The organism is Erwinia sp. AC075 (assembly GCF_979253995.1).
On sequence record NZ_CEEDEU010000001.1, the window covers coordinates 4919535 to 5034877 of the forward strand.

Genomic DNA, 115343 nt, shown 5'->3' on the forward strand with positions numbered 1-115343 from the left:
CGCCAGGGCGAGTTCCAGTATCCTTTATACAGAATGCCTGCGCGTGCCAAAGGCGGACGCCTGCCAAGCCGTGCGGACATTTACAGCGGCGCGCTGGGCGATCGCTACATCGTTGGCTACAGCAACTCGCTGATGGATAACTTCATTATGGATGTGCAGGGCAGCGGCTACGTGGATTACGGCGACGGTCGACCGCTGACCTTCTTTGGTTACGGCGGCAAGAATGGCCACGCGTATCGCAGCATCGGCAAGGTGTTAATCGATCGCGGGGAAGTGAAGCGTGAAGATATGTCGATGCAGGCGATCCGCAAATGGGGCGAAGAGCACAGCCCGGAACAGGTGCGCGAGCTGCTGGAGCAGAACCCCTCCTTTGTGTTCTTCAAGCCAGAAAACTTTGCGCCGGTGCGCGGAGCCAGCGCCGTTCCGCTGGTGGCGAAAGCCTCCGTGGCGTCTGACCGTTCGCTGATCCCGCCGGGTACCGCGCTGCTGGCCGAAGTGCCAATACTGGACAACAACGGTAAATTTACCGGAAAATATGAGATGCGTATGATGGTGTCGCTGGATGTTGGCGGTGCGATCAAAGGCCAACACTTTGATATCTATCAGGGCATTGGTGAGCAGGCGGGGCATATGGCCGGCTGGTTCAACCATTATGGCCGCGTCTGGGTACTGAAATCAGCCCCTGGTGCCGGTGTGCCGGTATTCTCTTCTGCATCAAATAGCACTAACGGTTCCGCTCTGCTGACCCAGTAAGCGTTGCTGTTAGCGGGCTGGTTCGCCAGCCCTTCACTGAATTCTGAGGTAAAGCATGACTTCTCTTTCTGACGCCTGGCTGCAACGCTTTGGCGGCACGGCGCGTTTGTATGGGCAACCGGCGCTGCAGCTGTTTGCCGACGCGCATATCTGCGTGGTGGGTATTGGCGGCGTCGGCTCGTGGGCCGCTGAGGCGCTGGCCCGCACCGGCATTGGTGCCATCACCCTGATTGATATGGATGATGTCTGCGTCACCAATACCAACCGGCAGATCCATGCGCTGAAAGAGACGGTTGGCCAGGCGAAAACCGACGTGATGGCCGAGCGTATTCTGGCGATTAACCCGGAGTGCAAAGTCACCTGCGTGGATGATTTTATTACCCCGGATAATACGGCTGAGCTGATGAGCGCCGGCTTTACCTATGTGATTGATGCGATCGACAGCGTCCGGCCAAAAGCCGCGTTGCTGGCCTGGTGCCGCCGCAACAAGATCCCGCTGGTGACCACGGGGGGAGCCGGTGGGCAGATCGATCCGACCCAGATCCAGGTTGCCGATCTGGCGAAGACTATTCAGGATCCGCTGGCGGCCAAACTGCGTGAGCGGCTGAAGAGTGATTTTAAGATCGTGAAAAACAGTAAGGGCAAGCTGGGGATCGACTGCGTATTTTCGACGGAAGCGTTGATGTATCCGCAGGCGGATGGCTCGGTTTGTGCCTCCCGCAGCACGGCGGAAGGTCCGAAGAAGATGGATTGCGCGTCAGGTTTTGGTGCGGCGACCATGGTGACGGCAACCTTTGGCTTTATTGCCGTTTCCCACGTGCTGAAAAAGATGATGGCGAAAGCCGCGCGCGCCTGATGGCGTGAGCCTTAGCTTTCCTTAGCCGCTTTGATCACCGCTTCCGCCAGCGCGCTCAACCCGGCGCTGCGCGACGAGCTCAGCTGGGCACGTAATCCCAGCTCATCAAACAGCGTCAGCGGGTCGTGACTCAGCAGAGTGGCGGGTTGCTGACCTTCTACGGCGGTTAATAATACCGCCAGCAATCCGCGGACAATCCGGCCTTCGCTATCACCGTAAAAGTGCAGGCTGCCATCTTCACGCCGTTGATGCCCCAGCCAGACCCGATTTTCACAGCCGCTAAGTTCGATATCTGCCGTTTTTAATGCCTCTGGCAGCGCCGGAAGCTGTTTTCCCATCAGGATCAGCTGACGATAACGGTCTTCCCATTGCGTATACGCCGAGAATTTTTGCTTCAGGCCGTCGGCGGTAATCAGTTCGCCGAAGGGATGAGGTGCCAGTAAAGAAGTCATGATTAATCGCCTAACAGGTCCAGTGCGGTGGTCATCCCTTTGACCAGCGCGTCTACATCGTGAAGGGTATTATACGGCGCAAATGACGCACGCAAAGTCCCGCTTACCCCTAACGCCTGCAACAGCGGCTGTGCGCAGTGCTGCCCGGCCCTTAAGGCAATGCCGCTTTCCGCCAGCAGCGTGACCACGTCGCTGTGGTGTACGCCGGCGATATCAAACGAAAGCAGGCTGGAGCGGCTGGCCCGGTAACTGCGGAATCCACTCAGCGCGGATAGGCGTTCTTCTGCCACATCAGCTAATCCACAACTCCAGCTCTCGGCGGCGTCCAAATCAATGCCTTCCAGCCAGCTTAGCGCGGCGCTTAACCCAATGACGCCGGCGACGTTTGGCGTTCCTGCCTCAAAGCGCCACGGCACCGGCTGCGAGACGAATCCCTCAAAGCTGACGCTGCTCAGCATTTTGCCGCCGCCCTGCCAGGGTTCCATCTCCTCCAGCAGGGCGGTTTTGCCATACAGCGCACCAATGCCCATTGGGCCATACAGCTTGTGGGCAGAAAATGCGTAGAAATCGATATCGTGGGTTTGCACATCCGGCGGCGCGTGAACCACGCCCTGAGCACCATCAATCACCACTTTGGCACCGACACCATGAGCAAGCGCGATGGCCTGAGCGATATCAGGGCAACCGCCCGTGACGTTCGACATTTGTCCAAGTGCCAGCACTTTGGTTTTTGACGACAGCAGTTCAGGCAGCAAGGCCATATCGGGCAGCAGATGGCTGCCCAGCGGCCACTTCACCACTTTTGCGCCGGTCTGGGCGGCAACCATCAGCCACGGTACCAGGTTGGCGTGATGCTCGGCTTCACTCACCAGAATTTCATCACCTGGCGCTAAACGAGGACGAAAATAGCCTTGAGCCACCAGGTTAATCGCTTCGGTGGTGCCTTTGGTCCAGACGATATTGGTCGCCAGCGGGGCATTCAGCAGCCGGGCAACCTGTTCGCGCGCCTGCTCATATTTTTCGGTTAATTCACGGGCAGCAGCAAACTGGCTGCGGTGAACGGTGCCGGCGCTGAGGCTGTAAAACTGCCGGGTAGCGTCAATCACTGCCGAGGGTTTTAAGGTGGTGGCCGCACTGTCGAGATAGACTCCAGCATCAGCCAGCGCCGGGAAATGCTGACGAAAGAGGGCGGGATTAAAGCTTGTCATAATTTCCTCGACTAATGATGTATTGGTGCGATATCACTCAGGACCACTCTGAATAACAGGCATATTCCTGGCAAAGTTGGAAAAGCGGGTTATGCTTTTTCAGGAAAGCTTTAAAACATTACCAGCAGATAAGCACCCTTTTGGCAGGCAATTTACCCGCCTTTTGCCAACAGGTCGTGCTCTGAAGGTGATTTATCGGATTACCGTCTTCAAGGAGAATAAAGATGAAAAAATTTGCTGCAATTCTGGCCGCCTGTGCCATGACCTTTACCCTGGCTGCTTGTTCAAGCAACTATGTGATGCATACCAATGATGGCCGCACTATCGTCGCAGACGGCAAACCTGTGGTCGACACCGATACCGGTATGATCAGCTATCAGGATGCCAATGGCAACAAACAGCAGATCAACCGTTCTGACGTGAAAGAAATGGTTGAGATGGGCCAGTAAGCTTCAGGCAAAAAAAAGCACCGCAATTTGCGGTGCTATTAATCACTATGGACAGACAGGGTAAATCTACAGGAATAAAAGATAGCCAGGCTATCAGATCTGAAAAGCGTCAGATCAAATGCAAACACAACATCACGACCACAAGCCAAAAGCCCTTCAAAATCCGGCGTTTCCGCCCCAATTTCAAACTGCTTTTCGTTCCGGCTCAGGAAGTGCGGCAACTATAGGTATTTGCTGGTACATCCTCAACGGACAAATTATAATGTCTCGGATAAAAAAAACTAATACGTAAAGCTCCGTCAGGAGTGTTACTTCCGATGATGTTCAAAAGTATCCGGTAACCATGTCAAAACGTCTTCCCCCTTTAAATGCTCTGCGGGTTTTTGATGCCGCGGCGCGTCATCTCAGCTTTACCAAAGCCGCCGAAGAGCTGTTCGTCACTCAGGCCGCTGTCAGCCACCAGATTAAGTCATTAGAGGACTTTCTTGGGCTGAAGCTGTTCCGTCGTCGCAATCGTTCGCTGTTGCTGACCGAAGAAGGGCAAAGCTATTACCTCGACATTAAAGAGATTTTTACCTCGCTGAATGATGCGACGCGCAAGCTTCAGGCGCGCAGTGCAAAGGGCGCGCTGACGGTCAGTTTGCTGCCCAGTTTTGCCATTCAGTGGCTGGTGCCGAGGCTCACCAGCTTTAACTCAGCTTATCCGGGGATCGACGTACGGATCTCTGCGGTGGACCGCGACGAAGAGAAGCTGGCCGATGATGTCGATGTGGCTATCTTTTATGGTCGTGGCAACTGGCCGGGCCTGCGGGTGGAAAAACTCTACGCCGAATATCTGCTGCCGGTCTGTTCGCCCTTACTGTTGACCGGGGATAAGCCGCTGAAGACGCCGGAAGACCTGGCTAACCAGACGTTGCTGCATGATGCCTCGCGCCGGGACTGGCAGTCTTACACCCGGCAACTGGGCGTTGGGCATATTAATGTGCAGCAAGGGCCGATCTTCAGCCATAGCGCGATGGTGCTGCAGGCGGCAATTCACGGGCAGGGCGTGGCGCTGGCGAATAATGTGATGGCGCAAACCGAGCTGGAAGCGGGACGGCTGGTTTGCCCGTTCAATGACGTTTTAGTCAGTAAAAACGCTTTTTATCTGGTTTGTCATGACAGTCAGGCAGAACTGGGTAAAATAGCCGCCTTCCGGCAGTGGATCCTGGCAAAAGCCGCCAGTGAACAAGAAAAATTCCGCTTTCGATACGAGAGCTGAGATGTGATTTTTTGCCGCGTGGCCTGATGGCGGCGCGTGCACCCTCTGAGGATCTGGGAAATGTCGAGTCGTGCGATGCTGGTTTTTGCAGCAATAAGCGGGTTTGTCTATGTGATGCTGGGTGCTTTTGGCGCCCACGTATTGAGTAAATCGCTGGGATCAGCGGAAATGGCCTGGATTAAAACCGGTCTGGATTACCAGGCGTTCCATACGCTGGCGATCATGGGTCTGGCTGCGGCGATGATCCGCCGGGCTAATTTCTGGTTTTACTGGAGCAGCGCTTTGCTGGCCCTGGGGACGGTGTTGTTCAGTGGCAGCTTATATTGTCTGGCACTCTCGCACCTGAAGCTGTGGGTTTTCGTTACACCAATCGGCGGCACCTGCTTCCTGATTGGCTGGATTTTGATGTTGGTTGGCGCGCTGCGTCTGAAAAAAAGGGCAGAACGCCATGAATAAAGTATTACTGTATTGCCGTCAGGGCTTTGAGAAAGAGTGTGCGGCAGAAATTACCGCTAAAGCCGCCCAGCGTGAAGTGTTTGGCTTTGCGCGGGTAAAAGACGATTCCGGCTATGTGCTGTTTGAGTGCTATCAGGCGGAAGAAGCGGAAAAGCTGATTGCCGAGCTGCCTTTCAGCGAGCTGATTTTTGCCCGCCAGATGATTGTGGTCGGCGAACTGCTGCGCGACCTGCCGCCGGAAGACCGCGTTACGCCGGTGACCGGCATGCTGACCGGCTTTGTCGAGAAGGGCGGCGAACTGCGTGTCGAAGTACCCGACACTAACGAAAGCAAAGAGCTGCTCAAGTTTTGCCGTAAGTTCACCGTACCGCTGCGCAGCAGCCTGCGTGCCGCGGGCATTTTGCTGAAGTACGAGACCGATCGCCGTCCGGTGGTGCACGTGTTCTTTATCGCCCCAGGCTGTTGCTACGTTGGCTACTCAATGCCGAAAAACAACTCGCCGTTGTTTATGGGCATCCAGCGCCTGAAGTTTCCTTCCGATGCACCAAGCCGTTCCACGCTGAAGCTGGAAGAAGCCTTCCACGCTTTCATCCCGGCCGATGAATGGGATGAGCGTTTGGGCAGCGGATTGTTCGCGGTAGATTTAGGCGCCTGTCCAGGCGGCTGGACCTATCAGCTGGTAAAACGCAGCATGATGGTTCATGCGGTGGATAATGGCCCGATGGCGCCAAGCCTGATGGATACCGGTCAGGTATTTCACCACCGTGAAGACGGCTTCAAATACCGCCCAACCCGCAGCAATATCTACTGGGTGGTGTGCGACATGGTTGAGAAGCCGGTGCGCGTTGCCAACCTGATGGCTGACTGGGTAGTTAACGGCTGGTGCCGTGAGGCGATCTTTAACCTCAAGCTGCCGATGAAAAAGCGTTATGAGGAAGTGTCGCAAAACCTGGCGATGATCGACGAGAAGCTGAAGGCCAACGGCATTAATGCCCAGATCCAGGCCCGTCAGCTGTATCACGATCGTGAAGAAGTGACGGTGCATATCCGCCGCATCTGGGCTGCAGAGCCCGGACGCCGTGACGAGAAGTAAGCTGCTTTAGGAAAGCTCGCCATGTTGGCGGGTATTAGCAGAAAATTGCCCGGCCATTTACCCCATGGCCGGGCGGTCAGAGGCGATCGGGCAAGCGTAACTCTTTCAGATTCCCTTCCAGCACCAAATCCGTTTTCAGCGTGGCGACCTGCCGGCAAATCTCTGCCATCTGCTGATGTTCCTGAAGCTTCTTCTGCCACTTTGTCGGCACCGAGGCAAGCTGCTGATAGACAGCGTCCAGCGTACCAAACTCCCTTAACAGCTCCGCCGCGCTTTTGGCGCCAATTCCCGCTACGCCTGGGATCTTACTGCTGCTAATGCCTGCCAGCCCCCAGTAATCGGTCAGCTGTGCGGGCGACACGCCAAATTCCGCGTCGATAAAAGGCACATCCAGCCAGCGTTTCTGGAAATAATCACGGATCTGGATCGCGGGTGCCAGCAGCTGGCAATAGCCTTTATCGGTCGAAACGATGGTGGCCTGATGGCCGCCAGCCGCCACTTTGCAAGCCAGCGTGGCCGCCAGATCGTCTGCTTCTTCACCGGCAACCTGCCAGCAGGCCACGCCAGCGGCAGCGAAAGCGGCGCGCAGCAGCGGCATCTCCTCATGCAGGCTGTCCGGCATTGGCGTGCGGCCGGCTTTGTAGCCCGGCAGCAGCTGATGTCGCCAGCCTTCATGACGTTCGTCATCGTCAAACACGGCCACCGCATGGGTGGGATTGCTGTGGCGGATTAACTGGTGCAGGGCGTTGACGCAGGTTTCCTGGCACGGGGAACCCTGCACAGCATGGATACGGCGGATCAGGTTCAGGGCATCAACAATCAGCAAATGAATAGTCATAAGTACCACGAAGGCGGAGCGACCCAAGAGCCGCTCCGGTTGGGAGTGTTATTTGATGATTTCGTAGCAGGGGATGTAGGCCGTGCCCGGCAGCTTCATGCGGTGTTGAGCAACAAATCCCTGTAACAAATCGTCCATGCGGCGCATCATTTCCGGATCGCCATGCAGCTTATACGGGCCTTTTTCTTTAATCGCCTTGATGCCCATATCCTTCACGTTCCCGGCAACGATGCCCGAGAAAGCCCGGCGCAGCGCGGCCGCAAGCTGCTCGGCAGGCTGGTCAGGGTGAAGATTCAGGTTGGCCATATTTTCATGCGTTGGCATAAACGGCACCTGAAGATCCGGCGCGATACGAATCGACCAGTTAAAGCTGTAAGCATCACCCGTTTCACGGCGGTGCTCTTTCACTTTCGGCATCGCTTGCTTCATTAGTCGAGCCACTTCCGGCGCATCATCAATGATGATGGTGTAGTGCTGGCGGGCCGCTTCGCCCAGCGTGCTGACGATAAATTCATCCAGCACGTTAAAGTAGTCTGCACTCTCTTTGGGGCCGGTCAGGATCAGCGGCAACACCTGATCCTGATTGTGCGGATTCATCAAAATACCCAGCAGGTAAAGCAGCTCTTCAGCCGTTCCTACGCCGCCTGGGAAGATGATGATGCCGTGGGCGATACGGACAAACGCTTCAAGGCGCTTTTCAATATCCGGCATGATAATCAGCTCATTGACCAGCGGGTTCGGTGGCTCAGCGGCAATAATGGACGGCTCGGTCAGACCAATAAAGCGACCTTCTTTATAGCGCTGCTGAGCATGGCCCACCGCCGCGCCTTTCATTGGCGCTTCCATCACACCCGGCCCACAGCCGGTGCAGATATTCAGCTCACGTAAACCTAACTGCGAGCCGACATTACGGCAGTATTGATATTCCACCGCGTTAATTGAGTGGCCACCCCAGCACACCACGGTATTGGGTTCTTCGCCAATATGCAGCGCACGGGCGTTGCGCAGGATTGAGAACACCATATTGGTCAGCTGCACGGTGTCTTCAATATCCAGATTCTGGAAACGTTCGTTGCTGTTGAGCTGGCCGTTTACAAACAGAATATCGCGCAGCACCGCAAACAGGTTGGCCTGCAGGGAACGAATAATCCGGCCATCAACAAAGGCCTCTTCCGGTGGATTGATCAATTCCAGCTTCACGCCGCGCTCACGACGCAGGACGTTGATATCAAAATTCTCAAAACGAGAAAGCAACTCATGGCTGCTGTCGGTCTGACTTCCGGAGTTAAGTACGGCAAGAGAACAGTTGCGGAATAACTGGTAAAGGTCGCTGCTGGCAGTCTGCTTCAGCATATCGACTTCCAGTTGAGACAGCAGATCCATTGAGCCCAACGGGCTGACATGTGTAATCAAATTAACTCCTTTACACCCATCCGGGTGATCGTCACTCCATGGTCTGACCCGCTAAAACAGGCCGGACGCGGAGAGTAAAATCCCTGAGCCCGGTGATTACCTGAGCCCACTCCAGAGTAGCCTTGTCAGCAGGGATTTAACAAGGTGTCGCGCGATGCTTATGCGGCGCGGCGCGCAAAACTTCGTGGATTACTGGCGGACCAGCCGAGAATGCCCCGGTCTGAACTCGCCATTGCTGCGCCATGGGTTGATATCCAGGCCACCGCGTCGGGTATAACGGGCATAGACGCTGAGCTTTTCCGGCTTACAGAAGCGCAGGATGTCGTTAAAAATACGTTCGACGCACTGTTCGTGAAATTCGTTGTGATGGCGGAAAGAGACCAGGTAGCGCAGCAGAGCTTCGCGCTGGATGCGCGGCCCGCGATAGCTGATCTGCACCGAGCCCCAGTCGGGCTGATTGGTGATCAGGCAGTTAGACTTCAGCAAATGGCTGACTAGCTGTTCTTCCACAATTTCCGGCTGCGTTGCCTGCTCAAGGTAATCCGTGGTGAACTGGTAATTATCAATTTCGATATCCTGTTCATCAATACAGGAGCCAGCAAAATGGCCAATCGGCTGGCCTTCCACTTCCTGCAGGCGGAACAGGGCGACGGTGACCTTACCTTCAGCACAGGCGCTGAGGTCGCGTTCCAGCGCGGCCCGCACGTCGCCCCAGTCGGCAAATTTGGTCTGATTGAAGCTGTTCAGATAGAGCTTGAAGCTTTTGGATTCGATCAGGTTGACGCTGTCGGCCTGCAGGGTGATTTCGCCCACCGCGACCTGTGGCAGGCCTTTCGCGTTCAGCCAGGACAGCTCATACAGTGTCCAGATATCGGCACCGTGGAAGGGCAGGCTATCGGGATACAGACCCAGAGGTTCGCGATTCATGCTGCGCGGAACGGCTTGCAGTAAAGAGGGTTGGTATTTATCGTGGTATTCTGTTGGCTTGCCGAGCGTCAGGTTGCTTAGCGCCTGATGTGGATCCGTTAAAGACATCGTAATAACCTTATGGCCTGCCGTTTGCAGGCGGTAGAGCAGAATGCAGAGATAGCCTTAGTGTAACTCAGGCTACAGAGAGTGAAAAAAGAATGATTGAAGAAACCAGCCGTGCCTTAACCGAGTTTACGCAAAAATATTGTGACGAATGGGACCGTGTATGCGGCCATCCGCCAGCCAGCGTGGAATTACTGGGTGTGCCTTCACCTTGCGTGCAGCAGACCGGTGCCGACGAACTTTACTGGCTGCCGCAGCCGTTCACTCTGGCGCAGAACCTCGAAGCGGTTGAACGCGCCATTGAGTTCCGCATCCAGCCTTCCGTTGCCGCCTGGTACAGTACGCAATTTGCGGGCGATATGACGGCCACGTTTGGCGGAAAAGCCTGCACCTTGCTGCAAACCTGGAGCGAAGAGGATTACCTGCGGGTGCAGGAAAATCTTATCGGCCATCTGGTGATGAAGCGTCGCTTGAAACAGTCGCCAACGCTGTTTATCGCCACCACGGATTCGGAGCTGGAAGTGATTTCGGTCTGCAATCTGACCGGCGAAGTGATTCTGGAGCAGTTGGGAACGGAAAAGCGCAGTCTGCTAGCGCCTGATTTGGAACAGTTTATCGCTGAGTTGCAGGTTGAACTGCCGGCAGGCCGAAAAGGGTAATTTTTCTGTGAGACATCTCTCACACTCGCTGTGAGAGATCGCTAGAAATATCGCGGGCATATGAACAGGTTTTTTCACTAATTGATTATTAATCAACGCGATAGTGCTTCCACCTTGCCAGCTTCACCTCAATTACCCCGGATTTTAACGCCAGCCATATTGTTTGCTTATGTCAATTTGGCAAAATAGCCTAATCAGAACGGATTCTGTGACTTAAGGATTGAGTCAGGACTCCCTCTGGATGAGGTTGCAAGGAAATCTTCAGGATGAAGAAAGGATGTCTCAGGATGAGATCAGGGACACCTCCAGGATGGAGAAGTGAGCTGTCAAAGACGATAGCGAGACAGGACGCAAGGGATTATCACCAGAAAGGTGATTTGTAAGGAAAACTGGGGACAAAGTTATCAAGGACGAGCAGGGAGCATTAGCGTGGCGGGATTGCTGCAAACGAACCGGGAGCACTGTTATTACAGTGCTCCTTTTTTTTGTCGCTATTTTCCCAATCCGGGCGCGAGTGGTATGCTTGCGGCCATTAAAAACCGGATAACAGGGAGCAGCCAATGAGCCGCGAACAACAGGTTCTGCTTCGCCTTCAGGCGATTGAACAACTACTGCACGATAAAGGGCTGTGGCAGTCCATCCCACCTGAAAGCGAGGCTTTCAACAGCGTGGAACCTTTCTGCGTCGATACCATGATGCCGCTGCAATGGCTTCAGTGGATCTTCCTGCCAAGAATGCATGCGCTGATCGATGCCGGCACCGAACTGCCGGTGAAATTAGCCCTCGCGCCGTATTACGAAATGGCCCTTGAAGCCGATATGCCCGAGCGCACCAGCCTGCTGCATGTCCTTGTCGCGCTGGATGATCTGTTTGAGCATGATGCCTGATGCTTGAGATCCTTTATCAGGACCAGTGGCTGGTTGCCGTCAATAAACCGGCCGGCTGGTTGGTCCACCGCAGCTGGTTAGATCGCCATGAAACGGTGTTCGTGATGCAGACCCTGCGCGACCAGATTGGTCAGCATGTTTTCACCGTACACCGGTTGGATCGCCCGACGTCCGGCGTGCTGCTGCTGGCGTTATCGAGCGAGGTAGCGCGCCTGCTGTCGCAACAGTTCGAACAGCATGCGATGCAGAAAACCTACCATGCGGTGGTCAGAGGCTGGCTGGAAGGGGAAGAGACCCTCGACTATGCGCTGACCGAAGAGCTGGACAAAATCGCTGATAAATTCACTAACCCGGACAAAGCGCCACAGCCTGCGGTAACCCACTGGAAATCGCTGGCCAAAGCTGAGCTGCCGGTCGCGGTCAGTCGCTACGACTCTTCGCGCTTCAGCCTGGTCGAACTCAAGCCTGAAACCGGGCGCAAACACCAGCTGCGCCGTCATTTACGCCATCTTCGCCATCCGATTATCGGCGACAGCGCGCACGGCGATCTGAAACAAAACCGTAGCGCGGCGCAGCACTTCGGCATGAAGCGTCTGATGCTGCATGCCAGCGAGCTGAGTCTGCTGCATCCGGTTACCGGTGAACCGCTGGTACTGCGTGCCGGCCTCGATTCGGTGTGGCAAGGGTGCATGACCGCCTTTTGTTGGCAGGAGTGCCTTCCGCATATCCCAAGGGTTGAGTTTGTGGCGGCTAACCTGCAGGATAGTCCCTCAGAATAAGCGCCAGCAATGGAGAAAAGCATGGCTCAGGTAGGTATTTTTGTAGGCACCGTTTACGGTAATGCGCTGCTGGTGGCGGAAGAGGCTGAACCTCTGCTGATCGACCAGGGACATCAGGTTAAGATTTTTGAAGATCCGACGCTGGATGACTGGCAGCGTTATGCCGATCATGTGGCGCTGATTATCACCTCCACCACCGGTCAGGGTGATTTGCCGGACAGCATCGCTCCGCTGTTTCATGCCATCAAAGACAAGCTGGGCCATCAGCCGACGTTGCAGTACGGTGTGATTGCGTTGGGCGACAGCAGCTACGAAGATTTCTGTGGCGGCGGCAAGAAGTTTGATGCCCTGTTGCAGGAACACAGTGCTAAACGCGTGGGTGAGGTGCTGTTAGTGGATGCGACTGAGAACCCGGAACCGGAAGAGATCACTTCTCCGTGGATTGAAGACTGGGCAAAGCAGATCGGCTAAACCGTTGACGCTTTTCCCGACGCCGGTTGGGTCGGGCGCATCCTGGCATCAATAGCCGGATGCGCTCGCTGTTTGTCTCAGCCGTCAATCAGGTGACTGGCGCAGGGTTAAACACCGCCAGCGCATTGTGAATACCCCATCGATCGGACCAGGTTTGTTTACGTCCGCTGGCAATATCCAGAATCAGCTCAAACAATCGCGCTCCCACCTGCTCAATACTCTCTTCTCCCGTGGCAATCGTTCCGGCATTAATATCCATCAGGTCGAACCATCTGTCGGCCAGCGCGTTGCGTGTCGCCATTTTGATCACCGGGATGGCGGCCAGGCCATAGGGTGTTCCCCGTCCGGTGGTAAACACCTGCAGGGTAATACCGGACGCCATCTGCTGCGTTCCGCAAACAAAATCACTGGCCGGGGTGGCGGCGTAGATCAGCCCGCGTCGGGTCGGACGCTGCCCTGGCGAAAGCACCTCTACAATCGGGCTGCGGCCGGATTTAGCGATCGAACCCAGCGCTTTTTCGACCACGTTGGCCAGCCCGCCTTTTTTATTGCCTGGCGAAGGGTTGGCGCTGCGGTCGGTCTGGCCCATATTCAGGTAGTCGTCGTACCAGGCCATCTCTTCCAGCAGGCGTTTGCCCACCTCTTCATTGATCACCCGTGGCGTCAGCAGATGAATGGCATCACGCACTTCCGTTACTTCAGAAAACATCACGGTGGCTCCACAGCGCACCAGCAAATCAGAGGCATAGCCTACGGCCGGATTCGCGGTCACGCCGGAGAAGGCGTCGCTGCCACCGCACTGCATACCGATAATCAATTCCGAAGCCGGAACCGTTTCGCGCTGCCGCTGATTCAGGCGCTGTAAATGCCGCCGGGCCACCTGCAGGATATCGTCGACCATCGATTCAAATCCGATATGCTTTTCATCCTGCAGGCGCACAACATCTTCTTCGCCCAGCGAAATGGTCTGCACGTCGGGCGTGCCTTCCAGCAGGCGCTCGGGCTGAAGTTTCTCGCAGCCCAAACCGACCACCATCACTTCTCCACCGAAGTTGGCGTTCAGCGCCAGGTTGTGAATGGTGCGGATCGGCACGACGGCTGCGGGCGCGTTGATCGCCACGCCACAGCCGTATAAGTGATTTAATGCCACCACGCCATCAACGTTCGGGAACGCAGGCAGCAGGTCGCGCTCGATGATCTTCACCACATAATCGACCACGCCCGCGACGCAGTGAACGCTGGTGGTGATGGCCAGCAGATTGCGCGTGCCGACGCTGCCATCCGCATTGCGGTAGCCTTCAAAGGTATAGCCTTCCAGCGGCGGCAATGCCGGGGGAATATTGTTGGCGAGAGGCAGGCTGGACAGCTCCGGCGCTTCGGGCAGCACCACCAGCGATTCGTCAATCCAGCCACCGCGTGAGATATCCCTCACCGCATAGCCAATCACTTCGCCATAACGAATAATATTCGCGCCTTTGGCAATATCACTGAGAGCCACTTTGTGACCCTGAGGAATATGTTCTTTTAGTACCAACCCGCAAGGAAATTCAGTTCCCGCCACCAGGCCGTTATTATTTACCACGATGGCAACGTTATCGTTCTCATGGACCTTTATATAAAGGGGCGGATCGTTTTTTTGAATGTTCATTGCTCGACAATTCCTGAAAATAAGTAAGGTAAGCGTCTTTTATTCTCTCCGTGATGAACGATGCGTCCTTTTGTGCCTGAATCGTATTCTGCTGCCAAACAGTATAAAAGCCCGCCCGGTGGAAAACATTATGCAGATGTCCGACATACTGGCGGATGAGCAGGACTTTTTCTGGCATACGTACAGATATCAGTGAGAACGCTCACAAAGGCAAGGGGAAAGCCACCGGACTGTGACCGCCCACGCAGAACGGTCGGGTTCCGTGAGCCACCCCGCAAGGGGTTGTGCATATGCCATAAGAATATGAATATTTATGGCTTTTTATAGGGCTATTTACCGATGTATTCCGTTTGGGCTATTCCTATACTTTTTAGCGAACAGAACGATGAGATATTGCCACGCTGCGTGAAAACTATTCTGCCAAATTAATCGCTGTGTTTAACCCAACATCATTCTGATACCCAACGCGATGTGTATGCAGTTCAGAGTGAAAGTAGCCTGACCGCTATATTTCAGGAGTGCATCATGAATTCAATCAGTAGTGCTGCGAGCGCCGTGCAAAAAAGAACAAATGCTCGCTACTGGATAGTGGTGATGTTATTTATCGTCACCTCTTTCAACTATGGCGACCGGGCGACCATCGCCATTGCCGGTTCCGCCATGTCCAAGGATATCGGGCTCAGCTCGGTAGGCCTGGGTTACATCTTCTCCGCATTCTCATGGGCCTATGTGATTGGCCAAATTCCGGGAGGCTGGCTGCTGGACCGCTTCGGGTCTAAACGCGTCTACTTCTGGAGTATCTTCCTCTGGTCGCTGTTCACCTTACTGCAAGGCTTCGTGGATCTGTTCAGCGGCTTCACCATTATCGCCACGCTGTTTATGTTGCGATTCCTGGTCGGCCTGGCAGAGGCACCTTCCTTCCCGGGCAACAGCCGTATTGTTGCGGCCTGGTTCCCGGCGCAGGAGCGTGGCACCGCGGTCGCTATCTTTAACTCCGCACAGTACTTCGCTACGGTGATCTTCGCGCCGATTATGGGCTGGCTGGTCTCTTCCGTTGGCTGGGCGCACGTGTTCTGGTTTATGGGTGGCCTCGGCATCATCCTCAGCTTTATCTGGCTGAAAGTGATCCACGATCCAAACGACCATCCGGGCGTTAACAAAGCCGAGCTGGAGTACATGGAGCAGGGCGGTGCGCTGATCAATATGGATCAGAAAAAAGAAGAACGTAAGGTTAGCTGGGCTGAGAAAAGGCATCAAATCAAACAGTTAGTCACCTCGCGCATGATGGTCGGCATCTACCTGGGTCAGTATTGCATTAACGCCTTAACCTATTTCTTTATTACCTGGTTCCCGGTCTATCTGGTGCAGGCGCGCGGTATGTCGATTCTGAAGGCCGGGATGGTTGCCTCAATCCCGGCGATCTGCGGCTTCCTTGGCGGCGTGCTGGGCGGGATTATTTCCGACTGGCTGATGCGCAAAACCGGCTCGCTGAATATCGCCCGTAAAACCCCGATCGTGCTCGGCATGTTGCTGTCGATTTCGATGGTGGTGTGTAACTACGTCGATACCGAATGGGTGGTGGTGTTCTTTATGGCGCTGGCGTTCTTCGGTAAAGGGATTGGTGCACTGGGCTGGGCGGTGATGGCGGATACCGCGCCGAAAGAGATCAGTGGCCTGAGCGGCGGTCTGTTCAATATGTTCGGCAACATCTCCGGCATCATTACGCCAATCGCCATCGGCTACATCATTGCGTCTACCGGCTCGTACAACGGTGCGCTGATTTATGTGGGTATCCATGCCTTTGTCGCCGTCCTGAGCTATCTGGTGCTGGTACAGGATATCAAACGCATCGAACTGAAACCTTTGTAAGGACGCGTTATGACCACGCAAAGCAGTCCTGTCATTACTGAGATGAAAGTCATTCCGGTGGCGGGCCACGACAGCATGCTGTTGAACATCGGCGGCGCGCATGGCGCCTTCTTCACCCGCAACATTGTGGTGTTAACGGACAGCGCCGGGCACACCGGCGTCGGGGAAGCGCCAGGCGGCGAAACCATTTACCAGACGCTGGTCGATGCCATCCCGCAGGTGATCGGTAAAGAAGTGGCCAGGATGAACAGCCTGGTGCAGCAGGTGCACAAAGGCAATCAGTCTGCGGACTTCGATACCTTTGGCAAAGGCGCCTGGACCTTCGAACTGCGGGTTAACGCGGTGGCTGCGCTGGAAGCCGCGCTGCTGGATTTACTGGGCAAATGCCTGAATGTGCCGGTGGCTGAACTGCTTGGACCCGGTAAACAGCGCGATGAAGTGACGGTGCTGGGCTACCTGTTCTACGTCGGCGACCGGGAGAAAAGCGATCTGCCGTATCTGGCGGGCGAGAAATCTGGCCACGACTGGTATCACCTGCGTCATCAAAAGGCGATGGACAGCGCCGCCATTGTTCGCCTGGGGGAAGCCGCACAGGATAAATATGGCTTCAGGGACTTCAAGCTGAAAGGCGGCGTTTTACCTGGCGAGCAGGAAATCGATGCCGTCAAAGCGATGAAGAAGCGATTCCCGGATGCGCGGATCACCGTTGATCCAAACGGTGCCTGGCACCTGGATGAAGCCATCGCGCTGTGCAAAGACCTGCAGGGGATTCTGACCTATGCCGAGGATCCCTGCGGCGCAGAGCAGGGCTACTCCGGCCGCGAAGTGATGGCGGAATTCCGCCGCGCCACCGGTTTGCCGGTCGCCACCAATATGATTGCCACTAACTGGCGCGAGATGAATCACGCGGTGATGCTGAATTCGGTCGATATCCCGTTGGCGGATCCGCATTTCTGGACCTTGAGCGGCGCGGTGCGCGTGGCGCAACTCTGTGATGACTGGGGCCTCACCTGGGGCTGTCACTCCAACAACCATTTCGATATCTCTCTGGCGATGTTTACCCACGTTGCCGCAGCCGCACCGGGTAAGCCGACCGCCATTGATACCCACTGGATCTGGCAGGAAGGCGACCAGCGCCTGACCAAAAATCCATTACAGATCCGCCAGGGCAAAATTGCGGTTCCGGACGCACCGGGGCTGGGCGTTGAGCTGGACTGGGCGCAAATCGAGAAGGCCCACGAACTCTACAAAACGTTGCCTGGCGGCTCCCGTAATGACGCCACGTCAATGCAGTATCTGGTCCCCGGCTGGACCTTCGATCGTAAACGTCCGGCCTTTGGACGCTGAACCCTGACAGGTAAGGAAGAGTTATGAACGCGATGACAGGAACCCCGTTAGTCACCGAAATGCAGGTTATCCCGGTGGCCGGTCACGACAGCATGTTGCTGAATCTGAGTGGCGCGCACGCGCCGTTTTTCACCCGCAATATCGTGATCATCAAAGACAACTCCGGGCACACTGGCGTGGGTGAAATTCCCGGCGGCGAGAAAATTCGTAAAACGCTGGAAGACGCGGCGCAGCTGATTATCGGCCACGGGTTGGGCGAATATAAAAACCTGCTGAGCCACGTGCGCGAAACTTTCGCCGATCGTGATGCCAGCGGCAGGGGAAATCAGACCTTCGATCTGCGCACCACCATTCATGTGGTTACCGGCATTGAAGCGGCGCTGCTGGATCTGCTGGGTCAGCACCTCGGCGTTAATGTGGCTTCGTTGCTCGGTGACGGTCAGCAGCGCGACCAGGTCGAAATGTTGGGCTACCTGTTCTACATCGGCGACAGCCGTAAGACCGACTTGCCTTACCAAAGTCAGCCCGAAGACAGCTGCGACTGGTATCGCCTGCGCCATCAGGAAGCGCTGAGCCCGGAAACGGTCGTGCGGCTGGCTGAAGCGGCCTACGAGAAATACGGCTTTAACGATTTCAAACTAAAAGGCGGCGTGCTGGCAGGCAGCGAAGAGGCCGAAGCGGTGACCGCGCTGGCTAAACGCTTCCCGCAGGCGAGGATCACCCTCGATCCGAACGGCGCCTGGTCACTTAACGAGGCGATTTCGCTGGGCAAGCAGCTGAAGGGCGTGCTGGCGTATGCGGAAGATCCCTGTGGTGCCGAGCAGGGCTATTCCGGCCGTGAAGTGATGGCCGAGTTCCGCCGGGCAACCGGACTGCCGACCGCCACCAATATGATTGCCACCGACTGGCGGCAGATGGGCCATACTTTGTCCTTGCAGTCGGTCGATATTCCGCTGGCTGATCCGCACTTCTGGACCATGCAAGGTTCGGTTCGCGTGGCGCAGATGTGCCATGACTTTGGCCTCACCTGGGGTTCGCACTCCAATAATCATTTCGATATTTCGCTGGCGATGTTCACCCATGTGGCCGCCGCCGCGCCTGGCAAAATTACCGCCATCGATACCCACTGGATTTGGCAGGAAGGCAATCAGGGACTGACCCGACAACCGCTGCAAATTAAAGGCGGACGGGTGCAGGTTCCGCAACAACCGGGACTGGGCGTGGAGCTGGATATGGATAAAGTCATGCAGGCTCATCAGCTCTATCTGAAGCACGGACTGGGCGCGCGCGACGATGCGCAGGCCATGCAGTTCCTGGTGCCGAACTGGACCTTCGACAATAAACGCCCCTGTCTGGTGCGCTAATTTTCTTTCACAGGAGTTACTGATGAGCTACGTAAACAACCCCAACAGCTTCCGTCAGCGCCTGCTGGCCGGTGAAACCTTAATTGGCAGCTGGTGTGCCATGGCTAACCCGCTGACCACGGAAGTGCTTGGGCTGGCCGGTTTTGACTGGTTAGTGCTGGACGGTGAGCATGCGCCGAATGACATCACCACCTTTGTGCCGCAGCTGATGGCGCTGAAAGGTAGCCACAGTGCGCCGGTGGTACGTCCACCGACCAACGAGCCGGTGATCATCAAACGCCTGCTGGATATCGGTTTCTCCAACTTCCTGGTGCCTTTTGTCGAAACCGAAGAGGAAGCCATCCGCGCGGTCGCCTCCACCCGTTATCCGCCAGCCGGGATCCGTGGCGTCTCGGTTTCGCACCGCAGCAACATGTACGGCACGGTGCCGGACTACAACAACACCATCAACGATAACGTGACGGTGCTGGTGCAGATTGAAACCCAGCTGGGCGTCGACAACATTGATGCGATTGCTGCGGTCGACGGCGTGGACGGCATTTTTGTCGGCCCTGGCGACCTGTCCGCCGCGTTGGGCTACCTCGGCCAGCCCGCGCATCCGGAAGTGTTGAAAGTGATCAAATACCTGTTCGAGCGGGCCAAAGCCGCTGGCAAGCCAAGCGGTATCCTGGCGCCGGTCGAAGCCGATGCCCGTCGTTATCTGGAGTGGGGCGCTGGATTTGTTGCTGTAGGCAGCGACGTTGGCGTTTTCCGTGGTGCCACGCAGGCGCTGTGCGACCGCTTCAAAAAATAATCCCCCGAATCTGGAGAAGAAAAAATGAAAATTGGCTTTATTGGTCTGGGCATCATGGGCAAACCCATGAGCAAAAACCTGGTGAAAGCAGGTTACTCGTTAGTGGTTCGCGACCATAACCGCGAAAACGAAGCTGAGCTGGTAAGCCTGGGGGCGACGGTGGCCGGCAGCGCGAAAGAAGTGGCCGAGCAGAGCGATGTGATCATCACCATGCTGCCTAACTCACCCCAGGTGAAAGAAGCCCTGCTCGGTGAAGACAGCGTGATCCAGGGCGCAAAACCGGGCACTATCGTGATTGATATGAGTTCCATTGCGCCGCTGGCCAGCCGTGAAATTCACGATGAGCTGGCGAAGAAAAGCATCTCGCTGCTGGATGCGCCGGTTAGCGGCGGCGAACCGAAAGCGATTGAAGGCACGCTGTCGGTGATGGTCGGCGGCGATAAAGAGCTGTTTGATCAGTGCTACGACATCATGAAAGCGATGGCGGGCTCGGTGGTGCACACCGGCGATATTGGTGCCGGTAACGTCACCAAGCTGGCAAATCAGGTGATTGTGGCGCTGAACATTGCCGCCATGTCCGAAGCGCTGACGCTGGCTACCAAGGCGGGCGTGAACCCGGAACTGGTGTTCCAGGCGATCCGTGGCGGTCTGGCCGGCAGCACCGTGCTGGAAGCCAAAGCGCCGATGGTGATGGATCGCAACTTCAAGCCTGGTTTCCGTATCGATCTGCATATCAAGGATTTAGCCAATGCGCTGGATACCTCTCATGGCGTGGGCGCGCAGCTGCCATTAACGGCGGCGGTGATGGAGATGATGCAGGCGGTGAAGGCCGATGGCATGGGCACGTCCGACCACAGCGCGCTGGCTTGCTACTATGAGAAGTTAGCGAAAGTGGAAATCACTAAATAGCCTATGGTCCGGCTTGTCCGCAGGCCGGTATCTGCACTTTTGGTTGAGGCCAGGTCAACGCGCCAGGAAACCGTATGAAAATAGTAATCGCACCGGATTCATATAAAGAGAGCCTGTCGGCTCAGCAGGTCGCCACGCAGATCGAGCTGGGGTTTCGCGAGATATTTCCCGACGCGCACTACGTTAAGCTGCCGGTAGCAGATGGCGGAGAGGGAACTGTCGAGGCGATGGTAGCGGCAACCAAAGGCAAAATAATTGAGCTTGATGTCACTGGCCCGCTGGGCGAAACGGTGAGCGCTTTTTACGGCTTATCCGGTGACGAAAGCTGCGCATTTATTGAGATGGCGGCGGCCAGCGGGCTGGAGCTGGTGCCGGCCGCCCAGCGCGATCCGCTGATCACCACCTCTTATGGCACCGGCGAGCTGATCCGTAACGCGCTGGATAAGGGTGTTGAGCACTTTATTATTGGCATCGGCGGCAGCGCCACCAATGATGGCGGTGCCGGGATGGTGCAGGCGCTGGGTGCACAGTTGCTGGACACGGACGGCCAGCAGATTGGTTATGGCGGTGGACAGCTGCCGGCCCTGGCCCGCATTGATATGAGCCAGTTCGATTCCCGCATTAAACACTGTCGCTTTGAAGTGGCCTGCGATGTCACCAATCCGTTGCTGGGTGAAGAAGGCGCGTCGGCCATTTTTGGTCCACAAAAAGGCGCAACGCCAGAACTGGTGAAACAGCTGGATAGCGCGCTGGCGCATTACGCCGGGGTGATCCGCCGCGATCTGGATAAAGATGTGCTGACCATTGCCGGCGGCGGCGCGGCGGGCGGCATGGGCGTGGCATTGCACGCTTTCTGCCAGGCAGAACTGCGTCGCGGTATCGAAATCGTTACCGAAGCGTTAGGGCTGGATGCGCTGGTGAAGGATGCGACGCTGGTGATCACCGGTGAAGGCCGAATCGACAGCCAGTCCATTCACGGTAAAGTGCCTATTGGCGTGGCTCAGGTGGCGAAACGCTATAACAAACCGGTGATTGGTATTGCGGGCAGCCTGACCAAAGACGTGGGGATCGTGCATCAGCATGGTCTGGACGCGGTGTTCAGCGTGATTTACAGCATCTGCACGCTGGAAGAAGCGCTGGATAATGCCGCCGAAAACGTGCGTTTAAGCGCGCGCAATATTGCGGCGACGCTGGCAATAGGGCAAAAACTCTGACGGTTATCAGGCCGCTGTTTAGCGGCCATCCGGGCTTAGAGACTCAACCGATTTTTCGCCAGTCTGGCCACATTTTCCATCTCATCCAGCAGTTCAAACAGCTCCGGTTCCACCGCATCAATGCTGTCATGGGCGCGCAGGCCTTGTTCCAGCTGCAGACAAAGCTGCTTCAGCCTTGGCACGCCGCTGTAGCTGGCGCTGCCGTGCAGCTTATGAATAATGTCACGTAGCGCCAGCGTATCGTCAGACGCCATATAACTCTCTACCAGCCCCTTCACCTCCGGCAGGAAGTCCACCAGCATTTGCAGCAGATCGCGCGCCAAATCCGGCTTATTCGCCGCCTGACGCAGCGCCAGCTGCCAGTCCAGCGACGCCGGAACATCCTGCAATTTCGCCGCCACCGCCAGTAATCCCGGCGTGTAGCGCGCCAGCAATTGGCTCAGTTTGGCTTCATCAATTGGCTTGGCGAGGTAGTCGTTCATCCCGGCTTCAATCAGGTGCTCTTTCTCACCATCCAGCGCATGAGCAGTCACCGCCACAATCGGCGTGGAGGCGTGCTGCGGATAACTGCGGATGATTTCGCTGGCGCGGATGCCGTCGATATCCGGCATCTGAATATCCATCAGGATAATGTCCAGATTACGCTGCTGCGCCTGCTTGATCGCCGCTTCACCGCTGTCGCACAACACGATATTTTCGACCTGCTCTTCCAGCAGCGCGCCAATCAGCTTGAGGTTGGCCGGATTGTCATCCACCGCCATCACCGTCAGCGGCAGGCGCAGACGGGCAGGCAGGTAGACCGCTTCGCGGGTGTGGTTCTCAATCAGTACCGGCAGCAAACGCGTCAGGCTGACCGGCTTAATCAGGCAGGCGTTGACGCCGCGAGACTTCAGCTCCTCGGCATAAATCTGCATCTGGCAAGGCAAGGCCATGATCAGGTTATCGGCGCTTTTCAAGGCGGGTAGCAGCAGCTCGGCGGAGATTTCCCGGTCGGCCTGTTTGGTCACCGGCAGGCCCAGCAGCAGGGCATCAAAATGCCCGTCCGGCAGGCCATCCAGCGTGGTGCTGTAGCTGATGTTCATCTGCGTGGCGCCGAGCATTTCAAGCGTCGCTTTTGCCGCGGCACTGTTGGCTTCAACATACGCCAGGCGTTTACCGATCAGGCAGTCCGTCGCCCGGCGATCGCTATTGGCATTCGGATTCAGCGCCAGGTTGATATTGAACCAGAAGGTGGAACCCTGATTCATCCGGCTGTGCAGCGAGATTTCCCCGCCCATTTCGTTCACCAGCTTTTGGGTGATCACCAGCCCAAGCCCGGTTCCGCCATGGCGACGGGAAATGCTGGCGTCGGCCTGACGGAACGCCTGGAACAGCTGCGACTGCTGCTTCTCGGAGATGCCAATACCGGTATCGTGGATCTGCACTTCCAGATTCACCCGGTTAGTGCTCAGCGAACGCAGCTCAATACGGATATCGATGTTGCCCCGCTCGGTAAATTTGATCGCGTTGCCTAACAGATTGATGATGATTTGCTGCAGGCGCAGCGGATCGCCGATGGTGTTATCCGGCACCTCCGGCTGAATGCTGAGCGTTAATTCCAGCCCTTTTTCATGGGCCGACTGCGCCAGCAGCACCACCACTTCATCCAGCGTGTCGCGCAGCGGGAACGGGATGGTTTCCAGCACCAGCTTGCCCGCTTCCAGCTTGGAAAAGTCGAGCACGTCGTTGATGATGCTTAACAGGTTATTGGCCGACCGCTCGATGGTGTGCAGATAGTCGCGTTGGGTAATATTCAGCGGGGTTTTCAGCGTCTGGCGGGTAAAGCCGATCACGCCGTTCAGCGGCGTGCGCAGCTCGTGCGACATATTTGCCAGGAACTCGGACTTGATCCTCGCAGCTTCCTGCGCGCGCTTTTTGGCTAAATCCAGCTCCACGTTCTGGATCTCCATCTGCTCCAGCGTTTCGCGCAGATCGGAGGTCGCCTGGTCGATATTTTGCTGCATCTCTTCGTGGTAGGCGGTTAACGACATGGCCATCGAATTGATGCCGTTCTTCAGCATATCCAGCTCACCGAGCATATTGCCGTTGACCCGGCTGTCCAGCTGGCCGCGACGAATGCGGTCAACGGTGCTGACCATATCGCGGATCGGGCTGGTGACATCGCGCATCAGGCGATAGGCAAAGTACATCGCCAGACACAAACAGAGCAGCAGCAGCAGGGTGGAGACAAATACCTCCTTATATTGCTGCAAGCGCACCGACTGCAGATCTAATTCAATCGCCACATAGCCGAGGGGATTGCCGTCGGGTTTGGCATCTTCGCCGGGTGACTCGTCGGGATAATAGCTTTCAGAGACAATTGGCGTGCGCAGAATGACCGAATTGCCTTCGCGCTGATAGCTGAATAAATTCGACAATTTTTGCCCGGCCGGCAGCCGCAGCTTATCGGCGTCGGTATGAAAGTTCGAGGTGACGAATAGCTGATTTTGCGCGTCAAAAATCGAAATAGAGCGGACGATTTCCGAGTGGCGACGGTGCAGCAGGCTGACCAGCTGCCTGACCGACTCTTTACTGTGAAAGGTCATGCCATATTCACTGGCAACCGCCAGCGGCTCGATGATGTTGGCGCCCGCGTCCACTAACTGGTTCTGCAGCTCGTTATAGCGATGTACGATGAAAAACGTACTTAATAACAGGCCAATCATCAGCGTCGGGGCCAGTATTAAAATCATCATCCGTGCCCGCAGGCTATATTTGGTCATAAACTTCCTTAAGAAAATCTCTTTCGCCCGGCCATCACGCGGGTCGAATTAATCCGTATGCTGGTGTAGGCTACGCACGCTTTTTAGTGGCTGACACAGCTGATTACTTTCGGGACAGGCGAATAATGGCGCAATTCTACTCTGCAAAACGGCGCGTGACGACCCGCCAGATCATCATAGTGACGGTTAATGACCTCGATGGATTTGGCCAGGGCGTGGCCAGGCATAATGGTAAAGCGCTGTTTATCGCAGGCGCGCTGCCGGGTGAGCAGGTGGAAGTCGATATCACCGAAGATAAACGCGCCTGGGCCAGGGGGAAAACGCGCAAAATCCTCAAGGCCAGCCCGGACCGCGTCACGCCAAAATGCCCGCACTTCACCGAATGTGGCGGCTGCCAGCAGCAGCACGTCTCACCTGCTTTACAACAGAGCAGCAAAGCCCAGGCGCTGTCGCGTCTGTTGAGCCAGCAAACCGGTCAGCCGGCCGAGGTCGATACCATCCTTTCCGGTGAGGCGTATGGCTATCGCCGTCGTGCCCGGCTGGGCCTCAGCTACCAGCCGCGCAGCAAAACGCTGCAAATGGGATTCCGCAAGGCGGGCTCCAACGATCTGGTCTCTCTGACGCAATGCCCTATTTTAAAGCCCGAACTTAATGCATTGATCGCGCCGCTGCATCAGGTGTTGAGCACCTTACACGCAGTCAGCACCTTAGGGCATATCGAGCTGGTGCTGGCCGATAACGGCCCGCTGCTGGTGTTGCGCCATCTTGAGCCATTAATTGCTGAGGATCGTGAAAAACTGGAACAGTTTTCGCATAAGCATAAGGTGGCGTTATACCTGGCAGCAGAAAGCGATACGCTGGAGCAGGTAAATGGGGAGATGCCGTTCTACCGCATCCATGACCTGACCCTGACGTTCAGCCCGCGCGATTTTATTCAGGTCAACGGCGCGCTGAACGAGCAAATGGTAAGCCAGGCGTTAGCATGGCTCGATTTACAACCGGAAGATCGGGTGCTTGACCTGTTTTGCGGCATGGGAAACTTCACGCTGCCTGTAGGAAAAGTCGTTAAAAATGTTACGGGTGTGGAGGGCGTTGCAGCATTAGCGGCAAAGGGTGGTTATAATGCCGCCCTGAATAATCTGAATAATGTCAGCTTCTTTCAGCACAACCTGGAAGAGGATGTGACGCGGCAGCCATGGGCCGCAGAGGGATTTAACAAGGTGTTATTGGATCCGGCCCGTGCCGGGGCGGCAGGCGTGATGGATCACATCATTAAACTTGCGCCCGAACGCGTGGTCTATGTTTCCTGTAATCCGACTACACTTGCTCGGGATAGTCAGAGTCTTCTGACCTCCGGCTACCAATTGGAAAGGATTACGCTGCTTGATATGTTTCCGCATACCGGGCACGTGGAATCCATGGTGTTATTTAGCCGAAAATAGGCGCCCGGACGGGCGTCAAGGCAGGAGAGGATATGGTTGCGGTAAGAAGTGCACATTTGAATACGGCTGGCGAGTTTGCACTCGACCAATGGATCACCAGTTTGGGGATCTCTAATCCGCAGTCATGTGAACGACTGGCCGAGACCTGGCGCTATTGCGAAGAAGCCACCCGGAATCATCCTGACGCGGCGTTGCTGCTGTGGCGAGGCGTTGAGATGGTGGAAATCCTCTCAATGCTCAGTATGGACAACGAAAGCCTGCGGGCTGCGCTGTTGTTCCCACTCGCCAACACCCACGTCGTCTCTGAAGAGGTGCTGGAAGAGCACTTCGGTAAAGCCATTGTCTCACTGGTGCACGGCGTGCGTGATATGGACGCCATCCGCCAGCTGAAAGCCACCCACAATGATTCCATGGCGCCTGAGCAGGTGGATAACGTCCGCCGGATGCTGCTGGCGATGGTGGAAGATTTCCGCTGCGTGGTGATCAAACTCGCCGAGCGCATCGCCCACCTGCGCGAAGTGAAGGATGCGCCGGAAGATGAGCGCGTGCTGGCGGCGAAAGAATGTACCAATATCTACGCGCCGCTGGCGAACCGCCTCGGCATCGGCCAGCTCAAATGGGAACTGGAAGATTTCTGCTTCCGCTATCTGCATCCCGACGAATACAAACGCATTGCAAAATTACTGCATGAAAGGCGCATCGATCGTGAAGGCTATATCGACACCTTTGTGCAATCCCTGCGCACGGAGATTGTGAAAGAGGGCGTCAAGGCAGAAGTCTATGGCCGTCCGAAACACATCTACAGCATCTGGCGCAAGATGCAGAAAAAGTCGCTGACCTTCGACGAGCTGTTTGACGTGCGTGCGGTGCGTATCGTGGCCGAACGCCTGCAGGATTGCTACGGTGCGCTGGGGATTGTGCACACGCTCTATCGCCATCTGCCCAGCGAATTCGACGACTACGTGGCCAATCCGAAACCGAACGGTTACCAGTCAATCCATACCGTGGTGCTGGGGCCGAAAGGCAAAACCGTTGAAGTGCAGATCCGTACCCGCCAGATGCATGAAGATGCCGAGCTGGGCGTCGCCGCGCACTGGAAATACAAAGAGGGTGGCACCGGCGGCAATGCGCGCGGTGCGGCAGGTCATGAAGAACGTATTGCCTGGCTGCGTAAGCTGATTGCCTGGCAGGAAGAGATGGCGGACTCCGGCGAAATGCTGGATGAAGTGCGCAGTCAGGTGTTCGACGATCGGGTGTATGTGTTTACCCCGAAAGGCGACGTGGTGGATTTGCCTGCGGGTTCAACCCCGCTCGACTTTGCCTATCATATCCACAGCGATATCGGCCACCGCTGCATCGGTGCCAAGATCAGCGGGCGCATCGTGCCCTTTACCTATCAGCTGCAGATGGGCGACCAGATCGACATCATCACCCAGAAGCAGCCGAACCCAAGCCGCGACTGGCTGAACCCGAACCTCGGCTATGTCACCACCAGCCGCGGGCGCTCAAAAATTCATGCCTGGTTCCGTAAGCAGGATCGTGACAAGAACGTGGTGGCGGGTCGTCAGATCCTCGACAGCGAGCTGGACCATCTTGATATCAGCATGAAAGAGGCCGAGAAGCTGCTGCTGCCGCGCTACAACGTTAACTCGCTGGACGAGCTGCTGGCCGCCATCGGCGGTGGCGATATCCGTCTCAACCAGATGAGCAACTTCCTGCAGTCGAAGCTGCACAAGCCCAGTGCCGAGGAAGAAGATCGCGAGGCGTTGCGTCAGCTCACGCAGAAATCAGCGGCACCGCGCAGCAAAGAGAGTGGCCGGGTGGTGGTCGAAGGCGTCGGCAATCTGATGCACCATATCGCGCGCTGCTGCCAGCCCATCCCGGGCGACGATATCGTCGGCTTTATCACCCAGGGACGCGGGATCTCGATCCACCGCGCCGACTGCGATCAGCTGACCGATCTGACCTCGCATGCGCCGGAACGGATTGTTGATGCGGTGTGGGGCGAAAGCTACTCCAGCGGTTATTCGCTGGTGGTGCGCGTCACCGCCAACGATCGTAGCGGCCTGCTGCGCGATATCACCACCATTCTGGCCAATGAAAAGGTCAACGTGCTGGGAGTTTCCAGCCGCAGCGACACCAAAAAGCAGCTGGCGACCATCGATATGGATATTGAGATCTACAACCAGCAGGTGCTCGGAAGAGTGATTGCGCGGTTGAACCAGGTCCCAGACATCATCGACGCCAGGAGATTGCATTAGTATTCAGGGTGGCGACTTTACTTGCCAGTTTGCGTGCCGGCAGTGCTCGCCCAGGTCACATACTCGTGTATGCTCCCTGGCCTGTGCGCTGGCGGGACGCAAACTGACTGCGACAGTTACGCCACGACGTTGTTAAAGATTCGTTCAAACAAAGAATGCCCAATATTCTGGGCGCGCTTGCCAATCTGATTATGGAAAATGTTATGAATGCACTCGATCGCCTGCTGGGCATCATGAAAACCCTGCGCGATCCTGAAGGCGGTTGCCCGTGGGACCGCGAGCAGACTTACGCCACCATTGCGCCTTACACCCTTGAAGAAACCTACGAAGTGCTGGATGCCATCAGCCGTGAAGATTTTGACGATCTGCAGGGCGAGCTGGGCGATTTGCTGTTCCAGGTGGTGTTTTATGCGCAGATGGCCAATGAAGAAGGGCGCTTTAACTTCGACGATATCTGCAACACTATCAGCGATAAGCTGGAACGCCGCCATCCGCACATTTTTGCCGACGTGAAGGTTAGCGGCAGTCAGGATGTGCTGACTCACTGGGAGCAGATTAAAACCCGCGAGCGGGCGGAGAAAGCGCAGCATTCGGCGCTGGATGATATCCCGCGCGCGCTGCCAGCTTTGATGCGTTCGCACAAGATTCAGAAGCGCTGCAGTAACGTCGGCTTCGACTGGCATACGCTTGGGCCGGTGCTGGACAAAGTGTATGAAGAGATCGACGAAGTGATGCATGAGGCTAAGCAGGCGGTCGTCGATCAACAGAAGCTGGAAGAGGAAATTGGCGACCTGTTGTTTGCCACGGTGAATCTGTCGCGGCATCTGGGCAGCAAAGCGGAAATCGCGCTGCAAAAAGCCAACGACAAATTTGAACGCCGCTTCCGTCAGGTTGAGCAGATCATTGCCGATCAAGGGCTGGCGATGCAGGAAGCAACGCTCGAACAGATGGAAGCCGCCTGGCAGCAAATCAAAGCCCGCGAGTAATAGCTGACTCGATTCAACAAAAGTGTGACTTGTATCAACCTCCGCCGCCGGCAAATCGGGTAATATTTTGCCGGTCAATACGGTGGCAGGCAGACAATCGGAAACGATTAATTGTGGCACTGCAGGGATTCGGGTAGACTGTTTTCCCGTCCTGGTTATTCCATCGTCTTTAAACCTACTTTCTCAGGTTCAGCATGACAACGAACTATATTTTTGTGACCGGCGGGGTCGTATCCTCTCTGGGAAAAGGCATTGCCGCAGCCTCCCTGGCCGCTATTCTTGAAGCACGCGGTCTTAACGTGACCATCATGAAACTGGACCCGTACATCAACGTGGACCCAGGCACCATGAGCCCAACTCAACACGGCGAAGTGTACGTCACCGACGACGGCGCAGAGACCGATCTGGATTTGGGTCACTACGAGCGTTTCATCCGCACCAAGATGAGCCGTCGTAACAACTTCACCACTGGCCGTATCTACTCAGAAGTCCTGCGCAAAGAGCGCCGGGGCGATTATCTGGGCGCGACCATTCAGGTTATCCCCCATATCACCAATGCCATCAAAGAGCGCATCATCGAAGGCGGTGAAGGCCATGATGTGGTGCTGGTTGAAATTGGCGGCACCGTGGGTGATATCGAATCCCTGCCATTCCTTGAAGCTATCCGCCAGATGGCGGTTCAGGTTGGCCGCGAGCACACCCTGTATATGCACCTGACGCTGGTGCCTTACATGGCCGCCGCTGGCGAAGTGAAAACCAAGCCAACTCAGCACTCGGTAAAAGAACTGCTGTCCATCGGTATTCAGCCAGACGTGCTGATTTGCCGTTCCGATCGCGCCGTACCCGCCAACGAACGTGCGAAAATCGCCCTGTTCTGTAACGTGCCGGAAAAAGCGGTAATCTCGCTCAAAGATGTTGATTCCATTTATAAAATCCCGGGCATGTTAAAATCCCAGGGTCTGGATGACTTTATCTGTAAGCGCTTCAATCTAAATGCACCGGAAGCGAACCTGGCCGAATGGGAACAGGTGATCTACGAAGAAGCCAATCCGGGCGGCGAAGTGACTATCGGTATGGTCGGCAAATATGTCGAGCTGCCAGATGCGTACAAGTCAGTGATTGAAGCCCTGAAGCACGGTGGTCTGAAAAACCGTGTGACGGTAAACATCAAGCTGATCGACTCGCAGGATGTTGAAACCCGCGGTGTCGAATTGCTGAAAGATTTGGATGCTATTCTTATCCCTGGCGGCTTCGGCTACCGTGGTGTGGAAGGCAAACTGATGACCGCCCGTTACGCGCGTGAGAACAACGTTCCTTACCTCGGCATTTGCCTGGGTATGCAGGTTGCGCTGATGGAATTCGCCCGTAACGTCGCCGGAATGGAAGGCGCAAACTCCACGGAATTTGTGCCAGACTGTAAGTATCCGGTGGTGGCATTGATCACCGAATGGCGTGATGAAGAAGGCAATGTTGAGCAGCGCACCGAGCAGAGCGACTTAGGCGGCACCATGCGTCTGGGTAGCCAGCAGTGCCAGCTGACCACCGACAGTCTGGTTCACCAGCTGTACGGTTCAGAAACCATTGTTGAGCGTCATCGCCATCGTTATGAAGTCAACAATATGCTGTTGAAGCAGATTGAAGCGGCTGGATTACGTGTGGCAGGCCGCTCCGGGGATGACCAGCTGGTGGAGATCATTGAGATCCCTGACCATCCATGGTTTGTTGCGTGTCAGTTCCATCCGGAATTCACCTCAACCCCGCGTGACGGTCACCCGCTGTTTGCTGGCTTTGTGAAAGCCGCCAGCGACTACCAGAAGCGTTTGGCAAACTAAGTATTTTCATAATGGCGCTGACTGACTAATCACCAGATGCCGGGCTGCAGCTCACACCGCTGCAGCGCCAAAATGGCGGTTAATCCGGGCGTTGTTTGTCTGAGTTTAAGTAAACTTGATACTGAGGAAAAACTAATGTCCAAAATCGTTAAAGTCATCGGTCGCGAAATCATCGACTCCCGTGGAAACCCGACCGTTGAAGCTGAAGTGCACCTGGAAGGCGGTTTCGTAGGTATGGCTGCTGCACCATCAGGCGCTTCTACCGGTTCTCGCGAAGCGCTGGAACTGCGTGACGGTGACAAATCTCGTTTCCTGGGTAAAGGCGTAACGAAAGCCGTTGCTGCGGTTAACGGCCCTATCGCTAACGCGGTAACGGGTAAAGACGCGAAAGACCAGGCAAACATCGACAAGATCATGATCGATCTGGACGGTACCGAGAACAAATCCCAGTTCGGCGCTAACGCCATTCTGGCTGTTTCTCTGGCTGCTGCGAAAGCCGCTGCTGCTGCCAAAGGCATGCCGCTGTATGAGCACATCGCTGAGCTGAACGGTACCCCGGGCAAATTCTCTATGCCACTGCCAATGATGAACATCATCAACGGCGGCGAGCACGCCGACAACAACGTCGACATCCAGGAATTCATGATCCAGCCTGTGGGCGCAAAAACCCTGAAAGAAGCCATCCGTATGGGTTCTGAAGTTTTCCACACCCTGGCGAAAGTGCTGAAGTCTAAAGGTATGGGTACTGCTGTGGGTGACGAAGGTGGCTACGCGCCTAACCTGGGTTCCAACGCAGAAGCGCTGGCGGTTATCGCTGAAGCGGTAAAAGCAGCAGGCTACGAGCTGGGCAAAGACATCACCCTGGCGATGGACTGTGCAGCATCTGAATTCTACAAAGACGGCAAGTATGTGCTGGCGGGTGAAGGCAACAAAGAATTCACCTCTGAAGAGTTCACTCACTTCCTGGAAGACCTGACCAAACAGTACCCAATCGTCTCTATCGAAGACGGTCTGGACGAATCTGACTGGGCTGGCTTCGCATACCAGACTAAAGTACTGGGCGACAAAATCCAGCTGGTGGGCGACGACCTGTTCGTAACCAACACCAAGATCCTGAAAGAAGGTATCGACAAAGGTATCGCTAACTCCATCCTGATCAAATTCAACCAGATCGGTTCTCTGACCGAAACTCTGGCTGCGATCAAAATGGCGAAAGATGCTGGTTATACCGCAGTGATCTCTCACCGTTCAGGTGAAACCGAAGACGCCACTATCGCTGACCTGGCGGTAGGTACTGCAGCGGGCCAGATCAAAACCGGTTCTATGAGCCGTTCTGACCGTGTTGCTAAGTACAACCAGCTGATCCGTATCGAAGAAGCGCTGGGAGCACGTGCGCCATTCAACGGTCTGAAAGAAGTTAAAGGTCAGTAATGACCTGACTTCCCGGCCCGTCGCGGGCTGAGGAATTTCAGCTGAAACTAAACCGGGCCCGTTAATCGCGGGCCCGGTTTTTTTTATGCCTTTTTCAGCTGTCCGAACACCAGTCTTCCCTGATGGAAGGTGGCCTGCACCGCCGGTACGCGGGCGACCGCTTCGGCAGAGCAGCTGGCGTCGACCAGCATCATCTCTGCCGCATCATTGACCGCCGGCCACTGACGCTGCCCGGCATCGCTCAGCGGCAAAATATTGCCGGTGGCAATCGCCAGCGAACGGGTCAGGCCGAACTCGTCGGAGTTGCCGTACAGCTGGGCATACAGGTTGGCTTTCTCCAGCATGCTGCCGGTGCCAAACGGCGACCAGTGATCGATCACGCTGTCGGTGCCGGTCATTACCAACACGCCTTTCTCACTCAACTGCGGCAGCGGCATCGAGAGTTTGCCAATCGGCACCGTGGAAGCCACGGTAAACTGCTGCTCGGCCAGGCCGTTGATCACCTCTTCCAGCTCATTTCCCTGCATTACCGATAACGCAAAGCCGTGGCTCAGCGTGACCTTGCCCTTCAGCTGCGGGTTCTTCTCGACGGTGCTGATCATGTACTTCACCGCGGCAATGCCCGCTGGGGTAGTTTCGTGCAGATGGATATCGACGCCTTTGTGGCTATCCAGCGCGATCTGGAACATCGCATCCAGCGACTTCTCCATTGCGCCATCAACATTCGTCGGATCGAGGCCGCCAACGTACTGCACGCCCATCTGCATCGCTTCACGCATCAGGCCATCGACGTTAGCGTGCAGCAGGCCATGCTGTGGAAACGCCACAATCTCACAGCTGAAGTCCTGCTGATGCTTCTGCAAGGCAATCTGCAAATGCTCCAGGCTTTTCAGGCCGCTGACCGGATCGATATTGCAGTGGCTGCGGGCAACGGTGGTGCCTTTGGATTGTAACAGCCCGATGATCGCTTCGGCATGCTCGACAGAGTGCGGCAGCAGCCGCGGGATAATGACCTGCTCACGGGCAATCATATCCATGATGGTTTTGCCTTTGCGCGGGCGTGGCGCTTCCCAGTGGCTGCCGTAAAAGGTTTTATCCAGATGGATATGCATATCGCGCGTGGCGGGCAGCAGCAGCATGCCCTGTGCATCGTAGGCGGGCAGGGCGCTGGCCGCGCGCGCCTTAACCTGACTTATCGCGACGATTTTGCCGTGATTGATTTCCAGATCGTAGAGCGCGGTGTGCGTGGCGATAATCATCTCGCCTTCGCGCTCAAATCCCTCTTCCAGCCTGACGTTTCGCAGGACGTAATGCGCATCAGCGAGGGTTTTGGTCTGGCTGGCATCGTCGCAGGGTACGCTTGCCGATGCATTGTTGACGGTTGCGGCGCCTGCCATCCCAGAGGCAAGAAGGGCGCTGCCAGCGGTCATTCTGGCGCCGGTAGAGAGGAAGTTCCTGCGGCTTTGTTGAACGGTTTGCACATCAGTTTCCTTTTTTATTGTGGTCATTTCCCCAGCAATATTACCTGAATGAATATTGCTAGCAATCCTGTGTGATGTAAAAATATGCAAGGTTGGCAGCGCAGGTTTTAAGTCCAGCGCAGCGGTGCGGCACACGCCACCTGAGGATTATCTGAAAAAACCGGCCTGTCAGCGGGATGATCTGCATACTTTGTTATTTTTATTAATGAGTTGCGAACCAATTCTGCCTTTTAAGGAATGGTCTGATTTGTGTTAAGGAGGGCGAAATATCAGGTCAATTTATGTAAGTTCGCGGTAACGAAATGTAATCAGGACCAGTATAAAATGAAATACAGAGCGGATGTTGATGGACTGCGGGCGCTGGCGGTGTTGCCGGTAATCGCCTATCACATGGGAATATCCGGGATCCCGGGCGGGTTTACCGGCGTGGATATCTTCTTCGTGATATCAGGCTACCTTATCTGCGGCATTATTTACAATGGCGCTATGAACAACACCTTCTCCTATCTGGATTTTTACAAACGCCGCAGCCTGCGCATTCTGCCGCCGCTGTTTGTGGTGATGCTGACCACCTTAGCCTTTGGCTACTACCATCTGCTGCCGGCGCAGTTCAGCGATCTCAGCAACAGTTCGCTGGCCACGCTGCTGTTCTCGTCGAACATCTTCTTCTGGAAAACCACCGGCTACTTTGCCGGGCCAGCCGAACTGAAGCCGCTGCTGCATACCTGGTCGCTGGCCGTTGAAGAGCAGTTCTACATTATCTTCCCGGTGATCCTGCTGTTGGTGGTGCGCTTCTTCCGTCAGCGCACCACGCAGGTGATGCTGCTGATTATTGCCGTATCGCTGATGTTAAGCATCTATGCGGTGACACGAAAACCGACCTTCACTTTCTATATGCTGCCAACCCGCGCATGGGAACTGGCGCTGGGCGGCATCATTGCGGTTGCTGGCCTGGAAGCGAAAATGGCGAAGGTGTCGCAGGGGATTAAACATCTGATGAGCCTGGCGGGACTCGGGCTGATCCTGTTTGGCTTCCTGTGGCTTAACACCGATAAACCCTTTCCGGCATGGAATGCCATCTGGCCGTGTCTCGGCAGCTTCCTGATTATTCTCGCCGGGCAAAAAGCGGCGGTTTCCCGCGTGCTGGCGCTGAAGCCGATCGTCTACATCGGCATGATCTCCTACTGCCTGTATCTGTGGCACTGGCCGATTATAGTTTACAGCCGGATGTTCGCGAACTTTGCGCCTGGCGTTCGCGAGTTGGTTATCGCTGGCCTGTCGCTGCTGTTGGCCGTCGCCTCTCGTTACCTGATTGAAATTCCCTTCCGCTACAAGCTGGCGGTCTTCAGCCCTGGCAGAATTGTGGCGGCTTCGGTAGTGGGGCTGGTGTTGATGGCTTCCGGCACCTTCTATAAAGGGCATCTCGACAACAATGCCGGCCAGTTCTCCACGGATGCGCTGGCGCTGGCGAAATACACCCAGTACAAGGACATGCCCGAATTTAACTATCAGTACCGACTGGGCCGCTGCTTTGTGGATGGTAAAAGCGAGGAAGATAAACCGTTCGATCGGGATTACTGCCTGAAAACCTCAGACACGGCGAAAAATTACGTGCTGATTGGCGACAGCCATGCGGCCCATCTGTGGCGGGCACTCAGCCTGGCGGCCGGGCAGGGCATCAATGTGATTCAGGCCACTTCGGCAGGCTGTAAGCCGCTGTACCAGCAGTCGCTGCGCAACCCTTGTACCGATCTGGTGGATTATGTCTACGGCTCGTGGATCCCGAAACACAAGATTGACGGCATCATCATCTCCGCACGCTGGGCACCGGAAGACATTGCGCCGTTGAAAGCCACGCTACAGCATCTGAAAAGCGTGTCGGACAACGTGATCGTGATGGGCCCGACCATTGAATATTCGGAAGCGTTGCCGGACCTGCTGGCCTATCAGACCGATGGCCGTAAAGATCTGGTGGCGTCGTCCATCGACCACAGCATCAAACAGACCGACAGCGCGATGAAGCAGGCGATGGTGGATGCGCAGACCCGCTACATCTCGGTTTATTCCATCATCTGTCCGGGCGATATCTGTCGTGGGCTGGCGTCGGATGGTCATCCCATCTCCAACGACTATGGCCATTTCACCCTGAGTGGCGCAAAAGACGTGGCGAAACAGGCGATGACCGAGATGCATCAGGACAACTTTATGTAACCCGCCGGGGCTGGCAGCACGCTGGCCCCGTCAACCCTCACCTAACGGAAGTCAGATAGCCGCCAGCCAGCACAAAGCGGTTTGGCTATCTCCGCGCCAATCTGCCATACTCTGCGCCCTTAAATTCACTTCCAGTTGAGACTGTCATGCAGTACCCGATTAATGAAATGTTCCAGACGTTGCAGGGCGAAGGGTTTTACACCGGCGTTCCGGCAATTTTTATCCGCCTGCAAGGATGCCCGGTGGGCTGCAGCTGGTGTGATACCAAACACACCTGGGATAAGCTGGCCGATCGGGAAACCTCGCTGGGCGATATCTTAACCAAAACCGTCGAAACCGATGCGTGGGGCTCGGCCAATGCCGCCGCGTTGCTGGCAGTGATTGCCAACCATGGCTGGACGGCGCGCCATATTGTGATCACCGGCGGCGAGCCCTGCATCCACGATCTGACGCCGCTGACCCAGACGCTGCAACAGCACGGCTTCAGCTGCCAGATCGAAACCAGCGGTACTCACGAGGTGCTTTGCAGCGCAGAGACCTGGGTGACGGTGTCGCCGAAGGTGAATATGCGCGGGGGTTATGACGTGTTGAATCAGGCGCTGGTGCGCGCAGATGAAGTGAAGCATCCGGTGGCCCGTCAGCGTGATGTGGAGGCTTTACAGGCGCTGTTGGCGACGCTGAATGATGACAAGCCGCGGATTATCGCGCTGCAGCCGATCAGTCAGAAAGACGATGCGACTAAGCTGTGTATTGAAAGCTGTATCAAGCACAACTGGCGTTTATCGATGCAGACGCATAAGTACCTGAACATCGCTTAGCGATCCACTGTGAACAGCGGACAAAGAAAAGGGGAGAACCACAAGGTTCTCCCCTTTTTCTATCCGGGGTTAATAAAGCAGAGCGTTGGCCGCAGCCGATCGCTCAACCTCTGTAGATGCAGCCCGCGGTGCAGGTCTCTTTGATGGTCACCGCACTCAGCTCTGCGAGCTTCGGTTTCATCTGATCCCAAATCCATTTCGCCAGCACTTCGCTGGTTGGATTCTCCAGACCGGCAATCTCATTCAGGTAGTAGTGATCGAGCTGGTCGTAGATCGGCTTGAAGGCCGCTTTCAGTTCGGCAAAGTCCATAATCCAGCCGGTATGCGCATCCACTTCGCCGGTAATTTCGAGCCGCACCAGGAAGGAGTGCCCGTGCAGGCGGCCACATTTGTGCCCTGCAGGAACGTTAGGCAGATGGTGAGCAGCCTCGAACATAAAATCTTTAAACAGCGTGGTAGCCATAACAGTCTCAGTAAACTTTTCTTGAAAAAACCGCCGAAGTCTACCCGAAAAAGCCTTTTTTCGCACCCGTTTCCCGGCTGTTTCTTATTCTGAGCACTATCGGTAAACGATGGCGCTTCTAACCCGTTGAATATCAGTAAGTTAATTAACCTGTTTTGCCACTATGCCTTACCCGTAAAACCGTTTAGTCATTTTGGTTATTTATTATTACCAACCCTTATTTAATGGTTATTATGCTAGTCGTTACCCTACTCTCATCTTGCTGTCTTTACGGCCCGGACCACCGATACTGGAACCTTCTACGCAATGACGACTCAGGCACCTCCAAGCTCTCTGCTTCCGCTTAACCCGGAACAACTCGCCCGTTTGCAGGCGGCCACCGGGGATTACTCCACGACTCAGCTGGCCTGGCTCTCCGGTTATTTCTGGGGCATGGTCAATCAGGCTCCCGGCACCGCCGCCGTCAGCGCACCGGCACCGGTTGAAGCCCCGGCGATTACCCTGCTTTCGGCGTCGCAAACCGGCAACGCCCGCCGTCTGGCAGAACAGCTGCGCGACGACCTGCTGGCCGCGAAACTGAACGTCAACCTGGTTAACGCCGGTGATTACAAGTTCAAGCAGATCGCCCAGGAAAAACTGCTGGTGGTGGTGACCTCGACCCAGGGTGAGGGCGAACCGCCTGAAGAAGCCGTGGCGTTACACAAGTTCCTGATGTCCAAAAAGGCGCCGAAGCTGGATAACACCGCGTTTGCCGTGTTCGGGCTGGGTGATACCTCGTATGAATTCTTTAGCCAGGCCGGGAAGGACTTCGACAGTAGACTGGCGGAGATGGGCGGTGAACGCCTGCTGGATCGTGTCGATGCCGATGTGGAATATGCCGCAGACGCCGAGCAGTGGCGCAAGCAGATCGTTACCATCCTGAAAGCCCGCGTTCCGGCCGAATCACCGGCCGCCGCGGCAGCCACTGCCGCCGGCTCGGTGAACGAAGTGTTCAGCAGCCCGTACAGCAAAGAAGAGCCGCTGACCGCCAGCTTCGCCGTTAACCAGAAGATTACCGGCCGTGACTCTGACAAAGATGTTCGCCACATTGAAATCGATCTGGGCGACTCGGGTCTGCGTTATCAGCCGGGCGATGCGTTAGGCGTCTGGTTTGAAAATGATGCAGCGCTGGTGCAGGAGCTGGTTGAGCTGGTGTGGCTGAAAGGCGATGAGAGCGTTACGGTCAATGACCAGACGCTGACCCTGAGCGAGGCGCTGCAAAAGCATTTTGAACTGACGGTCAACACGCCGCAGATCGTGGAGCAGTACGGCACCTTGAGCCGCGACGAAACGCTGCTGGGCCTGATCAGCGAAAAGCCCAAACTGCAGCATTACGCGCAGAACACGCCCATCGTCGACATGGTACGCGGCGCGCCGGTTGAGCTGACCGCTGAGCAGTTGATTGCGCTGCTGCGTCCGCTGACGCCGCGTCTCTACTCCATTGCTTCATCGCAGGCGGAGAACGACACCGAGGTGCATATCACCGTTGGCGCGGTCCGCTTCGACATTGATGGCCGCGCGCGCGCGGGCGGGGCGTCCAGCTTCCTGGCCGACCGTCTGGAAGAAGACGGCGACGTGCGGGTGTTTATTGAGCATAACGATAACTTCCGTTTACCGGCCAACCCGGAAACGCCGGTGATCATGATTGGCCCTGGCACCGGCATCGCCCCGTTCCGCGCCTTTATGCAGCAACGTGATGCGGACGGCGCCGCCGGCAAAAACTGGCTGTTCTTTGGCAACCCGCACTTCACCGATGACTTCCTCTACCAGGTAGAGTGGCAGCGTTACGTGAAGGATGGCCTGCTGACCAATATCGATCTGGCCTGGTCCCGTGACCAGCAGCAGAAAGTGTATGTACAGGATAAAATCCGCGCCAAAGGGGCGGAAGTGTGGGACTGGATCCAACAGGGTGCGCACATCTATGTCTGCGGTGATGCCAACCGTATGGCGAAAGATGTCGAGCAGGCTTTGCTGGAACTGGTCGCCGAGCACGGTGGCATGGACACAGAGACCGCCGACGAATTCTTAAGTGAGCTGCGCATTGAGCGCCGTTATCAGCGAGACGTTTACTAATGAGCAATGAAAAACATCCTGGCCCGCTGGTGGTTGAAGGCAAACTCACCGACGCAGAACGCCTGAAGAAAGAGAGCAACTACTTACGCGGTACCATCACCGAAGATCTGCAGAATGGTCTGACCGGCGGCTTTACCGGCGATAACTTTTTACTGATCCGTTTCCACGGCATGTATCAGCAGGATGATCGTGATATCCGTGCCGAACGTGCCGAGCAGAAGCTGGAACCGCGCCACGCGATGATGCTGCGCTGCCGCTTACCGGGCGGGATCATCACGCCTAAGCAGTGGCTGGGCATCGACAAATTTGCCGAGAACAACACCATTTATGGCAGCATCCGTCTGACCAACCGTCAGACCTTCCAGTTCCACGGCATCCTGAAGGGCAACGTGAAGCCCGCTCACCAGATGCTGAGTGAAGTGGGGCTGGATTCACTGGCTACCGCCAATGACGTCAATCGTAACGTGCTGTGCAGCTCGAACCCGGTGGAGTCCGAACTGCATCAGGAAGCCTACGAGTGGGCGAAGAAGCTCTCCGAGCATCTGCTGCCGCAGACCCGTGCCTATGCGGAAATCTGGCTGGATAAAGAGAAGGTTGCCACCACCGACAAAGAGCCGATTCTGGGCGAAACCTATCTGCCGCGTAAATTCAAAACCACCGTGGTGGTGCCACCGCACAACGACGTGGATCTGCATGCCAACGACCTGAACTTCGTGGCAATTGCCGAGAACGGCAAGCTGATCGGCTTTAACCTGTTGGTCGGCGGCGGTCTGTCTATCGATCACGGTAACAAAGCGACCTATGCCCGTACCGCCAGCGAGTTTGGCTTCCTGCCGCTGGATAAAACGCTGGCCGTGGCGGAAGCCGTGGTCACCACGCAGCGCGACTGGGGTAACCGTACCGATCGTAAAAACGCCAAAACCAAGTACACCCTTGAGCGTGTCGGCGTGGAAACCTTTAAGGCGGAAGTTGAGCGTCGTGCTGACATCACCTTTGAACCGACGCGTCCCTACGAATTCACCACGCGTGGCGATCGCATTGGCTGGGTAAAAGGTATCGATGACAAATGGCACCTGACGCTGTTTATCGAAAACGGTCGCCTGCTGGATTATCCGGGCCGTCCGCTGAAGACCGGTATTGCTGAAATCGCCAAAATTCACCAGGGCGACTTCCGTCTGACCGCTAACCAGAACCTGATTGTTGCCGGCGTGCCGGAAGCGGATAAGCCGAAAATTGAAGCGCTGGCGCGCAGTCATGGGCTGATGGAAAGCGTCACTGCCCAGCGCGAAAACTCGATGGCCTGCGTGTCGTTCCCGACCTGTCCGCTGGCGATGGCCGAAGCCGAACGCTTCCTGCCAGAATTCGTCACCCGGGTGGAAGGTCTGATGACCGCACACGGCGTGGGCGATGAGCACATCGTGCTGCGCGTAACCGGCTGTCCTAACGGCTGTGGCCGTGCGCTGCTGGCGGAAATTGGGCTGGTGGGCAAGGCGCCGGGCCGTTACAACCTGCATCTGGGCGGTAACCGCATCGGTACGCGTATCCCACGGATGTACCGTGAAAACATCACCGAAGACGAAATTTTGTCTACCCTTGATGAATTACTGGGTCGCTGGTCAACAGAACGCGAAGCCGATGAAGGCTTTGGTGATTTCACTATCCGCGCAGGCGTGGTGAAACCGGTTGTTGATCCGGCCCGCGATTTTTGGGCATGACGGAGGCGTGATAATGTCTGTACTCGATCTCTCTGAACTGAACGAATTACCGAAGGTTAAGCGCGTGATGGCGCTGGCGGAGCTGAACACCAGGCTGGAGAAACTGTCTGCCCAGGATCGCGTGCTCTGGGCGCTGGAGAATTTGCCGGGCGAAGCGGTGCTCTCTTCCAGCTTTGGCATTCAGGCGGCGGTCAGCCTGCATCTGGTCAATCAGGCGAAGCCCGGCATTCCGGTGATCCTCACCGATACCGGCTACCTGTTCCCGGAAACCTATCAGTTTATCGATCATCTGACCGACAAGCTGCAGCTCAACCTGAAAGTCTACCGTGCTGAACAGAGCGCGGCCTGGCAGGAAGCGCGTTACGGCAAGTTGTGGGAGCAGGGCGTGGAAGGCATTGAACGCTACAACGACATCAATAAAGTTGAGCCGATGAACCGCGCGATGAAAGAGCTGAAGGCCCAGACGTGGTTCGCCGGTCTGCGTCGCGATCAGTCCAGCAGCCGCGCCAATCTGCCGGTGCTGGCGATCCAGCGTGGTGTCTTTAAGCTGCTGCCAATCATCGACTGGGATAATCGTCAGGTGCATCAGTACCTGCAGGATAACGATCTGGGTTATCACCCGCTGTGGGATCAGGGCTATCTGTCGGTTGGCGATACGCACACCACCCGCAAATGGGAGCCAGGCATGGCGGAAGAAGAGACGCGCTTCTTTGGTCTGAAGCGCGAATGCGGTCTGCACGAATAACGCCGCAGAGTGAAATGAACGATCGACGCCTGATGCTGCCATCAGGCGTTTTTTTTTGCGCTTAAATCCCCACCAGCGACTGGAATTCCTCCGCGCTGCGGGTGACGTTGACCTTCGTCACTTCATACTCGGCAACGGCCTGGAATGGATCTTCGGCGAGAATGGTGTTCAGGCGCTCACGATCGATATCCTTCACCATCAGCACGCCACCGGTGCGCGGATCTTTGCGGCCTGCGGTGATAAACACGCCGGCGTCAAAATACTTGTTCAGCCAGGCGACGTGCGGATCCAGCACGGCTTCCACCTCTTCCAACGGGCGGACATAGTTCAGATAGACGATGTACATGCGGTAGCTCCTCTCAGGTTTTGGGGTTCGCCAGCTCGGTGACCAGCGGCAGCAGGATCTTAACGGTGCTTCGGGTGCGTTGCGTTATGCGTCCAGGCAGCCAGCGATCCAGATAAGCCAGATTATCCAGCGAAGCCTGATGGCGCGTGGTGCCCGCTGGGAAGTGGCGGCTGATGGCACGCTGCTGCTGGCCATCTTTATTACCCAGCTCCCAGTTGGTGGCGCGCACGTTTAATAAAGGAATGCCGGCTTTATCGAACAGATCGTCGGTCGGCTGGTTCTTCACGGCTTTGCCATTGCTGGCCACCGCCAGTCCGTGCTGGCGGGCAATGGCCAGCGCGCGGTCGCGGGTTTGTCGGGCGACGGCTTCCGGCGTATGGCTGCCGCTATCAAAGTAAAGTTTATCGCCGACAATCAGGCTGTCCAGGTTGATCACCAGCAGCGTGTTCTTCTTCTCTTCCGGCTTCAGGCGGGCGAGGTAATCCGCTTCGCCCTGATGGCCGTTCTCTTCACCGCTTAATGCCACGAAGCGCAGGCTGTAGTGCAGCGGTACCTTGCTCAGACGCTGCGCCAGCTCCAGCATTACGCCAAGACCCGAGGCATTATCGTCTGCACCCTGTAACGTCAGGCCGCCGAGGTTGTGCTGGCGATCGCTGTCGCTGACCGGCATAAAGGTGTCGGCTTGGGTGACGATCACAATCTGCTGCGGCACCTTGCCTTCGCGGGCGGCAATCACCGTGGTGGCGGTGACTTTATGCGGCGTAATCTGCCCATTTTGTAAGCGATAGCGATAGCTGGCGGTGAAGTCGCGTTTGTTGCTTTCATAGCCCATGCTGCTGAACTGATGTTGCAGATAATCTGCGGTCAGCATCTCGGCGGGACTGCCGGCCATGCGGCCAGGGAAGTAGGTGGCAATGTGACGCAGTTGCTGTTCAGCAAAATGGCCCTCTGGCTGGCTGGCGGCCTGCAGAGGAAAAATTGCACCGCAACTGAGCAACACGGCAAGCGCGCGCAGGCGGAGTCGGGAAAACATGCGGGATCCTTAGTCGTCATCCTGTGACGATCTTGCGAAATATTTTTACCCGCTTAGTATGAAAGTGTGACGGCGATTGCACAATTTCAATCTCTCTGAAAACCCCTAAATATCATCCCTTAAGCACATTTTGTCGGATGCTATGCCAGATCGTTATTCCATTCGGTAACTACTCATTCCAATTAGTAATTTCATAAGCCTTAAGCCAGGGCCGTATAGTCACGCTAACTTTGTGTAATTACAGAAAAGGCTGACGTGGACTATCTTCCGATTTTTGCTGACATCCGAAACAAACCGGTGCTGATTGTAGGCGGCGGTGACGTGGCTGCGCGCAAGATTGATTTGCTGCGTCGCGCGGGTGCCCGGGTGCAAATCGCCGCTCGCACGCTGTGTGAGGAGCTGACCGCGCTGGAAAACAGTGGCGAGGTCAGCTGGATAGCCAAAGAGTATCAGAACGCGCTGCTGGACGGCGCCTATCTGGTGATCGCTGCCACTGACGACGGCGAACTGAATGCCCGCGTCTATCACGATGCCACCGAGCGTCAGATGCTGGCCAACGTGGTGGACGATCAGCCGAAGTGCTCATTTATTTTCCCCTCTATTGTCGACCGCTCCCCGCTGGTGGTGGCGATCTCGTCGAGCGGCACGGCACCGGTGCTGGCGCGGTTACTGCGTGAGAAGCTGGAAGCCCTGCTGCCTGCCAACCTTGGTCAGATGGCGGAGCTTGCCGGTCAGTGGCGGACGAAAGTGAAGCAGCGGCTCGGAAAAATGTCCGAGCGTCGTCGCTACTGGGAAGCGGCCTTTAACGGCCTGTTTGCCAGCCAGGTGGCCTCCGGCAATATCGAGGGCGCGAAGCGCACGCTGGACCAACAGCTTGACGATCCCGATGCCGGCGAAGGCGAAATCATTCTGGTCGGTGCCGGTCCGGGCGATCCGGGTTTGCTGACCCTGCGCGGCTTGCAGGTGATGCAGCAGGCTGACGTGGTGCTGTATGACCATCTGGTCAGCGATGAAATTCTCGATCTGGTGCGCCGTGACGCCGACCGTATCTGCGTGGGCAAGCGTGCCAATGCGCACAGCATTCCGCAGGAAGAGACCAACCGCATGCTGGTGTCGCTGGCGAAACAGGGCAAGCGCGTGGTGCGCCTCAAAGGCGGTGACCCGTTTATCTTTGGCCGCGGCGGCGAAGAGCTGCAGGCGGCGGTTGAAGCCGGCATTCCTTTCCAGGTTGTGCCTGGCGTGACCGCTGCGGCGGGTGCGACCGCCTATGCCGGCATCCCGCTGACTCACCGCGACTACGCGCAGAGCGCCACCTTTATTACCGGTCATTGCCGCGCCGATGGCGAAGGGCTGGACTGGGCATCCCTTGCGGTCTCGCGTCAGACCCTGGCAATTTATATGGGCACCATGAAGGCGGGGGAAATCTCCTCGCAGCTGATTGCCCATGGCCGTGACGCACAGACGCCGGTGGCCGTGATCGGCCGCGGGACGCGTCAGGATCAGCAGGTGCTGACCGGCACGCTGGAAGAATTAGAAGCATTAGCGCAACGCGCACCGACGCCGGCATTACTGGTGGTAGGCGAAGTGGTTCACCTGCATCAGCAACTGGCATGGTTTCAACATTCAGCGCAGCAGGCCGGACGTGAGTCCGCCGTTGTGAATTTGGCTTGAGGAAAGGTTATGGATCAAAAACGACTGACTCACCTGCGTCAACTGGAAGCGGAAAGTATTCATATTATCCGTGAAGTGGCAGCAGAGTTTGGCAACCCGGTGATGATGTACTCCATCGGCAAGGACTCCTCTGTGATGCTGCACCTGGCGCGCAAGGCATTCTATCCGGGCACGCTGCCGTTCCCGTTACTGCACGTGGATACCGGCTGGAAATTCCGTGAAATGTACGAGTTCCGCGACCGCACGGTGAAAAACATCGGTGCCGAGCTGCTGGTGCACAAAAACCCGGAAGGCGTGGCGATGGGCATCAATCCCTTCGTTCACGGCAGTGCCAAGCACACCGACATCATGAAGACCGAAGGCCTGAAGCAGGCGCTGAACAAGTACGGCTTTGATGCCGCGTTCGGTGGTGCCCGTCGTGATGAAGAAAAATCCCGTGCGAAAGAGCGTATCTACTCGTTCCGCGACCGTTTCCACCGCTGGGACCCGAAAAATCAGCGTCCTGAGCTGTGGCACAACTACAACGGCCAGATCAATAAAGGCGAAAGCATCCGCGTCTTCCCGCTCTCCAACTGGACCGAGCTGGATATCTGGCAGTACATCTTCCTGGAAAACATCGACATCGTGCCATTGTACCTGGCCGCACCGCGTCCGGTGCTGGAGCGCGATGGCATGTTAATGATGATCGATGACGACCGTATCGATCTGCAACCTGGCGAAGTGATTGAGCAGCGCATGGTCCGTTTCCGTACCCTCGGCTGCTGGCCGCTGACCGGCGCGGTGGAATCCGAGGCGCAAACGCTGCCGGAGATCATTGAAGAGATGCTGGTTTCCACCACCAGTGAACGTCAGGGCCGCATGATCGACCGCGACCAGTCCGGCTCGATGGAGCTGAAAAAACGCCAGGGTTATTTCTAAGGAGCCGAGATGAATACCGTCATTGCACAACAAATTGCCGACCAGGGCGGCGTTGAAGCCTGGCTGCACGCCCAGCAACATAAAAGCCTGCTGCGTTTTCTGACCTGCGGCAGCGTCGACGATGGCAAGAGCACGCTGATTGGTCGCCTGCTCCATGACACCCGTCAGATTTATGAAGATCAGCTCTCTTCACTGCATAACGACAGCAAGCGTCACGGCACCCAGGGCGAGAAACTGGATCTGGCGCTGCTGGTGGATGGCCTGCAGGCCGAGCGCGAGCAGGGCATCACCATTGATGTCGCCTACCGCTATTTCTCCACCGAGAAGCGTAAGTTCATCATTGCCGACACGCCGGGACACGAGCAATACACCCGCAACATGGCCACCGGCGCATCCACCTGCGACCTGGCGATCCTGCTGATCGATGCGCGTAAAGGCGTGCTGGATCAGACGCGTCGTCACAGCTTTATCTCCACGCTGCTGGGCATCAAGCACCTGATCGTGGCGATCAACAAAATGGATCTGGTCGACTACAGCGAAGCGACCTTCGAGCAGATCAAACAGGATTACCTCGACTTTGCCGGCCAGCTGCCCGCCGATCTCGATATCCGCTTTGTGCCGTTGTCGGCGCTGGAAGGCGAGAACGTGGCCTCCCCAAGCGAAGCGATGAGCTGGTACACCGGCCCAACGCTGCTGGACGTGCTGGAAACTGTCGAGGTGCAGCGCGTGGTTGAGCAGCAGCCGATGCGTTTCCCGGTGCAGTACGTTAACCGTCCTAACCTGGATTTCCGCGGTTACGCCGGCACGCTGGCATCCGGCACCGTAACCGTCGGACAGCGCGTCAAGGTGTTGCCATCGGGCGTTGAATCGTCGATTGCCCGCATCGTGACCTTTGACGGCGATCTGCAGGAAGCGCAGGCCGGTGAAGCGATCACTCTGGTGCTGAAAGACGAAATCGATATCAGCCGCGGTGATTTGCTGGTGGCGGCCGATGCCACGCTGAAGCCAGTGCAGGCCGCGTCGGTTGACGTGGTATGGATGGCGGAACAGCCGCTGGTGCCAGGCCAGAGCTTTGACATTAAAATCGCCGGCAAGAAAACTCGCGCCCGTGTTGAGAAGATTGAACATCAGGTTGAGATCAACAGCCTGGCGAAACATGATGCGGAAAGCCTGCCGCTGAACGGTATCGGTCTGGTCGATCTGACCTTTGATGAGCCGATGGTGCTGGATCAGTATCAGCAGAACCCGGTGACCGGTGGCATGATCATTATCGATCGCCTGAGCAACGTCACCGTCGGCGCCGGGATGATCCGTCAGCCGCTGGAAGACGTGGTGCAGAATCCGGGCAACTTTAGCGCTTTCGAGCTGGAGCTGAACGAACTGGTTCGCCGTCACTTCCCACACTGGGGCGCACGCGATCTGTTGGGCGGCAAATAATGGCCGCAGAACACGATGAAAACGTCATCTGGCATTCGCACTTTGTCACGCGTGAAGATCGTGAGCAGCAGCATGGCCATCAGGGCGTGCTGTTGTGGTTTACCGGCCTTTCGGGGTCGGGTAAATCCACGGTGGCCGGTGCAGTGGAGCAAGCGCTGCAACAGGTGGGTGTCAGCACCTACCTGCTTGACGGCGACAATGTTCGTCACGGTTTGTGCCGCGATCTGGGCTTCAGTGATGATGACCGCAAAGAGAACATCCGTCGGGTCGGTGAAGTGGCCAAACTGATGGTCGATGCCGGATTGGTGGTGCTCAGCGCGTTTATCTCTCCGCATCGTGAAGAACGTCAGATGGTGCGGGAGTTGCTGGGAGAAGGGCGCTTTATCGAGGTGTTCGTTGATACGCCGCTGGCGATCTGCGAAGCCCGCGATCCGAAAGGGCTCTACAAGAAAGCCCGTGCCGGAGAGTTGCGTAACTTCACCGGTATCGATGGCGTGTACGAAGCGCCTGAACAGGCGGAAATCCATCTCGACGGTGAACAGGCCGTTGCCCATCTGCTGACGCAAACGCTGGATGTCCTCCGCCAGCGTGGTGTGATTGCCGGTTAATATTGCCCTCAAAAATAGCCACAGAAGCGCGCTGGAAAGACCCGAGCGCTTCTTACTGCTGCGTAGGAAAAACCGCGAACAATTGGTAACAATATTGCGGGTTCAAGTGTTAGATCTCCCGCGTTGTCGCGATATCATCACCCCCTGAGATAGCCCCGGCAAAACGCCTCAGAGCGTGCTGTATTTCGCGTCAACAGGATACTTATGCATAACGTTACGCCCATGCTCGCCCGCAAAGACGATCGGGATCAGGAAGACCCTTCCTGGTCATTTCCCGGTGGTGTGGTTGGCTTTGCCTCATACTGGCTCGCGCTGGCGATCCCCTTTGTGATGTATGGGGCAAACACGCTGTTTTTCTTTCTTTATACCTGGCCGTTTTTCCTGGCGCTGCTGCCGGTTTCGGTGTTGGTCGGCATTGTCGCCAACGTGCTGCTGCGGGGCCAGTTGATTTGGACCATTTTGCTGACCGCTGTGGTGGTGGTCTGTCTGTTCTGGCTGCTTTTTACGCTACTGACCGGATGGTAGCCGGTCTCTTTGTTGGATCTTTCGCCAGCCCGGCTGGCAGGATTTGATGTCAGAATTCCCACTGCGGTTACAAAACTTTGCTCGCAAAACCTGATTTCAGGGCGGGGAACGCTCACCGATCCACCAATCGACGGTTAAATCACTGTGAAAGTGGAGTCGGATGTAAAGTTATGGGATGATTGAGCCGTTTTCAGGGGGCGGGGATGGGAAAACTTACTCTGCTGTTACTTGTGCTACTGGGCTGGTTACAATATTCGCTCTGGTTAGGCAAGAACGGCATACATGATTTTACGCGTGTTAAAGACGATGTTGCGGTGCAACAAGGCGGCAACGCGAAGCTAAAAGCGCGAAACGATCAGTTGTTTGCAGAAATCGACGACCTTAACGGCGGTTCTGAAGCAATTGAGGAACGCGCACGTAACGAGCTGGGGATGATTAAACCCGGTGAGACTTTCTATCGCCTTGTGCCGGATCAAAATAAACGAAACGCGCAGCAGGGTGCTTCTAACAGTCAGCAACGATAACTCATGAACATCGCAGGGTCCTTTCCGGACATCATCGCTGTGGTTCCCGCTGCCGGGATCGGCAGCCGGATGCAGGCAGAGTGCCCCAAACAATACCTTTCAATCGGTGGCAAAACGCTGCTGGAACATGCGCTTAACAGCTTGCTGGCGCATCCAGCCATCAGCCGTATTATTGTCGCCATCAGTCCTGATGACCCCTTCTTTCCTGCGCTGCCAATGGCCAGCGATCCGCGTATCACGGTGGTGAACGGCGGCAAAGAGCGTGCGGATTCCGTGCTGGCAGGCCTGCAGGCGGCGTCTGCCTCGCGCTGGGTGTTGGTTCATGACGCTGCGCGTCCCTGTCTGCATCTTGATGACCTCACGCGGTTACTGGCGATCACCGCGACCAGTCGCGTGGGCGGCATTCTTGCGGCCCCGGTGCGTGACACCATGAAGCGGGCCGAAGCGGGGAAACAGGCGATAGCGCATACTGTCGATCGCGAAGCCTTATGGCATGCGCTGACGCCGCAGCTGTTCCCGCTGGAACTGCTGCGCACCTGTCTTGAACGGGCGTTAAGGGAAGGGGCGACGATCACCGACGAGGCATCGGCGCTGGAGTATTGTGGCTATCATCCTGAACTGGTGATCGGCCGCAGCGACAACATTAAGGTAACGCGGCCGGAAGATTTGGCGCTGGCGGCGTTTTACCTGACTCAATCACAGAATAAGGAGAGCGCATAATGCGTATCGGCCACGGTTTTGATGTTCACGCATTTGGCGGCGAAGGCCCGCTGATTATTGGCGGCGTGCGAATTCCTTATGAAAAAGGGTTACTGGCACATTCCGACGGTGACGTGGCGCTGCATGCGCTGACCGATGCGTTGCTGGGTGCCGCCGCGCTGGGCGATATTGGCAAGCTGTTCCCGGACACGGACGCCGCCTATAAAGGCGCGGACAGCCGCGAACTGCTGCGTGAAGCCTGGCGTCAGATCCAGAAAAAAGGCTACCGCTTAGGCAACGTTGACGTCACGATCATCGCACAGGCGCCGAAAATGCTGCCTCATGTGCCGCAGATGCGCATCAACATCGCGGAAGATCTGGGTATCCATATGGATGACGTTAACGTCAAAGCCACCACCACCGAGAAGCTGGGCTTTACCGGTCGTGGCGAAGGCATTGCCTGTGAAGCGGTTGCGCTGATCTTTAAGGCGGACGCGTAATGGTCGATGAGCTGAGCTGGCTGCACGGCAAGCCCACGGCCACCGGCGTGCTGAAAGCCAACCCGGAAGATTTTATCGTCATCGAAGACCTCGGCTATGGCCCGGACGGCGATGGCGAGCAGGTGCTGGTGCGCATTCGCAAAACCGGCTGTAACACCCGATTTGTCGCGGAAGCGCTGGCGAAGTTTGCCGGTATTCATCCGCGTGACGTCAGCTTTGCCGGCATGAAAGATCGCCATGCGGTCACCGAGCAGTGGATTTGCCTGCGCATTCCCGGCAAAGAGACGCCAGATTTTTCTGCTTTTCAGCTGCCAGGCTGTGAGGTACTGGAAAGTGCCCGCCATCGACGTAAACTGCGTACGGGGGCGCTGCAGGGCAATGCCTTTACCCTTATTTTGCGTCAGATTTCCGATCGTGATGCGGTTGAGCAGCGCTTGCAGCAGATTGCCGCCGCCGGTGTGCCAAACTATTTTGGCGTGCAGCGCTTTGGCCATGATGGCAATAACCTGCTGATGGCGCGCCGCTGGGCAGCCAACGAGATCCGGGTGAAGGAGCGTAACAAGCGCAGCTTCCTGTTTTCTGCCGCCCGCAGCGCGATGTTCAACCAGGTGGCGAGCGACCGGTTAGCGCAGCAGGGCTCGCTGACCACCGTGATGGCCGGCGATGCGCTCCAGCTGACCGGACGGGGCAGCTGGTTCGTGGCGGAAGAGGCGGAACTGGAAACGTTGCAGGCGCGCGTCGATAACGACGAACTGCGCGTGACCGCACCGCTTCCCGGCAGCGGCGCCTGGGGAACCTTGCTCGATGCGCTGGACTTTGAGCAACGAAGCCTGGCGACTGAGACAGAATTGATTACACTGCTTGAGCGTGAGAAAGTCGATGCGGCGCGTCGTGCGGTGCTGGTGAAACCGCGCGATCTGCGCTGGGACTGGCAGGATGACGTGACCGTTGAGCTGACTTTCTGGCTGCCTGCGGGCAGTTTTGCCACCACGCTGGTGCGTGAAGTTCTTCTACAAGAAGGTGATGATGCGAATATTGCTGAGTAACGATGACGGTATTCATGCGCCTGGCATTCAGACGCTGGCTGCGGCCTTGCGTGAGTTTGCTGAGGTGCAGCTGGTGGCGCCTGACCGCAACCGCAGCGGCGCCTCCAATTCGCTGTCACTGGAAACGCCGTTACGCACCTTCACCTATCCCAACGGCGATATCGCGGTGCAAATGGGCACGCCAACAGACTGCGTCTATCTGGGTGTGAACTCGCTGATGCAGCCGAAGCCGGATATCGTGGTGTCCGGCATCAACGCCGGCCCGAACCTCGGGGATGATGTGATTTATTCCGGGACGGTAGCGGCGGCGATGGAAGGGCGTCATCTTGGACTGCCTGCGCTGGCGGTGTCGCTGGATGGGCATAAGCATTACGACACGGCAGCGGCGGTAACCTGTTCTATACTGCGTGCGTTGCTGCGCGAACCGTTACGCACCGGTCGCATTCTGAACATCAACGTGCCGGATGTGCCGTTGTCAGAAATCAAGGGCATTCGCGTCACCCGTTGTGGTAGCCGCCATCCCAGCGATCAGGTTATCCCGCAGCAGGATCCGCGCGGCAATATGATGTACTGGATTGGGCCGCCGGGACAAAAGCTGGATGCAGGCCCGGATACCGATTTTGCCGCAGTTGACCAGGGCTATGTGTCCGTCACCGCGCTGCACGTCGATTTAACCGCGCATGCCGCGCAGGATGTGGTGGCGTCGTGGTTGTCCAGCGTTGAGGTCAGTCGCGAATGGTGAGTCGCCGCATTGATACGCTACTGGCGCAGTTGCGCCAGCAGGGCATTGACGATGAACGGTTGCTGAAAGCGATTGAAGATGTACCGCGTGAGCGTTTTGTGGACGAGGCGTTTGAGCACAAGGCGTGGGAGAATATGGCGTTGCCGATTGGCTCCGGCCAGACCATTTCCCAGCCGTATATGGTGGCGAAAATGACCGCGCTGCTGGAGCTGACGCCAGAATCACGCGTGTTAGAAATTGGTACCGGATCGGGTTATCAGACTGCGATCCTGGCACACCTGGTCGAACACGTTTACTCCGTCGAGCGGATTAAGGGCTTGCAGTGGCAGGCCAAGCGACGGTTAAAACAGCTTGATTTACATAATGTTTCTACCCGGCACGGCGACGGCTGGCAGGGCTGGCCGTCTCGCGGGCCGTTTGATGCCATCATCGTCACCGCCGCGCCGCCAGAAATTCCTGTCGAGCTAATGTCGCAGTTGGACGAAGGCGGGATCCTGGTGTTGCCGGTGGGTGAAGAGCATCAGGAACTGAAGCGCATCCGCCGTAAGGGCGGTGAGTTTATCGTCGATATCGTTGAGCCAGTGCGTTTTGTGCCGCTGGTAAAAGGCGACTTAGCCTGACGGATCGTTAGCAATTGCACACATCTGTAAATGGCACCGGGTCTGTGATGTTGTTACTATCTGCTTAATTTCACTCTTTATTACTGTATGCGGGCCAGGTGCGTCGCGGCAGTAGTCACAGTTTTGCCTTCAGGGGGATATAAATGAGCACGGGAAGCCCAATGTTTAAGTTGCGCCGGATTGCGGCCGTTTCACTTGTTGGTTTTTGGTTAGCTGGCTGTTCCAGCGATAACTCCACACAAGCCCCTATCAGTTCTGTCGGCAGTGGCGGCGGCTCTGGCGGTATGTTGAGCGGTGGCTCCAACGCCAGCAGCGGCAGCGGTAACAGCAACAGCGGAGTGCTCAGCAACGCCAATAGCGGCAATGGCGGCTACACCGCGCCACCGGCCTCTATTTCGGCCAACTCCTCCAATGTGGTGAGCGCGCCACAGAACATTTCCAGCAGCAATGCTGCACCACAAGAGAACGTGGTGACCGAGAACGGCCATATTGTCTACAACCGTTCTTATGGGAATATTCCTAAAGGTAGCTACGGCGGACAGACCTATACGGTGAAAAGGGGCGATACGCTGTTCTATATTGCCTGGATCACCGGCAATGATTTCCGTGATTTAGCCCAACGAAATAACGTTGCCGCGCCTTATGCGCTCAATGTGGGCCAGCAGTTGCAGGTTAGTAACGGCTCCGGTGGAACCTTAACCGGTGGTAATGCGGTGACCGCGGCGGATGCCTCTGCGGGCGGTGTCGCTGTCCAGCCTTCTGCGCCACAAAACCAGGGCGGGGCTGTTGCACACCAGCCTGTTATTACGTATTCTGAGGATTCAGGTAAACCAAGTGAAGGCAAAATGTTGCCATCATCCGGCACAACTACTGTTGCAACGACAACAGCGCCGGTTACCGCTCCGACCGTCAGTAGCACAACCAACAGCAGCACCCCTGTGGGAAGCTGGCGTTGGCCGACCGACGGTAAGATCATCGATAACTTCTCTGCTTCCGAAGGAGGCAATAAAGGTATTGATATCGCGGGCTCGCGAGGACAACCCGTCATTTCAACCGCCTCAGGGCGCGTTGTGTATGCCGGTAACGCCCTTCGCGGTTACGGTAACTTGATTATCATCAAACATAATGATGACTACCTGAGTGCATACGCCCATAACGACACTATGCTGGTCCGTGAACAACAAGAAGTTAAAGCGGGTCAAAAGATCGCCACCATGGGTAGTACCGGCACGAGTTCGGTCAGATTGCATTTTGAAATTCGTTACAAGGGGAAATCCGTAAACCCGCTGCGTTATTTACCGCAGCGATAGTCCGGCAGAACACCAACTGGTGCTTTGCTTTGGGATCACGGGTAGGAGCCGAAAATGAGCCAGAATACGCTGAAAGTTAAAGATCTAAATGAAGATGCGGAATTCGACGAAAACGGAGCTGAGGTTTTTGATGAGAAGGCTCTCGTCGGAAATGAACCTGCTGATAACGAAATAGCTGAAGATGAGCTGTTGTCACAAGGTGCTACGCAACGAGTATTGGACGCGACGCAGCTCTATCTGGGAGAGATTGGTTATTCTCCTCTGCTAACGGCTGAAGAAGAAGTTTTCTTCGCTCGTCGCGCATTACGTGGTGATGTTCCGTCTCGTCGCCGCATGATCGAAAGCAACCTGCGTTTGGTAGTGAAGATTGCCCGCCGTTACAGCAATCGTGGTCTGGCTTTGCTGGATCTGATTGAAGAAGGTAACCTGGGGTTAATCCGCGCGGTAGAGAAATTTGACCCTGAAAGAGGGTTCCGCTTCTCTACTTACGCTACCTGGTGGATTCGCCAGACGATTGAACGGGCTATCATGAACCAAACCCGTACCATTCGTTTGCCTATTCATATCGTTAAAGAGCTGAACGTCTATCTCCGCACCGCGCGTGAACTGACCCACAAGTTAGATCATGAGCCGAGTGCAGAAGAAATCGCCGAACAGCTTGATAAACCCGTTGAAGATGTCAGCCGTATGCTGCGCCTCAACGAACGCATTACGTCAGTCGACACGCCACTAGGCGGTGATTCTGAGAAAGCGCTGCTGGATATCCTGGCCGACGAGAAAGACAACGGTCCGGAAGATACCACCCAGGACGATGACATGAAGCAGAGCATCGTCAAATGGCTGTTCGAACTGAACGCCAAGCAGCGTGAAGTGTTAGCGCGTCGTTTCGGCCTGTTAGGTTATGAAGCGGCCACGTTAGAAGATGTGGGTCGCGAAATTGGTCTGACCCGTGAACGTGTCCGTCAGATTCAGGTTGAAGGTCTGCGTCGTCTGCGTGAAATTCTGCAGGCTCAGGGTCTGAGTATCGAAGCCCTGTTCCGCGAATAATCGTGGACACTTACCGATGTTAATGCGAAAAGCGGTGGCGAAAGCCACCGCTTTTTTATTGCCTGTCGTTTACTGACTTAACGCCTTCAGCACCTCGCGGGAATTGGCAACTGCCCCGAACACGCCTCCCTGCATTTTCAGCATTTCAAGCGCCGCCGCATGATTTGCCGGATCGGTTGCGGCACAGCAATCGGCAACCAGTAAGCATTCAAACCCGCGATCGTTCGCTTCACGCATCGTAGTATGTACGCAAACATCGGTGGTGATGCCGGTGAGCAGCAGATTTCTGATCCCGCGCGTATGCAGGATCAGCTCGAGATCGGTGGCGTAAAACGATCCTTTCCCCGGCTTGTCGATCACCACTTCCCCCGCAGCCGGCTGCAGTTCGGGAATGATTTCCCAGCCGGGTTCACCGCGCACCAGTATTTTCCCGCACGGGCCAGGATCGCCGATCCCGGCGCCTTTTTGCCGCGATCGCCAGCGCTTATTGGCCGGCAGATCGGCCAGATCGGGCCGGTGTCCCTCGCGGGTATGAATGATGGTAAAGCCCTGCGCCCGCATCACCGCCAGCAGCGCGCTGATGGGTTTTATCGGCGCGCGGGTTAAGCCAATGTCGTAACCCATCTTATCGACATATCCGCCTTCCCCGCAGAAGTCCGTCTGCATATCAATAATCACTAATGCGGTGTCTTGCGGCGAAAGCTGGCCGTCATACGGCCAGTGATAAGGTGCGGCCTGAATATAAAAATCCTGCATGCTGACTCTCCCCAGGCTTATGCCGTGGCCCATTTTTTCGCCGAGCGTGACTGCACGATGCCGTAAGCCACGCCGCCGGCAACCATACCAATCAGGGCTTCCCCGGCATCCGGGAACCAGACGTGCGCGATGCTGGCGCAGACGGTGCCGAACGCCCAGCAGGCAAACGCGCTGGTGCGGTAAGTTGTTTCCGGGCGCGAACTGGCGATATGGCCCATAAACAGCAGGTCGACAATCATCACCGCGCCAATCGGCGGTACGGCGACACCCAACAGGCTCAGCCAGTTCAGGAAATAGCTCCACACGCCAATCACCGCCAGCAGTCCGCCAATCACACCGAGGATCACCGTCCACAGACGCATTTTGCTTTTAAACAGATGGCCATAACCGACCGCGCCGTTGTACAGGCAGTGGGTGCAGACCGAACCGAGATTGATAAAGACGAACAGCAGCGCCAGCATGTCCAGCACCGGATTGTGACCGGTAAGCAGATGCAGGAAATCGCCGCCGTTTTGTGCCGGATTGATGCCCGCACCGGCAGACACAATCACCACGCCCGAAAGCAGCGAAACAACGTTAGCCAGCGGGAACGCGGAGAAGGTGGCGACCACCGCCGATTTGCCGTTCTTTGACCAGCGGGTGAAGTCGGCGGTCATGGTGCCCGAATCCGCAAACCCGGCGATCACCATGGTCATCGCAATGCCCATACTGATGCCGCTGGCGGAGCCTTTATAGCTGCTGATCTGGCTGATGTCGGTATGCTGGCCAACAAAGTACAGCGCCACCAGACCGAGGATGACAAACATCGGCGCAGCAATCATACCGATCACCGACAGCGCACGCACGCCGAGGAAGGTGACGCCGGTATACAGCACCGTCGCCAGCACAATCACCCACGAGGTATTCCAGCCAAAGGTAGCGTTGACGATGGTGCCGGTCAGTCCGGTCTGGAAGGCGTACCAGCCAATCACCACGGTCGACAGAAACGCCGAGGTAATGATGTAGCCACGGCTGCCGAAGGTCTTGCGCGCCTGCATGGCAAAGTTCAGTCCGGTATTGCCCGCCAGATAGCTGAGCGCGCCGACATAGGCGAACAGCACCAGGTTGCCGGCCAGAATGGCGATAATTGAATGCCAGAAGCCGAGGTTGTACGCCATGATCCCGCCAAAAACAGCATTGGTCAGGATCATCGGGAAACCAAACCACACCGCAGAAACCGAACGGGTGGTATGGCGATGGGAAAGCGGTACGGCCGCGTTTTCAAACTCCTGCTCTAATCCTGACGTGCTCTCATGCGACTGCGATGATTTCTGGCTCATAGTGGTGTGATCCCCGGTAAATAGCAGTAGGCGTTAATCAGCGGGTCAGCATCGGCGGTAACCGATGTTGCCAGCCGCAAACTTTTTCAAATGCCGCACTGGCACGCAGCACCAGCGCATCGTCAAGGTGACGACCAACAATCTGTAAACCGACCGGCAACCCGTCGGCGGTAAAGCCAGCCGGCACAGAGGCGGCCGGTTGTCCGGTAAGGTTAATCGGAAAGACAAAGGCCAGCCATTCGGCAGGCGTCACGCTACGGCCATCTATCATCGCCGGGCTTTCGATATCGATTGGGAAGGGCGGTGTTGCCAGCGTCGGGGTCAGCAACAAATCGTAGCCCTGCATAAAGCGCCACATTTTGTTGACCACCTCTTTGCGCTTCATATTGGCATCGGTGAACATCTCGGCGGTCCAGTCGGTGTTCAGCATCGCCACCAGATGGGGTGACATGCGATCGCCATAGCTTTCCATCAGTTTGCGCATGCCGGTCAGATCGGTTTCCTGAGCGACCAGCGCAGCGAAGGTCTCTTTCGGATCGCTGAAGCCTGGATGGGCCTCGACCACAATGCAGCCCATCTCCCGCTCGAAGACCCTGACCGCTTTGGCCACCACCTCGCGGACCTGTTGGTCGACCGTGGCATAGCCCCAGTCAGCGCTGAAGGCAATGCGTAGCCCTTTCAGGCTGCCCTTGGGGGCGTTGAGCCAGTCAATGTCGCTGGTGGGGATCGAGTGGCGGTCGCGGGGATCGGGTCCGGCGATCACCGAAAGCATTAACGCGGCATCCGCCACGGTGCGGGTCATCGGGCCGATATGCTCCAGCGATTCCCAGCTGGAGAGTCCGGGATAGCGTTCATCGCGGCAGCCGGGATACAGCGGCACGCGGCCCATCGACGCTTTCATGCCAAACAGGCCGCTGTGGGCGGCGGGAATGCGCACGGAACCGCCGCCATCGCTCCCCAGCGCCAGCGGGCACATTCTTGCCGCCAGCGCCGCAGCCGAACCGGCACTGGAGCCGCCAGGGGTTAAGTCGGTATTCCACGGATTGCGGGTGGTCGGAAACACTGGGTTGTGGCCGGTGCCGCTGTAGCCAAACTCCGGCGCGTTGGTTTTGCCGAGGATGATGGCGCCGGCCGCCTTCAGGCGTTCAACGGTGATGTCGTCTTCATCGGGGATAAAGTTTTCGTAGATCCAGGAGCCGGACACCGTTTTGATCCCGGCGGTGCTGATCAGATCTTTAATCGCCACCGGCACGCCAGCCAATGGGCCGACCTTTTCGCCGCGCAGGATCTTCTGTTCGATCGCTTTGGCCTGCGCCATCGCCAGATCGGGCGTTGGCGTACAAAAGGCATGCAGCTCGGGCTCGAGAAGATCCATTCGAGCCAGCGAGGCGGTCACCACCTCAACCGGAGAAAGCGACTTGTAGCGGATGTGTGCCGCCAGCGTGATGGCGTCAAGATTCAAGATATCCTGTTGGTTCAACGGTGTCCCCTGTGCCCCTGAAGAGCTGATGATTGCTAGCTGGAGGATAGCAATGCATATTGCAGGCCAGATTTGTGATGGCACTAAAAATAAGCGTAAGACGCGGGTCTAACATCTTGTATACAGGCCGGTATTCGTGAGGGTTTGATGGGCGGGAGGTTGGCGTTATTAACGCTGAGGCGCTCCAGTACAGAAGCAGAATCACTGCGGGAGTGCAGCCAGGCCGTAAAGTGGTGCAAAAAAAACGGCAGGCATCATGCCCACCATTTAGTTGTGCGTTTGAGACGGCTGCGGCCCGTGATGACCGTATGCCGTTCAGCAACGACGCTTAGAGCATCGTTTTCAGGCGATAGATCCAGTCCAGCGCCTGACGCGGCGTAAGGGAATCCGCATCCAGTGCTTCAAGCGCTTCCACCGCGGGAGAGGTTTCCTCAACCAGTAATGGCAACTGCGGGCCATCGGCTTTGCTGCTGGCCGCGCTGCCGGACAGGGTTTCCAGCTCTTTCAGTTTCTGTCGGGCACGCTTGATCACCTCTTTCGGCACGCCCGCCAGCGCGGCAACGGCCAGGCCATAACTTTTGCTCGCGGCACCTTCCTGCACGCTGTGCATAAAGGCAATGGTGTCGCCATGCTCAACGGCATCGAGGTGTACGTTGGCCACGCCCTCCATTTTTTCGGGCAGGGTGGTCAGTTCAAAGTAGTGGGTAGCAAACAGCGTCATCGCCTTGATGCGGTTCGCCAGGCTTTCCGCACAGGCCCAGGCCAGTGACAGGCCATCATAGGTTGAGGTGCCGCGCCCAATCTCATCCATCAGCACCAGGCTGTGTTCGGTCGCATTGTGCAGGATATTGGCGGTTTCGGTCATCTCCACCATAAAGGTCGAACGGCCGGACGCCAGGTCATCCGCAGCACCCACACGGGTAAAGATGCGGTCGATTGGACCAATCACCGCCTGCTCCGCCGGGACATAGCTGCCAATATAGGCCAGCAGCGTGATCAGCGCCGCCTGACGCATATAGGTACTTTTACCGCCCATATTGGGACCGGTGATCACCAGCATGCGGCGCTGCGGAGAGAGCGACAGCGGGTTAGCAATAAACGGCTCTTTCAGCACCTGCTCAACCACCGGATGACGCGCGCCGGTCAGCTTGATGCCGGGCTTGTCGGTCAGGGTTGGGCAGTTGTAATTCAGCGTCCACGCGCGTTCGGCCAGGTTGGACAGCACGTCCAGTTCCGCCAGTGCCGCGGCACTGAGCTGCAAGGCTTCCAGATGTGGCAGCAGCAGGTCGAACAGCTGCTCATACAGGCCTTTTTCCAGCGCCAGCGCCTTGCCTTTCGAGGTCAGAACTTTGTCTTCGTACTCTTTCAGCTCGGGAATGATATAGCGTTCAACGTTTTTCAGCGTCTGACGACGGACATAGTTGATCGGCACCCGATGGCTCTGCCCACGGCTGACCTGAATATAATAGCCATGCACGGCGTTGAAGCCGACCTTCAGCGTATCCAGCCCCAGTTTTTCCCGCTCACGGATTTCCAGCTTATCAAGGTAGTCGGTCGCGCCGTCGGCCAGCGCACGCCATTCATCCAGCTCGGCGTGGTAGCCGGGCGCAATCACGCCACCGTCGCGGATCAGCACCGGAGGTGACTCAATCACCGCCCGTTCCAGCAGATCGCGCAACTCATCAAACTGGCCCATTTGCGTGCGCAGCGTTTGCAGATGCGGCGTAGCGACCTCCGCCAGCAGCGCATCGAGCTGAGGCAGCTGCTGGAAGGCGTGGCGCATCCGGGCCAGATCGCGTGGACGGGCGGTACGCAGTGCCAGACGCGCAAGAATACGCTCCAGGTCGCCGACCTGACGCAGCAGAGGCGAGAGCTCCGCGGTAAAGTCCTGCAGTGCACCAATGCTCTGCTGACGGTTCTCTAAGGTTTTAATCTCCCGCACCGGCATATGCAGCCAGCGTTTCAGCATGCGGCTACCCATCGGCGTGACGGTTTTATCCAGCACCGCCGCCAGGGTGTTTTCAATGCCGCCGGCCAGGTTCTGGGTGATCTCCAGGTTACGGCGCGTTGCCGCATCCATAATGATGCCGTCCTGCTGCCGCTCCATAGTCAGAGAACGGATATGGGGCAGGGAAGTACGCTGGGTATCCTTAACGTATTGCAGCAGGCAGCCCGCCGCGCGCAGCGCATGGTGAGCCTGCTCGACGCCAAAGCCGCTCAGGTCGCGGGTGCCAAACTGCATGTTCAGCTGCTGACGCGCGGTATCGACTTCAAACTCCCACAATGGGCGACGACGCAAGCCACGGCGGTTTTCAATCAGCGACATGGCGGAGAAGTCTTCGGAATAGAGCAGTTCAGCAGGATTGGAGCGGGTCAGCTCGGCGGCCATGGTTTCCAGGTCCGTCGGCTCCGCCAGGCGGAAGCGGCCAGAGCTGATATCCAGCGTGGCGAAGCCGAAGCCGCGTGGGCTCTGCCAGATGGCGGCCAGCAGGTTATCCTGGCGCTCATGCAACAGCGCTTCATCACTGATGGTGCCCGGCGTCACGATGCGCACCACTTTGCGCTCTACGGGGCCTTTGCTCAGCGCCGGATCGCCAATCTGTTCGCAGATGGCCACCGATTCGCCCAGCTGCACCAGCTTCGCCAGGTAGTTCTCCACCGCATGATAAGGTACGCCCGCCATCGGGATCGGTTCACCGGCTGACGCCCCGCGTTTAGTCAGCGAGATTTCCAGCAGCTGCGAGGCGCGCTTCGCATCGTCATAGAACAGTTCGTAGAAATCCCCCATGCGGTAAAACAGCAGGATTTCCGGATGATCGGCCTTCAGACGCAGGTATTGCTGCATCATTGGGGTGTGGCCTGATAAATCCTTGTCAATCGACTCTTTCATAATCATTTTACTCATTTCAATTCTTTCAAGTACTTACGTGGACCTTAACACAGCCTTTACATCCACATAAACTCGTCAATTTGTCGCTCAACTGGTGCATGGAGCCTGGCCGGTCAGTTTGACGAAAAAAACAGAGGTAATCCAGTGAAGAGTACCCTGCTCAGCGGGTTTCTCAGCGAAGGCAAAACGGCTGGCTCTGCTTCAAGTGAATAGCCATCCAATCGACCCGATTTTCCAAACATTCATTATGCAGGGCAAGTCGGCAAACTCCAGCTTCCGACAACGCTCGCAATAAAATAAATGCGAAATATGTCGTGATGGCTTTAACATTACTTGTGCGATATTTATTTTATTTGTTAATAAATTATATCTGCCTTAACAAAACGCCTCAATGCATACCTATATAACGGTGGTTATTTTCCGGAATATTTTTGAAGTATTGAATCTAATAATGTTAAAAGTATTTTAATGTGAGGGTGTGGAATAGGGGAATTTCCTTACTGACCAGTATGATAGGAGACTATAGACGAAATTCAGACTGGCCTGACTCGCTATTAGTTCTTTTTTATTTGGTTAAAGGCCGCTATTGACCGCAGAGAGGGTATTTTATAAAGTATATCTTTCTGGTGTTGGCATTTGTTATGGGTTATTTAAATAAAAACAAGGAAGAAATAATATCGGAAAGCCCGTTTAAAGTTAACCTAATCCTCTCATCGGAGACTCCTGATGCGTAGGGTAAATGCTTAACGCAGGTGTTTATTTTTTCGTGATTATAAGCGTGGTTAAAGCGCTAATCACGACCTTAGATAATCCTGACGCTAAAGAAAAAACCTTATCACAGCTCAAATAACGCAGGTTGAAAAATATTTTCATCAGAGTAATTATTTATGTAAATGCTCGCGATCAACATTCGTGTGTTTTTTATCAATGACTTGTGGTTGGTTAAGAAGTGCGTGAGATTTTCATGAGAGGAATGGGATATTCATGAGTTGTACGTTTTTATCGCACTCTTAAAATGAGTGTCAGCACCTTAACAATGCACGTAAAGATGCTTGATATCATTTTTCTAATTATTTAAGTTAAGCGAAAAACATCACGAGAGTCATAAATGAAAAAAATACTGATGTTGGCATTATTGATGGTGGGGGCTCCGGCATATGCTAATCAGCTGTTCCAGCCAGGCCCAATCTACGCGACGAATAAAGATGTCGGCAGCATGACGGATCATAATAAAGCGCAGTATATGGTTTCATACCGGATCAGTATCTTTAACCCGTTAGACAGTGCCGCGACGTTATCAAAGGGCTGTTTTGTTTTATTCAACCGTGCCGGTAAAGAAATTGTGGCCAGAGGCGTTGAGCTGAATTTACAACAAGAGTTTGCGCCGGGTGAGAGTAAAACGGGGACGGTCTATTTCTTCAGCGACAATGAAGCCATTTATACGCTGCCATTTGTGAAATGGATAGAAAGTAACAGTACCGAGAATGACCCAATGCCTGACGTTGTTTCAGACCTTAATGTTCGATAAATAATATTATTCATCTATCCGTGTGCGTAGTGACGGCGAGATAACACATACTTTCTATAAAGAGTTAATTAACGGAGATTCCCAATGCTTAATTGTATCGGGATGACAGGGAAATCCGTGATCACTTTAACAGGGAGTGTTTTTAATACCTCCCTATTTTGCCGGGAAAGATAATGAAATAAATTTTACATTGATAACATAGGAAATAATCATGAGTAAGCTTTGTACCAAAATCGCTGTAATAGCGGTGTCTTTAGGCCTCTCGGCCAGCGCGCTGGCGTCGGACGGGACAATCAATTTCAAAGGCGTCATTTCTGCTGCGGCCTGTACGGTCAGTAGCATTGCTGGCAGCTCCACCGAGTCGGGAACCGTCAACTTCGGTACCGTCAGTAGCACTTCGTTTGGTAAGGCTGGCAGTACCACCGGCGGCACGCCGTTCAGTATCGAACTGAAAGACTGTGCTGTTGCCTCCTCCCCCTCTATCACCTTTAACGGTGCGGCCGTCGCCACGACGGGCTATACGTCGCTCTTCTCCACTGATATTGCTGGACTGGGGATACGTATCAGCGACGCGGATAATCTTTCGACTGTCTATGCCCCCGGCGTCTCCTCTGAAAATACGGGATTTAACTCACTGAAAACGGGCGTAACCCAGGCTGTCGCTAATTTCAAAGCGTGGCTGGTGGATTATACCGGTAGTTCAGATTACACCGGAACGATTGATACCAATGTGACCTTTGTTATCGATTACGCCAATACCTAATATAAATATTGAGTGGAGGCATAATTAATTATGCTTCCGCTTTATATGGAGTCAATTCCCGATGAAACACACTAAACTTATTCTCGGAATAGCCTTGCTGCTGCCTTTAATTTGCCAGGCTGATGGATTAACGCTTGGTGCAACACGGCTGATTTATGAGGCTGGTAAGAAAGAAGCCAGTGTTCCTTTGCGCAATGGTCCCCGTCAGGCGCCGCAGCTGGTTCAGAACTGGGTCTCTAATTTCGACAGTCGTGATACTAATAATATTCCGTTTATTAATACGCCGCCGCTTTTTAAACTCCCCGCCGGTGGAGAAAGTCCGGTGCGGGTTGTCTATGTCGGATCGCCAACGGCGTTGCCGAAAGACCGTGAAAGCCTGTTTCTGTTAAACATCCGCACAATCCCCGCGGTGGAGAAAAAGCAAAATCCAACGCGCCTGACCATTGCCACCCAGAACATCATCAAACTTATCTACCGGCCGGAAGGATTAACCGCCCGTGGCGCGGCCGCCGCCGGAGAAAAACTGCAGATATCAGCCGGGTCTGGCCGCGTCATCATCAAAAATCCGACCCCTTACGTTGTCACCCTGACTCAGGTCACGGTTAACGGCAGCAAGATTGAAAATCCGGGCACCCTTCGACCTTTATCATCCCTTGAGATCGCGCTGCCGGCCTCTGCGCTGCGGACTTTTTCGTGGAGCACCATCAATGACTGGGGCGGCACAACCCCTTCCCGCACCGTCAATTTCTAAGACAATGTTCTGGAGATAATGATGCGTGGTGATGCTGAGCATTCAGGTCAAGGTTTTGTTGTCAGTCATCTGGCAGCAAATCGGGGAGCGGGACTGTTATTTGTCATCGTCTCGCTAATGGGGTTATCAACGGCCAGGGCGGAGCTTTATTTTAACGTGAACGCACTGAAACTGACGCCTGCGCAAAAAGCCGATACTGACCTTGAAACCCTGTCCCGGCCGGAAATTCAGATGCCAGGTGAATACACGGTGCAGGTTAGCGTTAACCGGGTAGAGCAGGGCGAATACACCCTGAAATTTATCGTCTGCGGAACCCGCTTATGCCCGGAGCTCACGCCGTCATTGTTGCAGAAGTTGGGCGTCAAGGTGGCTGCGTTCCCGGCACTGGTTTCTCTGCCTGCGGAAGCCACGCTCTCCGATCTTGCGGCGGCGATCCCCGATGCCGATACGCTTTTTGATTTTGAACGGCGGGTGCTGGAAATCACTCTGCCGCAGGCCGCGCTAAATCAGTCTGCGCGCGGCGATGTCCCCCCTGAACAGTGGGACGACGGATTGCCGATGTTTTTTGCTTCCTACAGTGCTTCCGGCTCAGAAACCCGCAATCAGTCGGCACTAAGCCAGAACCAAAGTTCTCAGTATCTGAACGTGCGCAGTGGCATCAACCTGGGACCCTGGCGTTTAAGAAACTACAGCACCTACAGCCGTACCAGTAACAACATCAGCCAGTGGAACAGTCTGCAAACGTCGGTGGAGCGTGACATCCGTCCGCTGCGTGCCCGCTTTGTCGCCGGTGAAACGGCTACCCCCGGTCTGGTGATGGACAGCTTCAGCTTCCGGGGGGCCTGGCTGGCCACCCAGGACGAAATGCTGGCGGACAGTCAGCGCGGCTATGCGCCGGAAATCCGCGGGATTGCGCTTTCTCATGCCACGGTTGAAGTGCGCCAGAACGGCAACCTGCTGTATCAGACCTTTGTGCCGCCAGGCGCCTTTGTGATCAACGATCTCTATCCGACATCCTCGTCCGGCGATCTTGAGATTACGGTGAAAGAAGAAGACGGTTCGTTGCGTAGCTACACGCAGTCATTCGCCTCGCCACCGATTTCGGTCCGTCGTGGCATGGTCAAATACTCGGTGACCGCCGGTGAATATGGCACGCGCAATAACAATGCCGAGAGCGCAGTAAATCAGCGTTTTGTGCAGGGCGAAATGCTGTATGGCGTGCTGAACAATACGACGGTGTATGGCGGCGGCCTGGTGGCCGAACATTATCGCGCCGGGACGCTCGGTGTCGGTCAGAGTCTGGGAATGTTTGGGGCGATTTCGCTGGATTTGACCCAGGCAGAAACCACCTTCAGCGACGGATCGTCCAAAACCGGGCAGTCCCTGCAAGCCAAATACAGTAAACGGTTTGACACCACCGGCACCTCCATGACCCTGGCCGGTTATCGCTATGGCACCGACGGATACTATGCATTTGATGAAGCGAGTGAGTATTTTAACAACAGCCGCCTGGCCTCGCGCTACACGCTGAAGAATAAGTCACAGATAACCCTGAATCAGAATGCCGGCGTGGCCGGATCGGTCTCGCTCAGCGCCTATCAATCCGAATACTGGAACCGGGCTAACTCACGTAATCGCTCCATCACCGGCAGCTGGAGTAAAAGTTTTTCCGGCGTCACCGTCAGCCTGAACCAAAGCCAGAGCCGGTTGTGGCGCACAGGTCGCACCGACAACAGCACCTCCGTTAACGTCAGCTTGCCAATCGGCAAATGGTTGTCGCCGACCTCCGACAGCAACATGCGGATGAGCAATAACTGGTCACAGTCAAACCGGGGAACGGGCAGCCTGTCGACCACGCTGTCAGGGACCTCACTTGAAAGCAATAACCTTTCCTGGTCAATGTCCCAGGCCCGCAGCAGTCAATCCGATGGCCGGGTGAAGAACAGTACCGCGCTGTCCGGCAGCCTGCAGGGGAGCAAGGCAACCGCCTCGTTGGGATATGCAAATTATTATGGTGAAAGCGAATCCGTTAACTGGGGAGTACGCGGCTCGGTTGTCGTCCACCCGTACGGCGTCACGCTTTCCCGGGAGTTATCGGAAGGCAGTTCCTGGGCACTGGTGCGGGCACCGGGTGGCAAAGATATCAAAATCAAAAACCGCAGCGGGCTGTCAACGGATTCGCGCGGGTATGCCATCGTCCCGTCACTGACACCCTATCGTGAAAATGAGGTCAGCCTGGACACCTCCACCTTAGAAGATGACGTCGATCTGAAGCAGTCAATCCAGCGTAAAACGCCATCGAGAGAATCGCTGGTGCTGGCTGAATATGAAACCAAAGTTGGGCTGCGGGTGTTCCTGACGCTGACAAGGGATGGACGGCCGCTGCCGCTGGCGAGTGTGGTCCGTGTGGACGACGTCAGCGGGATTACCGATGAAAAAGGGCGCGTTTATCTGGCAGGTGTGCCCGAAACAGCGCAGTTGCAGGTGTCTCTGGCCGGGGGCGAACAGCTCTGTACGGTGCCCTTCTCGGCGAAGGGGCGCAGCAAAAATAACGGCATTATTGTGGCTGACTTGCCGTGTGATGCGACCACCGAACGCGGAATTAACGGAAATTAAATGATGCTAAATAGTCTGAAAATCACACTGTGCCTGATAACGTTGATGGCCGCGCTTTTAACGTGCCAGTCTGCTTCTGCAGAAGACATGAACTGCACATCCGATACCGATGTCCATGTTCTTAATCTTGGCGATGTTGCGGTAGCGGAAAATTCGAGGGCCGGCGATATCCTGCATGTTGATACCAAAAACGTGAACGTCACCTGCAAATCATCGGGTAACTTTCAGCAGGTGTCTGAGGTCAGCCATACCGCCTGGAGCAGTTCAGGCATGACGGTCTCGGTAGACGGCCTAACCTGTCCGGTGATTGATGAGGGGACCGCCATATCGGATTCCGGCCTCGGTATCGTCTGGACAAATTTCAATTCCGCTTCCGGTACATGGTCCTGTATGACTACAGCCTTTACCGGCACATCGGTTCGTCGGGGGCTTTTATCCAATGGTTCAACCACCCTGACCGACAAAATATATATTGTCAGAACGAATAAGGATCTTAAATACGGTGAAACCAACGCACTCTCGCAAACGGCTTATATTGATGAAGCCAATGCCGATCGCGTTTCTCGCGGCCATCTGTACAGTTTTACCTTTTCAGGCGTCATGACGGTTTCGGCGGGTGGCTGCACGGTAAGCAGCGTAACCGACGTCGAGATGGGGACATTGTCATCAGCCAGCTTTACCCGTGCAGGCAGCACCGGTCCTAAGGTGCCATTTTCCGTGAGCCTCACCGAGTGTAAGGGCGCAGCAACCCAGGCCCACTTTGACTTCACGCCGATCTATGGCTTTGCTAATCAAGACCGGGGCGTGATAGCGCTGAGTAACGATGAAAATTCAGCAACCGGCGTCGGCATTCAACTGTTGATGAACGGCAAGGAAATCGCCGGCTTCAATGATAATGTCGCCACCATCGCCGAGGGGGATAACCTGGTGAATTTCGAAGCGAAGTACTACCAGACGGCCGAAACCGTCACGCCTGGCAGCGCCGATTCGATGGTGATATTTAATGTTTATTATAATTGATTCGCTCTGAATCTGACGCTGCGGGCGCAGGCAAAGGAACAGGGTTGGTTTAATAATATTGGTTTTTACGGCGTTTATTGCCGTGTATTGAGGTTTACTTAAACCCCGAGGCAGAGTAAGTTTGAATAAATAATAGATTACGGCAGTAATCGACGTGAATTCTGGCTTCTTCAAACCCCCTGGGGAGTTATGCTCAATCTCATTGCACGACAACAGCTTAAAAATTTGCTCCCCGTTGGCATGGTGGCGACAAAATCCTGGCTGCTCGCTCAGGGAATTAACCTTCATTTTCTTGATAATGCGGTTAAGAGCAGGACACTACTGCCACTCACGCCGGGTGTCTATGCACGAGAAGAAAAGCCGCAGCACTGGAAAGGCGTCGTTGCATCGCTTCAACGCATGCGCGACGAACCGGTCTGTGTCGGAGCATTTAGCGCACTGGAGATAGAAGGTTTGGTGCATTATCAAGCCAGAGGAAGCACACCCCACATTCACCTGTTCTCTGCGTCCCCGTTACCTGCCTGGTTACACAAAATTGACATTGATGCCAAATTCGAATGGCGTGGAGTACAACGGCTCTGGCCTTCATCGGTGACAGAAAACCCAAAGTATTTTCGTGAAGATAGCTGGCGGGAGTCGCTGCCGACCTTATGCTATTCCGGGCCTGAAAAAGCTTTTCTTGAACTGCTGGCAGACGTACCTAAAAGCATTAGCGTTGAACATGCCGATCAACTTATGCAGGGCCTGACAACATTATCACCGCGTAAGTTAGATCTGCTGCTGCAAGCAAGTTCCAGTATCAAGGTGAAACGTCTTTTTCTGTGGTTGGCCAACCGACACCAGCATGCCTGGCTTAAATATCTGGATCCAGAACGATATGAGCTTGGTACGGGAAAGCGAGAAATCGCAAAGGGAGGGCGGCTGGACAAGACGTGGCAGATAACGGTACCCAGAGAGATGTAAATCGATATGGACAGGCAAAGCATTTACCATAAGCAGGTCCAGCTGTTACTTCAACTGATCCCCTTCATCGCCAGACATGACTGTTTTGCATTGAAAGGCGGCACCGCAATAAATCTGTTTGTACGCAATCTTCCTCGCTTATCCGTAGATATCGATTTGGTGTTTTTGCCCGTGCTGGAGCGCGAAGAATCGTTAATGCAGATAAAAATAGCATTGGACGCTATTGCGCAAGCGGCAACAAGTGCACTGCCGGAGTGTAAGGTGAGCAAGTCCTATGAAGATAAAAATGATGCTTTGCGGCTGTTGGTTGAGCGTGCAGGAATACTGATCAAAATTGAACTGTCACCGGTGTTGAGGGGAACCGTCTATCAGCCACATGTCCAGCCTGTCTGTGAAGCCGTTGAAGATGAGTTCGGCTTTGCAGAAATGTCCGTAGTCGCTTTCGCCGATCTTTATGCGGGCAAAATTTGCGCTGCGCTTGACCGCCAGCATCCCAGAGATTTGTTCGATGTTAAGTTCTTGCTGGATAACGAGGGAGTGACAGAGTCGCTACGCAAAGCCTTGCTGGTGTATATCATCAGCCATCCCCGGCCGATTACTGAATTACTTCAGCCACATTTTAAAGAGATATCCGGGCTTTACGCAGGTGAGTTTAGAAATATGGCAGAAGTAGATGTTACGTTAAATGAGCTTGAGGATGTGCGAAAAGATCTTGTCGAATGTATAAACAGGTCTCTTTCCCGGGCTGAACGTGATTTTTTGATATCGTTTAAAAAAGGCTCCCCGGACTGGCAATTGCTTGGATTGCCCGGGGTTGACCAGTTACCCGCCGTACGTTGGAAGCTGCATAACCTCGCCAACATGAACAAGGCTAAACATGCCGAAGCTTTGACTCTTCTCCGGCATGTTTTGCATCTTTAAGCATATTGAACCTATCGGTGCCCGACCGCTCCAGCTGAGGAGAAATCTTGCAGCTTAAAATCATCTGCATTGAAAGCCTTCCGTTCAGGAAGGCGTCAGTTGCTTACCAGCGCTGATGAACCCACGGGGCAATTTTGTTTTGATAAAGGGTTTTCAACGCCAGCATAGTGTCGTCGGACAGGTCGGCGAGAGCGCTTGCTTGCGCATTGGTTTCTGACTGGGCTTTATTTTTAGAGCCGGGAATGATCACCGAGACATTTTCATTCATCAGGATCCAACGCAGCGCGAATGTTGCCATGCTGGTGTCACCCGGCAGCAAGCGACGGATATCTTCCACGGCATCCAGCGCCACATCGTATGGCACGCCCGCAAAGGTCTCGCCTTTATCAAACTGCTCGCCATTACGGTTGAAGGTGCGGTGATCGTCGGCTGCGAACGCGGTGTCAGCGGTCATTTTGCCTGTCAGCACGCCGGACGCCAGCGGGACGCGGGCAATGATAGCGACATCCCGGCGTTTGGCCTCATGAAGCAGAAGCTCGGCAGGGCGCTGCCTGAAAATGTTGTAAATCAGCTGGATGGAAGACACATTCGGGTATTCAAGCGCCTTCAGGCCTTCTTCGACTTTTTCGACAGAAACCCCGTAGCTGCGAATTTTGCCGGAGTCAATCATTTCATCCATCACCGCGAAAACTTCAGGGGTGTAATAGATCTCGGTTGGAGGGCAGTGCAGCTGGACTAAATCCAGCGTCTCGGTTTGCAGGTTATCGCGGGAACGATCGACAAAGTCATTAAGGTTTTTTTCGCTGTAGCCGGATGCGACATGCGGTGAAAGGCGACGCCCCAGTTTGGTCGCCACGAACGGGCGATCTCCCCCTCGTTCATTTAGCACTTCGGCGATGATTTTTTCGGAACGGCCATCACCGTAAACGTCAGCGGTGTCGATAAACGTCATCCCGGCATCCAGCGCCGCATTCAATGCACCTTTCGCATCTTCCATGCTGACTTCACCCCAGGTGCCGCCGATGGCCCAGGCGCCAAAACCGATTTCGGAAACACGCTGGCCCGTTTTACCAAGAATTCTGTTCTTCATGAAAACTTCCTTTTGAGGGTGCCGACAGCTTACGCACCGATTGTTCAAACTGAGTAGGGAACGTTTAACAGAGCTTAGCGTTTACGGGCAATGAGATCCCATGCTAAAAGATGCATGCTATTCATTGAATCAGTTAATGGTATTCATCATGAAAATGGAACGTGTTGATTTTGCCGATCTGCAGGCCTTCCTGGTGGTACTGCGCTGCCGAAGTTTCAAGCTTGCCGCCATCGAACTTGGCCTCTCTTCTTCCGCCATAAGCCATGCCATACGCCGGGTGGAAACCCGACTCGATGCACGGCTTTTAAACCGGACCAGTCGCTCGGTCTCACCCACGGCGCTTGGGCTGGAGGTAGCTGAGAAGCTCTCCGAGGGTTTTGATGTCATTTCGTCCGCGCTGGATACCGTCAACGCGCCTGGCCGCAGTCGTTTCGGCGTATTGCGGCTCAATGTTTTTGCCGATGCTGCCGCGCAGTTAATCGTGCCGGCGCTGAAGGCGTTTGCTGAACAGTGGCCAGACGTCAGGCTGACGGTGGTTGTCGAGGACAGGCCGGTCGATATTACCTCTGAAGGCTTTGATGCCGGCATGCGATACGGGCATCTGGTGCCCGAGGATATGGTTGCCGTCGCCTTGACCGATACGCAGCGTTGGATCGTGGTCGGCTCGCCGGAGTATGTGAAGCGTCATGGCGTGCCAACCACCCCGGCTGAATTATCAGAACATAACTGTCTGCAACTGCTTCTTGGCAATAACGCCAGTTTCCGCTGGGAGTTTGATGGGGCTGACGGTGTTTACAGCATGAGTGTGCCGGGTGCTATCACCTTGAAAGATACCTCAACCACTATCGCCGCCGCCATCGACGGGATTGGCCTCGCCTATGTGCTGGAGTCGCGGGTGGATGCTGAGCTTGCCAGCGGGTCGCTGATCAACGTGCTGCCGAGCCATGCATGTCAGGGTGAGCCGTTTCACATGTACTACAGCAGCCGTCGCTATGTTCATCCAGCCTTACGGGAGCTTATTAATATCATTCGCAGGAATAACGGATTACAGACGTTGCCCGATTTGCCGGATAAGGATCCGGCGAAGGAAAGCTGAGGGTTTTGACAGTCGCCGGCAGTGCTTGCTCACTCATGCCCGCTCTGCAACGCCCAGACGGCGGCTTCGACGCGGGACTTGAGCTTCATCTTTTTCAGCAGATGCTTAACGTGAACCTTTACCGTGCTTTCGGTGATCGACAGCTTGCGGGCGATGGCTTTATTGGTCATGCCCTGGCTGATCAGCTTGAGGATATCGCGCTCGCGGCGGGTGAGCTGTTCGATGTCCCGCTCGTCGGAAGGGCGGTTTTCCCGCAGGCTGGCGACCAGCACATTGGTCAGCGTTTCACTGAGCACCATTTGCCCGGCGGCGGCCTGATGCAGCGATTTCAGCAACTGTTCCGGCTCCATATCCTTTAGCAGATAGCCATCGGCACCGCGCTTCAGCGCATTCACCACGTCATCTTCATGATCCGACACGCTGAACACCACGATGCGGCCAGAGAGCTCGATGGTGCGCAGTTGCACCAGCGTATCCAGCCCGTTCATGCCCGGCATATTTAAGTCCAGCAGGATCAGGTCCGGATCCAGTTCCCCCGCCAGTTCGACGCCGAGCGTGCCGTTGCCCGCTTCGGCAACCACCTGCAACCGCTCGTCCAGCGCGATCAGCTGCTTCACCCCGTTGCGCAGCATCGGATGATCGTCAATCAGTAATATGGTGGCGGCTTCTTCTTTCACGGTGGTGTCCTTTGGGTCAGTGCTGTTACAGGCCAGACTGGCCGGGCCTGAGCGTTATTCTACGTATCCCGGGGATTATCCCTATACCACTTAATGGGTAACACCAAATTTCCAAATCTGTTCAGAAATTGATTATAGCGTAGCAGTAATGTTTTAAAGCTGAGGATTTACAGCAGGTTAATTAATCCCCCTCATCTACCTCTTTTGGAGTCTGGCGCTGAAAACGCGCAGTAACTACCTGTCGTCTGGTTGATTTGCATCAACCTGAATCAGCAGAGCGATCAGCAGGATGTGCGTTAAATCTTCCTGTCACTGAGAACACTATGTCGCTTACACCTTCTACTCCCTCAACCAAAGGCGGAACGGTCATTCAGGACTGGCAGCCTGAAAATGCCGAATTCTGGCAGCAATACGGCAAACGCATCGCCAGCCGTAACCTGTGGATTTCGGTGTTCTGCCTGCTGCTGGCGTTCTGCGTCTGGATGCTGTTCAGCGCCATTACCGTCAATCTGAACAAGGTGGGGTTTAACTTCACCACCGAACAACTGTTTTTGCTGACCGCACTCCCGTCCGTGGCCTGCGCTTTGCTGCGTGTGCCTTACTCGTTTGTGATCCCCATTTTTGGTGGCCGCCGCTGGACGGCGTTCAGTACCGGCATCCTGCTGGTCCCCTGCCTGTGGCTCGGGTTTGCGGTGCAGGACACCCAGACCTCGTTCTCCACCTTTATGATTATCGCCCTGCTGTGCGGCTGTGCCGGAGCCAACTTCGCCTCCAGCATGGGCAATATCAGCTTCTTCTTCCCGAAAGCGAAACAGGGCAGCGCGCTGGGAATTAATGGCGGCCTGGGCAATCTCGGCGTCAGCGTGATGCAATTCTTCGCCCCGCTGGCCATCTCCTTCGGCATCTTCAGTTTCTTTGGCGGAGGTTCGCAGGTGGCTGCCACCGGCGAGGTGATCTGGCTGGAAAACGCCGCCTGGCTGTGGGTACCGTTCCTGGTAATTGGCACCCTGTTGGCCTGGTTTGGCATGAACGATTTGGCCTCCTCGAAATCCTCGTTGCGTGAGCAGCTGCCGGTGCTTAAACGCGGCCATCTGTGGATTATGGCGGTGCTGTATCTGGCGACCTTCGGCTCTTTTATTGGCTTCTCGGCGGGCTTTGCCATGCTCTCCAAAACCCAGTTCCCGGACATCGTGATCCTCAAGTACGCCTTCTTTGGCCCGTTCCTTGGCGCGTTGGCCCGCTCCGTCGGCGGCATGCTGTCCGATAAATTCGGTGGCGTGCGCGTCACGCTGATCAATTTTGTGGTGATGACCGTCTTCAGCGGACTGCTGTTTATGACGCTGCCTGCGGGCGACCATCCGGGATCGTTTATCGCCTTCTACAGCGTGTTTATGGTGCTGTTTATCAATGCCGGTCTGGGCAGCGGGTCAACCTTCCAGATGATCGCGGTTATTTTCCGCAAAAATACCCTTGAGCGGGTGAAAGCGCAGGGCGGCAGCGACGAACTGGCGCAGCATGAAGCGGTAACCGAAACCTCCGCAGCGCTGGGCTTTATCTCCGCCATTGGTGCCGCAGGCGGCTTCTTTATCCCGCAGATGTTTGGCATGTCACTGGCGATGAGCGGATCCCCCGCCGGCGCAATGAAAGTCTTCCTCGGTTTCTACCTGCTCTGCGTGGTGATCACCTGGGCGGTCTACGGCCGTAAGAAAGTCGGCTAGCGGTTATTCGGTCCGTTTCGGCAATGTCGAGGCGGACCGCAAGCCACTACTCCCTCTGCGCCGGGCAGGCGTAACGGGCAGCGGAAAGGGGATGCGAAGCGTATTTTTATGGAACAATTTCAGACAAATACGCGCTTTTCACCGCCTCCTCCTTTAGTGGTATTCCGACTAAAACCCTCGGGTTTAGCCTCTGTTTCTGTTGATCGCCATCAATCTGCCCCTTCGGGGGCAACAGTACTCTGCCCGCAGATTAAGCAATGTCGTCGCTCCACACCTAACAATATCAGGCCTTCAGGAGAATTCCGGATGAGCAAGTTTCTTGACCGGTTCCGCTATTTCAAACAGCTAGCCGAACCTTTTTCTGGCAAACATGGCCAGACCCTCAACGCCAACCGTGACTGGGAAGACGGCTATCGCAGCCGCTGGCAGCACGATAAAATCGTCCGCTCGACCCACGGCGTGAACTGCACCGGTTCCTGTAGCTGGAAGATTTACGTCAAAAATGGCCTGGTCACCTGGGAAACTCAGCAGACCGACTATCCGCGCACCCGCCCGGATTTGCCAAACCACGAACCGCGCGGCTGCCCGCGTGGTGCCAGTTACTCCTGGTATCTTTACAGCGCCAATCGCCTGAAATACCCGTTAATGCGCAAAAAGCTGATCGCCCTTTGGCGTGAAGCGAAGCTGCAGCACAGCGATCCGGTCGAGGCCTGGGGTTCCATCATCAGCGATGCGGAAAAAGCCAAAAGCTATAAGATTGCCCGTGGACGCGGCGGTTTTGTTCGCTCCAGCTGGCAGGAAGTGAACGAGCTGATTGCCGCCTCGAACGTCTATACCGCGAAAACCTTCGGCCCGGATCGCATCGTTGGCTTCTCGCCGATCCCGGCGATGTCGATGGTCTCTTATGCCGCTGGCGCCCGTTATTTGTCGCTGATTGGCGGCGTGTGCCTGAGCTTCTACGACTGGTATTGCGACCTGCCGCCCGCGTCGCCAATGACCTGGGGTGAGCAGACCGACGTGCCGGAATCGGCTGACTGGTATAACTCGTCCTACATCATTGCCTGGGGCTCAAACGTGCCTCAGACCCGCACGCCGGATGCGCACTTCTTCACCGAAGTTCGCTATAAGGGCACCAAAACCGTCGCGATCACGCCGGATTATGCCGAAGTGGCCAAGCTCTGTGACCAGTGGCTGAACCCGAAACAGGGCACCGATAGCGCGATGGCGCTGGCTATGGGCCACGTGATGCTGAAAGAGTTCCACCTCGATCGTGAAGTGGGCTATTTCCGCGATTACGTTCGCCGCTATAGCGATATGCCGATGCTGGTGCTGCTTGAGCCGCGTGAAGGCGGATTCTATGCCGCCGGACGTCAGCTGCGTGCCAGCGATCTGGTCGATGGTCTGGGCCAGCAAAACAACCCCGAGTGGAAAACCATTGCCATCAATGAAGCGGATGGCGAGCTGGTGGCCCCGCAGGGGTCGATTGGTTTCCGCTGGGGTGAGCAGGGCAAATGGAATCTGGAATCGCGCGAAGGCAAAGGCCAGCAGGAGGTTGAACTGCAGCTCAGCCTGCTCGGTAAGCATGACGAGGTGGTTGAGGTCGGCTTCCCGTACTTTGGGGGCATCACCAGCGAGAACTTCAACAGCGTCGCGCTGGAAGAGATCCTGTTGCACAAGCTGCCGGTCAAGCGCCTGACCCTGGCCGACGGCAGTGAAGCGCTGGTAACCAGCGTCTACGATTTGACCCTGGCCAACTACGGCCTGGAACGCGGGTTGGGCGATGCCAACTGCGCGCAGAATTACGATGAGGTCAAAGCCTACAGCCCGGCATGGGCAGAGCAGATCACCGGCGTGTCGCGCCAGAACATCATCCGTATTGCCCGTGAGTTTGCCGAAAACGCAGAGAAAACCCGTGGCCGCTCGATGATCATCGTCGGTGCCGGGATGAACCACTGGTATCACATGGACATGAACTACCGTGGCCTGATCAATATGCTGGTGTTCTGCGGCTGCGTCGGACAAAGCGGTGGCGGCTGGGCGCACTACGTGGGCCAGGAAAAACTGCGGCCGCAGACCGGCTGGACGCCGCTGGCCTTTGCGCTGGACTGGCAACGTCCGCCTCGCCATATGAACAGCACCTCGTTCTTCTATAACCACTCCAGCCAGTGGCGCTACGAGTCGGTCACCACCGAAGAGCTGCTGTCGCCGCTGGCGGATAAAAGCCGTTACAGCGGCAGCCTGATTGACTTCAACGTGCGCTCCGAACGCATGGGCTGGCTGCCGTCCGCGCCGCAGCTCAACGTGAATCCGCTGCACATTGCCGCTAAGGCCGACGCAGCCGGCATGTCGCCGGTGGATTACACCGTCGACAGCCTGAAGCAGGGCACGTTGCGCTTTGCGGCGGAACAGCCGGACAGTCCGCAAAACTTCCCAAGGAACCTGTTCGTCTGGCGTTCCAACCTGCTGGGCTCCTCCGGCAAAGGGCATGAGTACATGCTGAAATATTTACTCGGCACCGAAAACGGCATTCAGGGGAAAGACCTCGGCCGTCAGGGCGGCGTGATGCCGGAAGAGGTGGAATGGCAGGATAACGGTGGTGAAGGCAAGCTCGACCTGGTGGTGACCCTGGATTTCCGCATGTCCAGCACCTGCCTTTATTCCGATATCGTGTTGCCGACCGCCACATGGTATGAAAAAGACGACATGAATACCTCGGATATGCATCCGTTTATTCATCCGCTGTCGGCGGCGGTCGATCCGGCCTGGGAGTCGAAAAGCGACTGGGAAATCTACAAAGGCATCGCCAAAACCTTCTCAGAGCTGTGTGTCGGCCATCTTGGGGTGGAAACCGATGTGGTCACGCTGCCGGTGCAGCATGATTCCCCGGCCGAACTGGCGCAGCCGTTTGAGGTGAAGGACTGGAAAAAAGGCCAGTGCGCGCTGATCCCAGGCAAAACCGCGCCGCACATCATTGCGGTAGAACGTGACTACCCGGCCACCTGGGAGCGTTTCACCTCGCTGGGGCCGCTGCTCGATAAGCTGGGCAACGGCGGCAAAGGCATCAGCTGGAATACCCAGACCGAAGTCGACTTCCTGAAGCAGCTTAACTACGTCAAGGCGGACGGCCCTGCCGCCGGTCGGCCAAATATCGACAGCGCGATTGATGCAGCGGAAGTGATCCTCTCGCTGGCACCGGAAACCAACGGCCAGGTGGCCGTCAAGGCCTGGCAGGCGCTGAGCAAAATCACCGGCCGCGACCACACGCATCTGGCGCTGAATAAAGAAGACGAGAAGATCCGCTTCCGCGATATTCAGGCGCAGCCACGCAAAATTATCTCCAGCCCGACCTGGTCAGGCCTGGAAGATGAGCATGTGTCGTATAACGCCTGCTACACCAACGTTCATGAGCTGATCCCCTGGCGCACGCTGAGCGGCCGTCAGCAGCTGTATCAGGATCATGAGTGGATGCGTGCCTTCGGCGAAAGCCTGCTGGTGTACCGTCCGCCAATCGATACCCGTGCCGCGAAGCCGTTCCTCAACCAGAAGCCTAACGGCAATCCGGAGAAGGCGCTGAACTTCCTGACGCCGCACCAGAAATGGGGCATTCACTCCACCTACAGCGACAACCTGTTGATGCTGACGCTGTCGCGCGGCGGGCCGATTGTGTGGATGAGTGAGGACGATGCCCGCGAGCTGGGCATTGAGGATAACGACTGGATTGAAGCCTTTAACGCCAACGGCGCGCTGACGGCCCGCGCGGTGGTCAGCCAGCGTATTCCGGCTGGGATGACCATGATGTACCACGCCCAGGAGCGCATCGTGAATATTCCCGGTTCGGAAATCACCAGCCAGCGCGGAGGCATTCATAACTCGGTCACGCGGACCTGTCCGAAGCCGACCCATATGATTGGCGGCTACGCGCAGCAGTCCTACGGCTTCAACTATTACGGCACCGTCGGCTCGAACCGTGACGAGTTCGTGGTGGTGAGAAAAATGAATCACGTTAACTGGTTAGACGGTGAGGGCACCGACGATTGCCAGGGCAGCCAGCAGGAGAAACAGCCATGAAAATTCGTTCGCAAGTCGGCATGGTGCTGAACCTCGACAAATGCATCGGATGCCACACCTGTTCGGTGACCTGTAAAAACGTCTGGACCAGCCGTGAAGGCATGGAATATGCCTGGTTCAACAACGTCGAGAGCAAGCCGGGCGTGGGCTATCCCCATGCCTGGGAAGATCAGGAGAAGTGGAAGGGCGGCTGGATCCGTAAAATCAACGGCAGGCTGGAGCCACGCATGGGCAGCCGCGTCGGGCTGCTGTCGAAAATCTTCGCCAACCCGCACGTGCCGGAGCTGGATGACTATTACGAGCCGTTTGATTATGACTATCAGAATTTGCATACCGCGCCAGCGGGCAAGCATCAGCCGATAGCCCGTCCGCGCTCGCTGATCACCGGCAAGCGGATGAAGAAGATCGAAAACGGCCCGAACTGGGAAGAGATCCTCGGCGGCGAATTCTCGAAACGCTCCGCCGATCAGAACTTTAATAACATCCAGAAAGCGATGTACGGCCAGTTTGAAAACACCTTCATGATGTATCTGCCGCGCCTGTGTGAACACTGCCTGAATCCGGCCTGCGTGGCGACCTGTCCCAGCGGCGCCATTTATAAGCGCGGCGAAGACGGCATCGTGCTGATCGATCAGGACAAATGCCGCGGCTGGCGGATGTGCCTGACCGGCTGCCCGTACAAAAAAATCTACTTCAACTGGAAAAGCGGCAAGTCGGAGAAGTGCATCTTCTGCTATCCGCGCATTGAAGCGGGTCAGCCCACCGTCTGTTCAGAAACCTGCGTCGGCCGCATTCGTTATCTCGGCGTGCTGCTGTATGACGCCGATCGCATCGAACAGGCGGCCTCAGCGGAGAACGAGCAGGATCTCTACCAGCGTCAGCTGGATATTTTCCTCGACCCGAACGATCCGGCGGTGATTGAACAGGCGCTGGCAGACGGCATCCCAAACAGTGTGATTGAGGCCGCGCAACGGTCGCCGGTGTGGAAAATGGCGATGGACTGGAAGCTGGCGCTGCCGCTGCACCCGGAATACCGCACCTTACCGATGGTCTGGTATGTGCCGCCCTTATCGCCGATCCAGTCGGTTGCTGATGCCGGTGAACTTGGCCACAGCGGCGTGCTGCCGGATGTGGAAAGCCTGCGTATTCCGGTGCAGTACCTGGCGAACCTGCTGACGGCGGGGGATACCGCGCCGGTGTTGCTGGCGCTGAAGCGGATGCTGGCGATGCGTCATTACAAGCGCGCCGAAACCGTCGACGGCGAAGTGGATACCCGCGCGCTGGAGCAGGTTGGGCTGACGGAAGCGCAGGCGCAAGAGATGTACCGTTACCTGGCGATCGCCAACTACGAAGACCGTTTCGTGGTGCCCTCCAGCCACCGTGAGCTGGCGCGTGAAGCCTTCCCGGAAAGCAAAGGCTGTGGCTTTAGCTTTGGCGACGGTTGCCACGGCAGCGACAGCAAGTTCAATTTGTTTAACAGCCGCCGCATTGATGCGATAGATGTGGGCCGCAAAACGCCACCGCAGGAGGATCGGTCATGATCAGCTTACGTGTTATTGGCCGACTGATGGATTACCCGGAACAGGCGCTGTTCGATCACGCTGCCGAGCTGGTGGACGCGCTGCAAAGCGCGGCTGAGCTGGATGCGGATAGCCGTGCGCCGCTGGTGCAGTTTATCCACGACTTCTGCGCCCGTCCGCTGCTGGACGTGCAGGCGGAGTACTGCGAGCTGTTCGATCGTGGCCGCGCTACTTCGCTACTGCTGTTCGAACATGTGCACGGCGAATCCCGCGATCGTGGTCAGGCGATGGTCGATCTGCTGGATCAGTATCGTGCCGACGGTCTGGAGCTGGATTGCAAAGAGCTGCCGGACTTCCTGCCGCTGTACCTGGAGTATCTGGGCAACGGCTCAGTGCAGCGGGCACGCGGCGGATTACAGGATATCGCGCCGATTCTGGCGCTGCTGGCGGCACGTCTTCAGCAGCGCGAAAGCCCGTATGCGCGGTTATTTGACGCGCTGCTGTCGCTGTCCGGCAGCGGTGTGCAGGCCGACGCCCTGCAAAGCCAGGTGGCAAGCGAAGCCCGCGATGATACGCCAGCCGCGCTGGATGCGGTGTGGGAAGAGGAGCAGGTGAAGTTCCTCGGCGAGCAGGGCTGCGCCTCTGCGCAACAGGCCACGCATCAGCGTCGCTTTGCTGGCGCGGTCAAGCCTCAGTATCTGGACGTGGCGCAGGCCACGCCACGTTCCTCAGGACACTAATCATGCACTATTTATCGCAGTTCTTTTTCGACATCTATCCCTATATTGCCGGCGCGGTTTTCCTGATCGGCAGCTGGTTACGCTACGATTATGGCCAGTACAGCTGGCGTGCAGGCTCCAGCCAGATGCTGGATAAAAAAGGCATGCGTCTGGCCTCGAACCTGTTCCATATCGGCATTATGGGCATCTTCTTTGGCCATATTGTCGGCATGTTAACGCCGCACTGGATGTACCAAGCGTTCCTGCCGATTGACGTTAAGCAGAAGCTGGCGATGATCGCCGGCGGCATTTGCGGGCTGTTAACGCTGGTGGGCGGCGGGCTGTTGCTGAAGCGTCGTCTGACCAATCCCCGCGTGCGGGCCACCAGCAGCGTGGGCGATATCCTGATCCTGACGTTGCTGGTGGTGCAGGTTTGTCTGGGATTACTGACCATCCCGTTCTCGGCCCAGCATATGGACGGCAGCGAGATGATGAAGCTGGTGGCCTGGGCGCAGGCGGTGGTTACCTTCCACGGCGGGGCTTCTCAGCATCTTGAGGGCGTGGCGGTGATTTTCCGCCTGCATATGGTGCTGGGGATGACGCTGTTCCTGCTGTTCCCGTTCTGCCGCCTGGTGCATATCTGGAGCGCGCCGGTCGAGTATCTCACCCGCCGCTATCAGATTGTGCGTAACCGCCGTTAACTTTTTAGCGAGCGGAGTATTGCAAGGCCAGGGCTAATCCCCTGGCCTTTTTTATCCCCGACCGAAAATTTCAATCACCGCATCCAGATGATCCTTCATCGCTTTTTTCGCTGCACGCGGATCGCGCGCGCGCAGGGCTTGCAGGATCGCCAGATGTTCGGTTTCAGAGCGATGCGGCATATCCTGCGGGGTGTAATGCTGTTGCAGGCTGCGGAACATGCTGCCGTAACGGTGTCCTAACAGATGGGCGATGATAAAGGCATAGGCCGGATTGCCGCTGGCCTGCGCAATGCGGATATGAAACAGCCGATCGCCGGGATGCGTCGCCGACCCTTGCCGGTTATCGCGGCAGTTCTGCTCATAAGCCTGCTCAATCAACGCAAGTTCGTCTTCTGACGCATGGCGTGCGGCCAGCGCGGCGGTTTCGGGTTCAATCAACCGGCGGGTTTGCAGCAGCGAAAACGGCGGCAGTTCGGCGCTGAAATCCAGCTGGATATCCAGTTCATCATCCACATCGGCCCACTGATCGCGGCCAGCCTGCATCATCACCGGCTCTTCCGACGCGACGGTGCCGGGATGGCAAACAATCACTCCGTTGCCGACGCGCACATCCACCAGGCCAATCACTTCTAACGCGATTAACGCTTCCCGCACCGACGCGCGGCTGACCTGCAGCTGACTGGCAAGATCGCGCTCGGCGGGAAGCTTGCTGCCAGGCGGAAATTCACCGCTGGCAATAAGCTGTTTCAGCTGATCGGCAATCTGGCGGTAAATTCTTAGATTTTCTAATTTTTTTATCGGCATGGCTCACCAGGCAGTTTTTCAGTTAAGCGATTCAGCCAGCATTTTGCAGAAATACGGCTTGCTGGAATGTTTTTAACATGTGAAAAATTGGTTAAATAAATAGCGCGTTTTACGGCTGAATATGCCCTGAATCATAGCAAAAGGGCACCGCTTAAAACGTTTTTTTTCACCGTTAATGGCCTGACCATTAGTCCTTTAATCAGCGGGAACCGTTATGGATCTTCAGGGTAAGAAAGTGCTGATCACCGCCGCAGGGCAGGGAATTGGCTTTAATACCGCGCAACTGTTTGCCGATTCGGGCGCGGAGGTGATCGCCACCGATATCAATATTGCCCGCCTGCAGGAACTGCCCGGCGTCACCGGCAGGGTGCTGGACGTGACCGATGCGCAGGCCATTCACGCGCTGGCGGAAGAACTTGGCAGCATCGATGTGCTGTTTAACTGCGCAGGCGTGGTGCACAGCGGCGATATCCTCAGCTGCACGGAACAGCAGTGGCAGTTTGCCCTCGACCTGAACGTCACCGCCATGTTCCACACCGTGCGGGCGTTTTTGCCCGGCATGCTGGCGCAGCAAAAGGGCTCGATTATCAATATGTCTTCCGTCGCGTCCAGCGTGAAGGGCGTGCCAAACCGTTTTGCTTACAGCGCCTCGAAAGCGGCGGTGATTGGCCTGACGCGGTCGGTGGCGGCGGATTATGTCGGGCGCGGTATTCGCTGTAATGCCATTTGTCCGGGCACGGTGGAATCGCCGTCGCTGCGGCAGCGCATTGCTGAACAGGCTAAAGCCGAAGGGCGCAGCGAAGCCGACGTTTATCAGGCGTTTGTCTCGCGCCAGCCGATAGGGCGCATTGGCAAAACCGAAGAGATCGCCCAGCTGGCGCTGTATCTGGCCTCGGATGCCAGCGCCTACACCACCGGCGCGATCCACATTATTGATGGCGGCTGGAGTAACTGATCGCCGCCCTATTTTTGACAGGAGGAAGGATGAAATTATTACGTTACGGTCAGCCAGGCGCAGAGCGTCCGGCACTGGTTGATGCCCAGGGCAACCTGCGCGATCTCTCCGAGGTGATTGACGATCTGGCCGGCAGCGCCTTGTCGCCCGCTTCACTGGACAAGCTGCGTCAGCTGAATGTCGACGCGCTGCCGAAAGTGGCTGGCACGCCGCGCATCGGCGCCTGCGTTGGCAATGTCGGCAAATTTATCTGCATCGGCCTTAACTACGCCGACCATGCGGCGGAAACCGGGGCGGAAATCCCCAACGAGCCGGTGATCTTCAGCAAATGGACCAGCGCCATTGTCGGTCCGAACGATGCGATTGAGATCCCGCGCGACTCGGTAAAAACCGACTGGGAAGTGGAGCTGGGCGTGGTGATTGGCAAAGGCGGTCGCTACATCAGCGAAGCCGATGCACTGTCCCACGTTGCAGGCTACTGCGTGATTAACGACGTTTCCGAACGTGAATTCCAGATTGAGCGTGGCGGCACCTGGGACAAAGGCAAAGGCTGCGATACCTTCGGTCCGCTAGGACCCTGGCTGGTGACCACCGATGAAATCCCCGATGCCAATCAGCTCAGCATGTGGCTGGAAGTGGACGGCAAGCGCTATCAGAACGGCAATACCAACACCATGATTTTTAAGGTGCCGGAAATCATCAGCTACCTGAGCCGCTTTATGAGCCTGCATCCGGGCGATGTGATTTCTACCGGTACGCCGCCGGGAGTGGGAATGGGGCAGAAACCGCCGGTCTACCTGCGTGCCGGCCAGCAGATCCGCCTCGGTATTGAGGGGCTGGGTGAACAGCGCCAGACAACCATTCAGGCTTAGGCCGGTTCAGTAAAGGACGCATTTATGACCACGATTACTGCCCTGCGCGTTGAAGATATCCGCTTCCCGACCTCGTTGTCACTGGATGGATCGGACGCGATGAACCCGGACCCGGACTATTCCGCCGCGTACGTGATTTTAGAGACCGACACCCCGTCACTGAGCGGCCACGGGCTGACCTTTACCATTGGCCGGGGAAATGAAATTTGCTGCGCCGCAATCCATGCGCTGCAGCATCTGGTGGTCGGGCGCGATCTGGCCACCATCGCCGCAGATATGGGCGCGTTCTGGCGATCCTTTACCAGCGACAGCCAGCTGCGCTGGATTGGCCCGGACAAAGGCGCGATCCACCTGGCTACCGGCGCGGTGATCAACGCGGTGTGGGATTTGTGGAGTAAGGCCGAAGGCAAACCGCTGTGGCGGCTGGTGGCCGAGATGTCACCGGAAGAGCTGGTGCGCTGTGTGGATTTCCGTTACATCACCGACTGCATCACGCCGGAGGAAGCGCTGGTGCTACTGCGTCAGCGGGCGGACAACAAAGATCAGCGGCTGCAAACGCTGCTGGCTGACGGCTATCCCTGCTACACCACGTCAGCCGGCTGGCTGGGCTATCCCGATGACAAGCTGCGACGCTTGTGTCAGGAAGCGGTGGATGCCGGCTTTGATTACCTGAAGCTGAAGGTCGGGCGTGATCTGGAAGATGACATTCGCCGGGTGACCATCGCCCGCGAAGTGATCGGCCCGGATCGCAAACTGATGATCGACGCGAACCAGGTGTGGGAAACCAATGAAGCCATTCCCTGGGTGAACAAGCTGGCGTTTGCCAATCCGTGGTTTATCGAAGAGCCGACCAGCCCGGACGACATCGAAGGCCATCGCCGCATCCGGGAAGGTATCGCGCCGGTCAAAGTGGCCACCGGCGAAATGTGCCAGAACCGCATTATGTTCAAACAGTTCATCATGCGCGGGGCGATCGATGTGGTGCAGATCGATGCCTGCCGGATGGGTGGCGTCAACGAGATCCTCGCGGTGATGCTGATGGCGGCGAAATACGATCTGCCGGTGTGTCCGCATGCCGGCGGCGTCGGGCTGTGCGAATACGTCCAGCATCTGTCGATGATCGACTATCTGTGCATTGCCGGCACCCACGAAGGCCGGGTGATTGAGTTTGTCGATCATCTGCACGAGCACTTTGTTCATCCCTGTGTGATCAAAGGGGCTGCCTATATGCCGCCAGAACATCCCGGATTCTCGATCGAAATGTTCCCGGCCTCGATTGAACAATACCGCTTTCGCGCGCTGGAACCGGCCTGATGACGCTGCGGATTGATGCGCACCAGCACTTCTGGCGCTACCAGCCGCAGGAGTATGGCTGGATCGGTGACGGGATGGCGCGGCTAAAGCAGGATTTCCTGCCACGGCAGCTGGCGCCTGAACTGTTGGCACAGGGCATTGACGGCAGCGTGCTGGTGCAGGCCCGGCAAAGCCTGCAGGAGACGCGCGGGTTGCTGGATCTGGCCGGACGTTCCCCCGAGGTGAAGGCGGTGGTCGGTTGGATCGATCTCCAGCAGGGCGATCTCACGCCTCAGCTGGCGGAATGTGAACATCGTGTGGTACTGCGCGGCTTCCGCCATCAGATCCAGGACGAGGCCAATCCGGCAGGTTGGATGGCACAGCCATCGGTACAGTTGGCGATGCAGCAGCTGCAGCGCAAAGAGTACGTCTGGGATCTGCTGGTCACACACCGGCATCTGGCCGAGGCGACGGCGTTTGCGGCCCGTCACGATGGTCATCTGATGGTGCTGGATCACCTGGGCAAACCGGATCTGGCGGCCGGTGCCAAAAGCTGGGCCAGGCAGATCGCCCCGCTGGCAGCGTTACCGCATGTCAGCTGCAAACTGTCCGGCCTGCTGACCGAACCCCGCCCGGCGGGCTATGGCATTGACGATCTGCTGCCGTTTATCGATGCGGCCCTCGAGGCGTTTGGCAGCGACCGGGTGCTGGCCGGATCGGACTGGCCGGTCTGCCTGCTGGCGGGCGAGTATGCCGATGCCTGGCAGCTTATTCAGCGCGCCATCGTGCCGTTATCGGCCAGCGAGCAGGACGCCATTTCAGGCGGCAATGCCTGCCGAATCTATCGAATAGAGGACGTTGAAGTATGAATCTTCATCTGCAAAAAAAAGTGGTGATCGTGACCGGCGGCGGCTCCGGCATTGGCGCGGCTATCTCGCTGACGCTGGCCGAAGAAGGGGCGATCCCGGTGATTGTCAGCAACAGCGAACCGTCCGCTGAGCTGATGCAACGGCTACACCAGCATCAGCCAGAGGCGTTTTTCGTGCTGGCGGAATTACAGGAGGAATCCAGCTGCATTCAGGCGGTGGAACGCGTCACTCAACAATGTGGCCGCATTGACGGGCTGGTGAATAACGCCGGCGTCAATGACAGCGTGGGTCTGGAAGCCGGACGGGAAGCCTTTGTGCGCTCGCTGGAAAAGAACCTGATCCATTACTACCTGATGGCGCATTTGTGTCTGGATCATCTGCGAGCCAGCCAGGGCGCCATCGTCAATATCAGCTCGAAGACCGCGCTGACCGGACAGGGAAACACCAGCGGCTATGCCTCGGCAAAAGGCGGCGTGCTGGCGCTGACGCGGGAATGGGCCGCCTCATTGCTCAGTGACGGGATCCGCGTCAATGCGGTTATCCCGGCAGAGGTGATGACGCCGCTGTACGAACGCTGGATCAAGAGCTTCGACCAGCCGGAGGAAAAGCTGAAGCAAATTACCCGCCATATTCCGCTTGGCAAGCGGATGACCACGCCGCAGGAAATCGCCGACACCGTGGTCTTTTTGCTGTCGTCGCGTGCCTCGCACACCACCGGGCAATGGCTGACGGTGGACGGCGGCTATTCCCATCTGGACAGGGCGCTGACATGACCGGGAACCGACGTTACTGCCAGGCGCTGGACCTGGCTGACGATCCGCAGCTGATTGCGGAATATCGCCAGTATCACCAGCAGATCTGGCCGGAGATTGCACAACATCTGCGGCGCTACGGCATCGCCGATATGGAAATTTATCTGCTGGGCACCCGGCTGGTGATGGTGATGGAAACCACGCCAGACTTCGACGCTGAGCGGTTCGCACAGTTTAGTGAGCAGGACGCGAAAGTCAGGGAATGGGAGGCGCTGATGTGGACTTATCAGCGGCCAACGCCCTGGACGCCCGCCGGAGAAAAATGGGTGGCGATGGAACGGATCTTCTCTCTGCAGGAGCAGAACTAAGTTAATCAACGGGTTCTCTTCTGACCCTCATCTCTTCACTGCCGGTGTTTTTCGCTGTACTGGCCACAGCTACCGAGGAACGAAACATGTTAGTCAATAAAACGACTGCGCCGGCTTATCGCGAGCGACAAGCGGCAACCAGCTATCGGCTGGCCTTTATTATGGTCACCGTCCTGTTTTTTATGTGGGGACTCTCCTACGGCTTGCTCGACGTGCTGAATAAGCATTTCCAGGAGGTGTTGCACGTTAACAAAGCCCAGTCGGGCCTGTTGCAGGCGGCCTACTTCGGCGCGTACTTTGTGGTGGCGTTACCGGCGGGATTCTTTATGGATCGCTTCGGTTACAAGGCCGGTGTGCTGGTGGGGCTGTGCCTGTATGCGCTGGGTGCGCTGCTGTTTGTTCCTGCCGCTTCAGCCGGCAGTTTTGAGATGTTCCTGCTGGCGCTGTTTGTCATCGCGCTGGGGTTAGGCTGTCTGGAAACGGCGGCCAACCCTTACGCCACGGTGCTGGGCGATCCGGCTGGCGCGGAACGTCGCCTGAATCTGTCACAATCGTTTAATGGCCTGGGGCAGTTTGTCGGCCCGGTGATCGGCGGCTCGCTGTTCTTCTCTGCCACGCAGGGCACCACCACCGATGGCCTGGCGTCAGTGAAAACCACCTACGTGGCGATTGCGGCGTTAGTGCTGGTGATTGCCTTTGTCTTTGGCCGCACCCGTCTGCCGGACATTCGCGCGCAGGAAGAAGAGCAGAGCAGCGGCGATGAAAAAAGCCTGTGGCAGCATGGCCACTTTACCGGCGGGGTGATTGCTCAGTTCTTTTATGTCGCCGCGCAGGTGGGCGTCGGTGCCTTCTTTATTAACTACGTTACCGAGCACTGGGCGAACCTCTCTAACCAGAACGCCTCTTACCTGCTGTCGGTGGGGATGGTCAGCTTTATGATTGGCCGCTTCTTCAGCACCTGGCTGATGGGACGCGTTCGTCCGGCGACGCTGCTGGTGGCGTATGCCGCCATCAACATTGTGCTGTGCGCCATCGTGGTGTCGGGGATTGAAACGCTGTCGGTGATTGCGCTGGTGGCGGTGTTCTTCTTTATGTCGATCATGTTCCCGACGCTGTTCGCGATGGGGGTGAAAAACATGGGCAAACAGACTAAACGCGCCAGTTCGCTGATGATTATGGCGATTGTCGGTGGCGCGATTATGCCGTATCTGATGGGCGCGATGGCGGACCGCTACAGCACCGCAACCGCCTACAGCCTGCCTCTGCTGTGCTTTGCCGTAGTGCTGGTATATGCCGTGCGCCAGCGGGCGAAAGCCTGACGGGTCTTCTCTGAATATTCCGCTCTCTCCGGGCAGCCGCTGGCTGCCCTTTCTTTACATAACATCTGCTTTTCTTCTCGCCAGCCAATGCTTTACCATGGCGTTACTCTTTCGCATCGCACTTATGGATATTCAATGCGTTCTCTGGCCACACTTCTTCCTGCACTGCTGTTACTGACCGCCTGTAGTAGCCATAAACCACCACAGAACGTTGAACCGCAGGGCAACCCCTTTGGCGGCGGCTTCAAGCTGGACCCCGCGCACAACACCACGCCACTGATGGGCGATTTTGCCAACAATCCGGCCACCGAGCGCTTTATCGATAAAATGGTGCGCGAACACGGTTTCCAGCGTCAGCAGCTGCATGATGTGCTGGCGCAGGCCAATAACCTGAACTGGGTTATCCGCCTGATGGATCGCCAGGCGCCGATTTCGCAGGGACCGACCGGGCCAAACGGCGCGTGGATCCGCTACCGGGCCAAGTTTATTACCCCGTCCAACGTGCAAAACGGCGTGATGTTCTGGAACCAGTATCAGGATGCGTTGCAGCGTGCTTATCAAACCTACGGCGTGCCGCCGGAAATTATCGTCGGCATTATTGGCGTCGAAACCCGCTGGGGCCGCGTGATGGGCAAAACCCGCATTATCGATGCGCTCTCAACGCTGGCGTTTAACTATCCGCGTCGGGCCGACTTCTTTAGCGCGGAGCTGGAAACCTTCCTGCTGATGGCCAGGGAAGAGGGTGATGACCCGCTGGATCTGCGCGGCTCTTACGCCGGTGCGATGGGCTACGGCCAGTTTATGCCGTCCTCCTTTAAAAGCTATGCCGTCGATTTCAATGGCGATGGGCACATCAACCTGTGGGATCCGGTGGATGCCATCGGCAGCGTGGCGCACTACTTTAACGCCCATGGCTGGGTGAAAAATGGCACCGTGGCCGTGCCAGCGACCGGTCCCGACACCACCTGGGAAACCGGCTTCAAAACCCGTTATTCCGTCTCGTCGCTGGCCGCTGGCGGCTTCCGTCCGCAGCTGAAGCTGGACGGCAATCAGCAGGTCAGCCTGTTGCGCTTTGATATGGGTACCAGCTACCAATACTGGTTTGGCTTGCCAAACTTCTATGCCATCACCCGCTATAACCACAGCAATCACTATGCGATGGCGGTGTGGCAACTGGGTCTGGCGGTGAAGGACGCGCGCTAAACCTTAGCGCTGCGTGTCTGAGGAAAGACCTGCAAACCCCTGCAGGTCTTCTTCCAGCGAGGAGCGGATATGCTGGCGGGTCATCGCTTCAGCCCGATCCTCATCGCCGGTAATCAGCGCATCATGCAGTGCCTGATGCCCACTGACCAGCGGCTCACGCTGCGGCCAGTGGCCTTCTGACCAGCGATACAGCCACTCCATTTTATCCTGTAACTGCTTGTGCCTGCGGTTGAGATGCCCGTGACCCGTCGCGTCCACCAGCGTGCGATGGTAGCGAAGATCGGCCTCGACGCGGCTGTCCATATCACCCTTCTCCGCCTTTGCCAGGCCGTCAAAAGCCTGGTTCAGTTTCTGACGGCTTAGCGGCGTGCGGCGGCTGACGTAAATTCTGGCCGCCAGACATTCCAGCGCTTCCCGCAGCGTGTAGATTTCCCAGATGATTTCGGCGTTTAACGGCGCCACATGGCAGCTGAGATAAGGCGAACGCACCACCAGTTCCTGCGCTTCCAGCGCAAACAGCGCCGAGCGAACGGTGCCGCGACCCACGCCCATCTGCTGCGCCAGCGCAATCTCGGTCAGCACTTCGCCGGGCTGCAAGCGGCCATGGACAATCTCCCGTCGAAGCCAGTCGATGGCGTTATCCTGCAAACTCTTGCGTACGATGGGATCCTGTTTATCCATGACGAAACCTTAAAAGTTGCGCTGGAAATGGCTGCTGACAAAGGCCCGGCAGCGGTCGGAGTTCGGGTTGGAAAAGACCTGCTCTGGCGGGCCTTCTTCTTCAACCCGACCCTGATGAAGAAAGATCGCCTTATTCGACACTTCACGGGCAAAGCCCATTTCGTGGGTGACGATAATCATGGTGCGGCCTTCTTCAGCCAGGTCGCGGATCACTTTTAATACGTCACCGACCAGCTCGGGATCGAGGGCTGACGTCGGCTCATCGAACAGGATCGCTTTCGGGTGCTGCGCCAGCGCGCGGGCAATGGCAATACGCTGTTGCTGACCGCCAGAAAGGTGAGCAGGCCAGGCATCCCTCTTCGCCGACAGCCCGACCTTTTCCAGCAGGGCTTCCGCTTCTTCGATGCACTCTTTTTTATTGCGCTTTTGCACATGCACCGGCGCTTCAATGATGTTTTGCAGCACGGTGCGGTGCGGCCACAGATTAAAGCTCTGGAAAACAAAACCGAGCTGCTGACGGATATTGCGCACCGCGGTTTGTTGCGCGTTGGTCAGCGTGCCGTCGCTACCGGTCAGGGTGATTTTTTCGTTGGCGACCTGAATTTCGCCGCCCTGGGGCACTTCCAGAAAAGGAATGCAGCGCAGCAGGGTACTTTTGCCCGAGCCGCTGGCGCCAATCAGCGAAATCACATCGCCGTCGTTGGCGGTCAGGCTGACATCATGCAGCACTTCATGCTGGTCAAAACTCTTCTTTATATTACGCAGTGTCAGCGTGGGTGTGCTCATGCTCTGGCTCCGAACTTATCGGGTGAAAGATATTTCTCAAACAGGGAGAGACCCTTGGTGACGATCAGCGAGATGGCGAGGTAAATCACCGCCGCACTGATAAACACTTCCAGCGCCCGGTAGGTGGATGAGACCTCGGCGTTGGCAATCCCGGTGACGTCCATCAGGCTGATGGTGCTGACCAGCGACGTCGACTTGGCCATCGAAATCACTTCATTACTGTAGGCCGGTAAGGCCTGACGGACGGCAATCGGTAGCGTGATCCGCTTGAGGATGGTGAATTTGGACATGCCGCACACCCTCGCGGCTTCAATAGCCCCGGCCGGCACGGCGCGAATGCCGCCTCTGAGAATTTCAGAGGTGTAGGCCGCGTCATTGAGGATCAGGGCCAGCAGCCCGCACCAGTAAGGATCGCGCAGGAACGGCCAGAGAAAGCTGTGGCGAATGGCGCTGATGTTGCCCAGGCCGTAATAGATCATAAAAATCTGAATCAGCAACGGCGTGCCGCGGAACAGAAAAACGTAGCTGCGTGCGACATAACTGCCCGCACGCGTGGCGCGCAGTAAGTTGAGAGTCAGCGCCAGCAAACCGCCACCCAACAGCGACAGCACCGCCAGGTTTAAGGTCAGCGGCAGGCCGGCTAACAGCTTCAGAAAGGTCTCTTGTATAAAGGTGATGTCCATGCCCGTGCCCTTAAAGCTGGTGGTAATTCTGACCGCGCAAAGACCATTTCTCAGCCTGACGGATCACAAACTCAGAGACGGTGGTGATCAGCAAATAAATCACTGCGCCAACGGCAAAGAAGAAGAAGGGCATCTGCGTCGAGCCGGAAGCCACCTGCACCTGATTCATGGTTTCGACCAGGCCGGTCACCGACACCAGCGCCGACTCTTTAATTGCCGACTGCCACTGATTGCCCAGTCCGGGGATGGCGGTGGTCAGCGCCTGCGGGACGATCACCCGCCGGAACATCAGCCATTTTCCCATGCCGACCACCGTGGCGGCTTCCAGCGTGCCTTTGGGGATGCTGTGATAAGAGCCACGGAACACTTCAGCCTGTCCGGCACCCGAAATCAGCCCGATCGCCAGCGCGCCCGCGACAAAGCCGCTGATATCAAACGGCCCCTGCATGCCCAGTGCGTGACCAAAGAAGGCCAGCACCTGACGACCGCCAAAGTAGAAGATATAGATGACGATCAGGTCAGGAATACCGCGTAACACCACGGTATAGCCTTCCGCCAGTCGCCGCATCCAGCGGTTGCCGCCAATCTTCGCCCAGGCCACCAGGCTGCCAATCACCGATCCCAGCAAAAAAGCGCAGAGCGACACGGATACCGTCACGCCAGCGGCTTTCAGCAGCACGGGGCCCCATCCGTCGGGGCCAAAACTCAGAAGTTGCCAGTCAATACCCATCAGGAACTCCGGTCATTATTGTGGCGATAAATCCATGCCAAACCATTTGACGATCAGCGCCTTCATCGTGCCGTCTTTCACCATTGAATCGATAGCGGTGTTCAGTTTCGCCTGCAGTTCCGTGTCGTCTTTACGCATGCCGATCGCCGAACCCGATCCCAGTACGCCATTCTGGAAGGTGTATCCGGTCAGTGCGCCATTGCCGTTTGAACGCTTCACGTAGGCCGTCAGGTTAGGAACCGCCGCCATCACCATATCCACGCGGCCGGCATCGAGGTCGAAGAAGGTATCTTTGCCGCCAGGATAGGTGCGGATCGTGGCGATATCACCAAAGTATTTTTTCAGGAAGTCAGCCTGAATGGTGGCAACCTGCACGCCAATCGTTTTGCCTTTCACCAGCTTAGCGATGCTGTCGATGGCCGGTTTGCTGGCGGCATCATCGGTCAGTGAAATGCGGGTGCCGGTGCCGGGCAGGTTGGGGATGCTGCTGTCTTTGGTGGTGACAAAGCCCGAGCCGCCGTTGATGTACGGGCTGGTGAAGTTAATGGTTTCCTGACGCTTAGGGGTGATCGACACCGCATCGACGATCGCATCATATTTACCGTCCAGCAGGCCTGGGATCATGCCGCCCCAGCTCTGGGCGACGATTTTGTAGTTAAAGCCCGCGCGCTTAGCGATCTCTTTGATCATGTCGGGTTCGAAGCCGACAATTTCACCCGATGGCGTGGTCTGGTTGTACGGAGGGAAGGCGCCTTCGGTGGCGAAGGTCAGCGACGAGAGGTCTCTCGCCTGTAACTGTGGCAGAACCAGCAGGCCCAATGCGGCAATGGCACCGGTAAGGAAACGTTTGCGTGTCAGAATCATGTGCTACCCCTGAGAAAGTGAAAAACGGATTAAGAGAGAATATCCAGCGTTAAACGCGTCAGCGCGATGGCACCGACGCTGATGCAGCCTTCGTCTGGCTGATAGTCTGAGTTATGAACATGGTCGTTACGGCCAGGCTGAGCCGACCCAATATGGATCTGACAGGCCGGAACCCGGTCGGAAAAGTAGGAGAAGTCTTCCGCGCCGAAGCTTCTGCCTTGCTGCACTTCAGGCTGCTGCTTAAACTGGCGGGTGATGCTTTGCTCGGCGAGGTCGACCATCCGGTCGTCATTGAGCAGTGGCGGAACGCCACGCTGATAGTTGATCTCCACCTGGACGTTCATCGACAGCGCCACACCGGCACACACGCGGCGGAAGGCGGCTTCAACATGATCGCGTGAGGCGGCCGAGCGCGCCCGAACCGTGCCCCGAAACAGGCAGGAATCCGGAATAATATTGTGGATGGCGCCGCCTTCAATGTGCCCCACGGTCAATACCGCTGACTGGGCTGGATCCATCTCGCGGGAGATGATGGTCTGCAGTTGGGTAATCAAATACGCGGTGGCAACAATCGGGTCCGCAGCGGCATGAGGACGGGCGGCGTGACCGGAGATGCCGATCACCTGCACGTCGAACTCATCGCAGGACGCGGTACTGGCGCCACGGGTCAGCATAATATTACCTACCGCCAGTTCCGGGCGGTTATGGAAGGTGATCGCCATGTCCTGGCCATCGGCGGCTCCGTCGGCAATCATCGCCGCGGCACCGCTTTCGGTGGTTTCTTCCGCCGGCTGGAAGATCAGGCGCACCGACCCTTTCAGCAACGGCTGCAGCTCTTTCAGCGTGGCCGCCACGCCCAGCAGGGTTGCCGTGTGCAGGTCATGACCGCAGGCGTGCATTTTGCCCGGCCAGACGCTGGCAAACGGCAATCCGGTTTTCTCTTCGATAGGCAGGGCATCCATATCGGCACGCAGCAACAGACTTGGGCCTGACTCTGCACCGTGAATATCCAGCATGACGCCGGTTTTTCCCACGCCGGTCTGCGGCTCAAAGCCTAATTTCTGCAGCTCCTGGGCGATCACGTCTGCCGTACGATGGGTATCAAAACCCAGCTCCGGATGCGCATGAATATCGCGGCGCAGCGCAATCAGGTGGGGCGCCAACCCTTTCACCATTCCGGCAATTTTTTCATCAAGGCCCTCAGGCTGAGATGCGTTCATTCATAACCTCACAGTGGGAAAAATCGCTGGTCAAAAGATAGACAATTGATTGTCGACAATCGATAATGGCCAAAAAATCAACAGGAAACAAGCCGCTATGCGTAAAAATGCCACCTTGCTGGCTGGACTCGGCCATTACACCTGCCCGCAAAGCGGTGGGCTTGTGCCGCCTGTTCAGAGCAGCGTTACCTCGGTTATCGATGGCAGTGAAGGCGCACTGGGCTATGCCCGTAGCGGAAATTCGTCGGTATTACTGGCTGAATCGCTACTCAATACCCTCGAAAACGGTCAGGGTTGTGCCTTCTTCAACGCCGGGGCGTCTGCAGCCTGGGCCGTGCTTTCTACCCTTACACCGGGTGACGGCGTGATCCTCGAAGCGGATTGCTATTACGAGTTTCGTACCATCATCAGCCGCTACTGCCAGCGGCAGGGGATCGCCTTAACGCTGGTGGACCTTTGTAACCTGGAAGCGGTCGGGCAGGCAACGCGTCAGGGTCATACGAATTTGATCTGGGCCGAGCTGCCCACCAATCCCTTATGGAAAATTGCCGATATCGCGGCGCTGGCGAAGGTGGCTCATCGGGTGGGGGCGAGGCTGGTGGTGGATGCCACCGTGGCCACGCCGTTATGGCTCAACGCGCTGACGCTGGGGGCGGACGTGGTGCTGCATTCGGCGACCAAATACCTGAATGGCCACGGCGATTTAACGGCTGGCGCGCTGGTGACCGCCAGGCCGGACGCGTGGTGGCAGGAGATTATCGCTTACCGCACCGCATCCGGTTCGGTGTTGCCGGCAATGGAAGCCTGGCTGCTGTTACGCGGCATGCGCACGCTGGCGCTTCGGGTGGAAAGGGCCTCTGAGAATGCGTTGAAGATTGCGCGCTGGCTGGCACAGCAGCCTGGCGTCTCCGGGGTGCACTATCCCGGGCTGGAACAGAATCCCCATTTTGCCCGCGCTGAGGCCCAGTTCTCTGGCGGCTTTGGCGCAATGCTCTCTTTCCAGCTCAGCGCCGGTGCAAAAGCCGCGGCCGCGTTTTGTCGTCGCACCCGCGTCTTCCGTCATTCAACATCATTAGGGTCGACAGAAAGCCTGATTGAACACCGTCGCAGTACGGAAGGCGAAGGATCTCGTTGTCCTGACGATCTGCTGCGCCTGTCGGTGGGCATTGAAGACTGCGCGGATCTGCTTGCCGATCTTGCCCAGGCGTTAGATGCTACAGTTAATGCGTAGGGTTGACCGTTATAATGAGGAACACATGAAAGACTGGAATCCCGATCTTTACCGTCAGTTCGAAGCTGAACGGACGCGTCCTGCCACCGAATTACTCTCCCGCATTCCCCTCCGACATGTCAGCCGTGCCACCGATCTGGGGTGCGGACCGGGCAACAGTACCGAGCTGCTCTGTCAGGCCTGGCCAGAAGCCCGCGTGACGGGGCTGGACAGCTCGCAGGCGATGCTGGAGCAGGCGCTGAAACGACTGCCTGATTGCCATTTCGTGCAGACCGATATCCGTCACTGGCAGGCTGACGTGCCGCAGGAGGTGATTTACGCCAACGCTTCTTTGCAGTGGCTGACCGATCATCAGCAGTTATTCCCCCATTTGGTGGCGCAGCTGGCTTCCGGTGGCGTGCTGGCAATCCAGATGCCTGATAACCTCGACCAGCCGACGCACAGCCTGATGCGCAAAGTAGCGGAAGACCGACGGTGGGCAGAGAAAATTGGCCCGGGTGCCGCCGACCGCAAGAAACTGCTCAGCACCGAAGCGTATTACGATTTGCTGAGTGCGGCGGGCTGCAAGGTCGATATCTGGCGCACCACTTATTACCATGTGATGCCGTCGCATCAGGCGATGGTGGACTGGCTGAAGGCGACCGGCTTGCGGCCGTTTCTGACCCCACTGAGTGAACCGGATCAAGAGGCTTTCCTCGCGGAATATTTGCGTGAGCTGGCCGGTGCTTATTCGGTCCGTCAGGATGGCAATGTGCTGATGCCTTTCCCTCGGCTGTTTATGGTGGCCCGAAAAGGGTGAGCCTGCGTTTTTACTGGAAGACGGCGCGCAAATACGGCGTTTGCGGCCTCTTTTAACGAGAAAAAATGCTAGGCTTGCGGTTCTGTTAGTGAGGGAAAAGAGGAGTCGGGATGACGGACACAGAATTAATGCAGCTGAGTAAGGACATCGGGCAGCGGCTGTTACAACGCAAGGCGACGGTGACGGCGGCGGAGTCCTGCACCGGCGGCTGGATCGCCAAAGTGCTGACCGATATCGCCGGCAGTTCGCAATGGTTTGAGCGCGGCTTCGTGACCTACAGTAATGAGGCGAAAGCGGATTTAGTTGGCGTGACTGCCGCCTCGCTGGCGCGTTTTGGTGCCGTCAGCGAACCGGTGGTGCGGGAAATGGCCGAAGGCGCGCGGCAGCAGGCGCGGGCGAATTTTGCACTATCTGTCAGTGGGATAGCCGGCCCGGATGGCGGTTCGGCAGAAAAACCCGTGGGCACGGTCTGGTTCGGTTTTGCCGCCGAAGGCAAAGAGACGCTGGCCCAACGCCAGGTTTTCTCCGGTGACCGTGAAGCGGTTCGCCGTCAGGCCACCGCCTGGGCGCTCCAGACCCTGCGCGATCATTTTCTCGAAAATTAAACTTGATACTGTATGACCATACAGTATAATCAGCCCCATATTGAGTATATGCAAAGCCGCGTGTGCGTGTGCTTTACCCCGCATGATTAGGAGCGAAAATGGCTATCGACGAAAACAAGCAAAAAGCACTGGCAGCAGCGCTGGGCCAGATTGAAAAGCAATTTGGTAAAGGCTCCATCATGCGCTTGGGTGAAGACCGTACCATGGACGTGGAAACCATTTCGACCGGTTCCCTGTCACTGGATATCGCACTGGGTGCGGGCGGCCTGCCAATGGGGCGTATCGTTGAAATCTATGGCCCTGAGTCTTCCGGTAAAACCACGCTGACCCTGCAGGTAATTGCTTCTGCACAGCGTAAAGGTAAAACCTGTGCGTTTATCGATGCAGAGCATGCCCTTGACCCGGTCTATGCCAAAAAGCTTGGCGTGGATATCGATAACCTGCTGTGTTCTCAGCCGGACACCGGTGAGCAGGCGCTGGAAATCTGTGACGCGTTGGCCCGCTCAGGTGCGGTAGACGTGATCATCGTTGACTCCGTGGCTGCACTGACGCCGAAAGCAGAAATTGAAGGTGAAATTGGTGACTCTCATATGGGCCTTGCGGCACGTATGATGAGCCAGGCAATGCGTAAGCTGGCCGGTAACCTGAAAAACTCTGGCACCCTGCTGATCTTCATCAACCAGATTCGTATGAAAATCGGTGTGATGTTCGGTAACCCGGAAACCACGACCGGTGGTAACGCGCTGAAGTTCTACGCTTCTGTCCGTCTGGATATCCGCCGTATTGGTGCGATTAAAGAAGGTGACGAAGTCGTCGGCAGCGAAACCCGCGTGAAGGTGGTGAAGAACAAAATTGCTGCGCCATTCAAGCAGGCTGAGTTCCAGATCATGTATGGTGAAGGCATCAACATTTACGGTGAGCTGGTAGACCTGGGCGTGAAGCACAAGCTGATTGAAAAAGCCGGTGCCTGGTACAGCTACAACGGCGATAAGATTGGTCAGGGTAAAGCGAACTCAGGCAACTTCCTGAAAGAGAACCCGGCTATCGCCAACGAAATTGAAGCTAAACTGCGTGCTACGCTGCTGACCAACCCGGACACCAAGCCTGATTTTGTGGCAACGGCGGCCGAGCTGGATGAAACCAGCGAAACCAACGAAAACTTCTGATTTCGTTCCTGACAGCCTGCGCTGTCAGCATGTGAAAAAAGGAACGGGATTAAATCCGTTCCTTTTTTTGTTTCTTGCTTTCAACCTCGCTACCCTTACCGTGTGATCCCCCTTTAAACCTGAAAAAACGTGGAGCAAGATGTCTGACGCCACTGAACGTAGCCAGTTCGCTCGCCTGCTGGATCGGGCAATGCGCATTCTTGCCATGCGCGATCACAGCGAAGTTGAGTTTCGCCGCAAGCTGGCGTTGTCAGCAGAACGCGCCGCGATGTATGCCAAAAACAAGTCTCAGGAACCGGAGACCATCACGCCGGAGCAAATCGACCGCGTGGTGGCCTGGTGCTATGAAAACCGCTATCTGGATGATGCCCATTTTGCCGAGCGTTTTGTCGCCAGCCGCAGCCGAAAAGGCTATGGCCCACAGCGTATTCGGATGGAGATGGGGCAGAAGGGGATAGACAAGGCGCTGACGGATGAGGTGCTGGCCAATAGCGAAATTGACTGGGCGCGCCAGGCATTTGAAGTCGCTGAACGCAAATTTGGCTTACCGCTGCCTACCGACTGGAAGGAGAAAGCTAAAGTCCAGCGCTATCTGATGACCAAAGGCTTCTTTTCCGACGATATTCGCGCCATTTTCTCAAATTTTGACGAATGACCGACGATGGGATTTTACTTCCCCCCGAAGAAAATTTATCTTATTCACCACTTTTTGTTCGTGAGTTGCCAGCGAAGACTAACGCTTTCTGGCGAGGTAAGACTCACGAAACAGTCTTTAGCGTGATTCAGGGACAATTATGAGCAAGAGCACTGCGGAGATTCGCCAGGCGTTTCTCGACTTTTTCCAAAGCAAGGGACATCAGGTTGTAGCCAGTAGCTCCCTCGTCCCAAACAACGATCCGACGTTGTTGTTCACTAACGCCGGGATGAACCAGTTTAAAGATGTTTTCCTCGGTCAGGATAAGCGCAACTATTCCCGCGCCACCACCTCTCAGCGCTGCGTGCGCGCGGGTGGCAAGCATAACGACCTGGAAAACGTGGGCTATACCGCCCGTCACCACACTTTCTTTGAAATGCTGGGTAACTTCAGCTTCGGCGACTATTTCAAGCGCGAGGCCATTGGCTTTGCGTGGGAACTGTTGACCGGCGCGCAGTGGTTTAACCTGCCGAAAGAGAAACTGTGGGTCACCGTTTACGAGACCGATGACGAAGCCTTCGACATCTGGGAAAAAGAAGTGGGCGTGCCGCGTGAGCGCATTATCCGCATCGGTGACAATAAGGGCGGCGCGTATGCCTCCGATAACTTCTGGCAGATGGGCGATACCGGTCCTTGCGGCCCGTGCTCCGAGATCTTCTTCGACCATGGCGATCACATCTGGGGTGGCCCTCCGGGTAGCCCGGAAGAAGATGGCGATCGCTTTATCGAGATCTGGAACATCGTCTTTATGCAGTTCAACCGTCAGCCAGACGGAACCATGCTGCCGTTGCCTAAGCCATCTGTCGATACCGGCATGGGCCTGGAGCGTATTACTGCCGTTCTGCAGCACGTTAATTCTAACTACGAGATCGACCTGTTCGCCAGGCTGATCGCGTCGGTTGCTGAGGTGACGGGCGCCACGGATTTGACCAGCAAATCCCTGCGCGTGATTGCCGATCATATTCGTTCTTGTGCCTTCCTGATTGCTGATGGGGTTATCCCTTCGAATGAGAACCGTGGCTACGTGCTGCGCCGCATCATTCGTCGTGCTGTCCGTCATGGCAACATGCTGGGCGCGCAGGGCAGCTTCTTCTGGAAACTCGTTGGGCCGTTGATTTCTGTGATGGGTTCCGCGGGCGAAGAGCTGGCAAGCCAGCAGTCTCAGGTTGAGCAGATCCTGAAAACAGAAGAAGAGCAGTTTGCTAAAACGCTGGAGCGTGGTCTGGCGCTGCTGGATGAAGAGTTGGAGAAGTTGCAGGGCGATACGCTGGATGGCGAAACCGTCTTCCGTCTGTATGACACCTTCGGCTTCCCGGCTGACCTTACGGCTGACGTCTGCCGTGAAAGAAATCTGAAGATTGATGAGGCTGGCTTCGAGAAAGCCATGGAGCAGCAGCGTCAACGTGCGCGTGAGGCCAGTGGCTTCGGCGCTGATTACAGCAAAGTGATCCAGATTGATGCCGCGTCTGCCTTCAAAGGCTACGAGCAGCTTGAACTGAACTCCACCGTGACCGCTATTTTTGTCGACGGCAAACCGGCGACAGAGATCGTGGCAGGTCAGGAAGGGGTGATTGTGCTGGATGAGACGCCATTCTATGGCGAATCGGGTGGCCAGGTTGGCGATACCGGCGAGCTGAAAGGCGATGCAGCCACCTTTACCGTTAACGACACGCAGAAATACGGTCAGGCGATTGGTCATACTGGCACGCTGGCCGCCGGGCAAATCCGCATTGGCGATCGTCTGTCCGCGCAGGTTGACCAGGCACGTCGTGACCGCATTCGTCTGAATCACTCTGCTACGCACCTGTTACATGCTGCATTACGTCAGGTTCTGGGTCATCATGTGGCGCAGAAAGGCTCTCTGGTTAACGACAAATACCTGCGTTTTGACTTCTCGCATTTTGAAGCGATGAAGCCAGAAGAAATTCGCCAGGTTGAAGAGATTGTTAATGCCCAGGTTCGTCGCAATCTGGCCATTGAAACCAATATCATGGAGCTGGAAGCCGCCAAATCCCATGGTGCGATGGCGCTGTTCGGTGAGAAGTATGACGATCACGTGCGTGTGCTGAGCATGGGTGACTTCTCCACGGAACTTTGTGGCGGTACCCACGCCAGCCGTACCGGTGATATCGGCCTGTTCCGTATTCTGTCTGAGTCGGGTACGGCAGCCGGCGTGCGTCGTATTGAGGCAGTAACCGGTGAAGGCGCGTTGGGCCTGATGTATGCCCAGAGCGAGCAGTTGCAGGAGATTGCCCATCTGATTAAAGCCAACAACAGCAACCTGAACGAAAAGGTACGTGCGATGATTGATCACGTACGCGGCCTGGAAAGGGAGCTGCAGCAGCTTAAGGATCAGCAGGCGGCGCAGGAGAGTGCGTCCCTGAGCAGTAAAGCGATTGAAATTAAAGGCACCAGGTTGCTGGTCAGTGAATTGAGCAACGTTGAGCCGAAGATGCTGCGTACGATGGTCGACGAGCTGAAAAATCAGCTCAAGTCAGCGATCATCGTGCTGGCGACCGTGGCGGATGGGAAAGTCTCCCTGATTGCCGGGGTAACGAAAGATCTGACCGATCGGGTTAAAGCCGGCGAACTGGTGGGCGAACTGGCTCAGCAGGTTGGCGGTAAAGGTGGTGGTCGTCCTGATATGGCTCAGGCGGGTGGCACCGATGCTCAGGCGCTGCCTGCGGCGCTGGCAGGCGTTGAGTCGTGGGTCGCTGCAAAGCTGTAACAAAATAAAAAATGCGCGCAGAAGGCGCTGTGGAGTCACTCCATGGCGCTTACTGATGGGTGCACTCTTAAAAAACACAAAGTCAGGTTAGCGAAGGGTATTTCGGCTAAACTAAGTATCAGCAGAATGTATTGGTATGATGGTGCACTTGTGGTGTATTTGTCATAGTCTATATTTAGCGTTATACGATGGATAATGCCGGGCGACAGTTAACCCGACTCTTTTAATCTTTCAAGGAGCAAAGAATGCTTATTCTAACTCGTCGAGTTGGTGAAACCCTCATGATTGGCGATGAGGTGACTGTAACGGTGCTGGGTGTGAAAGGGAACCAGGTTCGCATCGGTGTGAACGCCCCTAAAGAAGTGTCTGTCCATCGCGAAGAGATCTATCAGCGTATTCAGGCCGAAAAAACTCAGCAAACGAGTTACTAACGGATCCGGCGTCTCGCTACGCTTAGCGAGGCGCTACCGGTTTTCTTCCTCATCCCTGCCATTCTTCTGTCTTAAATCCCCCGTTCCGCTTTCTCTGTTGCCCTGAACTTTTCACTGTTTCTGCCTCAATACCGCTTTTGATTGCCCTGTATTGGCTGTCGTGGCCCAAAATCTTCCCTCAATCGTATTTTCTTGCGCTGAGCTTATTGCATTATCGCCGGGGTATTATTGTTGATATTTCAATCTTTTTGTCGCCAAAACACCCGTATTGCCTGCGAATTGTGCAATCAAACACGTAGGGGGAAAAATTGTTTGACTTATAAGTCCGCCAAAGTAATATGTGCGCCACGCAGTGCCGATGAGCAGTTATCAAGTTCTGAAGCACAACTCGCAAGAGTGCGTACTGGTGAGGTGGCCGAGAGGCTGAAGGCGCTCCCCTGCTAAGGGAGTATGCGGTCAAAAGCTGCATCCGGGGTTCGAATCCCCGCCTCACCGCCATTTGCATCCATAGCTCAGCTGGATAGAGTACTCGGCTACGAACCGAGCGGTCGGAGGTTCGAATCCTCCTGGATGCACCATTTTACAAGAGAGTTTGAACGAAACTTTTTTGTGTGTAGTACGATACTTGTTAGCAGCTTGTATCACGGTGAGTCGTTAGCACCCTGCGTTATACCAGAATATGTCATGCATCCATAGCTCAGCTGGATAGAGTACTCGGCTACGAACCGAGCGGTCGGAGGTTCGAATCCTCCTGGATGCACCATTTCTGAGAAGTGAAAGCGTTCCTTCGAATGGCAATTAGTTTCTTCTGTATCACCTCAGGTTTGTCGCGTTATCTCCCCTTAGTTTTTCCGATGCATCCATAGCTCAGCTGGATAGAGTACTCGGCTACGAACCGAGCGGTCGGAGGTTCGAATCCTCCTGGATGCACCATATTTTGCAATTCTGGCAGCACCAGAATACAGATTTTACGGTCTTTGTGGTCGACTGAGTTGTCTCTCTCAACAATTCAGCCAGCGCACTTGACGGTATCATCGCATTACCCCTCAGCATTACCGCATTTCCCAATGCATCCATAGCTCAGCTGGATAGAGTACTCGGCTACGAACCGAGCGGTCGGAGGTTCGAATCCTCCTGGATGCACCATATTTTGCAATTTTGGCAGCATCGCTGTTCTGGCAAATTAGCGTGTAGCTGAAGCCAGCACAAAGGATGATTACCGTCCCGCACAACATCTCCTCTTCACAACAATTCACCACCCTCATAATATTAACCCTCTGATTACCCTGTAAAAAACATGTCTACTCCTGTTTAGAACCCTCTGAGCTTATTCTCACGCCAAATTCTGATAATGAAAATCCCTATGTAAATCAAGGCATTTGCGGATCCATGCCAACAGCGACAAGTGCACCGCTTTACGCTAAAGTAATTGTTCACTTGATCAAGGATGGAGAGAGCAGAATGTACGACAGTTATGCAGGGTTGATATTCGATATGGATGGCACCATTTTGGACACGGAGCCAACGCATCGTAAGGCCTGGCATGACGTTCTGGCACGTCATGGCTTGCACTTTGATGAACGCTCGGTGATTGGCCTGAATGGCTCACCGACCTGGCGTATTGCTGAAGTGATCATCGCCAGTCATCAAAGTACGCTGGACCCTTTTAAGCTGGCGGAAGAAAAAACCGTGGCGCTAAAAGAGATGCTCTTTGATACCGTGCGTCCACTGCCGCTGATTGAGGTGGTGAAAGCCTATAAAGGGCGTCGTCCAATGGCGGTAGGGACCGGTAGCGAACATGCGATGGCAGAAGCCTTGCTGCAGCATCTGGGGCTACGTGAGTACTTCGATGTGATTGTGGGGGCCGATGACGTCACCCGCCACAAACCCGAGCCAGAAACCTTTGTGCGCTGCGCAGAGTTGATGAAGGTGGTTCCATCACGTTGCGTGGTGTTTGAAGACGCAGATTTCGGCATTCAGGCAGCTCAGGCCGCAGGAATGGACTACGTCGATGTACGTTTGCTGTGAGTGACTGGCTCGCTTACGGGTCGATGTTCGCCAGCAGCTTTCTCAGTGCAACCTTACTGCCCGGCAGTTCAGAAGTGTTACTGGCGGGCTTGCTGATAGCAGGAAAGGTTTCAGTGAGTGGCATTGTTGCAACCGCAGCACTTGGTAACACGCTAGGCGGTCTGACAAATATTATCATTGGTCGCTGGCTGCCGTTAAAACAGCAGGGGCGATGGCATAACACAGCAACGGCGTGGCTGCACCGTTTGGGGCCTGCTGCGCTGCTATTGAGTTGGTTGCCAGTGATTGGCGACCTGCTATGCGTTCTCGCTGGCTGGCTACGTTTTGCCTGGCTGCCGATGGTGTTTTTTCTCGCCGTGGGTAAGACCTTGCGTTACATAGCGTTGGCGTACGCAACACTACAGGGCATGGATTGGTGGCATTGATTCGCGAATAATCGGCGCTACGGTTAACATTATGCTTAACAATAATAAGTTTTTCTCCGAGCGGGAGGTCAATTTGATCCCGGACGTATCACAGGCGCTTTCCTGGCTGGAAGCTCATCCTGACGCATTAAAAGGTATTGGTCGCGGTATTGAACGCGAAACGCTGCGCGTCAGACCAGATGGTCATCTGGCGACCACCGGCCACCCAAAATCTCTTGGCTCGGCGTTAACGCACAAGTGGATCACCACGGATTTTGCGGAAACGCTGCTCGAATTCATTACGCCGGTAGAAGGCGATATCGACAAACTGTTGGCCTTTTTACGGGATATCCACCGTCATACCTCCCGCGATTTAGGCGAAGAGCGTATGTGGCCAATGAGCATGCCGTGCCTGATTGAAGACAGTCAGAATATCGAACTGGCTCAGTACGGCAGCTCCAACATCGGTAAGATGAAAACGCTCTACCGTGAAGGCTTAAAAAACCGCTACGGTTCGCTGATGCAGGTTATTTCCGGCGTCCATTACAACTTCTCGCTGCCGCTCTCTTTCTGGCAGGCATGGGGAGAAGGTAAGGATGAGAAGAGCGGGCAGGACGCGATCTCCGAAGGCTATCTGCGCCTGATCCGTAACTACTACCGTTTTGGCTGGGTCATTCCTTATCTGTTCGGCGCATCTCCGGCGATCTGCTCTTCGTTCCTGCAGGGAAAAGAGACTAAGTTGCCGTTCGAGAAAACGGAAAAGGGCATGCTGTATCTGCCTTATGCCACCTCATTACGTCTGAGCGACCTCGGTTATACCAACAAATCTCAGAACGGTCTGGGCATCACCTTCAATAATCTGCCCGATTATGTGAAGGCTCTGAAAGCGGCGATTAAAACGCCGTCGAAAGAGTATGGCGAGATGGGCATTAAGGACGAGCAGGGTAACTGGTTGCAGCTGAACACCAACGTGCTGCAGATTGAAAACGAGCTTTATGCGCCAATCCGTCCTAAACGCGTCACGCGTTCCGGCGAGAACCCGTCTGACGCGCTGCTGCGTGGTGGGATTGAGTATATCGAAGTCCGTTCACTGGATATCAACCCGTTCTCAGCCATTGGCGTCGATGAGAATCAGGTCCGCTTCCTGGATCTGTTCCTGATTTGGTGTACGCTGGCCGATGCGCCGGAGATGAGCAGTGACGAGCTGCTGTGCACCCGGACCAACTGGAACCGCGTGATCCTTGAAGGACGTAAGCCTGGCTTAATGTTGGGCATGGGTTGTGGTGAAGCGCAGCATCCGCTGGCAGAAGTGGGCAAAACGCTGTTCAAAGATCTGCGTCGCGTGGCTGAAACACTGGATAGCCAGCAGGGAAATCATTTGTATCAGGAAGTGTGTGACCGTCTGGTTGCTTCTTTCGACGATCCGGATTTGACCTATTCAGCACGTTTCCTGAATGCCCTGAAAGATAACGGCATTGACGGCACGGGGCTGGCCCTGGCGGAACAGTATCGCCATCAGCTGGCTGAAGAGTCGCTGGAAATTTTGACTGAGTCTGATTTTGAGCAGGAAGCTGTTCGCTCAAATGCGAGTCAGCAGGAAATCGAAGAAAGTGATACGCTTAACTTTGAAGACTTCTTAAAGAGTCGCAGTTAAGAAAAGAAAATGGCCACATTGCTGTGGCCAAAATAACATCTCTGTTGTCAGGGATGATGATAACAAAATTGCGCGTCTTTCATATATTCAGACCGGGCACGACAGAGAAAGTTTCACTGATTCGAAAATAAATTCATTAGTTGAGGTAACAATATGCCATTGCTGGATAGCTTTACTGTCGATCATACGATTATGGCGGCACCTGCGGTTCGTGTAGCTAAGACCATGAACACTCCTCATGGCGATACCATTACCGTTTTCGACCTGCGTTTCTGCAAGCCAAACAAAGAAGTGATGCCTGAGCGCGGGATCCACACGCTGGAGCACCTGTTTGCTGGCTTCATGCGTAACCACCTGAACGGTGATGGCGTGGAGATCATTGATATCTCCCCAATGGGTTGCCGTACCGGCTTCTACATGAGCCTGATTGGTACACCTGATGAGCAGCGTGTGGCAAAAGCCTGGAAAGGGGCAATGCAGGACGTGCTGAAAGTCACCGACCAGCGCAAAATCCCTGAACTGAACGAATATCAGTGCGGCACGTTTGAGATGCACTCTTTAGATGAAGCGCAGGATATTGCACGTCACATTATCGACAACGACATTCGCGTGAACCATAACGACGAACTGGCGCTGCCGAAAGACAAACTGCAGGAACTGCACATCTAGTTTGTCCGGGGCAAGTGAGTTTGCCCCAACGTCTTACCTTCTGAACAGGGCGGAAAATTTCCCGCCCTTTTTTACCGCCCGCCTTTTACGATCCGACTGACTCTTTCAACGATTTCTTGGGTATGATGCGTACCTGCTTAATCATATTCTCCTGAACATCAAGAATATCAATCGCATAGTTGCCCACTTTTACCCGGGTGTTAGGTAACGGAATATCCTGTATCTCTTCAAGGATCATGCCGTTCACCGTACGGGCTTCATCTTCTGGCAACGTCCAGTTAAAGGCTTTGTTTAGCTCACGGATGTTGGCACTGCCTTCAACCAGCACTGAGCCGTCATTCTGCGGTACCACTTCTTCCGCCAGAGTAGGGGACATCGAGGTGGTGAAGTCGCCGACAATCTCTTCAAGAATGTCTTCGATGGTCACCAGCCCTTTGATATCGCCATACTCATCCACCACCAGGCCAACCTTCTTCTTATTGCGCTGGAATTTAACCAGCTGCACGTTCAGCGGTGTGCCTTCAGGAACGTAATAAATTTCGTCCGCAGCGCGCAGCATGACTTCCTTGGTGAACTCTTTCTTCTCGGTCATCAGCCGATAGGCTTCGCGCACGCGCAGCATGCTGATGGTGTCATCAAGTGAGTCACGGTAGAGCACGATGCGGCCATGAGGAGAGTGGGTCAGCTGGCGAACAATCGATTTCCAGTCATCATTGATATTAATGCCGGCAATCTCATTGCGGGGCACCATGATGTCATCGACGTTCACTTTTTCCAGATCCAGCACTGACAGCAGCATGTCCTGATTGCGACGGGACATCAGTGAGCGCGACTCATGCACGATGGTACGCAGCTCGTCTTTGCTTAATGCACCGCTGATAGCCCCATCGCTTCTGATGCCCACCATGCTCATCAGCAGGCGCGTAATGGTGTTCAGCAACCACACCAGCGGCATCATCACGATCTGTAACGGGCCGAGCAGGAAGCTGCTGGGGAAAGCGACTTTTTCCGGATAGAGCGCAGCAATGGTTTTTGGCAGAACTTCAGAGAACACCAGTACTGCAAACGTCAGGATCCCGGTGGCGATGGCCACACCCGCATCGCCATATAGCCGCATGCCGACGATGGTGGCCAGCGCGGAAGCCAGAATGTTCACCAGGTTATTGCCAATCAGCACCAGGCTGATCAGGCGGTCAGGACGACGCAGCAGTTTTTCAACACGACGAGCGGCACGGTTGCCGTTTTTAGCCAGATGGCGAAGCTTATAGCGATTGAGGGTCATCATCCCCGTCTCGGAACCTGAGAAGTAGGCCGAGACAAAAATCATGATGACCAGAGTGATAATTAACGTGGTGGTTGAAACATGTTCCAACGAAGGAATTCCTTGTAGTGGAGGGTCATGAGGTCAGGAAGTGCTGCAACATCCGGCTACCGAAGTACGCCATGGTCAGCAGAAAAGCCCCGCCGCAGTTGAACCAGGCTACGCGGCGACCGCGCCAGCCTTCGTGATAATGACCCCAAAGCAAAACGATATAGACGAACCAGGCAAGAATCGACAGCACGGCTTTATCAACATTCTCGCGACTGAAAAGATCGTGCATGTAAAACAAGCCGGTGCAAAGCACCAGTGTCAGAAGCACCACGCCAACCTGAGTGATGTGGAACATCTTGCGCTCAATGGTCATCAACGGCGGGATATCACTGTTAAAGGCCAGCTTCTTGTTTTTCAGCAGATAGTCGATCCACGCCAGTTGTAAGGCATAGAGTGCGGCAATGATCAGCGTAGCATATGCAAACAGTGCCAGACCGATATGCACCATCATCCCCGGTGTGGTTTCGAGGTGGGTGATAAAGGCGTTGGGCACAAACGTGGCAAAGGCCAGGTTGATCAACGCAAAGCTGTACACAATCGGCAGCAGCATCCAGCCACGATTGCGTGAGGCGACGATGGTCATGATCGCGCAAATCAGCAAGCTGACCAGTGAGCCAATATTCAGCAGGCTAAGATTCTGGCCGCCGTCGATGGCAAAAATACGCTGTTCGAGCGCGACAGCGTGGCAAATCAGCGCGATTACAGCTGAGATTACCGCCAGGCGACGCCATCCACTTTGCTTGCGCAGCAGGCTGGGAATAATCAAAGCAAGGCTGAAGGAGTAGGCGAGTAGCGCCAGGATCGCAAAAACGGACATAGGTGTTGTCAGGTACCAGCCAGATGAGAAAAAAATCAGTATAGCGTCAGCGGCTGCTGGCTCCAAACGATCTCAACGCAGATGGCTGAGATCGCAGCGGCTTCATGTTATAATCCGTCCCATTGTGTCGCCTGGCGACCTCTCATTACGTTGAGCGAGAGACGATGTTTGATAATTTAACCGACAGATTGTCGCAATCCCTGCGCAATATCAGTGGCCGTGGACGGCTGACCGAAGACAACATTAAGGACACGCTGCGCGAAGTTCGCATGGCGTTACTTGAGGCGGACGTTGCGCTGCCGGTGGTGCGTGACTTTATCAACCGCGTAAAAGAGCGGGCGGTAGGTCAGGATGTAAATAAAAGCCTGACCCCAGGTCAGGAGTTCGTCAAGATCGTTCAGAGTGAACTGGTCGCGGCGATGGGCGCAGAAAATAACACGCTCAACCTGGCGGCGCAGCCTCCTGCCGTGGTGCTGATGGCTGGCCTGCAGGGTGCGGGTAAAACCACCAGTGTCGGTAAGCTGGGTAAATTCCTGCGCGAAAAGCACAAAAAGAAAGTGCTGGTCGTCTCTGCCGACGTTTATCGCCCGGCGGCGATCAAACAGTTGGAAACCCTGGCTGAACAGGTTGGTGTTGATTTCTGCCCATCCGATCTGAGCCAGAAGCCGGTTGATATCGTTAAGAATGCGTTACAGCAGGCTAAGCTGAAGTTCTACGACGTACTACTGGTGGATACCGCTGGTCGTTTACACGTAGACGAAGCGATGATGGACGAAATCAAACAGGTTCACGCCGCGATTAACCCGGTAGAAACCCTGTTTGTGGTCGATGCGATGACCGGCCAGGATGCCGCCAATACAGCGAAAGCGTTTAACGAAGCGCTGCCGTTGACCGGTGTGATCCTGACCAAGGTGGACGGTGATGCCCGTGGCGGTGCTGCCCTGTCTATCCGTCAAATCACCGGCAAACCGATTAAATTTATGGGTGTGGGTGAAAAAACCGACGCTCTGGAGCCGTTCTACCCGGAACGTATTGCTTCCCGTATCCTTGGAATGGGCGATGTGCTGTCGCTGATTGAAGATATCGAAAGCAAAGTTGACCGTGCTCAGGCTGAAAAGCTGGCCAGCAAGCTCAAGAAGGGTGACGGCTTCGATCTTAACGACTTCCTCGATCAGCTCAAGCAGATGCGCAACATGGGCGGCATGGCCAGCCTGATGGGCAAACTGCCGGGCATGGGGCAACTGCCTGATAACGTGAAGTCGCAGATGGACGATAAAGTGCTGGTGCGCATGGAATCGATGATCAACTCCATGACGCGTAAAGAGCGCGAAAAGCCGGAGATCATTAAAGGTTCCCGCAAGCGCCGCATTGCAACCGGTTCAGGTATGCAGGTGCAGGACGTTAACCGCTTATTGAAGCAGTTTGACGACATGCAGCGCATGATGAAGAAGATGAAAAAGGGCGGTATGGCGAAGATGATGCGCGGCATGAAAGGTATGATGCCGCCGGGCTTCCCGGGCCGCTAAATCAGCCGAAAAGACATGATGGCGAATTAGATTGCTTTTTGCGCCAAAATGAGTAAAATTTTCGGGCTTTTTATATTGCATTCGGGCCCCGTTCCCTCAATGGGGCCCGTGTGTTTTATTAACTCAAGAGGATGTTATGGTAACAATTCGTTTGGCACGTCACGGCGCTAAAAAGCGTCCGTTCTATCAGGTAGTCGTCACTGACAGCCGTAATGCTCGCAACGGTCGCTTCATCGAGCGCGTTGGTTTCTTCAACCCGATCGCATCTGGTCAGGCTGAAGCACTGCGTCTGGATCTGGACCGCATTGAGCACTGGGTTGGCCAGGGCGCTACTGTTTCTGACCGCGTTGGTGCGCTGGTCAAAGAAGCTAAGAAAGCAGCTTAATCTGTCACGGTGGTCAACATGAGCAAGCAACTCGCCGCGCGGTCTCCAGCTAACCCATTAATTCTGGGGAAGATGGGATCAGCCTACGGTATCCGTGGTTGGCTCAAAGTGTTTTCCTCCACCGAAGATGCCGAAAGCATTTTTGACTATCAGCCGTGGTTTATCCAACGTGCGGGTCAATGGCAGCTTGTCGAGCTGGAAGGCTGGAAGCGCCACAATCAGGACATGATCATCAAAGTCAAAGGCATTGACGATCGTGATACTGCCGGTCTGCTGACGAATTGCGAAATTGTCGTGGACTCAGAGCAGTTGCCGGAACTGGACGGCGGCGATTACTACTGGAAAGACCTTATAGGTTGCCAGGTAGTCACCACTGAAGGTTACGAGCTGGGTAAAGTCACTGAGTTGATGGAAACCGGTTCGAACGACGTTCTCGTCGTACAGGCAAACCTGAAGGATGCATTCGGTGCGAAGGAGCGGTTAATTCCGTTCCTTGATGGACAGGTTATCAAGAATGTCGATCTCACTACCGGCACCATTGAAGTAGATTGGGATCCTGGTTTTTGAGCTCCGGACAAGACGGTATGGTTCCCGCTTCATCGCTGTGGATTGGCGTTATCAGCCTGTTCCCAGAGATGTTCAGCGCGATTACCGATTACGGAGTAACTGGCCGGGCAGTAAAAAATGGCCTGCTCAGCATCCAGAGCTGGAGTCCTCGTGACTTCGCTCATGACCGGCACCGCACCGTGGACGAACGTCCATTCGGCGGCGGACCGGGGATGCTAATGATGGTTCAACCCTTACGGGATGCCATCCACGCAGCAAAAGCGGCGGCAGGAGAAGGCGCTAAGGTGATTTATCTTTCACCTCAGGGTCGCAAACTCGATCAAGATGGGGTTTGCGAGCTGGCGACCAACCAGAAACTGATTCTGGTATGTGGTCGTTATGAAGGGATTGATGAGCGCGTAATCAAAACCGAAATCGATGAAGAATGGTCGATTGGCGATTACGTACTCAGTGGTGGGGAGCTACCCGCAATGACGCTGATTGATTCAGTTGCCCGGTTTATTCCAGGCGTACTGGGTAAGCAGGCGTCAGCCGATGAAGATTCGTTCTCTAACGGTTTGCTGGATTGCCCACACTACACCCGACCTGAAGTGTTAGAAGGGATGGAGGTTCCGCCAGTTCTGCTGTCGGGCAACCATGCTGAAATTCGCCGTTGGCGCCTGAAACAGTCGTTGGGCCGTACCTGGCTAAGAAGACCTGAACTTCTGGAAAACCTGGCTCTGACTGAAGAGCAAGCAAAGTTGCTGAAGGAGTTCCAAAAGGAGCTTCGCTAAGCAACATAACGATGATGGGCATGCACGGCAATCGCCGCGCGCCTGAATATCAGTTTACCCAGGATAAGAGATTTAATTATGAGCAACATTATTAAGCAAATTGAACAAGAGCAGATGAAACAGGACGTACCTTCATTCCGTCCGGGTGATTCCGTGGAAGTGAAAGTATGGGTCGTTGAAGGTTCTAAGAAACGTCTGCAGGCATTCGAGGGCGTGGTTATCGCTATTCGTAACCGCGGTCTGCACTCTGCATTCACTGTTCGTAAAATTTCTAACGGCGAAGGTGTTGAGCGTGTATTCCAGACTCACTCACCGGTTATCGACAGCATTGCTGTGAAACGTCGTGGCGCCGTGCGTCAGGCTAAACTGTACTATCTGCGTGAGCGTACTGGTAAGTCTGCACGTATCAAAGAACGTTTGGGCGCTAAAGCAACTTCTTAAGTTAATAGCGAACAAGGGGCTGACCGAAAGGCGGCCCCTTTTTTTGTGCCTGAAATTTGCCTTACCGCTGTCGGTGAAAATGGTAGATGGCGGTGTTCACCGGACCGCTGTCCAGCACGATCAAACCGTACTTAATGCCGATAAACTCCGCGCCACACTTTAGCGCCACACCCCGGCTGGCCAGATTCTCTTCAACGGCCAGGATCTCCACCATCTCTCTTTCCGGACTTTGCCAGGCGAGATCGACCAGATACTGCACCGCGGAGCTGGCAATCCCCTGACGCTGTTCACTACTACGCACCCAGTAGCCGATGGAACAATGATTCTGCTGCTCTCTGGAGTAGCGTAACCCTGCGCCACCCAGCAAGCGCCCGTCTTCTGCGAACAGCCCCAGTTCATTGGCATCCCCTTTATCTCGCAGCAGATGAGAGATGGCGAACCACTGGCGGGCTTCGGCTTCAGTGAATCCTGAGTGCGCCCACAGTAACCAGGGACTCAACGTATCCATTGAATCATTCACGGCTTGAGAGAATGCGGGAGCATCTTCATCACGGTAGGGCCGAAGATGGATTTTCATTGCAGGCTCTCCTTTAGCGGGATTAATCCTTAGTTATCTTCATCATAGGTTATCATTTCAACATTCACGAACGAATCTTATGTCTGCCCGTGCCCTTTATGCACGCGCAGAAAATCTAGAGTGAACGGGATGGCACGAATAAAACAGGGGAAATTTCATATATCAGTGTAAAGTTAGGTGTACATATTATTTGTGGGTTAGGGGTGCGCTTGGTTATTTATAGATATGATTTATATGGATTTATTTAAATAAGTTCAAAGGGTGATTGGTTGTGGTAATAAAAGTGTACATGCGTGGATTGAGTTTTGTATCGCATATGATACATTATCAATCACCCCATAGAGGGCTGACCTACGCATATCGAGAGAAACAGGATGACCATCATGCAAAAAGACGCGCTTAATAATGTCCATATCGCTGGCGAACAGATTCTGATCACGCCAGAAGAGTTAAAAAAACAGTTCCCGCTGAATGCAGCGCTGGAAGCGCAAATCACCGCTTCCCGCCAGACCATTGCCGATATCACCAGCGGCAAAGATCACCGTTTGTTGGTGGTTTGTGGCCCTTGCTCAATTCACGATACTGAAGCCGCGTTGGAATATGCTCGTCAGCTGAAAGGTCTCTCCGAGCAACTGAAGGATCAGTTGTACATCGTTATGCGTGTCTATTTTGAAAAACCTCGTACGACCGTTGGCTGGAAAGGCTTAATCAACGACCCGTACATGGATAACTCTTTCGATATGGAAGCCGGTCTGCACATTGCTCGCCGTCTGTTGTTGGACCTGGTTGAAATGGGCCTGCCGCTGGCGACCGAAGCGCTGGATCCTAACAGCCCGCAATACCTTGGCGATCTGTTCAGCTGGTCAGCAATTGGTGCGCGTACCACAGAATCTCAGACTCACCGCGAAATGGCATCGGGCTTATCCATGCCGGTTGGCTTTAAAAATGGCACTGACGGCAGCCTGGGCACGGCGATCAACGCCATGCGTGCGGCATCAATGCCTCACCGTTTTGTCGGCATCAATCAGAGTGGCCAGGTGTGCCTGTTGCAGACCCAGGGCAATCCGGATGGTCATGTGATCCTGCGTGGCGGCAAAAGCCCGAACTACGGCCCGGAAGATGTCGCGCAGTGTGAAAAAGAGATGCGTCAGGCGGGACTCCGTCCTTCCTTGATGATAGATTGCAGCCATGGCAATTCTAACAAAGATTTTCGTCGTCAGTCCGGCGTGGCTGAATCTGCGGTAGCGCAGATCAAAGACGGCAACCGTTCAATTATGGGCCTGATGCTGGAAAGCAATATTCACGAAGGCAACCAGTCTTCCGAGCAACCGCGCAGCGATATGCGCTACGGCGTTTCCGTTACTGATGCCTGCATCAACTGGGAAACCACGGAAACCTTGCTGCGTGAAATTCATCAGGACCTGAACGGAGTGCTGGCGGCGCGT

General features: G+C 55.8%; 104 protein-coding genes and 5 tRNA genes (2 of these 109 cut by a window edge). 82 read left to right on the top strand and 27 right to left on the bottom strand.

All coding sequences use genetic code 11. From position 1 onward, the window contains the following. Positions 1-753, top strand: partial view of a murein transglycosylase A gene (mltA, locus tag AC0IXH_RS22835; RefSeq protein ID WP_013203587.1) — the 3' portion only. Its footprint begins 393 nt before the window's first position; the window shows 753 of its 1146 coding nt (coding positions 394-1146); its start codon lies off the left edge, out of view; its stop codon occupies positions 751-753. A gap of 55 nt (positions 754-808) precedes the next feature. Then, the gene (tcdA, locus tag AC0IXH_RS22840) at positions 809-1609 is read left to right on the top strand and encodes a tRNA cyclic N6-threonylcarbamoyladenosine(37) synthase TcdA (protein ID WP_105760081.1); all 801 of its coding nucleotides are present in this window, start codon (positions 809-811) and stop codon (positions 1607-1609) included. Positions 1610-1620: 11 nt separating this feature from the next. Here the strand turns inward: tcdA and csdE are convergent, their stop codons facing one another. Continuing rightward, positions 1621-2064 (bottom strand): cysteine desulfurase sulfur acceptor subunit CsdE, encoded by a 444-nt coding sequence (csdE, locus tag AC0IXH_RS22845; RefSeq protein WP_053143802.1) that lies wholly within the window; start codon positions 2062-2064, stop codon positions 1621-1623. After that, positions 2064-3269, bottom strand: coding sequence for a cysteine desulfurase CsdA (gene csdA / locus AC0IXH_RS22850; protein ID WP_471721066.1), 1206 nt, complete (start codon positions 3267-3269; stop codon positions 2064-2066). Before csdA ends, csdE begins: the two co-directional genes overlap by 1 nt. A 224-nt stretch (positions 3270-3493) precedes the next feature. Here csdA and AC0IXH_RS22855 point away from each other — a divergent pair, with 224 nt between their 5' ends. From AC0IXH_RS22855 to rlmM, 4 genes are all read left to right on the top strand, one after another. Further along, on the top strand, positions 3494-3718 hold the full coding sequence (locus AC0IXH_RS22855; protein ID WP_013203583.1) for a YgdI/YgdR family lipoprotein: 225 nt from the start codon (positions 3494-3496) through the stop codon (positions 3716-3718). 343 nt (positions 3719-4061) lie between these two features. Further along, positions 4062-4979: a transcriptional regulator GcvA gene (locus AC0IXH_RS22860; protein ID WP_013203582.1), complete on the top strand. Its 918-nt coding sequence runs from the start codon at positions 4062-4064 to the stop codon at positions 4977-4979. 60 nt (positions 4980-5039) lie between these two features. Further along, positions 5040-5435 carry a DUF423 domain-containing protein gene (locus tag AC0IXH_RS22865; protein ID WP_013203581.1) on the top strand — a complete coding sequence of 132 codons (396 nt, stop codon included), beginning with the start codon at positions 5040-5042 and terminating at the stop codon, positions 5433-5435. Then, positions 5428-6528, top strand: a complete 1101-nt coding sequence (gene rlmM, locus AC0IXH_RS22870; RefSeq protein WP_013203580.1) for a 23S rRNA (cytidine(2498)-2'-O)-methyltransferase RlmM — start codon at positions 5428-5430, stop codon at positions 6526-6528. Before AC0IXH_RS22865 ends, rlmM begins: the two co-directional genes overlap by 8 nt. A 76-nt stretch (positions 6529-6604) precedes the next feature. Here rlmM and xni read toward each other — a convergent pair whose 3' ends face one another. The 3 genes from xni to queF form a co-directional block, all read right to left on the bottom strand. Beyond that, positions 6605-7366 (bottom strand): flap endonuclease Xni, encoded by a 762-nt coding sequence (gene xni, locus AC0IXH_RS22875; protein ID WP_013203579.1) that lies wholly within the window; start codon positions 7364-7366, stop codon positions 6605-6607. A gap of 48 nt (positions 7367-7414) precedes the next feature. Next, positions 7415-8779 (bottom strand): nucleotide 5'-monophosphate nucleosidase PpnN, encoded by a 1365-nt coding sequence (gene ppnN, locus AC0IXH_RS22880; RefSeq protein ID WP_013203578.1) that lies wholly within the window; start codon positions 8777-8779, stop codon positions 7415-7417. A 189-nt stretch (positions 8780-8968) separates the two neighbouring features. Continuing rightward, positions 8969-9814, bottom strand: a complete 846-nt coding sequence (queF, locus tag AC0IXH_RS22885) for an NADPH-dependent 7-cyano-7-deazaguanine reductase QueF (RefSeq protein ID WP_013203577.1) — start codon at positions 9812-9814, stop codon at positions 8969-8971. Positions 9815-9906: 92 nt separating this feature from the next. Between queF and syd the strand changes: the two genes are divergently transcribed. The 4 genes from syd to AC0IXH_RS22905 all read left to right on the top strand — a co-directional run bounded on the left by syd (position 9907) and on the right by AC0IXH_RS22905 (position 12607). Next, entirely contained in the window at positions 9907-10470 is a 564-nt protein-coding gene (gene syd, locus AC0IXH_RS22890) for a SecY-interacting protein (RefSeq protein ID WP_013203576.1), read from the top strand. A gap of 560 nt (positions 10471-11030) precedes the next feature. Beyond that, positions 11031-11357 (top strand): YqcC family protein, encoded by a 327-nt coding sequence (locus tag AC0IXH_RS22895; protein ID WP_013203575.1) that lies wholly within the window; start codon positions 11031-11033, stop codon positions 11355-11357. Further along, positions 11357-12136, top strand: coding sequence for a tRNA pseudouridine(65) synthase TruC (truC, locus tag AC0IXH_RS22900; protein ID WP_013203574.1), 780 nt, complete (start codon positions 11357-11359; stop codon positions 12134-12136). Before AC0IXH_RS22895 ends, truC begins: the two co-directional genes overlap by 1 nt. Positions 12137-12157: 21 nt before the next feature. Then, positions 12158-12607, top strand: coding sequence for a flavodoxin (locus AC0IXH_RS22905; protein WP_013203573.1), 450 nt, complete (start codon positions 12158-12160; stop codon positions 12605-12607). An 88-nt stretch (positions 12608-12695) separates the two neighbouring features. Here the strand turns inward: AC0IXH_RS22905 and garD are convergent, their stop codons facing one another. Further along, positions 12696-14255 (bottom strand): galactarate dehydratase, encoded by a 1560-nt coding sequence (gene garD, locus AC0IXH_RS22910; RefSeq protein WP_471721067.1) that lies wholly within the window; start codon positions 14253-14255, stop codon positions 12696-12698. Between the two features lie 525 nt (positions 14256-14780). Here garD and AC0IXH_RS22915 point away from each other — a divergent pair. From AC0IXH_RS22915 to AC0IXH_RS22940, 6 genes are all read left to right on the top strand, one after another. Next, complete coding sequence (locus AC0IXH_RS22915) at positions 14781-16124, top strand: MFS transporter (protein WP_346599190.1); 1344 nt, start codon at positions 14781-14783, stop codon at positions 16122-16124. Positions 16125-16133: 9 nt separating this feature from the next. After that, complete coding sequence (locus tag AC0IXH_RS22920; protein ID WP_013203569.1) at positions 16134-17471, top strand: enolase C-terminal domain-like protein; 1338 nt, start codon at positions 16134-16136, stop codon at positions 17469-17471. Positions 17472-17494: 23 nt separating this feature from the next. After that, positions 17495-18835: a glucarate dehydratase gene (gudD, locus tag AC0IXH_RS22925; RefSeq protein ID WP_471721068.1), complete on the top strand. Its 1341-nt coding sequence runs from the start codon at positions 17495-17497 to the stop codon at positions 18833-18835. A gap of 22 nt (positions 18836-18857) precedes the next feature. Continuing rightward, complete coding sequence (gene garL / locus AC0IXH_RS22930; protein WP_013203567.1) at positions 18858-19628, top strand: 2-dehydro-3-deoxyglucarate aldolase; 771 nt, start codon at positions 18858-18860, stop codon at positions 19626-19628. 24 nt (positions 19629-19652) lie between these two features. Then, positions 19653-20537: a 2-hydroxy-3-oxopropionate reductase gene (garR, locus tag AC0IXH_RS22935; protein WP_013203566.1), complete on the top strand. Its 885-nt coding sequence runs from the start codon at positions 19653-19655 to the stop codon at positions 20535-20537. 74 nt (positions 20538-20611) lie between these two features. Then, complete coding sequence (locus AC0IXH_RS22940; protein ID WP_346567055.1) at positions 20612-21751, top strand: glycerate kinase; 1140 nt, start codon at positions 20612-20614, stop codon at positions 21749-21751. A gap of 35 nt (positions 21752-21786) precedes the next feature. On the opposite strand, the gene barA is transcribed toward AC0IXH_RS22940, so the two are convergent. Beyond that, positions 21787-24513 carry a two-component sensor histidine kinase BarA gene (barA, locus tag AC0IXH_RS22945; protein WP_471721069.1) on the bottom strand — a complete coding sequence of 909 codons (2727 nt, stop codon included), beginning with the start codon at positions 24511-24513 and terminating at the stop codon, positions 21787-21789. Between the two features lie 125 nt (positions 24514-24638). On the opposite strand from barA, the gene rlmD reads away from it, so the two are divergent. The 5 genes from rlmD (at position 24639) to eno (ending at position 32465) form a co-directional block, all read left to right on the top strand. Beyond that, positions 24639-25955 carry a 23S rRNA (uracil(1939)-C(5))-methyltransferase RlmD gene (gene rlmD, locus AC0IXH_RS22950; RefSeq protein ID WP_013203563.1) on the top strand — a complete coding sequence of 439 codons (1317 nt, stop codon included), beginning with the start codon at positions 24639-24641 and terminating at the stop codon, positions 25953-25955. 32 nt (positions 25956-25987) lie between these two features. Further along, complete coding sequence (gene relA, locus AC0IXH_RS22955; protein WP_013203562.1) at positions 25988-28216, top strand: GTP diphosphokinase; 2229 nt, start codon at positions 25988-25990, stop codon at positions 28214-28216. A 203-nt stretch (positions 28217-28419) separates the two neighbouring features. Further along, the gene (gene mazG, locus AC0IXH_RS22960) at positions 28420-29202 is read left to right on the top strand and encodes a nucleoside triphosphate pyrophosphohydrolase (protein WP_346599194.1); all 783 of its coding nucleotides are present in this window, start codon (positions 28420-28422) and stop codon (positions 29200-29202) included. A 194-nt stretch (positions 29203-29396) separates the two neighbouring features. Then, positions 29397-31034, top strand: a complete 1638-nt coding sequence (gene pyrG / locus AC0IXH_RS22965; RefSeq protein ID WP_013203560.1) for a glutamine hydrolyzing CTP synthase — start codon at positions 29397-29399, stop codon at positions 31032-31034. A 135-nt stretch (positions 31035-31169) separates the two neighbouring features. After that, the gene (gene eno / locus AC0IXH_RS22970) at positions 31170-32465 is read left to right on the top strand and encodes a phosphopyruvate hydratase (protein WP_013203559.1); all 1296 of its coding nucleotides are present in this window, start codon (positions 31170-31172) and stop codon (positions 32463-32465) included. A gap of 83 nt (positions 32466-32548) precedes the next feature. Here eno and AC0IXH_RS22975 read toward each other — a convergent pair whose 3' ends face one another. Then, positions 32549-33946, bottom strand: a complete 1398-nt coding sequence (locus AC0IXH_RS22975; RefSeq protein WP_471721070.1) for an amidohydrolase family protein — start codon at positions 33944-33946, stop codon at positions 32549-32551. A 324-nt stretch (positions 33947-34270) separates the two neighbouring features. On the opposite strand from AC0IXH_RS22975, the gene AC0IXH_RS22980 reads away from it, so the two are divergent. Next, a complete protein-coding gene (locus tag AC0IXH_RS22980; protein ID WP_471721071.1) occupies positions 34271-36157 on the top strand; it encodes an acyltransferase family protein in 1887 nt (628 codons plus the stop codon). Positions 36158-36303: 146 nt separating this feature from the next. Next, on the top strand, positions 36304-36975 hold the full coding sequence (queE, locus tag AC0IXH_RS22985; RefSeq protein WP_471721072.1) for a 7-carboxy-7-deazaguanine synthase QueE: 672 nt from the start codon (positions 36304-36306) through the stop codon (positions 36973-36975). A gap of 103 nt (positions 36976-37078) precedes the next feature. Here queE and queD read toward each other — a convergent pair whose 3' ends face one another. Continuing rightward, positions 37079-37438: a 6-carboxytetrahydropterin synthase QueD gene (queD, locus tag AC0IXH_RS22990; protein ID WP_013203555.1), complete on the bottom strand. Its 360-nt coding sequence runs from the start codon at positions 37436-37438 to the stop codon at positions 37079-37081. Between the two features lie 306 nt (positions 37439-37744). On the opposite strand from queD, the gene cysJ reads away from it, so the two are divergent. The 3 genes from cysJ to cysH are packed head-to-tail and all read left to right on the top strand — an operon-like array spanning position 37745 to position 42010. Beyond that, the gene (gene cysJ, locus AC0IXH_RS22995; RefSeq protein ID WP_346567050.1) at positions 37745-39550 is read left to right on the top strand and encodes an NADPH-dependent assimilatory sulfite reductase flavoprotein subunit; all 1806 of its coding nucleotides are present in this window, start codon (positions 37745-37747) and stop codon (positions 39548-39550) included. Continuing rightward, a complete protein-coding gene (cysI, locus tag AC0IXH_RS23000; RefSeq protein ID WP_013203553.1) occupies positions 39550-41265 on the top strand; it encodes an assimilatory sulfite reductase (NADPH) hemoprotein subunit in 1716 nt (571 codons plus the stop codon). The genes cysJ and cysI overlap by 1 nt, the downstream gene beginning before the upstream one ends. Before the next feature lie 13 nt (positions 41266-41278). Then, a complete protein-coding gene (gene cysH / locus AC0IXH_RS23005; RefSeq protein ID WP_013203552.1) occupies positions 41279-42010 on the top strand; it encodes a phosphoadenosine phosphosulfate reductase in 732 nt (243 codons plus the stop codon). A gap of 61 nt (positions 42011-42071) precedes the next feature. On the opposite strand, the gene AC0IXH_RS23010 is transcribed toward cysH, so the two are convergent. After that, positions 42072-42356 carry a YciI family protein gene (locus AC0IXH_RS23010; RefSeq protein ID WP_013203551.1) on the bottom strand — a complete coding sequence of 95 codons (285 nt, stop codon included), beginning with the start codon at positions 42354-42356 and terminating at the stop codon, positions 42072-42074. Positions 42357-42369: 13 nt separating this feature from the next. Then, the gene (locus AC0IXH_RS23015; protein ID WP_471721073.1) at positions 42370-43389 is read right to left on the bottom strand and encodes an aminopeptidase; all 1020 of its coding nucleotides are present in this window, start codon (positions 43387-43389) and stop codon (positions 42370-42372) included. A gap of 255 nt (positions 43390-43644) precedes the next feature. Between AC0IXH_RS23015 and cysG the strand changes: the two genes are divergently transcribed. The 13 genes from cysG (at position 43645) to rpoS (ending at position 55036) form a co-directional block, all read left to right on the top strand. Then, on the top strand, positions 43645-45060 hold the full coding sequence (cysG, locus tag AC0IXH_RS23020) for a siroheme synthase CysG (RefSeq protein WP_134822632.1): 1416 nt from the start codon (positions 43645-43647) through the stop codon (positions 45058-45060). A 9-nt stretch (positions 45061-45069) separates the two neighbouring features. Beyond that, positions 45070-45978, top strand: coding sequence for a sulfate adenylyltransferase subunit CysD (gene cysD / locus AC0IXH_RS23025; RefSeq protein ID WP_013203548.1), 909 nt, complete (start codon positions 45070-45072; stop codon positions 45976-45978). A 9-nt stretch (positions 45979-45987) separates the two neighbouring features. Next, on the top strand, positions 45988-47415 hold the full coding sequence (gene cysN, locus AC0IXH_RS23030; RefSeq protein ID WP_053143849.1) for a sulfate adenylyltransferase subunit CysN: 1428 nt from the start codon (positions 45988-45990) through the stop codon (positions 47413-47415). Continuing rightward, complete coding sequence (cysC, locus tag AC0IXH_RS23035; protein WP_013203546.1) at positions 47415-48023, top strand: adenylyl-sulfate kinase; 609 nt, start codon at positions 47415-47417, stop codon at positions 48021-48023. Before cysN ends, cysC begins: the two co-directional genes overlap by 1 nt. 204 nt (positions 48024-48227) lie before the next feature. Beyond that, entirely contained in the window at positions 48228-48548 is a 321-nt protein-coding gene (locus AC0IXH_RS23040; protein ID WP_013203545.1) for a DUF3561 family protein, read from the top strand. A 203-nt stretch (positions 48549-48751) separates the two neighbouring features. After that, positions 48752-49072: a cell division protein FtsB gene (gene ftsB, locus AC0IXH_RS23045; RefSeq protein ID WP_013203544.1), complete on the top strand. Its 321-nt coding sequence runs from the start codon at positions 48752-48754 to the stop codon at positions 49070-49072. Positions 49073-49081: 9 nt separating this feature from the next. Then, entirely contained in the window at positions 49082-49792 is a 711-nt protein-coding gene (gene ispD / locus AC0IXH_RS23050; protein ID WP_346595946.1) for a 2-C-methyl-D-erythritol 4-phosphate cytidylyltransferase, read from the top strand. Continuing rightward, positions 49792-50271 carry a 2-C-methyl-D-erythritol 2,4-cyclodiphosphate synthase gene (ispF, locus tag AC0IXH_RS23055; protein WP_013203542.1) on the top strand — a complete coding sequence of 160 codons (480 nt, stop codon included), beginning with the start codon at positions 49792-49794 and terminating at the stop codon, positions 50269-50271. Before ispD ends, ispF begins: the two co-directional genes overlap by 1 nt. Continuing rightward, positions 50271-51317, top strand: a complete 1047-nt coding sequence (gene truD, locus AC0IXH_RS23060; protein WP_471721074.1) for a tRNA pseudouridine(13) synthase TruD — start codon at positions 50271-50273, stop codon at positions 51315-51317. The genes ispF and truD overlap by 1 nt, the downstream gene beginning before the upstream one ends. Beyond that, positions 51298-52059 carry a 5'/3'-nucleotidase SurE gene (gene surE, locus AC0IXH_RS23065; RefSeq protein WP_013203540.1) on the top strand — a complete coding sequence of 254 codons (762 nt, stop codon included), beginning with the start codon at positions 51298-51300 and terminating at the stop codon, positions 52057-52059. Before truD ends, surE begins: the two co-directional genes overlap by 20 nt. Continuing rightward, positions 52053-52679, top strand: a complete 627-nt coding sequence (locus AC0IXH_RS23070; RefSeq protein ID WP_013203539.1) for a protein-L-isoaspartate(D-aspartate) O-methyltransferase — start codon at positions 52053-52055, stop codon at positions 52677-52679. Before surE ends, AC0IXH_RS23070 begins: the two co-directional genes overlap by 7 nt. 143 nt (positions 52680-52822) lie before the next feature. Next, positions 52823-53989: a murein hydrolase activator NlpD gene (gene nlpD / locus AC0IXH_RS23075; protein ID WP_013203538.1), complete on the top strand. Its 1167-nt coding sequence runs from the start codon at positions 52823-52825 to the stop codon at positions 53987-53989. A 54-nt stretch (positions 53990-54043) separates the two neighbouring features. Beyond that, positions 54044-55036, top strand: coding sequence for an RNA polymerase sigma factor RpoS (gene rpoS, locus AC0IXH_RS23080; RefSeq protein WP_013203537.1), 993 nt, complete (start codon positions 54044-54046; stop codon positions 55034-55036). A 69-nt stretch (positions 55037-55105) separates the two neighbouring features. Here rpoS and biuH read toward each other — a convergent pair whose 3' ends face one another. The 4 genes from biuH to mutS form a co-directional block, all read right to left on the bottom strand. Then, a complete protein-coding gene (gene biuH / locus AC0IXH_RS23085; protein WP_471721075.1) occupies positions 55106-55792 on the bottom strand; it encodes a biuret amidohydrolase in 687 nt (228 codons plus the stop codon). A gap of 17 nt (positions 55793-55809) precedes the next feature. After that, complete coding sequence (locus AC0IXH_RS23090) at positions 55810-57111, bottom strand: purine-cytosine permease family protein (RefSeq protein ID WP_013203535.1); 1302 nt, start codon at positions 57109-57111, stop codon at positions 55810-55812. A 37-nt stretch (positions 57112-57148) separates the two neighbouring features. Continuing rightward, positions 57149-58591, bottom strand: coding sequence for an amidase (locus tag AC0IXH_RS23095; protein WP_471721076.1), 1443 nt, complete (start codon positions 58589-58591; stop codon positions 57149-57151). A 328-nt stretch (positions 58592-58919) separates the two neighbouring features. Continuing rightward, entirely contained in the window at positions 58920-61481 is a 2562-nt protein-coding gene (gene mutS, locus AC0IXH_RS23100; protein WP_471721175.1) for a DNA mismatch repair protein MutS, read from the bottom strand. Between the two features lie 1108 nt (positions 61482-62589). Here mutS and AC0IXH_RS23105 point away from each other — a divergent pair. The 7 genes from AC0IXH_RS23105 (at position 62590) to AC0IXH_RS23135 (ending at position 70043) form a co-directional block, all read left to right on the top strand. Beyond that, the gene (locus tag AC0IXH_RS23105; RefSeq protein WP_134822626.1) at positions 62590-63009 is read left to right on the top strand and encodes a DUF4354 family protein; all 420 of its coding nucleotides are present in this window, start codon (positions 62590-62592) and stop codon (positions 63007-63009) included. A 211-nt stretch (positions 63010-63220) separates the two neighbouring features. Further along, positions 63221-63772, top strand: a complete 552-nt coding sequence (locus tag AC0IXH_RS23110; protein WP_471721077.1) for a fimbrial protein — start codon at positions 63221-63223, stop codon at positions 63770-63772. 61 nt (positions 63773-63833) lie between these two features. After that, a complete protein-coding gene (locus tag AC0IXH_RS23115) occupies positions 63834-64523 on the top strand; it encodes a fimbrial biogenesis chaperone (protein WP_013203529.1) in 690 nt (229 codons plus the stop codon). Positions 64524-64679: 156 nt separating this feature from the next. Then, on the top strand, positions 64680-67139 hold the full coding sequence (locus AC0IXH_RS23120) for a fimbria/pilus outer membrane usher protein (RefSeq protein WP_346567041.1): 2460 nt from the start codon (positions 64680-64682) through the stop codon (positions 67137-67139). After that, positions 67140-68159 carry a fimbrial protein gene (locus AC0IXH_RS23125; RefSeq protein WP_471721078.1) on the top strand — a complete coding sequence of 340 codons (1020 nt, stop codon included), beginning with the start codon at positions 67140-67142 and terminating at the stop codon, positions 68157-68159. A gap of 189 nt (positions 68160-68348) precedes the next feature. Continuing rightward, the gene (locus tag AC0IXH_RS23130) at positions 68349-69122 is read left to right on the top strand and encodes a type IV toxin-antitoxin system AbiEi family antitoxin (protein ID WP_013203526.1); all 774 of its coding nucleotides are present in this window, start codon (positions 68349-68351) and stop codon (positions 69120-69122) included. 6 nt (positions 69123-69128) lie between these two features. Then, positions 69129-70043, top strand: coding sequence for a nucleotidyl transferase AbiEii/AbiGii toxin family protein (locus AC0IXH_RS23135; RefSeq protein WP_471721079.1), 915 nt, complete (start codon positions 69129-69131; stop codon positions 70041-70043). A 103-nt stretch (positions 70044-70146) separates the two neighbouring features. Here AC0IXH_RS23135 and AC0IXH_RS23140 read toward each other — a convergent pair whose 3' ends face one another. Next, entirely contained in the window at positions 70147-71133 is a 987-nt protein-coding gene (locus AC0IXH_RS23140; RefSeq protein WP_471721080.1) for an aldo/keto reductase, read from the bottom strand. Between the two features lie 148 nt (positions 71134-71281). Between AC0IXH_RS23140 and AC0IXH_RS23145 the strand changes: the two genes are divergently transcribed. Continuing rightward, positions 71282-72229, top strand: coding sequence for a LysR family transcriptional regulator (locus tag AC0IXH_RS23145; protein WP_197535583.1), 948 nt, complete (start codon positions 71282-71284; stop codon positions 72227-72229). A 29-nt stretch (positions 72230-72258) separates the two neighbouring features. Here the strand turns inward: AC0IXH_RS23145 and narL are convergent, their stop codons facing one another. Then, positions 72259-72906 carry a two-component system response regulator NarL gene (gene narL, locus AC0IXH_RS23150; protein WP_471721081.1) on the bottom strand — a complete coding sequence of 216 codons (648 nt, stop codon included), beginning with the start codon at positions 72904-72906 and terminating at the stop codon, positions 72259-72261. Positions 72907-73229: 323 nt separating this feature from the next. On the opposite strand from narL, the gene AC0IXH_RS23155 reads away from it, so the two are divergent. The 5 genes from AC0IXH_RS23155 to narI all read left to right on the top strand — a co-directional run bounded on the left by AC0IXH_RS23155 (position 73230) and on the right by narI (position 81632). Then, positions 73230-74624 carry a NarK family nitrate/nitrite MFS transporter gene (locus tag AC0IXH_RS23155; protein ID WP_471721082.1) on the top strand — a complete coding sequence of 465 codons (1395 nt, stop codon included), beginning with the start codon at positions 73230-73232 and terminating at the stop codon, positions 74622-74624. 306 nt (positions 74625-74930) lie between these two features. Continuing rightward, positions 74931-78692, top strand: a complete 3762-nt coding sequence (locus tag AC0IXH_RS23160) for a nitrate reductase subunit alpha (protein ID WP_471721083.1) — start codon at positions 74931-74933, stop codon at positions 78690-78692. Continuing rightward, on the top strand, positions 78689-80233 hold the full coding sequence (narH, locus tag AC0IXH_RS23165; protein WP_013203519.1) for a nitrate reductase subunit beta: 1545 nt from the start codon (positions 78689-78691) through the stop codon (positions 80231-80233). Before AC0IXH_RS23160 ends, narH begins: the two co-directional genes overlap by 4 nt. Continuing rightward, on the top strand, positions 80230-80952 hold the full coding sequence (gene narJ, locus AC0IXH_RS23170; protein ID WP_346599224.1) for a nitrate reductase molybdenum cofactor assembly chaperone: 723 nt from the start codon (positions 80230-80232) through the stop codon (positions 80950-80952). Before narH ends, narJ begins: the two co-directional genes overlap by 4 nt. A 2-nt stretch (positions 80953-80954) precedes the next feature. After that, positions 80955-81632 (top strand): respiratory nitrate reductase subunit gamma, encoded by a 678-nt coding sequence (gene narI / locus AC0IXH_RS23175; RefSeq protein WP_013203517.1) that lies wholly within the window; start codon positions 80955-80957, stop codon positions 81630-81632. Positions 81633-81683: 51 nt separating this feature from the next. Here the strand turns inward: narI and AC0IXH_RS23180 are convergent, their stop codons facing one another. After that, complete coding sequence (locus AC0IXH_RS23180; RefSeq protein WP_471721084.1) at positions 81684-82436, bottom strand: FadR/GntR family transcriptional regulator; 753 nt, start codon at positions 82434-82436, stop codon at positions 81684-81686. 214 nt (positions 82437-82650) lie between these two features. Between AC0IXH_RS23180 and AC0IXH_RS23185 the strand changes: the two genes are divergently transcribed. The 8 genes from AC0IXH_RS23185 to mltB all read left to right on the top strand — a co-directional run bounded on the left by AC0IXH_RS23185 (position 82651) and on the right by mltB (position 90067). Then, positions 82651-83391 carry an SDR family oxidoreductase gene (locus AC0IXH_RS23185; RefSeq protein WP_151036718.1) on the top strand — a complete coding sequence of 247 codons (741 nt, stop codon included), beginning with the start codon at positions 82651-82653 and terminating at the stop codon, positions 83389-83391. Positions 83392-83420: 29 nt separating this feature from the next. Next, positions 83421-84263 carry a fumarylacetoacetate hydrolase family protein gene (locus AC0IXH_RS23190; protein WP_471721085.1) on the top strand — a complete coding sequence of 281 codons (843 nt, stop codon included), beginning with the start codon at positions 83421-83423 and terminating at the stop codon, positions 84261-84263. A gap of 24 nt (positions 84264-84287) precedes the next feature. Further along, a complete protein-coding gene (locus tag AC0IXH_RS23195; RefSeq protein WP_471721086.1) occupies positions 84288-85577 on the top strand; it encodes an L-fuconate dehydratase in 1290 nt (429 codons plus the stop codon). Then, the gene (locus AC0IXH_RS23200; protein WP_471721087.1) at positions 85577-86425 is read left to right on the top strand and encodes an amidohydrolase family protein; all 849 of its coding nucleotides are present in this window, start codon (positions 85577-85579) and stop codon (positions 86423-86425) included. Before AC0IXH_RS23195 ends, AC0IXH_RS23200 begins: the two co-directional genes overlap by 1 nt. Further along, positions 86422-87198 (top strand): L-fucose dehydrogenase, encoded by a 777-nt coding sequence (locus AC0IXH_RS23205; protein WP_471721088.1) that lies wholly within the window; start codon positions 86422-86424, stop codon positions 87196-87198. The genes AC0IXH_RS23200 and AC0IXH_RS23205 overlap by 4 nt, the downstream gene beginning before the upstream one ends. Continuing rightward, the gene (locus tag AC0IXH_RS23210) at positions 87195-87545 is read left to right on the top strand and encodes an L-rhamnose mutarotase (RefSeq protein WP_105760038.1); all 351 of its coding nucleotides are present in this window, start codon (positions 87195-87197) and stop codon (positions 87543-87545) included. The genes AC0IXH_RS23205 and AC0IXH_RS23210 overlap by 4 nt, the downstream gene beginning before the upstream one ends. Positions 87546-87631: 86 nt before the next feature. Beyond that, positions 87632-88864 (top strand): L-fucose:H+ symporter permease, encoded by a 1233-nt coding sequence (gene fucP / locus AC0IXH_RS23215; RefSeq protein WP_053143899.1) that lies wholly within the window; start codon positions 87632-87634, stop codon positions 88862-88864. Positions 88865-88999: 135 nt separating this feature from the next. Next, a complete protein-coding gene (mltB, locus tag AC0IXH_RS23220) occupies positions 89000-90067 on the top strand; it encodes a lytic murein transglycosylase B (protein WP_346567031.1) in 1068 nt (355 codons plus the stop codon). Between the two features lie 3 nt (positions 90068-90070). Here the strand turns inward: mltB and AC0IXH_RS23225 are convergent, their stop codons facing one another. Genes AC0IXH_RS23225 through AC0IXH_RS23250 form a run of 6 tightly spaced genes read right to left on the bottom strand, consistent with a single transcriptional unit; the run spans position 90071 to position 95031 of the window. Beyond that, on the bottom strand, positions 90071-90748 hold the full coding sequence (locus AC0IXH_RS23225; RefSeq protein ID WP_346595673.1) for a GntR family transcriptional regulator: 678 nt from the start codon (positions 90746-90748) through the stop codon (positions 90071-90073). Positions 90749-90757: 9 nt separating this feature from the next. Next, a complete protein-coding gene (locus AC0IXH_RS23230; RefSeq protein WP_105760034.1) occupies positions 90758-91534 on the bottom strand; it encodes an ABC transporter ATP-binding protein in 777 nt (258 codons plus the stop codon). Continuing rightward, complete coding sequence (locus tag AC0IXH_RS23235; protein ID WP_013203505.1) at positions 91531-92217, bottom strand: ABC transporter permease; 687 nt, start codon at positions 92215-92217, stop codon at positions 91531-91533. The genes AC0IXH_RS23230 and AC0IXH_RS23235 overlap by 4 nt, the downstream gene beginning before the upstream one ends. A 10-nt stretch (positions 92218-92227) precedes the next feature. Continuing rightward, positions 92228-92947: an ABC transporter permease gene (locus tag AC0IXH_RS23240; RefSeq protein ID WP_013203504.1), complete on the bottom strand. Its 720-nt coding sequence runs from the start codon at positions 92945-92947 to the stop codon at positions 92228-92230. 15 nt (positions 92948-92962) lie between these two features. Continuing rightward, on the bottom strand, positions 92963-93811 hold the full coding sequence (locus AC0IXH_RS23245) for a transporter substrate-binding domain-containing protein (RefSeq protein WP_134822609.1): 849 nt from the start codon (positions 93809-93811) through the stop codon (positions 92963-92965). 29 nt (positions 93812-93840) lie between these two features. Further along, the gene (locus AC0IXH_RS23250) at positions 93841-95031 is read right to left on the bottom strand and encodes a M20 metallopeptidase family protein (RefSeq protein ID WP_013203502.1); all 1191 of its coding nucleotides are present in this window, start codon (positions 95029-95031) and stop codon (positions 93841-93843) included. A gap of 97 nt (positions 95032-95128) precedes the next feature. Here AC0IXH_RS23250 and AC0IXH_RS23255 point away from each other — a divergent pair, with 97 nt between their 5' ends. From AC0IXH_RS23255 to luxS, 16 genes are all read left to right on the top strand, one after another. Then, positions 95129-96262, top strand: a complete 1134-nt coding sequence (locus tag AC0IXH_RS23255; protein WP_013203501.1) for a trans-sulfuration enzyme family protein — start codon at positions 95129-95131, stop codon at positions 96260-96262. Between the two features lie 25 nt (positions 96263-96287). Continuing rightward, a complete protein-coding gene (tam, locus tag AC0IXH_RS23260) occupies positions 96288-97061 on the top strand; it encodes a trans-aconitate 2-methyltransferase (protein ID WP_013203500.1) in 774 nt (257 codons plus the stop codon). Positions 97062-97171: 110 nt separating this feature from the next. Next, on the top strand, positions 97172-97666 hold the full coding sequence (pncC, locus tag AC0IXH_RS23265; RefSeq protein ID WP_206403676.1) for a nicotinamide-nucleotide amidase: 495 nt from the start codon (positions 97172-97174) through the stop codon (positions 97664-97666). 98 nt (positions 97667-97764) lie between these two features. Beyond that, entirely contained in the window at positions 97765-98832 is a 1068-nt protein-coding gene (gene recA, locus AC0IXH_RS23270; protein ID WP_013203498.1) for a recombinase RecA, read from the top strand. Positions 98833-98971: 139 nt separating this feature from the next. Next, positions 98972-99487 (top strand): regulatory protein RecX, encoded by a 516-nt coding sequence (locus AC0IXH_RS23275; RefSeq protein WP_013203497.1) that lies wholly within the window; start codon positions 98972-98974, stop codon positions 99485-99487. 139 nt (positions 99488-99626) lie between these two features. Then, a complete protein-coding gene (gene alaS, locus AC0IXH_RS23280; protein ID WP_346567028.1) occupies positions 99627-102254 on the top strand; it encodes an alanine--tRNA ligase in 2628 nt (875 codons plus the stop codon). 245 nt (positions 102255-102499) lie between these two features. After that, positions 102500-102685, top strand: coding sequence for a carbon storage regulator CsrA (gene csrA, locus AC0IXH_RS23285; protein WP_004155916.1), 186 nt, complete (start codon positions 102500-102502; stop codon positions 102683-102685). A 405-nt stretch (positions 102686-103090) separates the two neighbouring features. Further along, positions 103091-103183: transfer RNA gene (locus AC0IXH_RS23290), tRNA-Ser, on the top strand. Between the two features lie 3 nt (positions 103184-103186). Next, positions 103187-103263, top strand: a tRNA-Arg gene (locus tag AC0IXH_RS23295). Between the two features lie 108 nt (positions 103264-103371). Then, positions 103372-103448: transfer RNA gene (locus tag AC0IXH_RS23300), tRNA-Arg, on the top strand. 93 nt (positions 103449-103541) lie between these two features. Continuing rightward, a tRNA-Arg gene (locus AC0IXH_RS23305) sits at positions 103542-103618 on the top strand. 136 nt (positions 103619-103754) lie between these two features. Further along, positions 103755-103831 (top strand) — tRNA-Arg (locus AC0IXH_RS23310). 315 nt (positions 103832-104146) lie between these two features. Further along, positions 104147-104713: a fructose-1-phosphate/6-phosphogluconate phosphatase gene (yqaB, locus tag AC0IXH_RS23315; RefSeq protein ID WP_013203495.1), complete on the top strand. Its 567-nt coding sequence runs from the start codon at positions 104147-104149 to the stop codon at positions 104711-104713. After that, entirely contained in the window at positions 104710-105138 is a 429-nt protein-coding gene (locus AC0IXH_RS23320) for a YqaA family protein (RefSeq protein ID WP_041692106.1), read from the top strand. Before yqaB ends, AC0IXH_RS23320 begins: the two co-directional genes overlap by 4 nt. A 31-nt stretch (positions 105139-105169) precedes the next feature. Then, positions 105170-106771 (top strand): glutamate--cysteine ligase, encoded by a 1602-nt coding sequence (gshA, locus tag AC0IXH_RS23325; RefSeq protein ID WP_041692105.1) that lies wholly within the window; start codon positions 105170-105172, stop codon positions 106769-106771. Positions 106772-106924: 153 nt separating this feature from the next. Further along, complete coding sequence (gene luxS, locus AC0IXH_RS23330) at positions 106925-107440, top strand: S-ribosylhomocysteine lyase (RefSeq protein ID WP_013203492.1); 516 nt, start codon at positions 106925-106927, stop codon at positions 107438-107440. Positions 107441-107525: 85 nt separating this feature from the next. Here luxS and AC0IXH_RS23335 read toward each other — a convergent pair whose 3' ends face one another. Beyond that, positions 107526-108812, bottom strand: a complete 1287-nt coding sequence (locus tag AC0IXH_RS23335) for an HlyC/CorC family transporter (RefSeq protein ID WP_041692104.1) — start codon at positions 108810-108812, stop codon at positions 107526-107528. A gap of 25 nt (positions 108813-108837) precedes the next feature. Then, positions 108838-109629 (bottom strand): cytochrome C assembly family protein, encoded by a 792-nt coding sequence (locus AC0IXH_RS23340; protein ID WP_013203490.1) that lies wholly within the window; start codon positions 109627-109629, stop codon positions 108838-108840. A 164-nt stretch (positions 109630-109793) separates the two neighbouring features. Here AC0IXH_RS23340 and ffh point away from each other — a divergent pair, with 164 nt between their 5' ends. From ffh to rplS, 5 genes are all read left to right on the top strand, one after another. After that, a complete protein-coding gene (ffh, locus tag AC0IXH_RS23345; protein WP_013203489.1) occupies positions 109794-111155 on the top strand; it encodes a signal recognition particle protein in 1362 nt (453 codons plus the stop codon). A gap of 136 nt (positions 111156-111291) precedes the next feature. Continuing rightward, positions 111292-111540, top strand: coding sequence for a 30S ribosomal protein S16 (gene rpsP / locus AC0IXH_RS23350; RefSeq protein WP_013203488.1), 249 nt, complete (start codon positions 111292-111294; stop codon positions 111538-111540). A gap of 18 nt (positions 111541-111558) precedes the next feature. Next, complete coding sequence (rimM, locus tag AC0IXH_RS23355) at positions 111559-112107, top strand: ribosome maturation factor RimM (protein WP_041692103.1); 549 nt, start codon at positions 111559-111561, stop codon at positions 112105-112107. A gap of 17 nt (positions 112108-112124) precedes the next feature. Then, complete coding sequence (gene trmD, locus AC0IXH_RS23360; RefSeq protein ID WP_373421593.1) at positions 112125-112880, top strand: tRNA (guanosine(37)-N1)-methyltransferase TrmD; 756 nt, start codon at positions 112125-112127, stop codon at positions 112878-112880. Between the two features lie 78 nt (positions 112881-112958). Further along, complete coding sequence (rplS, locus tag AC0IXH_RS23365) at positions 112959-113321, top strand: 50S ribosomal protein L19 (protein ID WP_013203485.1); 363 nt, start codon at positions 112959-112961, stop codon at positions 113319-113321. A 61-nt stretch (positions 113322-113382) separates the two neighbouring features. Here rplS and AC0IXH_RS23370 read toward each other — a convergent pair whose 3' ends face one another. Next, the gene (locus AC0IXH_RS23370; RefSeq protein ID WP_471721089.1) at positions 113383-113898 is read right to left on the bottom strand and encodes a GNAT family N-acetyltransferase; all 516 of its coding nucleotides are present in this window, start codon (positions 113896-113898) and stop codon (positions 113383-113385) included. A 383-nt stretch (positions 113899-114281) separates the two neighbouring features. Between AC0IXH_RS23370 and AC0IXH_RS23375 the strand changes: the two genes are divergently transcribed. Continuing rightward, on the top strand, positions 114282-115343 hold the 5' portion of the coding sequence (locus tag AC0IXH_RS23375; protein WP_206403679.1) for a 3-deoxy-7-phosphoheptulonate synthase. It continues 18 nt past the right edge of the window; the window shows 1062 of its 1080 coding nt (coding positions 1-1062); it begins with the start codon at positions 114282-114284; the stop codon falls past the right edge of the window.

Excerpts from the sequence above, each read along its gene's own strand:
- tcdA (WP_105760081.1), top strand. The coding sequence starts at position 809 with ATGACTTCTCTTTCTGACGCCTGGCTGCAACGCTTTGGCGGCACGGCG.
- csdA (WP_471721066.1), bottom strand. The coding sequence starts at position 3,269 with ATGACAAGCTTTAATCCCGCCCTCTTTCGTCAGCATTTCCCGGCGCTG.
- AC0IXH_RS22855 (WP_013203583.1), top strand. The coding sequence starts at position 3,494 with ATGAAAAAATTTGCTGCAATTCTGGCCGCCTGTGCCATGACCTTTACC.
- AC0IXH_RS22860 (WP_013203582.1), top strand. The coding sequence starts at position 4,062 with ATGTCAAAACGTCTTCCCCCTTTAAATGCTCTGCGGGTTTTTGATGCC.
- AC0IXH_RS22865 (WP_013203581.1), top strand. The coding sequence starts at position 5,040 with ATGTCGAGTCGTGCGATGCTGGTTTTTGCAGCAATAAGCGGGTTTGTC.
- rlmM (WP_013203580.1), top strand. The coding sequence starts at position 5,428 with ATGAATAAAGTATTACTGTATTGCCGTCAGGGCTTTGAGAAAGAGTGT.
- xni (WP_013203579.1), bottom strand. The coding sequence starts at position 7,366 with ATGACTATTCATTTGCTGATTGTTGATGCCCTGAACCTGATCCGCCGT.
- queF (WP_013203577.1), bottom strand. The coding sequence starts at position 9,814 with ATGTCTTTAACGGATCCACATCAGGCGCTAAGCAACCTGACGCTCGGC.
- syd (WP_013203576.1), top strand. The coding sequence starts at position 9,907 with ATGATTGAAGAAACCAGCCGTGCCTTAACCGAGTTTACGCAAAAATAT.
- AC0IXH_RS22895 (WP_013203575.1), top strand. The coding sequence starts at position 11,031 with ATGAGCCGCGAACAACAGGTTCTGCTTCGCCTTCAGGCGATTGAACAA.
- truC (WP_013203574.1), top strand. The coding sequence starts at position 11,357 with ATGCTTGAGATCCTTTATCAGGACCAGTGGCTGGTTGCCGTCAATAAA.
- AC0IXH_RS22905 (WP_013203573.1), top strand. The coding sequence starts at position 12,158 with ATGGCTCAGGTAGGTATTTTTGTAGGCACCGTTTACGGTAATGCGCTG.
- garD (WP_471721067.1), bottom strand. The coding sequence starts at position 14,255 with ATGAACATTCAAAAAAACGATCCGCCCCTTTATATAAAGGTCCATGAG.
- AC0IXH_RS22915 (WP_346599190.1), top strand. The coding sequence starts at position 14,781 with ATGAATTCAATCAGTAGTGCTGCGAGCGCCGTGCAAAAAAGAACAAAT.
- AC0IXH_RS22920 (WP_013203569.1), top strand. The coding sequence starts at position 16,134 with ATGACCACGCAAAGCAGTCCTGTCATTACTGAGATGAAAGTCATTCCG.
- gudD (WP_471721068.1), top strand. The coding sequence starts at position 17,495 with ATGAACGCGATGACAGGAACCCCGTTAGTCACCGAAATGCAGGTTATC.
- garL (WP_013203567.1), top strand. The coding sequence starts at position 18,858 with ATGAGCTACGTAAACAACCCCAACAGCTTCCGTCAGCGCCTGCTGGCC.
- garR (WP_013203566.1), top strand. The coding sequence starts at position 19,653 with ATGAAAATTGGCTTTATTGGTCTGGGCATCATGGGCAAACCCATGAGC.
- AC0IXH_RS22940 (WP_346567055.1), top strand. The coding sequence starts at position 20,612 with ATGAAAATAGTAATCGCACCGGATTCATATAAAGAGAGCCTGTCGGCT.
- barA (WP_471721069.1), bottom strand. The coding sequence starts at position 24,513 with ATGACCAAATATAGCCTGCGGGCACGGATGATGATTTTAATACTGGCC.
- rlmD (WP_013203563.1), top strand. The coding sequence starts at position 24,639 with ATGGCGCAATTCTACTCTGCAAAACGGCGCGTGACGACCCGCCAGATC.
- relA (WP_013203562.1), top strand. The coding sequence starts at position 25,988 with ATGGTTGCGGTAAGAAGTGCACATTTGAATACGGCTGGCGAGTTTGCA.
- mazG (WP_346599194.1), top strand. The coding sequence starts at position 28,420 with ATGAATGCACTCGATCGCCTGCTGGGCATCATGAAAACCCTGCGCGAT.
- pyrG (WP_013203560.1), top strand. The coding sequence starts at position 29,397 with ATGACAACGAACTATATTTTTGTGACCGGCGGGGTCGTATCCTCTCTG.
- eno (WP_013203559.1), top strand. The coding sequence starts at position 31,170 with ATGTCCAAAATCGTTAAAGTCATCGGTCGCGAAATCATCGACTCCCGT.
- AC0IXH_RS22980 (WP_471721071.1), top strand. The coding sequence starts at position 34,271 with ATGAAATACAGAGCGGATGTTGATGGACTGCGGGCGCTGGCGGTGTTG.
- queE (WP_471721072.1), top strand. The coding sequence starts at position 36,304 with ATGCAGTACCCGATTAATGAAATGTTCCAGACGTTGCAGGGCGAAGGG.
- queD (WP_013203555.1), bottom strand. The coding sequence starts at position 37,438 with ATGGCTACCACGCTGTTTAAAGATTTTATGTTCGAGGCTGCTCACCAT.
- cysJ (WP_346567050.1), top strand. The coding sequence starts at position 37,745 with ATGACGACTCAGGCACCTCCAAGCTCTCTGCTTCCGCTTAACCCGGAA.
- cysI (WP_013203553.1), top strand. The coding sequence starts at position 39,550 with ATGAGCAATGAAAAACATCCTGGCCCGCTGGTGGTTGAAGGCAAACTC.
- cysH (WP_013203552.1), top strand. The coding sequence starts at position 41,279 with ATGTCTGTACTCGATCTCTCTGAACTGAACGAATTACCGAAGGTTAAG.
- AC0IXH_RS23010 (WP_013203551.1), bottom strand. The coding sequence starts at position 42,356 with ATGTACATCGTCTATCTGAACTATGTCCGCCCGTTGGAAGAGGTGGAA.
- AC0IXH_RS23015 (WP_471721073.1), bottom strand. The coding sequence starts at position 43,389 with ATGTTTTCCCGACTCCGCCTGCGCGCGCTTGCCGTGTTGCTCAGTTGC.
- cysD (WP_013203548.1), top strand. The coding sequence starts at position 45,070 with ATGGATCAAAAACGACTGACTCACCTGCGTCAACTGGAAGCGGAAAGT.
- cysN (WP_053143849.1), top strand. The coding sequence starts at position 45,988 with ATGAATACCGTCATTGCACAACAAATTGCCGACCAGGGCGGCGTTGAA.
- cysC (WP_013203546.1), top strand. The coding sequence starts at position 47,415 with ATGGCCGCAGAACACGATGAAAACGTCATCTGGCATTCGCACTTTGTC.
- AC0IXH_RS23040 (WP_013203545.1), top strand. The coding sequence starts at position 48,228 with ATGCATAACGTTACGCCCATGCTCGCCCGCAAAGACGATCGGGATCAG.
- ftsB (WP_013203544.1), top strand. The coding sequence starts at position 48,752 with ATGGGAAAACTTACTCTGCTGTTACTTGTGCTACTGGGCTGGTTACAA.
- ispF (WP_013203542.1), top strand. The coding sequence starts at position 49,792 with ATGCGTATCGGCCACGGTTTTGATGTTCACGCATTTGGCGGCGAAGGC.
- truD (WP_471721074.1), top strand. The coding sequence starts at position 50,271 with ATGGTCGATGAGCTGAGCTGGCTGCACGGCAAGCCCACGGCCACCGGC.
- surE (WP_013203540.1), top strand. The coding sequence starts at position 51,298 with ATGCGAATATTGCTGAGTAACGATGACGGTATTCATGCGCCTGGCATT.
- AC0IXH_RS23070 (WP_013203539.1), top strand. The coding sequence starts at position 52,053 with ATGGTGAGTCGCCGCATTGATACGCTACTGGCGCAGTTGCGCCAGCAG.
- nlpD (WP_013203538.1), top strand. The coding sequence starts at position 52,823 with ATGAGCACGGGAAGCCCAATGTTTAAGTTGCGCCGGATTGCGGCCGTT.
- rpoS (WP_013203537.1), top strand. The coding sequence starts at position 54,044 with ATGAGCCAGAATACGCTGAAAGTTAAAGATCTAAATGAAGATGCGGAA.
- biuH (WP_471721075.1), bottom strand. The coding sequence starts at position 55,792 with ATGCAGGATTTTTATATTCAGGCCGCACCTTATCACTGGCCGTATGAC.
- AC0IXH_RS23090 (WP_013203535.1), bottom strand. The coding sequence starts at position 57,111 with ATGAGCCAGAAATCATCGCAGTCGCATGAGAGCACGTCAGGATTAGAG.
- mutS (WP_471721175.1), bottom strand. The coding sequence starts at position 61,481 with ATGAAAGAGTCGATTGACAAGGATTTATCAGGCCACACCCCAATGATG.
- AC0IXH_RS23105 (WP_134822626.1), top strand. The coding sequence starts at position 62,590 with ATGAAAAAAATACTGATGTTGGCATTATTGATGGTGGGGGCTCCGGCA.
- AC0IXH_RS23110 (WP_471721077.1), top strand. The coding sequence starts at position 63,221 with ATGAGTAAGCTTTGTACCAAAATCGCTGTAATAGCGGTGTCTTTAGGC.
- AC0IXH_RS23115 (WP_013203529.1), top strand. The coding sequence starts at position 63,834 with ATGAAACACACTAAACTTATTCTCGGAATAGCCTTGCTGCTGCCTTTA.
- AC0IXH_RS23125 (WP_471721078.1), top strand. The coding sequence starts at position 67,140 with ATGATGCTAAATAGTCTGAAAATCACACTGTGCCTGATAACGTTGATG.
- AC0IXH_RS23130 (WP_013203526.1), top strand. The coding sequence starts at position 68,349 with ATGCTCAATCTCATTGCACGACAACAGCTTAAAAATTTGCTCCCCGTT.
- AC0IXH_RS23135 (WP_471721079.1), top strand. The coding sequence starts at position 69,129 with ATGGACAGGCAAAGCATTTACCATAAGCAGGTCCAGCTGTTACTTCAA.
- AC0IXH_RS23140 (WP_471721080.1), bottom strand. The coding sequence starts at position 71,133 with ATGAAGAACAGAATTCTTGGTAAAACGGGCCAGCGTGTTTCCGAAATC.
- AC0IXH_RS23145 (WP_197535583.1), top strand. The coding sequence starts at position 71,282 with ATGAAAATGGAACGTGTTGATTTTGCCGATCTGCAGGCCTTCCTGGTG.
- AC0IXH_RS23155 (WP_471721082.1), top strand. The coding sequence starts at position 73,230 with ATGTCGCTTACACCTTCTACTCCCTCAACCAAAGGCGGAACGGTCATT.
- AC0IXH_RS23160 (WP_471721083.1), top strand. The coding sequence starts at position 74,931 with ATGAGCAAGTTTCTTGACCGGTTCCGCTATTTCAAACAGCTAGCCGAA.
- narH (WP_013203519.1), top strand. The coding sequence starts at position 78,689 with ATGAAAATTCGTTCGCAAGTCGGCATGGTGCTGAACCTCGACAAATGC.
- narJ (WP_346599224.1), top strand. The coding sequence starts at position 80,230 with ATGATCAGCTTACGTGTTATTGGCCGACTGATGGATTACCCGGAACAG.
- narI (WP_013203517.1), top strand. The coding sequence starts at position 80,955 with ATGCACTATTTATCGCAGTTCTTTTTCGACATCTATCCCTATATTGCC.
- AC0IXH_RS23180 (WP_471721084.1), bottom strand. The coding sequence starts at position 82,436 with ATGCCGATAAAAAAATTAGAAAATCTAAGAATTTACCGCCAGATTGCC.
- AC0IXH_RS23185 (WP_151036718.1), top strand. The coding sequence starts at position 82,651 with ATGGATCTTCAGGGTAAGAAAGTGCTGATCACCGCCGCAGGGCAGGGA.
- AC0IXH_RS23190 (WP_471721085.1), top strand. The coding sequence starts at position 83,421 with ATGAAATTATTACGTTACGGTCAGCCAGGCGCAGAGCGTCCGGCACTG.
- AC0IXH_RS23195 (WP_471721086.1), top strand. The coding sequence starts at position 84,288 with ATGACCACGATTACTGCCCTGCGCGTTGAAGATATCCGCTTCCCGACC.
- AC0IXH_RS23200 (WP_471721087.1), top strand. The coding sequence starts at position 85,577 with ATGACGCTGCGGATTGATGCGCACCAGCACTTCTGGCGCTACCAGCCG.
- AC0IXH_RS23205 (WP_471721088.1), top strand. The coding sequence starts at position 86,422 with ATGAATCTTCATCTGCAAAAAAAAGTGGTGATCGTGACCGGCGGCGGC.
- AC0IXH_RS23210 (WP_105760038.1), top strand. The coding sequence starts at position 87,195 with ATGACCGGGAACCGACGTTACTGCCAGGCGCTGGACCTGGCTGACGAT.
- fucP (WP_053143899.1), top strand. The coding sequence starts at position 87,632 with ATGTTAGTCAATAAAACGACTGCGCCGGCTTATCGCGAGCGACAAGCG.
- mltB (WP_346567031.1), top strand. The coding sequence starts at position 89,000 with ATGCGTTCTCTGGCCACACTTCTTCCTGCACTGCTGTTACTGACCGCC.
- AC0IXH_RS23225 (WP_346595673.1), bottom strand. The coding sequence starts at position 90,748 with ATGGATAAACAGGATCCCATCGTACGCAAGAGTTTGCAGGATAACGCC.
- AC0IXH_RS23230 (WP_105760034.1), bottom strand. The coding sequence starts at position 91,534 with ATGAGCACACCCACGCTGACACTGCGTAATATAAAGAAGAGTTTTGAC.
- AC0IXH_RS23235 (WP_013203505.1), bottom strand. The coding sequence starts at position 92,217 with ATGGACATCACCTTTATACAAGAGACCTTTCTGAAGCTGTTAGCCGGC.
- AC0IXH_RS23240 (WP_013203504.1), bottom strand. The coding sequence starts at position 92,947 with ATGGGTATTGACTGGCAACTTCTGAGTTTTGGCCCCGACGGATGGGGC.
- AC0IXH_RS23245 (WP_134822609.1), bottom strand. The coding sequence starts at position 93,811 with ATGATTCTGACACGCAAACGTTTCCTTACCGGTGCCATTGCCGCATTG.
- AC0IXH_RS23250 (WP_013203502.1), bottom strand. The coding sequence starts at position 95,031 with ATGAACGCATCTCAGCCTGAGGGCCTTGATGAAAAAATTGCCGGAATG.
- AC0IXH_RS23255 (WP_013203501.1), top strand. The coding sequence starts at position 95,129 with ATGCGTAAAAATGCCACCTTGCTGGCTGGACTCGGCCATTACACCTGC.
- tam (WP_013203500.1), top strand. The coding sequence starts at position 96,288 with ATGAAAGACTGGAATCCCGATCTTTACCGTCAGTTCGAAGCTGAACGG.
- pncC (WP_206403676.1), top strand. The coding sequence starts at position 97,172 with ATGACGGACACAGAATTAATGCAGCTGAGTAAGGACATCGGGCAGCGG.
- recA (WP_013203498.1), top strand. The coding sequence starts at position 97,765 with ATGGCTATCGACGAAAACAAGCAAAAAGCACTGGCAGCAGCGCTGGGC.
- AC0IXH_RS23275 (WP_013203497.1), top strand. The coding sequence starts at position 98,972 with ATGTCTGACGCCACTGAACGTAGCCAGTTCGCTCGCCTGCTGGATCGG.
- alaS (WP_346567028.1), top strand. The coding sequence starts at position 99,627 with ATGAGCAAGAGCACTGCGGAGATTCGCCAGGCGTTTCTCGACTTTTTC.
- csrA (WP_004155916.1), top strand. The coding sequence starts at position 102,500 with ATGCTTATTCTAACTCGTCGAGTTGGTGAAACCCTCATGATTGGCGAT.
- yqaB (WP_013203495.1), top strand. The coding sequence starts at position 104,147 with ATGTACGACAGTTATGCAGGGTTGATATTCGATATGGATGGCACCATT.
- gshA (WP_041692105.1), top strand. The coding sequence starts at position 105,170 with ATGCTTAACAATAATAAGTTTTTCTCCGAGCGGGAGGTCAATTTGATC.
- luxS (WP_013203492.1), top strand. The coding sequence starts at position 106,925 with ATGCCATTGCTGGATAGCTTTACTGTCGATCATACGATTATGGCGGCA.
- AC0IXH_RS23340 (WP_013203490.1), bottom strand. The coding sequence starts at position 109,629 with ATGTCCGTTTTTGCGATCCTGGCGCTACTCGCCTACTCCTTCAGCCTT.
- ffh (WP_013203489.1), top strand. The coding sequence starts at position 109,794 with ATGTTTGATAATTTAACCGACAGATTGTCGCAATCCCTGCGCAATATC.
- rpsP (WP_013203488.1), top strand. The coding sequence starts at position 111,292 with ATGGTAACAATTCGTTTGGCACGTCACGGCGCTAAAAAGCGTCCGTTC.
- rimM (WP_041692103.1), top strand. The coding sequence starts at position 111,559 with ATGAGCAAGCAACTCGCCGCGCGGTCTCCAGCTAACCCATTAATTCTG.
- trmD (WP_373421593.1), top strand. The coding sequence starts at position 112,125 with ATGGTTCCCGCTTCATCGCTGTGGATTGGCGTTATCAGCCTGTTCCCA.
- rplS (WP_013203485.1), top strand. The coding sequence starts at position 112,959 with ATGAGCAACATTATTAAGCAAATTGAACAAGAGCAGATGAAACAGGAC.
- AC0IXH_RS23370 (WP_471721089.1), bottom strand. The coding sequence starts at position 113,898 with ATGAAAATCCATCTTCGGCCCTACCGTGATGAAGATGCTCCCGCATTC.